The sequence below is a fragment of the Embleya sp. NPDC127516 genome (assembly GCF_044765325.1).
Classification (GTDB): domain Bacteria; phylum Actinomycetota; class Actinomycetes; order Streptomycetales; family Streptomycetaceae; genus Embleya.
This window is the reverse complement of record NZ_JBIWJT010000006.1, coordinates 356,961-451,623: the sequence shown is the minus strand read 5'-3', so window position 1 is coordinate 451,623 and position 94,663 is coordinate 356,961. Positions and strand designations below refer to the sequence as shown.

The following is a 94,663-nucleotide window of genomic DNA, read 5'->3' as shown; positions in this document are numbered from 1 at the left end:
ACCGAGGCGGTGACGCTGTCCGGCCTGGGCGGCGTGGCGGGCGTACTGCTCGGGTTGATCGTCACGAGCGGGTACGCCCACGCACAGGGATGGCCGCTGGTACTGCCGTGGCCGGCCATCCTGGGCGGCGTCGCCGCATCGGTGGCGATCGGCGCACTCGCCGGCCTGTACCCGGCCGGCCGCGCGGCACGACTGCCACCCACCGAGGCACTGAGCTCGGGCTGAGGACGGGCTGAGGGCGGGACGCGAGCGTGGGGGCGCGGGGCGCGGGCTCCGAGCGTCACGTGCCGAAGGTGCGTTGCGGATGGGCCGGTTCGGGCCCGAGCCGGGTTGCACCGGATCGGGTCGGGACCGGCCCGATCCGATCCGGGCCGGTCCGGACCGCCCGGCGTCGGCTCGACTCTCGCCATTACGGAACCTGGGCAAAACCTGGGCACCAGCTGGGCAAGACTTGACCGCGTTCGCCGCTCGACGACCCGGAGTACGCGTCCAGCGCCCGACCACTCCACGCGATGTTCGAAGCCGCCCGACCCACGGATCTCACCATCCGCAATCAGGCGGATTCGTTACGTTACGGGCGTGGATCTCCTACGCCGCACGCCCGTTCCGCCGACCGACCGTCGAACCAACCGTGGAGCGAGCGGTTGTCGGCGCACCGGATCGCATCCGGCGCGCCACGCATCGGTGCAGGTCGGCAGGGGGTGGGGAGAGATTTCATACGACCAGATGATGACCTCGGCATGGTGAAGTCATCGATTCGGTTGACGATGGCCGGCGCCGGCAGTCGGTAATCTTTGGTGTGGAAAGCGGTTCACCACCTACCGCATCGCCCGGCCGACCGGAATCTGTCGCAACCGCGGAGCGTCCGCCCAGCGTCAACCCTCCGACCGGTGTGTGTCGTGTCCTCGTCCTGCGATGGCGCTGCTGAGGGCAGGGCGTGGTGAATGCCACAACGCCACCGGCCCGGGTCTGTGGCTGTCGGACTCGACGAGTCGTTGGGGGTTGGTCAGCAGTGTTGCGCGTTCTCGACGATCGCCGGGACGACGGCGACGACTGCGCCGGCGGGTCCACCTCGGCGGGGACGCTCACCCGAGCGCGGGTGCCCGACAGCGCCGAGTCGATGGTCCAGGACACCGTACGGAAGCCGGTCGGCGAAGGTTCGTCCGCCGCCCCGCGCGGGCGGCGCGACCGGTTGTGGTCCGCGCCCTTGCAACTGCTTCTCTTCCTGTGGCGGACCCTGTGCGGTGAGTGGCGGGGGATCGTCGCCGATCCGGTCCGGCAACTGTGGCGCACCCGCGGCAAGGGGCTCACGCTCGCGGTGGTGGCCAGCTCCGCGGTGATCTTCTTCCACGCGATCGGGCAGACCCCCACCGGCAAGACCGCGGTGCGCCTCCTCGGTGGTGTGAGTGCCGACCTGCCGCTGTGGCTGGCCCTGTTGCGGACGCCGGTCTCGCTGTTCGTGCCCGCGTTGAACCTGCCGGTCTGGGCGGGCATCACGCAGTTGTTCCTCGCCTTCGCGATCGCCCAGCTCTCGCTCGGGGCGGGCCGCACGCTGATGGTCGCCTACGTGACCACGCTCGCGGGCACGATGGGTGCCCGGATCATGATCGCGATCGGCCCGGACCACGCGATCGGGCTGCCCTCGTCGGCCGCGCACGTGCTGGACACCGGTCCGTCGGCGGCCGTGGTGGGCCTGTTCACGTACCTCTCGATCATCCACCGCGCGCCCATACTCTTCACCATCACCGGCGGGTCGATGGTCCTGGAGTCGATCATCCTGCCCAACCTGGCCGGCCGGGAACATCTGATCGCGGTGGGCGCGGCGATCGTCCTGGGTCTGCTCGCGGGGCGTACGCGCCCGCGTTGGTTGGCCTGGACGGACGGCCCTCGGGCGCGGATGGCCGCACTGAGCTCGGGCCCTCGGGCGCGGGCGCGGGTGTTGTGGGCGATGCCGGGCACGTGGGTTCGCGGGATGTTGCCTTCGGGGCGGTCGGGGCGGTCGGGGCGAAGGGCCGAGTCCGGCGCGGAAGTCGTTCCCGAGCGGACACGCGAGAACGCCTGATTCGGCCGGCTGGTCACCCCGCCCGTTCGACCCGTCGTGGTCGGTGCGGAGATCGGGGTTTCAAGGCATGGGCATGGCCTGCTCCGGCCCTCGGCGTTTTGTGGTTCGGGAGGAGAGTGGTCCAGACCAATATTGCGTCTCGTTCGGCGTGGTGGATACCTTCGGTCCACCGCGCCGTGCCCTGTTTCGGCGTGGGTCGAGGCACGTCGGGATCACCTCGTGCTCCGCTTCGTCGCAGCCGGAGGTACCGCCGTCATGACCGTTTCCCTCGTGCCCGGGTCGGTGATGGCCGGTGAGATCGCGGCCCAGCCCGAAGGGTTGGCTCGGATCCTGACCGAGGGGCTCGGGGCGATCCGCGCCGTCGCCGAGGAGATCCGGGCGCGCGATCCGAGGTTCGTGCTGTTCACCGGGCGAGGGACCTCCGACAACGCGGGGCTGTACGCGCGTTACCTCACCGAGGTGCTGCTCGGCCTGCCGGCGGGCCTGACCTCGATGTCCACCACGACCGCCTACCGTGCACGGCAACGTCTGGCCGGCTGCCTGGTGGTGACGGTGAGTCAGTCCGGCGGCTCCCCGGACCTGATCGCCTCCGCCCGGCAGGCCCGCGCGGACGGCGCGCTCACGCTCGCGGTGACCAACAACGCCGATTCGGTGCTCGCCCGCGAGTCCGACCTGCATCTGGACGTGCTCGCCGGCCCGGAACTCGCGCTGCCCGCGACCAAGACCTACACCGCCGAGCTGCTCACCCTGTTTCTGCTGGTGGACCACCTTCGCGGTGGCACCGGCGAGGCGGCGCGGACGCTGCCCGAGGCGGCCCGCGTGATCCTGGAGCGGCAGGGCGAGATCGAGGGACCTGCCGAGCGGTACCGGTTCGCGGACCGGCTCGTGGTCACCGCGCGCGGCTACGGGTACCCGACCGCGCGTGAGGCGGCGCTCAAGATCATGGAGACCAGCTACATCGGTGCGCAGGCGTTCTCCGGCGCGGACCTGATGCACGGCCCGCTCGCGATCGTCGACCGGGCCTGGCCGGTGCTCGCGGTGGCACCGGACGGCGCGGGCGGGACCGCGCTGCGGCCGGTGCTGGACCGGCTGCGCGAACGCGGCGCGGATCTGTACGTGATCGGGTCCGCCGAAGCGGTGGCCGAGTACGGTCGGGGCTTCGTGTTGCCGACCGGGGTCGCCGAGGAGGTGTCGCCGATCCTGGAGATCCTGCCGCTGCAACTGCTCGCGCGCGAGGTCGCGTTGGGACGCGGCTGCGACCCGGACGCGCCTCGGGCACTGGCGAAGGTCACCGAGACGCGGTAGTCGACCGGGGGCGGGAGTTGACCGAGGCGCGGTAGTCGACCGAGGCACCTGCGGCGGCAACCGCCGAGCCCGCCGGTGGCGCCGTCAGGCCGTGCGGTCCAGGTCGGTGGCGGCCTCGCGGGCGTCCAGGAGTTCGTCCCAGTTCGCCGCCGCCCACTCGCACGCGGCGGCCATCGGGACCAGCATGCTGCGGCCCAGCGGAGTGAGGGCGTAGGTGACCCGGCGGACCGGGGCGTCGTGGGCGGTGCGGCTGATCAGCCCGTCGCGTTCGAGCGTGCGCAACGATTGGGTGAGCACCTTCGCGGTGACGCCGCGCATGGGCACGCGCAGTTCGGAGAAGCGTCGCGGACCGCCCTCCAGACAGCGGATGATCATCGCCGCCCATTTGTCGCCGAACCGGATCGGGGACAGGTTCGACGGGCAGACGGGGTCGAACATGTCCGCGGACAGGGGTTCCGTGGTCGCCTCGCTCATGGGCCCAGCGTAGTTGGTATCCGGGAGGTAACCAGGGTCCTGGGTAGCGTTCGCGGCGGTGGTCGAGACAAGGCATCGACCCGGACGAGCGGGGTGGCATCCATGAGCGACATCATCGTTTTCGGCGCGGGCGGTCGGACCGGACGGACGGCCGTCGCGGAGGCGTTGCGCCGGGGGCACCGGGTCACCGCCGTGGTGCGCGATCCGGCGAAGTACCCGGATTTGGCCGACTCGGACGTACGTGTGGTCGCGGGCGACGTGACCGACGCGGACGCGGTGGCCGAACTCGCGGCGGGCCACGACGCGGCGGTCGCGGCGGTGTACGACCCGGCGGCGCCGGTGGGTGACTTCTTCGGGCGGGCGGTGCGGGCGCTGCTGGACGGGCTGACCCGGGCGGGTGTGGGGCGATTGGTGTGGGTGGGCCTGGCCTCGGTGTTGCCGACCGAGTCCGGCGAGTTGCTGATGGATACGCCGGGATATCCGCAGGAGTACCGGGCGTTCTTCCTCGCGCACGCCGAGGGCAACGCGGCGCTGAGCGCGTCGCAGGCCGGGCCGGAGTGGGTCGTGCTGAGCCCGGCGGGCGACTTCGACCACCAGGGCGTGCGTACCGGTCACCATCGTGTCGCGCCCGCCGACGCGGAAAGCCGGGTGTCCTACCCGGACTTCGCGATCGCGCTGCTGGACGAGATCGACACGCCGAAGCTGCGCGGGGTGCACGTCGGGATCGAGGACGGGCGATGACCGGGTCGGTCGTGGACAGCCCCGATCCGTGGGTGGCGGAGCACATCCGGCGCTTCGTGGAGAGCGACGGGCAGGCCCGGGAAGGGATCGACGACCTCCTGTTGACCACGCGCGGGCGCCGGTCGGGGCTGCTGCGGCGGACCGCGTTGGTGTACGCGCGCGACGGTGATCGATGGATCGTGGCGGGTTCGAACCGGGGCGGCGAGCGGCATCCGGCGTGGTACCTGAACCTGGTCGCCGATCCGGCCGTGACGATCAGGATCGGGGCGACGGACGTGCCGGCCCACGCGCGCACCGCGACGGCAGCGGAGAAGCCGAGGTTGTGGGGGCTGATGGTGGCGGCGATGCCGTCGTACCAGGCGTATCAGAAGGGCACGACCAGGGACATCCCGGTGGTGATCATCGAGCGGGCGGCGACGATCGCAGGCATCGGATGAGAGTGAGGGTGAGGGTGCGGGTCTGCCGGGTTCCCTCGGGCCGGCCCTACGCTCTCGCGGAGCCGGTGTGTTCGACCGCGAACAGGCGGTGCTCCACTCGGTCGAGGGCCACCCGTACGGCGCCGAGCGCGACGCCGTCGGCGCCCAGGGCGGACAGTTCGACGCGTGGCATGCGCAGGCACAGCCGGCGCAGTTCGCTGGTCAGCGGCGGAACGGCGTCGGCGAGGCCCGCCGCCCAGCCGCCGATCACGACGATCTCCGGATCGAGCGCCAGCACGAGCGCGGTGACGTCGTGGATCAGGCGCTGGACGAACCGGTCCACCGCCTCGGTCGCGGTCGGGTCGCCTGCGGCCGCGTGCCGGAACACCTCGCCGACGGCCGCCTCGTCCAGCGGCGGCAGCGGTGTGCCGGTAGTGGACAGCAGGTTCTCCGGGGTGACCTGCCGGCCGAGCAGGTGCAGCGCGCCGATCTCGCCGGCGGCGCCGCCGAAGCCGCGGTGCAGGCGGCCGTTGATGAACGAGCCGGCGCCCGGGCTGAGGCCGGCCATCACGTAGACGATGTCGTCGGAGCCGACCGCGACGCCCTTCCAACGCTCGCCGATCGCGGCCAGGTTGGCGTCGTTCTCGACCTGGACCGGACAACTGAACGAGCGGCCGAGTCGGCCGGCGAGGTCCAGGCCGGTCCAGCCCGGCATCGCCGAGGACAGCGTGACCACACCCTCGGTGTCCACGATCCCGGGCGTGCCGATGCCCACGCCCCACAACGAACCGCGCGAGATCTGGGCCCGACGCAGGGTCTCGGTGATCAGGCCGCGGACTCGCTCCAGGCGATCCTCGGCCTCGCAGTCCTCCTCGACGGTGCGCGCGGCACGGCCGACGATCGTGCCCCCGAGGTCGGCGAGCACGACCCGGATGTGGTGCACGCCGACGTCGACGCCGAGCAGGTGGCCGGCCTCGGCGTGGAAGCGGAAGCGTCGGGCCGGCCGGCCGCGGGGGCGGCTGCCGTCCTCGCTCTCGGCGGTGGTGGTCTCCACGACCAGGCCCTCGGCGAGCAGTCCGTCCACGACACCCTCGACGGTGGGGCGGGACAGCCCGGTGGCCTCCATCAGCGCGGTCACCGTCAGCACCTCGCCACCGCGCAGCGCGCGCAGGGTCGCGGCGGAGTTGATCCGTCGGACCACGGAGGAGTCCCCGCCGGTCACCTGTGCCACAGCTCTTGTCCTCTCATCGCGCCGTCGCGCGGTGCGTTCGTCCGGGCGTCCGCGCCCGTCGTGCACGTCGTCGCTCAGGCGCGGATGGTACCCAGATTTCCCGTCGGATCAGGACGCGGGCCGCAACGCGGTCGGCCCGGCCTCGGCGAACGCGAGCCGGCAGGTGTCCGCACGATACGTGGCCACGGTGACCGCGGCGGTCCGGCCGAGCGCGGTGTACGTCGTCGTCACGACCAGCACGGCCGTACCCGGCGGACGCTCCAGGTAACGGGCTTCCTCGGCCTCGGCCACGCCCAGTTCGACCGCGCGGTGCCGGCCCTCCAGGCGGTGGCCGCGCAGTTGACGAAGCATCAGCGAGGCGCGCTCGAAGCCCGGGACGCGGGTGGACAGCGACGGGACGACGGCGCGCGAGACGTACAGGCACTCCAGGCCGACCACTTGGCGCATGGAGAACTGGCGACGGCGCAGTCGGTGCACCAGGGCCGAGGGACGGCCTTTGAGGGTGTCCGCGAACTCGTCGGTCACCGGCACGGTGGCGCAGTCGATCACCTCGCGGTCGCGCAGGTCCACGCCCGGCCAGCCCTCGCCGTCGGCGCTGAGCGAGACGTCCACGCGCGGGCCGGCGACGGTGGTGCCGGCGCCGCGCTTGCGGACCAGGCGGCCTTCGAGTTCGAGCTGCTCCAGCGCGTGCCGAAGGGTGGCGCGGGCGACGCCGAAACGGGCCGCGAGTTCGCGCTCGTTGGGCAGGATGTCGCCGGAGTTGAAGTCCTCGTCGATCGCCTTGAGCAAGGACGTGCGCAGTTGCCAATACTTGGGTTCACCGAAGACCGCTTCGTCCGGCAATGTCGCCATGCTGCTCACGGACGCCCCCTCGGCTGGCCGACGCCTGCGCGGCGCGGACTTATTGCATGCTCGGTTTAGTAAAGACGGTTGAATATAACCGCGTCGGACCACGAAAGGTCCAGACCAAGTCGGTCGAACTTCCCGGTGACCTGGCTCACACCGATCCGCTCGGTGCGGTGTCTCCTACGCTGACCTGCGCGAACGGTTCACCACCCGATCCGGGGCACACGTCGCGAGAAGAATCCGGTGCGACTCCGGAACTGTGCGGGGGAGTTCCGATGACGCGCTCGTTCCACGCCACCCGCGCATCCCGGGCCGCGTGGGACGTGCGGGCCGCGTGGTGGGCGGTCGGCGACCCGGTTCGGCAAGGCCGGGGAGGGAGCGGACTTTCGACGAGGGGCTCACGCTCGGAGCCTGCCCGACCGCGAAGACGACCCGACGAAAAGACGTCCCCATCCGCGAAACGCCCGGACGAACATCGAACGTCGGATCGGAGGGACAACCGATGTCGGCGCGGGCCGGGGAGCGTCGTCCGTCACGGCGTGTCGGTGCGGGGTGGGCCCGGTGGGGTCGCGAGGGGGTGGGGACAGGAGGGCGGGGTGGGGGTGGAGGCGATGCGCATGCGGCGCATCAGGTCGGCGATGAGGCGGGCGGGGTCGGTGTTGTGCCAGGTGGTGCCCGGGTGGGTGGCCTGGAGATGGGACAGGGCCCGGGTGCCCAGGCCGGTGTCACGGAAGGGCTCGCGCACGCGCACCTCGGTGATCACGCCCAGCGCGCACAGCGGGCAGACCCGGTAGGTGACGCAGCCGACGATCCGCCGCAGGTGCACCAGGAGCAGGCACGCGCCGCCGTCGTGCGCGGGATCGGCGGAGTGCACCAGATCCACCTCGCGGTAGGCGAGCAGTCGTCGGCGCAGGCGGCCCTTGCGGCGCCGGGTTCGGCGGTGGCGCCCGGTCGGTCGGGTGGTCGCGGACGCCTTCGCCGGCGTGGGCGGGCGGGGGCTCGGAGCGGGGATGTCGATTCCCGACATGGCGTCGATTGTTGACATGCCGGGACGCCTGCCCGCATTGCCCGGAGTGATACCCAACCGTCCGGGTGACGCGTCTGGTCCCGAGTGATGCCGCCGGGCGCCCGGAGTGATGCCGCCGGGTGCCGTCGGCGCGTCGCGGTCGACCGCGAGTGCACCTCGGAGTTCGGCGAAATTGGTCCAGTCCAATGTATTGACGGCCCGGAATTGACGGCCCGGAACCGGAGGGCACCCTCGGCGATCTACGTCGCGAACAACACCGTGTCGCACAAGGGACTTTCGTGGAAGACGAAGTGGTGGACGCAGGGCGAGGAGCCGGGTACGACCGGCCAGTGGGGTGTGTGGCACGACCTGGGCACGAGTTGACCGGAGCACCGGTGTCCGGAGTACCCGATCGTCGGCGCGGGTCGACCCGGCCGCCGAGATGCCGGCGCCGCCGGGCGTGACGACGCCGTGGTGGGCGCGAGACGGACCGGAGTCGCCGATGCGGCGAACTCCGGTCCGTCGGCGTATGCCGAGGTCGGTCCCCGCGGGGTGGCAGCGACGTGGCCATCGCGACGGTGGGTCGTGCCGACGCGGTCTCAGCCGGTCGGCAGGTCGAGCAGGTCGAGTCGGTACTCGGTGGACCGGTGGGTGGGGCGGTAGCCGAGGGCATCGTTGATCCCGAGCATCGCGCGGTTCTCGGCGGCGGTGTCGGTGCACAGACCGGCCAGATCCGGGTGCCGGTCCCGGGCTCGGAGGATCGCCTCGGCCTTCATCCGGCGACCGAGACCCTGCCCGCGGTGCTCGGGCAACACGCCTGTGCTGTAGTGCTGCCCGTCGCCCTTGCCGTCGCCGGGGACGACCAACTCGGTGAAGCCGACGATCGACCCGTCGGCGGTGTCGATCGCGGCGATCGTGTGCAGCAGTTCGCCGCGGTCCGCGATGGCCCGCGCCGCCGCCCGAACCCGGTCCACGTCCCAGATCACCGTCCCGTAGTCGGTGTCGCCCATCGGCATGTCGTCCATCGCTCGGCGGGAGACGGCGAAGGTGTCGGCCCACGCGTCCGGGACGATGCCGTCCCAGGCGAGGAAGCGATAGCCGGGATGTGCTCGCTCGGCGACCTCGGTCACCGCCGCGAGGTCGACCTCGGCGAGCGGGAGCCGGGCGTAGATCAGCGTCAGTACCGCGCGGAAGCCGCGGGCCGCCAGGAAGCGATCGCCGGGGGAGTCGACCTCGGCCTGGGTCAGGAGCGATCGGCGCCCGTCCGCGCGAGCCGCCTCGACGGCCGCGGCCAGGAGCCGCCCGCCGGTGCCGCGGCGGCGCTCGGCCGGGTGGACGCGCAGGTCGAGTTCGGCCAGATGGTCCTGCCCGGGCCTGGTGAACAGCCGCAGGAAGGCCGAGCCGAGCGGGATCCCGTCGGCGTCGGAGGCCAGCCAGGCAAGTCGGCGACCGGCCGGGTTCTGCGCGGGGTCGGTCAGCGGGGTGAGGTGCGTGGACAACAAGACTCCAGCGAAGGGTGCGGGTCGGGGAGAGGACGCTCGAAACCGGTGGGGCCGATTCGGGGCATCCGGGCACTCGCGCGCATCCGCCGCACACCTCCTCGCTCGGCCGGGGCCCGACCGAATGGCGGGTGGTGAGGTGGCGAACGTAGCCGGCGCGGCGACCCGACGGCAAGGGCGACCCCGCGGACCTGCCGAGTCGGGGCGCCGATGGGCGGCGGGGCAGGGGCCGGCGGGCCGGCGGCGGGGTGGTGCGTCGTGCGCCCGGTACGGGCGGGCGTCCGTCGAACGCCGTCACCCCGGGCGAATACTCGTTCGTGCCGGATCGGCGGCCTGCCTAGGATCGACCGATGACGACTTCCGACCGGGCCGGCGTGAAGGACGCGGTGGGGGACGCCGCGAAGGACGCGGTGCCGGATGTCGTGACGGACGCCGTGCGTCGGGGCGACGTCGGCCGGCTCTCCGCCTACTTCGATGGGACGCCGTGCCCGGTCGCGGTGTTGCGGCGGTTGATCGGACACGCGGATCCGGTGCTGCGCCACCTCGGGGTGGTATTGCTCCGCGACCGCGCCGGGTGGCCCGATCCGGACTCCGTCGCGGAGGCGGCGCCCCTGCTGTCCGCGGCGTCGGCGGCCCTGTCGTCCGCGATGTCGGCCGGCTCGGCGTCGTTGGCGGGCTCGGCCGAGACGGCGGTGGTGCTGGCCGAGGCGTGCGCGCGACTGCGCGTCCCGGTGCCGCAACGGCGGTCGTCGGCGTGGCCGGCCAAGGTTCGGATCGCCTGGTTGCGCGCGGAGATCATCGCCCGACCCGAGGCGACCGTGCGGGCCGAACCGCCTGGTGAGGAGCTGTACCAGGCGGTGCGCGCGATCGACGCCGACGCGCCGGCCGACCTGGACGGCTACCTGCGCGGGTTGGTCGCGCGGCCCGATCCGGTGCTGCGCGCGGCCGCGCTGGGCGTGGTTCGGGAGGCGGTGTACGGCGCGCTGCTCGGGCCGGAGCAGGCACGCGGATGGCTGGTCGAACTGCTGGATCCGGCCGGCGGGGCGCGGGTGGTCGCGGGAGCGCTGGCCGAACTGGCCGAACCGTGGGCCGCCGGTAACGCACCCGCGAGCGTCGAGCCGGCATTGCGGCGGCTGGTGTCGGCCCACCCCGAGGCCGTCGAGACGGCGGCCCGGTTCGGCCTGTCCGGGTTGTTGCGCGAGATCGCGGCCGATCCGAGGTTGCCGGGGCACCGGCGGCGGCGCGCCCTGGAGTCGGTCGGGGAGTTTGCCGAACGCGGCGAGACGGCAGGGCTGTCGGCGCTCGCGGGCACGGACCCGTTGTTGTTCGCCGAGCCGTTCCTCGCGTGTCTGCGGGCGATGCATCGACGCGGGCACTTCGTTCGGGCCGACGACGTGCCGGCCGTGATCGAGATCGCGCTCGCCGACTACCGCGTGTCCACCGCGGACGTCGCGATCGTGCTGTTCACCGTGCGGCACGAGGCGTTGCGGGCTCTGACCGCGGTCGCGGACGACGACCCGCACGAGGCTCGGCGCGTCGAACTGCTGCACGCGTTGGCCGCCCAGGGCGCTCCCGACCTGCCGGTCGGCGAGGTGCTCACCGGGCGCCTCGCGGGCTCGGTCCGACCCGAGCCGATCCTGTCCGTCCTGCGCGAACTGCGTTACCAGGAGGCGGAGGACGCCGTCCTCGCCACCCTGCCGCGCGCGCCTCGGGCGGCGCTGCGCGCGTTGGAGGCGATCGGCGGCGCGCGTACGGTCGAGGCGCTGCGCGAGGCGCTGGGTGTCACCGATCCCGACGGTGTGGTCGCGCCGTACCTGCGCCCGGTGGCGGGCCTCGCACTGGAGGTGCTGTGGCACCTCACCGACGACCCGGCCGCGCGCCGGACGTTGCGCGCTCGGCTCAACCGTCGGGGGCTGCCCGAACGCGTCGCAGCGGATCTCGGCATTCCCGACCCGGACGAACTCGCGGTGCGGACCTCGGACCTGGACGTGCTCCGGCCCGGCGTGGCGTTGTGCCGACTCGCCGAGCACGGCGACGCGCGCACCATTCCCGTGCTCGCGGACCTGCTGCTGCGGGTGGTGAGCGACCTGGTCGCGAACCGCGGCGAGGAGGCCGCCGAACCGGTCGTGCCGGGCAAGGTGTACCAGGCGATCGGCGACCTGGGCGAACGCCTGTACCGGCGCCGCGTGTTGCGTCCGGTGTGCCTGCTCGACGCGTCCGCACCGGAGGCGGCGCGAAAGGCACTGGTCGTCGATCTCACGCTCGGCCTGCTGGAGCGCAGCGGCGTCACCGACGCCGAACTGGCCGTCCTGCTCGAACTCCTCGGCCGGGTACCGTCCGCACACGTCAAGGACCGTGTCCACCACCTGATCCGACACCGTGATCCGCACGTGCGCAAGCACGTCATCGCACTGCTCGCGCACGACGCCGACCTGGACGCCGCGCGGTCCCTGTCCGCGAGCCTGATCCCGCTCACCTCGGCCGCCGACCCGCAGACGGTGCGTCAGGCCCTGCTCGCCCTCGGCCACGCGCGGGCCCGATGGGCGGGTGAGGCGATCGCGGCATGCCTGGACCACCCCGTGATGAACATCAAGAAGACGGCGGCGCAGGCGCTGATCGACGCCGGTACGCCGGCCCAGGTCCCGGCGCTGCTGCGGTGGCTCGGCCGGCACGACAACCCGGGCCTGCGCGAGTCGCTGACGCGTGCGCTCCGGGTCATCCTGGGGCGGAAGGCGTACGCGGTGTGCGTGTTGTCGGCGGCGGAGCGGGCGACGGACGCGCGCGAACGCGGGCTGCTGCTCGACGCGTTGGCGTGGGAGCTGTCCGTGCCGGCCGTGGCGGCCCTGGTCCGGCGCGGATCCCCGGTCGCGGAGCCGCTGCTCACCCGCTTGGCGCGGGGCACGACATGGTTGAAGTGCGGCCGTCTGCGGTACCTGGCCGCGGAGTTCGCGGCGTACGACATCGCGCTGCCGGAGCCGACGGCCGGCGAGGACGCCGAGATGCGGGCCGACCTGATCACGCTCGCCCGCAAGGGTGGGCGGCCCGATCACGAGGACGCGCGCGCGGTGTTGCGGTTGGCGGCGCGCTCTGGGGACATCGGTGTCGGGCAACGGGCCGACCTGCGGGAGGCGTTGCCGCAGATGTTGGCGGTCGCGCGGGATCGGCCGGCGGATCGGGCCACCGTGTTGCGCCTCGCGCTGGATGTGTGCCCCGCGCCGTGGTCGGCCGCCGAACTCGGTGCGTTCGCGGACGCGTACGACGTGCTCGCCGCCGAACTCGGCGCTGTGGGCGGGGTGGAGGAGGTGCTCGAAGGCATCGCCGACACGTTGTCCGAGGTCGCGGCGTTCGCCCTGGCGGCCCGCGTTCGTGCGTTGCCTGCGCGATCCTTCGCGGGGCGGGCGCCGTTGGCGGTGTTGCGCTGTTGTGGGGCGGTACTCACCCGGCACGACGTGGATCGGGCATTGACTGGAGCGCGGCTGGGGCCGAATCCGTGGGAGGCGGAAGTCGAGGTGCTCAGGCTTGCGTTCATGCCGACGGCGGGGGCGGACGCGGCGGGGGCCGACGCGGCGAGGGCCGAGCCCGATCGGCGCGCCGGCGAGTCCGACTCGGCCGCGGGCTGTGCCGCTCCGCGCGATCGCCACGTGGCGGTCGTCGATACCGACGCGTCGGCCCACGTCGCGGCGTGGCGGACCGCCCTGGACGACGCGGTGCGCTCGCTCCCGGCCTTCACCGACTTCCGGGCGCGAGCCGGAGCCGGAGCCGATGCCGAGGGCGGCGGCGCCGCCGGCTGCGCGGACATCGACTCCCGAGCGCGCGTCGACGCGCTGATCGACGCCTTTCCGACCGCCGATCCCGCCTGCCGGGGGCCCCTGCTCGACTGGTTGACCGAGCTTCAGCCGATCGGCGCACCCGCGTGGGTCCTGGCCGAACGGGCCGCGCGGCCGGCCCGGGCCGCCGCGCCGCGGGTGCCGGATCCGACCGACCTGGACCAACCACGTTCGACCGCGCAGCGCGAACGCCTGCTGGCCCTGCTCACCGCCGCCGAACCCGCGCGCCGCACCGCCGCCGCGCGTACCCTGAGCGGCTGGGACGAGCCGGAGGTACGGCGGGCCACGCTCGACGCGTACCTGCGGGGAACGCCGGACCTGCCGCCGCAGCGCGGGCTCGCCCGGGCGCTGCTGGGCGTCACGGACTTCACCGACTACGACGAGGGTGGTCGGGAACGGGCCGCGAGGCTGTGTGCCCTGATGTCGGTGGAAGAGTCGGAGCGGATGACGCCGCACCTGGTCTCCTGGTGGGAGAACGGCGCACCGGCCACCAGGGCCCAGGTGTTCACCGCCACCCGGCGCATCCCCGCCGACACGCTCGCCGAGGTGTTGCGGACCCGACTCGAAGCCGGCCGCTGGGGCTGCCTGGACCTGCTTGCGAGTCGTTCGACGCGGCGCACCCCGGAACTCACCGAGACCGTGCGCCGGTTGCGGGTACAGGGACGCGCGGACCTCGCCGACCGCCTGAACCTGACGGACGGGTTCCTGCTCGGTGTCGATGCCGCGGCCCGAAGCGGCAGAGCCCTGGCCGAGTTGCGGACCCGCTCGGTACCCGCCGGCGCCGAGCGGCCCACCCGCGACGAACTGATCGGCACGGCCCGCGGCGACGGGCCCGAACAGGCCCGCCGGGCGCTGTCCCGACTCGCCGACGAGCACGGCGGGGACGACGAAGTACGGTCCCTCGTCGTCGAGTTGCTGAGCCATCCGGTCCCGAGGGTGCGGCTGCACGCGCATCGCGTCTCGCGCCGCCTGCTCGACCGCGCGGCATACCTGCGGCACACCGAGGGGTTGCTCGCCGATCCGCGTCGGGACATCGTGCGCATGGCGATCCGTACGCTGTCCCACGCCGGGTGGGAGCCCGCCGTTCCGGGCCTGGTCACCCTGTTCGGGGACGCCGACCCGGTGGTTCGCGAAGCCGCCGCCGAGGCACTGGCCCGGATCGGCGTGCCCGCGCTGCCCGCACTGCGCAAGGCCGCCGCACACGCCCGCCCGGACCGCCGCGCCCGCTACACCGAACTGCGCGACCGGATCGAGGCCGCCCCGAGGTGACCGTATCCGGCCCGATCCTCGGTACTGCCGTCGGGGAGCGAGTCGGCGAGGTAGGCGTCCAGGTCGGGGCCGTCGGGCGACTCCGGGATGAGCATGTGCCGCACCCACGCGTCGCGTTCGTGCAGGATCGGCGGCAACTCCCAGACACAGCCGATCAACGACCGCTCCACACGCACGAAGTTGGTGGGATCACGGTCCGGACAGCCGAGCACCGGCTGGCCCGCCGCGACACCGGCGAAGTGCAGGGTGTTGTCCCACACCCAGCTGTACACATTGAGATACGCGCCGTCGTCCGCGCCCCGATGCAGCACGACGAACGAGGCGGGCGGCGTGCCGTCCGGCGCGGGCAACAACTCGGGCAGGATCGCGTAGGCGGCGGCCTCGACGGCGGGATCGATCCCGTGCGGATCGCGCGTGACGTGGTAGCGCTTGATCCGCCGACCCGCCACCTCGATCGGCGAGTGCACGCGCAGGAGTTTCGCGGTGAAGGACATGGCCGGAGGGTAGACCCGGTCCCCTGACAACCCATGTCAGTGGAGGCCGGCGGGAATCCCGGTGGTCACGGAACCGGGCGGTGCAGCCACAGGTCCAGGGTGAACGTACCGCCCCGGCGGCCGCGGACGATCGGCGGCGCGTCGCTGCGGACGAAGCCGGTGGCCCGGGCGACGCCGATACTGGCGACGTTGTCCGGCGCGATGCGCAGCCCCACGGCGGGCACGCCCACCACGTGGTAGGCGTAGTCGGTCATCAACCGGACCGCCTTCGCGGCCAACCCCCGCCCGCGATGGGCGGCCCCGATCGCGTAGGCCAACTCGGCCTGATCCGGGCGCTCGTCCAAGCCGAGGAACAACATGACGACGCCGCACGGTTCGTCGCCGTCGAGCGTCACCGCCAATTGCACGGCGCGGTGTTCGGCCCTGGCGACTCGGGCCTTGGTGAGGAACTCGCGGGCGGCGGCGGCGTCGAAGGGCGAGGCGAGCGGGGTCCAGCGGGCCGTCTCGACCTCGTCGAAGAGGTCGACCAGCAACGGGAGGTCGGCGTCGGTCCATTCGCGCAGCCGGATGCCGGGGCCGGTCAACGCGACGGCGGCGGGTAGTCGGTGGGCGGATCGAGGTCGCGGGTCGGTGGACATGGGTCGAGTGTGCCTCGTGGGCTCCGACGGGGGCCGGGAACCGGCCGGCGGCGGGGCGGGCTTCGATCCGGGCATCGACGACGAAACGGGGCCCCGCGCGCGGCGCGGGACCCCGGTCGTTCGTCGTGGGCTCGGGTCAGCGCCGGTGCGTCGATCCGGTGAGCGCCGCGTCGCGTGGGTCCTGGACCTTGGTGCGGTACAGCCACAACGCCACGCCGGTGACCAACACACCGCAGGCGATTCCCAGTTCCTTGAAGCCGCCGTAGCCGGTGATGGAGAAGCCGGTCGCGCCGACCACCAACACCACGGTCAGGAACGCGGCGAGCAGCCAGGCCAGCGGGACGAAGAAGCCCGGCAGTCGGATCGGCCGGGCCAGGTCCGGGCGGTCCTTGCGCAACATCGCGAAGCCGGAGATGGCCAGGATGTGGGTCAGGATGTAGCCCAGGTTGCCGGTCACGATGATCGCCAGCGGCGTCTTGAGCGCGATCAGGATGACCACGTTGACCGCGAGCGCGATCATCAGCGCCCGAGCCGGCACGCCGCGCTTGTCGAGCACGCCGACCTGCTTGATCGTGGTGCCCTCCTTGCCCATGTTGTAGAGCACGCGCGACCCGTCGGCCAGGCCGGTGATCATGATCAGCAGCAGCGACGCGATCAGGAAGACCACCATCAGGTCGGCCGCGCCGCCCACCAGGTCGTTGAACGCGCCGACGTAGAACGTGGTCGGGTCGAGTGCGATGGCGCCCTCGCCGACGTACCCGGCCAGCGCCAGCGGCAGCAGGATGAACACGCCGAGGGAGAACAGCACGCCCGCGCGCAGCGCCCGGGAGGTGTCCTTGACGGTGTCCTTGTACTCCGGCGCGAAGGTCGCGCAGACCTCGACGCCGAACGAGGTCCAGGCCATCACGTACAGCCACACCAGCGACTCGCGGATGCCCGCCGCGCCGTGCAGGTTCCAGTGCAGGTTGCTCGCGCTCCAGTCGCCACTGGCGAACGGCAGCACGATGAACACCGCGAGCGGCACCAGCAGCATGCCGCCGGTGACGTAGACGACCCACATCGCGACGTGCAGGCCGAACATGGCCGCGCCGAACAGCAGCACGATCACCGCGATACCGACCACGATCGGGAAGGTCAGCTCGGCGAAGCCCAGGTCCAGCGTCCAGTCCTGACCCTTGAACCACTGGGCCTGGACGAGGGAGCCGATGATGCCCGCGTACACGGACAGCGCGGTCGTCCAGGGGAACCAGTAGCCGATGCTGGCGAGCGGGCCGACGAACGGCGCGCGCTTCTTCCAACCCTCGGTGGCGTAGTGCGCGATGCCGCCGGACGACTCGGGGAACATCGCGGCGAGCTCGGTGTAGATCCAGTTGGCGATCGTGGCCAGGACCATCGACCCTGCCCACAGCGCGATCGCGCCCCACGCGCCGAGGCCGCCGATCGACGCGCCGAGCGAGGCGATCAGGGCGGCGGGCATGGTCAGAGACATCGCGAAGCCGTCGTACCAGCGCATCTTCTTGGCGAGCGCGGGCGGGTTCGCTGCGGAGTCGGCCGTACCGGGGCCGGTCGCGCCGGGGGCGGCCGGCTGAGTTGATGCGGACATCTGTATCCCCTTCGCGGGGTGGAGGCGGCCGGTGGGTGAGCCCGGGGGACGGCCGCTTGGGGGAGGGGGTCGCGGGCTCCGGTGGCGCCGCTGTCGGCGTCGTCGTCGGCCCTGCTGATGGCCCTGTTATAGATGCGAGTTTTCGACCACGTCAAGGGTTCGTCTTTGTTCATTCGACAAATGAGACCTGTGTAAGTTGCTCATTGGGATCTATTGACAGGTCAAAGTTGCTGATGAACTCTGAGTACACGTCGCCCGAGAGCAGAGAGGGATCCCCCCGCATGAGCAGCAACGGCTCCGCCCGCCATCAGTTCTTCATCAACGGCGCCTACGTGGACGGCTCCGGCGCCGAGGGCTACGACGTGATCAGCCCGGTCACCGGCGAGTACGTCGCCACCATCCCGGTCCCCACCGCCGCGGACCTGGACAAGGCCGTCGCCGCCGCCAACACCGCGCAGCGCGCGTGGGCCAAGGTCAACGTCTGGCAGCGCGCCGAGCTGTGTCACCGCATCGGCGACGAGATCACCAAGCGCGTCGACGAGCTGGCCCGCCTGCAGACCCTGGAGCAGGGCAAGCCGCTCGCCGAGTCGGTCGCCGACATCGAGGAGGCCGCGCAGCTCTTCCACCTGCACGCCGAGGACGCGGTCCGGCTGCACGGCGAGACGATGCCCTCCACCGACGGCACCAAGCGCATGTGGACCTTCTACGCGCCGGTCGGCACGTGGGGCATCATCACCCCCTGGAACTTCCCGCTGCTCATGCTCGCCGAGTTCGTCGCGCCGGGCCTGGCCACCGGCAACGCGCACGTGGTCAAGCCGCCGGCCAACACGCCACTGACCGTGCTCAAGGCGATGGAGGCGTTCGTCGCCGCCGGTGTCCCCGAGGGCCTGATCAACATCCTCCCGGGCGAGGGCGCCACCGGCGACGCGCTGGTGCGGCACGACGGCATCGACGCGATCGGCTTCATCGGCTCCTCCGCGACCGGCGCCAAGATCCAGGCCACCGCCGGCCTCAAGCGCTCGATCATGGAGTGCTCCGGCAACGGCCCGCTGGTCGTGCTGGCGGACGCCGACCTGGACGCCGCCGCCAAGGCCGCGGTGTACGGCGCGTACCTGTGCGCCGGGCAGGTCTGCTGCGCCACCGAGCGGGTGATCGTGGTGGACGAGGTGCACGACGCGTTCGTGGCCGCCGTACTGCGCGCCGCCGAGGACGTGGTGCTCGGTGACCCGTTCGACGCCGCGACCAACCTGGGCTCGCTCAACAACGAGGGCGTCGCCGCCAAGATGGACCGGCACATCGCCGACGCGCACGAGCGCGGCGCGAAGGTGCTGTTGGGCGGCAAGCGCCGTGAGGGCATGCCGACCGACCTGTACTACGAGTTCACCGTGGTGGACCAGGTGCCGGTGGACAGCCTGCTCTCGCGCGAGGAGTCGTTCGGCCCGGTCGTGCCGATCATCACCGCCGCCGACGAGGACGACGCGCTGCGGCTGGCCAACGACGACAAGCTCGGCCTCCAGGGCGCGGTGTTCACGAGCAGCATGCGCGCGGCGTACCGATTCGTCGAGGAGATGGCGGTCGGCCAGGTCGTGGTCAACGACAGCACGTGCTTCTGGGACGTGAACATGCCGTTCGGCGGAGCCGGCAACCGGGGTACGGGTTGGGGCCGGATCGGCGGCAAGCACACGCTGCTGGACATGTCCGACCTCCGCACGGGCGTCATCAACCTCTAGCCCTCGACCGCGCCGGTCGGGCTGGTTCGGCCTCGAACGCCGCCCGGGCTGTTGATGGCTCGGTTCGCGAAATCCAGCCCGGCCGGCGATTGAGGCCAAGTAGCCGGGCCGGCGTTCGAGGCCACATCAGCCCGGCCGGCGTTCGAGGCCAAGCAAGAACACGCATATCGGCCACAACCCGCAAGGGAAACCGCATGACCCCGACCCACCGCACCGCGCTGAGCCGCACCGCCCAGGAACCGTTCTGGCTGGATCGGCCCGAGCGGCCCGAGCCGCTGCCCCGCCAGGTCGGCGACACCCGGACCGACCTGGCCGTGGTCGGCGGCGGGTACACCGGTCTGTGGACCGCGCTGATCGCCAAGCAGCGCGACCCCGGCCGCGACGTACTCGTGCTCGAACAGGGCACGTGCGGCCACGCGGCCAGCGGGCGCAACGGTGGTTTCTGCTCGCCCAGCCTCACCCACGGCCTGGCCAACGGGCTCCAGCGCTGGCCGGACGAGATCGACACGCTGCAACGCCTGGGCGCGCAGAACCTGGACGCGTTCGAACGCGACCTGGACGCGCACGGCGTCGACTGCGGCTTCGCCCGCACCGGCAAGGTCGCGGTGGCCGCCACCCCATGGCAGGCGAAGGCGCTGCGCGAGTCCGTACCGATCGCCAACCGCCACGGCGAGAAGGCCGAATACCTCGAACACGACGCGCTGCGGGCGTACGTCGACTCACCGCTGTGGTCGGCGGGCGTCTGGCAACCCGACTACGCGCTCCTGGACCCCGCCCGCCTGGTGTGGGGACTGCGCCGGGCCTGCCTGGACGCCGGGGTGCGGATCGTCGAGCGCACCGAGGTCACCGCGATCGACACCAAGCCCACCGACCTGATCCGACTGACCACCCCGTACGGGATCGTCGGCGCACGCCGGGTCGCGCTGGCCACCAACATCTTCCCGCCGCTGCTGCGCCGGCTCGGCCTGAGCATGGTGCCGGTGTACGACTACGCGCTCACCACCGAGCCGCTGACGGACGAGCAGCTTGCCGCGATCGGCTGGACCGGCGAGCACGGCGTCACCGACGCGGGCAACCAGTTCCACTACGTGCGCAAGACCGAGGACAACCGCATCCTGTGGGGCGGCTACGACGCCATCTACCACTTCGGCAGCAAGGTGGACGAGGCGCTGACCCAGCGCCCGGAGACGTTCGACGTGCTCGCCGAGCAGTTCGCCGCGACCTTCCCACCGCTGGCCGACGTCGGCTTCTCGCACGCGTGGGGCGGCGTGATCGACTCGACCACCCGGTTCTGCATGTTCGCCGGCACCGCCGCCGCCGGCCGGGTCGGCTACGCGCTCGGCTTCACCGGACTGGGCGTGGGCGCCACCCGCTTCGGCGCGGAGGTGGTGCTCGACCTGCTCGCGGGCACCCGGTCCGAGCGTACGGAGCTGGCCATGATCAAGCGCAAGCCGATCCCGTTCCCGCCCGAGCCCGCGCGTTGGATCGGCATCCAGGCCACCCGCTGGTCGATGGCCCGCGAGGACGCGCACGGCGGACGCAATATGTGGCTGCGCACGCTCGACCGGCTCGGCCTGGGCTTCGACTCGTGACCGACGCGAGCGGCGCCGGCGGGCCCGGTGTACCCGGGGGGAGGGAGGAACAGGGCAAGATGGCTGCCGAAGATCGAGAGGACATGCCGAACTCGGCGCCGCAGCACACTCGGAGCAGCCGCATGAACCCCACCGGCCCGTTGGACGACATCGACCGGCGCATCATCGCCATCCTCCAGGCCGATGGGCGGCGTGCCTACAAGCAGATCGCCGAGGACCTGGGCATCCCGGCGTCCTCGGTGCGCTATCGGGTGCAGCGTCTGGAGGAGAGCGGCACGCTCCAGATCGTCGGCATCGCCAACCCGCTCACGATCGGCTTCGATCGACTCGCGATGATCGGCATGCGGGTGCGCCCCGGCAGCGCCCGGGAGGTGTGCCGCGAACTGCGCGAACTGCCGGAGACCTCCTACGTGGTGATGGTCGCTGGGCAATACGACGTGATGGTCGAGGTGATCTGCCGCGACACCGACCACTTCACCGATTTGCTCAACCGCCGACTGCTGCTGATCGACGGGGTGCTCTCCACCGACTCCTTCTTCGTCCTCGAGGTACACAAGTTGGCGTACGGCTGGGGCGTCGGCGGCGTGGAGTCCTCACTGCTCGACTCGCCGGAGATATCCCCGGGTTCGGGCTTGGACCAGCGCGACAACCGCTGAGACCCGTCGCCGGCCACCACCCAGCGAGCGTCGCCCGGGACGGCCCGCTCGCCGAGGTGTTCGCGGCCGACGATCGAAGGCTCTTCCACCGGTCGGCGGGCCGGCCGTGAGCGTTCGCCTCGTCGTGGGCCGAGTCAGGGCGCCGCGGGGAGCGCCGCCAGCCAGCGGGTTGCGGCGCCGTGGGTGGTGAAGGTGTGTACCGACGTTCCGGAGCCGGTGTGTTCGGTGATCAGGCGGCGCAGTCGGGGGCGGACCGCGTGGCGGTAGGCCAGGACCGAGCGCAATACGCTCGGATTCGCGCCGTCGAGGTCGCCGGGTTCGGGGTGTCGGCGGCGGGCGAGCAGGTCGGTGATCGCGGCCGGCGCGCTGATGTCCAGGAACACGACGGTGTCCGCGGCGGTCAGGCGAAGGGCCAGCGTCGGGGCGTGGTTTCCGACCAGGATCCAATCGGGGTCCGCGATCAGCGTGCGCTGTGCGTCGGCGAACTCCTCGGCGGGCGTGGTCGATCGCTCCTCGCGGTGATACAGGGTGTCCAAGTGCGTGACGGGGAGCCCGAGTCGGGTGCCGAGCGCGTCGGCCCACCCGGTCCGGCCGGCTCCGCCGATTCCGACGACGACGATCTTGCGCATGATCTCGCAGCCTACGGAGGCGGCCGACGCCGCGTGGTGGGAATCCGGGGAGCCGACCCTATCGGGTCGCCCGATGCCATCCGAACGTGTCGTCGGTCGAGCGCCGGCCGGGCCGTGCACGGCCCGGCCGGCGTGGGTGTCATGGCCGATGAGGGTTGCCGGCCACGACACCAGGGGGCCGACCCGGTCAACCGGCGGCGGCCGGGACCCGCGAGTCGGGTCGCGGATCGGCAACGGGGCAGAGTACGCGTTCCGCCAACAGCCCGAAGACCAGACCGAACGTGGTCCGGGCGACGGTGTGGATGCCGAGCGAGGCCACCCGGACCTCGGTGCTCGCCCGGGGCGGGCGGTTGGCTCGAGGAGCAGGAACGAACAGGCCGACACGGGCGGGTGGTCGCGGTCACCCACCGATCCTCGCGTGCGCCGTCGCGCTGCGCGCGCCCGTGAGCGTGTTCCGGCACCTGGACGCCGGCACGCCGGCCCGGATCGACCTCACCTACAGCGGCACCCGCCGGGCACTGCGCGGATTCGGCCTGCTCGGCCCGTGACACCGGCCGGCCGGCTCCGGGCGGGCGAAGCGTGTTCAGCGCGCGGCGCTGCCGGTCAGCCGGGTCGGGGTGATCCGGATGACGACGCGGACCGACTCCGGCGGCAGCGCCAGGTATTCGTCGCCGGCGCCGGGCCCCTCGTACTTCTCGGCCAACGCGACCGCGACCCGACGCCCGACGTCCTCGGTGATCGTCGCGGTGCCGCGAATCTCCAGGTAGACGTCCGGGTCGGCGGGATCGTAGACGGTCACACTGGCCCGCGGTTCACGGCGCAGATTCCGCTCCTTGAGCCGCCCCGCCTCGGACGAGATCAACACGTCGTCCCCATCGCGCCCGACCCACACCACCGAGGTCTGCGGCCCGCCGTCGACATTCACCGTCGCCAGCACGGCCGGATACGCCGCGTCGAGAAGCGCACGCGCGGCATCGCCCAGAGTAATCGTCATGATCGCGATCCTAACCCGCCGACAAACCGACCGGATCGGCGAAGCGTGCTGCCGGGCGGGGAGCTCACGGGTGGATCAGGGTCTTGCCGAGGGGACGGCCGGTGAGCTGGGCGTGGAGGGTGGTGGGGAGTCGGGGGAGGGTGATCTCGTTGGTGATCAGGTGTTCCAGGGGGAGCTTCGGGAGGGTGCCGAGGGCGGCGGTGAAGTCGCAGGAGGTGGTGCCGTAGCTGCCGGCGATCGTGACCGGGCGGCCGGACCAAGTGGTGTGGACGGCGTGTTCGGAGCGGCGGACGTGGTCCAGGTCGACGGGCAGGCCCGGGAGTTCGTCGCCGGGGGCGGTGCCGCCGTAGAGCAGGGCCAGGCCGGTGGGGACGAGTACGCGCAGGGCCTCGGTCAGGATGTCCGGGCGGACGAAGCTGGTCGCGATCACCGCGGCGTCGAACGCCGCGGCCGGCAGCGCGGCCAACGGCCGGACGTCGAAGCCGCGGCTCCGCAGGAACTCGGCGCGGTCCGCGCTGCGGTTGACCAACGTGACCTCGGCCCCGCCGAGTTCGGCGAGCCGGGCGATGAGCAGACCGGCCGCCCCGGCGCCGAAAACGACGACGGCCCGGCCGGCCGGCGATCCGCCCAGGTGCCGGGTCAGTGCGCTCACGCAGTGCTCGGCGCACGCGAGTGGCTCGGCGAACACGGCCTGACGGGATGTGATTTCGCCGGGAACGCGGGGCAGGGCGGCGCACAGCCGATCGGCCGGGCCGGCGGCGTACATCTCGGTCGCGAAGCCGGTGGTGCGGGCGAGGCGCACGTTGGGGTCCAGGGTCACCCGCAGGCCGGTGGGAAGGTCGTCGGGCAGGGTGGATTCGGCGACGAAACCGACGAGTTCGTGGCCGAATTGGCTGGGTCCGTAGCGCTCGCGGGCCACCTCCTTGAGGTCCGAGCGGCACAGGCCCGCCAGCTCCACCCGAATTCGCACCGCGTGCTCCCCGTGCGGTGGGTCCGGACGGCCGAGTCGCAACGATGGGCCGTCCGGACCCAACTCGACCCTCATCGCGGCGAATCCGAACCGCCGATGGAGGTGGCCGGCGCGACCTCGGCCACCCGGTGCGGCAAACCGGGCGCGGCCGGGACCGGCGAGCCGGCCCGCGCCGTGCGGGCGCGCAACATCTCCAGCGCCTCGCCGAACCGGTCCGCGATCAGATGGGCGTCGGCCGGGGTCAGGATCAGCGGCGGGCGCAACTCGATCACGTTGCCCAGGCCGTGCTCGGACACGCGGGTGAGGATGCCCCGCGCGTGCAGGTGGCGCTGGAACGCCTGGGCCAACTCCGGCGCCTTCGCGCCGTCCGGGCGGACCAGTTCGACACCGAGCATCAGCCCCGGCCCACGCACGTCGCCGAGCACCGGATGCTCGCGCTGGAGACCGCGTAGCCGTCGGCTCAAGATCGCGCCCACCCGGCGGACGTTGGCCAGGAACCCGGGTCGGCGGACGATCTCCAAGGTCTTGACCGCGGCCGCGGCGGCCAGCGTGTGGCCGCCGTAGGTGAATCCGTGCAGCGAGCGATCCCAGTCGGCCATCCGCTCCTCGGTCAGGATCGCCGCGAGCGGCAGGCCACTGCCGGTCAGGCCCTTGGAGACGGTCATCATGTGCGGGGCGACACCGAAGTGGTCCGCCGCGAACATCTCCCCGGTACGGCCGAACGCGGTCTGGATCTCGTCGAAGACCAGGATGATCCCGTGCTCGTCGCACAGCGCCCGCAGCGCCTGGAAATACCCGGGCGGCGGCACGATGTTGCCGCCCATCCCGCTGATCGGCTCGATCAGTACACACGCGACGCTGCCGGAACTCGCGTAGGTGATGAAGTCCTCGATCCGCGCCACGCACAACATGCCGCAGGTGTCCGGGGTCTGCCGGTAGAAGCACCGGAAGCAATACGCGTCCGGCACGTGCACGGCTCCCGCGGCGTGCACCGGAAACGGCGCGCGCATCCGGCTGCTGCCGTTGTACGCGGTGGCCGCGATGGTCTGCCCGACGTGACCCCGGAACGGCACGATCACATCGCGTCGGCCGGTGTGGTGTTGGGCGATCTTGATCGCACCCTCGTTCGCGGTCGATCCACCGCTGCTGCGCAGGTTCACCCGGGTCAGGTTGGCCGGCGCCAGCTCGACCAGGTCGCGCATCACCCGGTCGGTCGGCTCGGTGCGGAACGACGAGGCGGCGAAGACCAGTTCCTCGGTCTGTTCGCGTACGGCCGCCATCACCTCGGGATGGTTGTGCCCGAGCACCAGGTTGAACGTCCCGGATACGCAGTCCAGGTACTCGCGGCCGGTGGAGTCCCACGAACGTATGCCCTCGCCGCGCACCAACACCGCGTCGCCCAACTGGTACTGCGCGACCTGGGCGGCTCCGGCCGCCCGCACGTCGACCGACTCAGTCATCGCGGTGGTCCGCGTCGAGCCACTCCAACTGGGTGCGCACCCACGCCTCCAGCGTCCACGGCTCGGCCACCCGGCGTCGCCGCTCGGCCGCCGCCTTGCGTTCGGCGGCGGGCGCGGTCAACGCGGCGATCAACGCCTCGGCCTGCTCGACCAGGTCGAACGGATTGACCGTGCGGCAGACCGGGGCCAGGATCTCGGCCGCGCCGCACATCTCGGACAGGATCACGTCCGCGTCCCGCTCGTTGACCAGCGGCGCCTCGAAGGTGCTCAGGTTCTGGCCGTCCACCGTCGAGTTGAAGACCAGCACGTCGGCCCGGCGAAAACACCCGATGGTGTGCTCGACCTCGTTGTCGCAGTGCAACCGCACGGTGTCCGGACCCAGTTCGGCGTTCGCCTCGGCGATCGCGTACTCCACGCGGCGCACATATTCGGCGTTCGCCTCGACGTAGAGCCGATTGGGATTCATCCGGACCAGCAACCTGGACGAGCGCACCGAGGGCTCGGTGCGATGGGCAGCCACGAACGCCCGCACCGCGCGTTCGGCGTTCTTCATCGGGTCGGTCCGGCCGCTGTGCACGACCAGCGGCGCGTCGCCCGCCCACTGTGCGATGCCCGGAGGGAGGCGTGGGTGGTCCGCCTCCAGGGCCAGCGGGCTGTAGCCGAGCGGCATCGTGCGTACCCCCGTGCGTCGGCCGCGCCAGTGCACCACGCCCGCGTTCCGGTCCACCTCGGCGTCCGGGATCAGGTCCGCCACGCAGTCCAGGAAGTTGCGGCACCAGCGCTCGGCGAAGAAGCCGATGGTGGTCGCGGGCAGCATGCCCTCCAGAATGCCGACCCGCATCGCCTTGGGCAGGATCCGCCAGTAGTCGGGCGAGGGCCAGGGGATGTGCACGAACAGCAGGATCGGCGCGCTCGCCCGCACCGCGCGCAACCGGGCCGGTACGCCGACGAGTTGATAGTCGTGCACCAGGTACACCGGGTCCGCGACGTCGGCCGAGTCGGCGAGCAGCGCACCGGCGAAGTCCTCGGTGAACTCGGCGAACCGGTCCAGCGCGGTGTAGGTCTCGGGGCCGAACGTGGGCGTCGTCCACTTGTCCCAGCCGTAGTTGTTCGCGGCCCACATCAACTGCGCGGTGAGGAAGTTCTGCACCACCTCGAACGTCTCGCGATCGTGCCGGAGCAGCCGGACCCGGATGTCGCGCCCCGAACGAAGCCGAAGCTCCAGGCCGTTCGGGCTCTCCCGGGCCGCCTGATGATCGTCGTCGGTGTCCGCGCTGGCGATCCAGGTCACGTCGAGCACACCCGCCTGCTCGGCGACCACGTTTCCGGTACCACCCGGCGCGAGCCACGGCCGCAGCCGGCCGTGCTCGGGATCCGGGGCGAAGCTGACGGCGGCGCGCTTGCTGGCCAGGAACAGATGACGATCCATCAGGACTGGTCCCTTCCGAAGACGGCTGAAGCGTCGAAGGCGGCTGAAGCGTCGAAGGCGGCTGGGGTGTCGGGGGCGGGCGAGGCGGCGCGTGGGATCGACGGGTGGTGCGCCGTCGGCGCCGCGATCAGCGCGGCGTCGGCCGTGTACACGTCGACCGGTTCCAGGCCGCGCAGTTCGGGCAGGTGCGCGGCGCGCTCGCTGTGCAGACAGGCGTTGCGCGGACGGCACGCGTACGCGGTGTCCCCCTGCGGTACGGCGGTCACCAACTCGGGGTCGACGCCGTAGCCGAGCGCGATGTGCCTGGCCCACTGCACGCGGGAGAGCCGGCGTGGCCCGCCCAGGTGCACGACCCCGGTGTGCGGCGAGTCCAGCAGCGCGGTGGTCCACGCCGCGACGTCGTCGATCAGTACGGGTGTGTTCCAGTGCTCGTCCGGGACCGCGACCGGCGCGCCCACACCGAGGCGTTCGGCGCACGTGGTGAAGAAGTTGGGCCGCAGACCGGCCCGATCCCACCCGTACACCAGGCTGACCCGCAATACGAGCGCGTCGCCGCCGGCCAGGTAGGCGTCCTCGGCGGCCGACTTCGCCCGGCCGTAGGCGTTGGCGGGTGCGGTGGCGTCGGATTCGGTGCAGCTGTCCGCGTGCCCGGGAAACACGTTGTCGGTGGAGATCAGCACGGTCCGCGCGGTCCGGCCGGCCAGCGCGGCCACCACGTGCCGGGCTCCGGCCGCGTGCACGGCGGTCGCCCCCGCCGGGTCCGCCTCGCACCACGTGATGTCCGAGGGCCCGTGCGCGGCCACCACGGCGTCGGGGCGGACCGCGTCGACGACGGTGCGCACCTGGTGCGGATCGGCCACGTCCACCGGGAGCCAGCGCAGCCCCCGGGTCTCCGGGGTGTGCGGCCGGCGGCGTGAGCCGAGCACGACACCGTGGCCGAGTCGGGTCAACCGGGTGCCGACGTGGCCGGCTATGTACCCCGATCCGAACACCAGGACCCGGGTCATCGGGAAACCCCCTTCTCGTTCGGGTGGTTCGGGTGGTTCGGGTGATTCCGATGGTTCGTATGATTCGGCCGAGTCGGCTCACCCGGTCCGCCCGACGGGCGCGGGTCGCCCCGCTCGCCCCGGTCTCCCCGCTTGTCGCTCGGTGTGCCGGCTTCATGATTCGGCCGGTCCGGCTGGTTCGGCCGATCCGCGCCGGCCTCGTCCGTGTGATCCACCGGCAACAGTCGGAGCGACCCACTCCCCGCCACCACCATTACCCCGCACAGCGCGACGATGCCAAGGACGGTGCCCAGACCCAGCCGGCCGGCCAGCGTGCCGACCAGCGGTGGTGCGCTTAGGAACCCGGCATAGGACACCGTGGTGACCAGCGAGATCGCCTGCGGGCGCCGCTCCGGGCCGACCGCGCGCCCGGTCGCGGCGAGCAGCGTGGGGACGACCGGGGCGAGGCCGACACCCGCGAGCGCGAATCCGGCCAGCGTGGACGCGGTGGACCAAGCCGCCGCCGCGAGGGCGAGGCCGAGGCCGCCGAGTGCGCCGCCGACGAGCACCAGGGTGCGCTCGTCGACCCGCTCGCCGCGCCACTGGGCGAGCATCCGGCCGGCGGACAGGCCCGCCATGTACACGGCCGGGCCGCACGCGGCGACGAAGGAACCGGCGCCGAGGTCGTCCGCGAGGTGGATCGCGCCCCACTGTTCGACGGTGTTCTCCATCAGCAGCACGATGGCGCCGACCGTGCCGACCACGAGCAGGGCGGTCAACAGGCGGCCGTGCGCGCGCCCGGCACGGGTGGTGCCGGCCGGGTCGGGCTCCTGTTCCTGCCACCGGCGGCCGTCGATGGCCAGGACCGCGCTGAGCGCGACCAGGACGGCGATGGCCACCAGGATCGCGCGCGCGGACGCGCCCAGATGCAGCGCGAGGCCGACCGCCGGCGCGGCGAGCACCATGGCCAGCGGAGTGGCCGCCTGGACCTTGTTGAACAGCCGTTCGCCGGTGAGCGCCTCACGCGCGGCCGTGGTGGCGTTCAGTGCCACCTCGATCGCGCCGCTGGCCGCGCCGATCACCAGCAGTGCGGCCGAGAACGTCCACCGGGACCCGGCGCCGGCCACGGCGAGCGTGCCGAGCGCGAACGCGGCGGTCACCAGCGGCAGCGTGCGCGGCCCGAGTCGGCGCGCGACCGGCCCGGTGAGCAGCATCGCGGGCACCGCCGCGACCGGGACCGCGAACAGCGCCAGACCCAGCTGCCGGTCGTCCAGTGCCAGTTCGTCCTTGAGCGTCGGGATCAACGCGGCCCAACCGCCCCAGAACAGCCCCCAACTCGTCGCGGGAGCCACCAGGCCGAGCACACCGCCGCCGCCGTGCCGCATCGACGCTCCGTTCGTCGGGAGTGACCGAGAGTGTCGCCCACCGTACTGCTCAACCACTACCCTCGGCCGGCATCCCCTACCGGTAGCGTGACCTGCGGCGTTGGATTTCGACCGACTGCGGAGGCTTTCGACTGTGGCGGCTGTGGAGTACTGGGCGATCGACGCCGGTGGCACGCACACCACCGCCGTGGTGCTCGGCACGCGGTACACCCGGGAGTCGGTCAATCCCGCCTCGGCCGGCGCGGCGGCCGAGGCGACGCTCGTGCGACTGCTCTCCGAGATGGCGTCGGACCTGGGCTTGGGACCCTCGGTCGGGTGGTTCGCGAGTTCGACGATCACCATGGACACCCCGCCGCGGGAGATCGACCGGTTGGCCGTGATCGCGCGCGAACAGGGTTTCGTGGGACGGCTGGTGGTGTCGGGGGACGTGCCGCCGCTGTTGCTCGCGCCGCCGCTGTCCGGGCGGGGCGTCGTGGTGGTGGCGGGAACCGGCTCGGCCTGCGTGGCCGCCGCCGGGCCGGACGTGGGCCCGCCGGTCGTGATCGGCGGATGCGAGTACCTGGGCAGCGACGAGGGCAGTGCGTACGCGCTCGGTGTGGCCGGTCTGCGGGCCGCCGTACGGGGAGCGGACGGTCGAGGGCGGCCGACCACGCTGTTCGCGGCGCACGGCCCGCGCGAACTGGCCCGTCGGCTGGCCGCCGAGCCGTTTCCCAAGGCCGGGGTGGCCGCGCTCGCGCCCGAGGTGTGCGCGGCCTGGCAGGCGGGCGACGCGGTGGCCGGCGAGGTGGTCGGGGCCGCGCTTGACGAACTGCTGGACGGCGTACGCGCGGCCCGGGACGCGGCCGGACTGAGCGGGACGTGGCGGGCCGTGCTCAACGGCGGCGTCTTCCGGGGATGCCCGCCGTACGCCGCCGAGTTGGGTCGACGGATGGTCACCGAACTGGGCGCGGCCGAACCGCCGACCGTGATCGCCGATCCGGTCGACGCGGTGTACGCCGCGCTGGTCGCGAACGAGGGTTCGCCGCCGAAGAGTTGGGCACACACCCGCAATCTCTGATCTGCCGAAGCGCAGCCGAGCGAGGGGGACCGCCGATGACCGGGACGCCGAACGAGCGGACACCACGAACCGTCACGGGAACCGCCCGGGGAATCGACCCCGGAACCGCCCCTGGCGTCGCCCCACAGCGCCGGGGGCAGCCCGCGACGGAGCTCTCCGCCGGGCCGGCGACCGTGCGCGGGAGTGTCGCGGCGGCGGAGAGCGGGTCGGTCGCCGGACGGCGGGCGCCGGTCGCGGCGGCCGGTTCGGCCGGCGGGGCGCCGATCCGGCTCGGGTTGTGTCTGGCCGCGTTGGCGCCGGTGGGTTTGGCCGGGGCGCTGCGGGTGGCGCGGGACGCGGGGGTGGGCGTGGTGGATCTGCCCGCCGACAGCGGCTTCGCGCTGGTGGATCCCGGGCGGCGGGCCGATCCCGCGCTGCATCGTGAGGTGCGCGCGCGGTGTGCGGAGGTCGGGGTCGAGGTGGGTTGTGTGAGCAACAGCCGGGACACCCAGTTGTTGCTGGGGCCGCACGGGCCGCACACCGACCCGGTGTTCGTCGGGACGGCCGAGGCCAAGCGGGACTACGGCCTGCGCGCCGCGCTCGACACGGTGCGGCTCGCGGCCGGTGTGGGAGCGTCGCAGGTGCGGCTGATGCTGGGGGTGCCCGACCTGGCCCGCTGGTTGTCCTGGTCGGGCAGCGACGTGAGTTGGCAGGACAACGTCGACGCGTGGGCGCTCGCCGCGCGGCCGATCCTGGGCTTGGCGGGCGATCTGGGTGTGCGGGTCGTGGTGGAGCCGCACCCCAAGCAGGTCGCGTACGACCCGGCGAGTGCGAGAGCACTGCTCTCGGCGGTGAGCGGTGTGCACCTGTGCCTCGATCCGGCCAACGTGGCCGCGACCGGACACGATCCGGTGGCCGCCGTACGCGGCTGGGGCGACCGGCTCGCGGCCGTGCACGCGAAGGACCTGCAACGCTGGTCCGGCGCCGAAGAACCGCGCGGCGCCGGTTGGTCGCGCTACGGCCCGGGACCGGCGATCCGCTTCCGCACGCTCGGCGCCGGCGACCTGCCCTGGCCGGCCATCGTGGCCGCGCTGCTCGACGACGACTACCGGGGAGTGATCTACGTGGAACACGAGGACGCCCTACTGCCCACGGAACAGGGCATCACGACCTCGCTCGCGCGACTGCGCACCCTGGTACCCACGGGTGTCGCCACGGGGCGGACCTGGTGACGCTCGAGGGAGTACGCGGCGCGCTGCTCGCGGGCGGCCTGGGCGAGCGGATGGGACCGCTCACCGCCGACGTGTGCAAACCACTGGTGCCGTACGCCGCGTCCGGCCGGCTGGTCGACTTCAGCGTGGCCAACGCGGTCCGGTCCGGCCTGCCCGAACTGGTCCTGCTCTCCCAGCACCGGGAATCCGACCTGGTCCGGCATCTGGTCGCACACTGGGACGAACACCCGGGCACCCGGCTGCACTTCGGCCCACACGACGCGTTGGCGCGCAGCGGACCGGGCGCCGTACTGCCCGAGCGTCCGGCCGAACGCGGCACCGCCGACGCGCTGCTCGCCAACGCGGAGTACCTCTTCGCCCCGGGCGCGACCGATCTCCTGATCCAACACGCGGACCACGTCTACGTGTTCGACTACACGCCGATGGTCGCCGCACACCGGGCCTCGGGCGCCGACTGCACGATCGGCGTACAGCGGATCGAACGCCGCTACGTGCACCTGTTCGGCATGGTCGAGGCGGATGCCGAACTCCGGGTGCGAGCGCTGATCGAGAAGCCCGAACGGCCCACCTCGGACCTGGTGTTCACCGCGTTCTGCGTGTTTCGCATCGACGCGCTGCGCGCGGTGCTGGCGGACCTGGCCGCGCTCGGCGAGGACGGCTGGCAGCACGACATCAGCCGCGACGTACTGCCCGCGATGATCGCCGGCGGCCGGCGGGTGACGGCGTACCCGGTGCCGGACTACTGGGCCGACATCGGCACGGTCGACCGGTACCGCACCGAGCAGTTGCGACTGCTCGACCACCCGCATCCGATCGCCTCCCACGCGCTCCCGCGCACGTTGGCCGGTCTGCCGGACGGGTTTCCCAGGTACGTCGACGGGAGTCTGCTGGGAGCCGAGATGCCGGCGGGAGCGCGCGTCGAGCGCAGCGTCGTGCACGCCGGCTGCCGGATCGAGCCGGGCGCGACCGTACTGCGCTCGGTGCTGTTGCCGGGCGCCGTGGTCACCGCCGGGAGTACGGTCCGGGAAACGATCGTCACATCGACCGGGATCGTGACGCCGAACGGTGCCGCCCGTGCGACCGACGCCGGCCCGTTCCGGGTGGGCCCACTCCACACCGACTCGCCTCCCGACCCCGTCAGGAGAGCGCACGATCCAACGCCTCCGCCGTGATGAACGACGTGTGGGTCCCGGCCGTCCGCACCGCGTGCGCACCGGCGTGGGTGCCGGCGGCGGCGCAGCCGGCCCAGTCGCGGCCGGCGAGGTAGGCGTACAGGAACCCGGAGACGTAACTGTCCCCGGCCCCGTTGGTGTCCACCACCTCGTCGGCCCGCATCGCGAGCGCCGGTACGTGCCGCAGCGGCAGGTCGGGCAGGGCCAGGTAGCTGCCGCGACCACCCGCCATCGCGACCACGACCTTGGCCCGCCCCCGGGAGAGCACGTCGCGCGCGGCCTCCTCGACCCGGTCGCCGAGCCGGTGTGTGGAGGTGAACACCAGGTCGGCGCCATACGCGAAGTCGGCCCGGGAGGGGTCCTTCCCGTCCCAGCCGTGCAGGTCGGTCGAGGTGGATACGCCCGCCTCGATCGCCTCGGCCAGCGCGGGGCGGGACCAGCCGCCGATCGACACGTGCGCGTGCCGGGTGCGGGCGATCGCCGGGCGATACAGGTCGGGGTCGACGACCAGGTCCGCCGGCAGTCGGCCGTCGTGCAGGGACAGCCGTTCGCCGTCCGGGCCGACCAGGTTGACGCTGCGCGGGGTGCCGTGGGCGTCGGTGACGTGCGCGAAGGAAAGGCCCTGCTTCGCGTAGTGGTCCAGGACGAAGTCCGCCTCCGGGTCGGCGCCGAGTACGGCGGCGAAGTGTGTGCGCAGGCCCAGCGCCCGACAGCCGAGCGCCACTCCGTTGCCCGTGTGCGCGACGTACTGCCGGATCGGCGGAACCTTGAAGTCGTGTATCGGCAAAGGAAGTTCAGGCACCCGGACGATGATGTCCACGCCCACGCCGCCGACCACGAACACATCCAGTTCAGCCATCGCCGCCTCCGCGGGTGTGCGCGTAGCTGACCTCGGCGGCGGGGGAGACCAGGAGCGCGGCGTGGATCTCCTCGTCGCTCACGTCGTCGGTGATCACCGTCTCACCGAGCGCGGTGGGCAACACGAAGCGCAGCCGGCCGTCCCGGATCTTGCGGATCTGACCGAGCGCCTCGACGGTGCCGGCGGGATCCAACCGGGCGGGCAACGCGGCCAGTGTGGTGGGCAGTCGGACCCGATCGAGCAGGCCGGTCACCCGCGCGTACAGGGCCGGGTCGAGCAGCCCGCGCCGTTCGGCGATCCGGGCCGCGCAGGCCATGCCGAACGCGACCGCCTCGCCGTGCAGCACCGGCCCGTAGCCGGTCACGGTCTCCACCGCGTGTCCGATGGTGTGCCCGAAGTTCAGTGGCCGGCGCAGGTCCCGCTCGTACGGATCGCGGGCGATCAACCGGCACTTGAGCACGCTGGAGGCGTGCACGAGGGCGGCGGTGGGCACCGGCTCGGTGGCCAGGATGGCCTCGTGGCGGCGCTCGATCAGCTCGAACAGCTCGGGGGAGGCGATGATCCCGGTCTTGATCGCCTCGGCGAGTCCGGCGCGCAGCCCGCGACCGTCCTGGGTGCTCAGGTAGCCGACGTTCGAGATCACCGCCCTGGGCTGGTAGAAGGCCCCGATCAGGTTCTTCGCGGAGGGATGGTCGATGGCGACCTTGCCGCCGAGCGCGGCGTCCACGTGCGCGAGCAGCGTCGTGGGCACGTTGATGTACGGCAGGCCGCGCATGTACGCGCTGGCCACCCATCCGACCGTGTCCATCACCACACCGCCGCCGACCGCGAGCAGGATGTCGCGGCGCGCGAGCGAGGTGCCGGCCAACCAGTCCAGCAGCGTGCTCGCGGTGCGCAGGTTCTTGCTGCCCTCGCCGGCCGGGAACGACGTGCCGACCACGTCCAGTCCGGCGGCGCCCAGGAGTTCGGCCAGTCGGCGCGCGTGCAGCGCGAACACGGTGTCGTCGGTGATCAGCGCGACCCGCCGGCCGTCGATCTCGGCGCACAGCCGGGCGAGCGCGGTGTCCTCGTCGAGGCAGACATGCACCGGATACGTGTCGAGCCGCCGGGCGGAGGCCATGATCGGGTCGACCGGGCCGCGTGGCAGCGCGAGCTGTTCGGACACTCGGACGTATTCGGTCATATATTCACACCCCGGTGGCTCAACGAAGACGTCGCAGACAATCCGGATATTCGCTGCCGAAATAATTACGGCGAGTGCTACGAAAAGTCAACAACGCCTCACCCAGAGTGCGTCCGCGCGGTATAGCAGACCACACCGCGCTATTCCCGGGCATTCGCCAATACGGGAAACTTCGCCCGGAAACGGCCTACGCGGCGGGCCGGGCCGGGTCCGGCGTTCCGGTCCTCTCGGGCGCGGTCGCCGCGATCTGCTCGACGTTGACCTCCCCCCACACCCCCAGCGGCAACAGCGCCTCGTTGAGCGACCGGCCCAGCGGGGTCAGGGAATACACCACCTTCGGCGGGACCTCGCGAAACACCTCGCGGTGCACGATTCCGCGGGCCTCCATCTCGCGCAGCTGCTGGATCAGCATCTTCTCGCTGATCCCGGGGACGGCCCGGCGCAGCTCACCGAACCGCCGCTCTTCGACATGCAGCTCCCACAGGATCAACGCCTTCCACTTGCCGCCGATGACATCCATCGCGGCATCGAGCCCGCACTGATAGCGCCGAGCCATGCGCGTCTCCTCCCGACCGGGCCTCATCGATCCTTACCGACAGGTAGGTACCCCTCCATATTGTCGGTACGCATTCGGCCGAAAGCAAAGCAATCCTCGATCGGGCCGTGTCGAGAACACGGAACCGGGCGGCGCTTGGGCGAGCATGGCGGGATGAGCGAGGTGACCGTGTCGCGGGTTTTCGAGGTCAGTACCGGGCGGCGGGAGCGGGTGTACGACCTGAGCGCGATGTGCGCGGGATTTTTGCGGGAGGTGGCCGGTGGGCGGGACGGGTTGTTGAACGTGTTCGTGCCGCACGCGACGGCCGGGGTGGCGGTGTTGGAGACCGGGGCGGGCAGTGACGACGACCTGCTCGCGTTGTTGGCGGACCTGTTGCCGGCCGACGATCGGTGGCGGCATCGGCACGGCAGCCCCGGGCACGGGCGCGATCACGTGTTGCCCGCGCTGATTCCGCCGCACGCGACGCTGCCGGTGATCGGCGGTGAACTCGCGTTGGGGACGTGGCAGTCGGTCACGATGGTCGACACCAACCGGGACAACCCGGACCGGACGGTGCGGCTGACCTTCATGGGCTGAGCCGGTGTGGGCAGCTTGCCGAAGAAGCAACTGGCGGAAACCACGCGGCCCGTGCCGCGCGCGTGCGCCACGCGCTGTTCGGCCACGCTCTGTTGGGGCGCAAAGTCGTCGGTTCGGTGCGCCGGTTCGGGCCGCCGCGCTTGTCCGGCGACGACGTGTCGGCCGCGTGTGCTGCGATGGACGCGGCGTTCGTGCTGCTCACAGCGGTGGGAAGGGGCGACGGCGGTCGCGCGGGCCGACGTTCCTTCGGCTGTTCGGGGGCTGTCGGGGTGTCGTACGCGCGGGTCGCCCACAGGTCGGCCGAGCCCATGACTAGCCTTACGTAACCGTCCTGAGCATCGGGACGGCGTCCCTCACACAGGTAAGGATTCGCCGATGGGTTTGAGGAGTCTGCTGCGCAACGTCTTTCGTTCGCGGGCGTCCCGCGAGGCGGCGGAGACACCCGAGACGACGGACGTGACCGCGGCGCCGACCGACCTCCAGGACACGCCGACCGAGTCCCCGGTCGACGTGCCGGATCCGGTCGCCGAATCGGCGCCGAAGGCGCGCCCCGAGCCGGCCGTGAGACCGGAGCCGGTGATCGTCCCCGAGCCGATGGCCGTCCGCGACTCCGCGGTTTCGCCGGAGCCGGAGGCCGTCTCGGAGCCGGCGGTCGTTCCGGAGCCGGTGGTGGTCTCGGAGCCGGTGGTCGTTCCGGAGCCGGAGGCCATCCCGGAGCCGGTGGTCGTGTCGGAACCGGTGGTTATTCCGGAGTCCCGGGCGGAGTTCGACACATCCGGGTCCGCGCAGGCGTCGATCGCCGTGCCGGCGCAGTCGATCGCGACGCCCGTCGAGACCGAACCGACCAAGTCGGAAGCCGAGATCGAGAAGGAGATCGAGCGGGAGGCCGTCGTCACGCAGGCCGCCGAGGCCGAGGTCGAGTTCGAGGCGCCCGTGCCGGCACCGGCCGAGGACCCGGCCGATGTCGAGGTCGCGGCCGAGCCGTTCGTGGTCGCCGAGGCCGCGGCGGTGCCGACCACCATCGCCGTGGTGCCGCCCGCCCGCGCCGAGGAGGCCGCTCCCGTCCTCGGCGCTCGTGCGGAGGCCGCCGCGGCGGCCGTGGGCAAGTGCGGTCTCACCGGCCGCAACGTCGCGGTGTACCTCGTCCTGGACCGCTCGGGCTCGATGCGTTCCTACTACAAGGACGGCACGGTGCAGCACCTCGCCGACCAGACGCTCGCGCTGTCCGCGCAACTCGGCGAGGCCGTTGTGCCGCTGGTGTTCTTCTCCACCGACATCGACGGCGTCGCCGACCTCGATCCCACCAACCACGTGGGACGGATCGAGGAACTGCACGGCTCCTACGGGCACATGGGCCGGACCAACTACCACCGGGCGATCGCCGAGGTGGTCGAGCACTACCGCGCGTCCGGCAGCACCGACCCGGCGCTGGTGATCTTCCAGACCGACGGTGCGCCGACCAGCCGTCCCGCCGCGGCGAAGGCGCTGTGCGAGGCGGCCGGACTGCCGATCTTCTGGCAGTTCATCGGCTTCGGCGACCCCGAGGCCAAGGGCTTCGATTTCCTCCGCAAGCTGGACGAACTCTCGGTGCCGGAGCAGCGCGTGGTGGACAACGCGGGCTTCTTCCACGCCGGACAGGACCCGAGGCTGCTCGCGGACGCCGAGCTCTACGACCAACTCCTGCTGGAGTTCCCGGAATGGCTGAACGAGGCGGTCGCGGCGGGCGTCCTGGCGGCCGGCCCGGTGGACGCGTTGGTGTAGGCGCCGGTGCAGGCGCATTCGCGGGATCACGCCCGACGGTCGGCCATGGGGTCGACCGTCGGGCGTTTCCGCGGCCGGGTCAGGTTCCGGAGGGGAGTGGGAGCAGCAGGCTGATCACCGTGCGCGTGGCCTGTGCCAGGGCCGCGTCCAGGACGTGTACGGGGTCGAACAGTTGCCCTTCGGGATCGCTCGACGTGTAGGTCTCGTGCAGGATGTCGTACGACAGGCCGAGCAGCGCGTGTTCGGTGAGTTCGGGCAGGCTCGGGGCGCCCGACACGAACCTCGCCAGGTGCAGGGCCGGTGCGGTCGACGTCCGGGACAGCACCGAATGGGCCGGGCTCCCCTCCTCCGCAAGGTGGTTGCCCATCCGTAGATAGCCTGCCCCGGCCCCGGGCACGATGCCGTGTTCGAACGCGGAGTGCACGATCGCGACGCTCTTGCGCAGCAGTTCGATCTGTTGCGACGCGGCCTCCTCGTTCGCCGCGCCGACCCGGATCTGTGCCGTGCTTCCCTCCGAGACCACCTGCCAGGACCGGCCCGGACCGGTCGTCACGGTCACCGTGCCCTCGCGGCCGACCCGATCGATGGCCTCGGCGACGGCGCTCGCGGTCCGGCGCCCGGTGGCGGCGGCCACCAGGCCCCGGATCTGCCGGTCCTCGATCGGCACCGCCGAGGAACGCAACCACGCGCGCGCCACGTCCGTCTGCCGCACCAGGTCCCGGATCAGGGTGAGCGGGTCGACCGTGTCCTGTGCGATCAGCTCGCGACAGCGCGTCGCCATGGCGTCGGCCAGGAGTATCGCGGTGACGGTCCCGTCGTGGGCGTCCTCGGCGACGCGCTCCAGCAGCCGGACGGCCATCCGGGCACCCGGGTGCAGTCGAGTGTCCAGCCGGGCCAGGATCGACTCGGCGGCTCGCCCCGCCGACCCGCGCAGCCAGTCGTCGTTCGCCGCGTCCTTGCCCAAGGGGCCGTAGCGACGTGCGAGGGCCCTGGCGATGTGGGAGAACCCGATCGCGAGGTCGTCGACCTCCGCCGGCTGCGATCCGGTGGTCGTCGGGCCGGTGACCTGAGCCGACGGCCTCGGCCATGCCGCGTTGCGCAACACGCAGATCCGTGCCGCGGTGTTGCGGTTGCTCTGCTGTGGGAGTTCGCGACCTCGGGCGGCCAATCGGTGGTGCAGCGCGAGATACAGCGACTCCATGTCGATCAACTCGGCCGCATCCTCGACGCCCTCGTTGACGATGTTGATCAACTCGCCGGTGAACGCGGTGAATTCCTCGTCCGGTGGGGCCGCCGCCCGGCGGGTCTCGGCGGTCGCGGTGAGCACGCTGGTGCCGGCCACGGCCACCTGCCCGGCCCGATCCCGCCCGCTCATCGCGCCGACCATCGCCCGGCCGCTCCAACAGCAGTCCATGATCAGCACCTTGCGCGGCGCGCGGGTGCTCGGATCACGCAACACCCGGCGCACGTCGTCGAAGCGCAGCGCGGTGTACATGCGATCCGGGCGGGTGTTCGGCAGCGCCAGGTGGAACGAGTCGTCGAGATGGTCCACCAGGCCGTGCCCGGCGAAGTAGACGAGCAGCGTGTCCCGGGCCTCGGCCGCCGCGTGGGAGAGCGCGTCCAAGACCTCGCTCGCCGAGGCCGGTTGGCCGACCACCGTGCAATGGCCTGCGGGCAGGCCCCAGTGTCGCGGGTCGCACAACAGTCGGCTCAGCTCCTGGAGATTGCGAAGCACCGCGGGCAAGTGCTCCAGATGCGCGTACGCGTGCGTACCGATCAACACCGCGCGCGAGGCCGCCGGATCGGCCAGTTCCGCCGCCGGCACCGTCACGCAGGGTCCCCGGGCTCCTCCAACGCGCGTACGGCCCGGCCGATGTCCGCCTCCGTGGCGCCGGTCAGCACCACTTCGACCTCGCCGCGCCGGATCACGATGTCGGGGCCGCCCGGGCCCGACATCGGCGCGCGCGAGCGGCGCCAGCCGGCGATGGCCGTCATCAGGCCGCCGAGCGCGATGCCGTTGCTCAGCACGATGTTGACGACGTCGAGGGTGGTGCCCATGGCGCCCGTCGTGTCGTCCTCGGCGTAACTGGTCACGGTGCCGCCGCGGACGTCCGGATCCATCGCCAACCACCGTTGCAGTGCGGCGACTTCCGCACCTCCGTCGCCGACTACGCGTACCTGGACGAGCACGTGCCGCCACCCTTCGGGGACCGTCGGGGGCCCGCGTGCGGCGGGCCGACCTGATGCGGGGCCATGATGCCATGTGGCCTTGCGGGCGACGGGGGTGGAGCACGGTTGGCCTCATGCGCCGGCCGGGCTGGTTCGCCTCATGCGCCGGCGGGGCTCGGTTGGCCTCATGCGCCGGCCGGGCTGGGGTGGCCTCAAACGCCGGCCGGGCTGATGGGAGTTGGGCTGGCCTTGGGGGTTGGTTCGGCTGGGGTGGCCTCAAGCGCCGGCCGGGCTGGTTCGCCTCATGCGCCGGCGGGGCTGGGTTGGCCTCAAGCGCCGGCCGGGCTGGGGGAGTTCGGCTGACCTGGGGCGTTGGTTCGGCTCGGTTGGCCTCAAGCGCCGGCCAGGCTGAGTGGCCTCAAGCGCCGGCCAGGCTGAGTGGCCTCAAGCGCCGGCCAGGCTGGGTGGCCTCAAGTGCCGGCCGGGCTGAGAGCCGCAAGCGCCGGGTGGGATGGGTGGGATCAAGCTCGGCCGGGTCGGGTGGGATCAGACGTTGGTTGGGGTTGGGGGTGGGCTCGGGTGTTGGTCGGGTTGAGTGCGGCCCAGGGCTGCGATGTCTGCGGTTGGGTCGGTGGTGAGGGTTGCTGTGGTGGTGACGTGTGCTGCCGCGCGGGCCACCGGGAGGGATGTGGTGGTTGCCTCGGTGGCCAGGAGGAGGTCCTTGGCCAGTGCGGCGATGGTGAAGTCGGCGTCCGTGTAGGCCGCTTGGTCAAGGCGGTCGCGTTTGCGGGCGACCAGGCCGCCGATCGCGCTGCGCGTGAGCACGTCCAGCACGTCCGTGCGGGACAGGCCCAGGTCGGCGCCGAGTCGGATCGCGTCGTGCAGTCCGGCCGCCGCGATGCCCAGGCCCAGGTTGGCGACCAGTTTGAGGGCGGTCGCGGCGCCGACCGGTCCGGCGTACCGCCGTTCGCCCGCGTGCGACCACGCGCGCAACACCGGCTCGGCCGCCGCGACGTCCTCGGGCCCGCCCCCGGTCAGCACGGTCAACGTGCCCGCGCGGACCGCCGGCACCGAGCCCAGGACGGGCGCCTCCACGTACCGCAACCCGGCCCCGCGAGCGGCCACCGCGAGCCGGCGCGACTCGTTCGGAGCCAGCGTGGTCGCGTTGATCACCAGCGTGCCGGGCGCGGCACCGGTGACGATGCCGGCCGGACCGAGCAACACCGCCTCGGCGGCCGGCCCGTCGAAGACGAACAGCACGACGGCGTCCGCGCCCCGCACCGCGTCGGCCGCGCTCGCGGCGGTCGCCGCGCCCGATATCGTGCGCGGCGTGCGGTTCCACACCGTCACCTCGTGTCCGGCCGCCACCAGCGCCTGTGCGCCCGCCGCGCCCATCCGTCCCAGACCACACGCGGCGATTCTCATTCGGCGGCCTCGTCCGTCTCCGGGACCAGCGCGAACGCCTCGACCTCCAGGAGCAGCTCCGGCAGGAACAGCGCGCCGACCTGGACCGCCGAACTGGCCGGCGGACGGGTCATGTCGACGAACTCGTCGCGGGCCGCGCGGACCGCCGGCAGCTGCCCGATGTCGGTGACGAAGTAGGTCAGCTTGATCACGTCGTCGAAGGTCGCGCCCGCCGCCGCCAGGCAGCGGCGCAGGTTCTCGAACACCTGCCGGGCCTGCGCGCCCGGGTCGTCCCTGCCGACCAGATTGCCGTCCTCGTCGAAGGCGACCTGCCCGGAGACCGCGATCAGCCGGCCGGTGCCGGTGACCACGTTGGTGTAGCCGTTGCCCGGCCGCACGCCCTCGGGCGCCGCGATGTGAGTGAGTCGATCCGCAGTCGTCATGCGCTCATCCTCACCCGTGCGCCATCCATCCCGCCAGCGCATCTTTCGCAGGACTGCCATGCGTGCCACGCATGGCTCTGCGTCGCCGCGCCAGTAGAGTCACCGCGCATGGACCTGCTCGCCCTGCGTTCGTTTCTGGAAGTGTGCCGCCACGGCTCGATCAGCGCCGCCGCGCACACGCTCGGATACACCCAGTCCGCGCTGTCCCGCCAGGTGGCGGGCCTGGAGGCGCGCCTGGGCACCGTGCTGCTGGAGCGGCACGCCCGCGGAGTGCGCAGTACGCCCGCGGGCGACGTGCTGCGCGAACACGCGGCGGCGATCCTGGCCCGGGTCGAGCGGGCCGAGGAGGAGGTGCGGGCCGCCCGGGACCGGGTCGGTACCCGGGTCCGGGTGGGCGCGGTGCCCACCGCCGCGGTATCCCTGCTGCCCGACACGCTCACCGCGTTCACGGCCGAACTGCCGGGCGTACGGGTCACCTTCGCCGAGGACTTCTCACCCGGACTGATCCCGCGGCTACTGGACGGCGAGTTCGACGTGGCCGTGGTCACCGACTACCCGCCGGGCCTGCCCGCGCACGCGGGGATTCGGCTCACCCACGTGCTCGACGACGAACTGCGCGCCGTACTGCCCGCAGGCCACCGCCTGGCCGGGCGTGAGGTGATCGACCTGGCCGAACTCGCGGACGAGACCTGGGTGGAGGACTACGAGGGTGCCGCGGCGGTGCTCACCGGGGCATGCGCCCGGGCCGGGTTCACGCCGCGGATCGACATCGAGTGCGGTGGGTGGTTGGGCAAACAGGCGTTCGTGGTGGCCGGGTTCGGGGTGATGCTCGCGCCCGGGCTGCTGACCCGGGCGATCCACCCCGAGTTGACCCTGCACCGGCTCGCCGATCCACCCCGACGCAGCGTGTACGCGGCCCGCCCGCAGCGTCCCGACCCGGCGAGCGCGGACGCGGTGGACCGCTTCGTCGCCGCGCTCGTCCACGTGGCCGCCCACCAAGATCGTTAAGCCTGTCCGGGCAGGTTTCACCAGATCGAGCGAGAACCGATTCGTCGCCCGCTCCCGGGCGTTCGCGCGACCTAGCGTGTGCCGTGGCGAAAGGGGCGCACCGTATGCCACAACCCTTCGAACTCCCGCAGTTCTACGTGCCGTACCCGGCGCGGCTCAACCCGCATCTGGCGGGCGCGCGCGAGCATTCCAAGGCCTGGGCCCGACGGATGCGGATGATCGAGGGCTCGGACATCTGGGATGAGCACGACTTCGACTCGCACGACTACGCACTGCTGTGCGCGTACACCCATCCCGACTGCACGGGCCCGCAACTCGACCTGGTCACCGACTGGTACGTGTGGGTCTTCTTCTTCGACGACCACTTCCTGGACATCTTCAAACGCACCCACGACACGGCCGGCGCCAAGGCGTACCTCGAACGCCTGCGCGCGTTCATGCCGGTCGATCCCACCACCCCGGTCCCGGCCCCGACCAATCAGGTCGAGGAGGGACTGGCCGACCTGTGGGCGCGCACCGTACCGAGCATGTCGCAGGACTGGCGGGAGCGGTTCGCCGAGAGCACCCAGGCGCTCCTGGAGGAGTCGCTGTGGGAACTGGCGAACATCAACGAGGGCCGGGTCGCCAACCCCGTCGAGTACATCGAGATGCGGCGCAAGGTCGGCGGCGCGCCCTGGTCGGCCAACCTGGTGGAGTACGCGGCGGGCGCCGAGGTGCCCGCGGTGATCGCGGCCTCGCGCCCGATGCGGGTGCTCAAGGACACCTTCGCCGACGGCGTGCACCTGCGCAACGACCTGTTCTCGTACCAGCGCGAGGTGGAGAACGAGGGCGAGAACGCCAACGCCGTCCTGGTCTTCGAGAAGTTCCTCGGCTGCACCACGCAGGAGGCCGCCGAGGCCGTCAACGAGTTGCTCACCTCGCGGCTGCACCAGTTCGAGCACACCACCTTCACCGAACTCCCGCCGCTGTTCGTGGAACACGGCCTGGACCCGCAGTCCTGCATGGATGTGATGGCCTACGTCAAGGGCCTCCAGGACTGGCAGTCGGGCGGGCACGAGTGGCACATGCGCTCCAGCCGGTACATGAACGGCGCCGGAGCGAGCGGGGATTCGACCGGTGGCCTCGGGACACCCACGGTGGCCGGGGTGTTGGCCGGGCCTCAAGGGATGGGCACCTCGGCCGCGCGGATCCTGCCGGGACTGGTCGCCGGACTGAACAGCGGGCTGCGCGGATTCACACATGTGCCCTTCCAGTCGGTCGAGCCCTACGACATCCCGGACTTCTACCTGCCGTTCGCGCCGCGACTGAACCGACACCTGGACACCTCCCGGGAGAACGTGGTCGAGTGGGCCGCGCGGATGGGCATCACGGGGGAGGGCATCTGGGACGAGCGGGCCCTGCGCGGATTCGACCTGCCGCTGTGCGCGGCGGGCATCGCGCCGGACGTGTCGCTCGAGCAACTCGACGTGGCCTCGGCGTGGTTGACGTGGGGCACCTACGGCGACGACTACTACCCGATCGTGTTCGGCCGCTCGCTCGACCAGGTCGGCGCGAAGGCCTACACCGAGCGGCTCAAGACGCTGATGCCGGTGGACGGCGAGGCGGCGCCGGTGCCGACGGACGCGCTCGAGCGCGCGCTGGCCGACCTGTGGTCGCGCACCGCCGGGCCGATGCCGCCCGCCTCGCGGCTCAGGTTCCGGCGCACCATCGAGGAAATGATGGACAGTTGGCTGTGGGAGCTGGCCAACATGGCGCTGAACCGGATCCCGGATCCGGTCGACTACATCGAGATGCGCCGCCGCACGTTCGGCTCCGATCTGACCAAGAGCCTGTCCCGGCTCTCGCACGGCGAGGTGGTGCCGGACCAGGCGTACCGCTCGCGCGCGGTACAGGCGATGGAGAACTCGGCGGCCGATTTCGGCTGGATGATCAACGACGTGTTCTCCTACCGCAAGGAGATCGAGGTCGAGGGGGAGTTGCACAACCTGCTCCTGGTGGTGCGCAACTTCTTCGGCTGCGACTTCGACCAGGCGCTGGTGATCGTGAACGACCTGATGACCTCCCGGATGCGTGAGTTCGAGCGGGTCGTGGCCGTGGAACTCCCGGCGATGTACGAGGACCTGGAGCTGACCCCGGCGGCCCGGGAGGCACTGGACGCGTACGCGGTGGCGCTCGGCGACTGGAACGCGGCGATCCTGAAATGGCATCAGGACTGCCGGCGCTACGCGGATCCCGAGCCGCTGGTGCCGTTTCCGTGGCAGGTGGCCCGGAGCTCGGCGGGCCCCGCAGGCCCGGCAGGCTCGGCCGCGGCCCGCGTGCCGGTCGAGCCGTCGGCGGTTCCCCGGGTGCGGTACGGGCCGCGTGGGCTGGGCACCTCGGCCGCCCGCGTGGCCGGCATGCGAGCGGGCGTCGCGGTGCGGTGACGTGTACGCGAGTGCGGGCGGTCCGCAGGCCGCCCGCACTCATGCCGGACGGGCCGAAAAGCGGCCCGTCCGGCAGGCGAAGGCTTCCGGTCGCGGCCGGGCCGTGCGCGCGACCCGACGCGACGCGACCGAGAGACGTGTCGTGACAGGCGGGACGCGAGGTGCGCGAGCGAGCGCCCTGCCGCGCGTCGCGGCGGGTCCGCGAGCGGCCGGGTGTACGGCTAGGCGTGTGGCGCGACCAGCGCGAGCGACGAGCCCAGCAGATGGTCGACCAGTGCCAACAACACGTCCCGGCCCGAGGACCGCACCCGCACGTCGCACGGCAGGATCGGGACGTCCGGACCGAGGTCGAGCGCGTCGCGGACCTCCGCGACCGTGTACTCCACGGCCGCGTCGAAGCGGTTGATCGCGACCACGAACGGGATGCCGCGACGCTCGAAGAAGTCGATGCTGCCGAAGCCGGCGTCCAGGCGCCGGGTGTCGACCAGCACGATCGCGCCCAGCGCGCCGATCGCCAGGTCGTCCCAGAGCGACCAGAACCGCTCCTGGCCGGGCGCGCCGAACAGGTACAGGACCAGATCCTCGGACAGCGTGATGCGACCGAAGTCGAGCGCGACCGTGGTGCGCGACTTGGCCTCGACGCCCGCGAGATCGTCCACGCCCACGCCGACCTCGGTCATCACCTCCTCGGTGTGCAGCGGCGGCACCTCGCTGACCGTGCCGACCAGGGTGGTCTTGCCGACCCCGAACCCGCCCGCGATCAGGATCTTGACCGCCGCCGCGTCCTCGGGCAGCCGGTCAGAGCCGAAGGAGACCATCACGTACCTTCTTCAACAAAGCGGGATCGGGAGTGCGGGCCAGGGCCAGCGGGGCGCGTACGGTCACCAGGCCGTCGCGCAGCAGGTCGTCGACGAGCACCTTGGTGATGCTCACCGGGAGGTCGATCAGTGCGGCCACCTCGGCGACCGCCTGCGGCTCCCGACACAGTTCCAGGATGTGCTGATGCTCGGGCTGCCGGCCGCGACTGTCGCGAACCTTGCGACGCCCACCCGAGGACTGCTCCTCGGCGGCCGCGGCCCGGCCTGCCGGCTCGTCCGGCGCGACCGTGGTGACCAGCGTGATCAGAGTCAGGTCCGCGTCGCGCACGGCCTTGGTCCGGCCGCGCGTGAGCGTGTACGGGCGCACCAGCGGACCGGCGTCCTCGTCCCAGGGCTGCTCCCAGCGGGACGTCACGCCCGGCCACCCGCCGGATCGTCGGCCTCGGCGCGTGGTCGGGTGCCGAGGTACTCGCCGACCTTCTTCACCAACATGTTCATCTCGAACGCCACCACCCCTACATCCGCGCTCTGTTCGGACAGTACGGCCAGATGCGCGCCCTTCCCCGCGGCCGTCAGGAAGAGGAACGCGTCGTCCATCTCGACCAGCGTCTGGCGCACCGAACCGCCCGCGAAGCCCCGGCCGATGCTGCGGGCCAGGCTCTGCAGCCCGGCCGCCGCGGCGGCCAACTGCTCGGCGTCGTCGCGCGGGATGCTCTCGGACCGACTCATCAGCAGTCCGTCCTCGGACAACACGATCGCGTGCCGGGTCTGATGCACGCGCTTGACCAGATCGGTCAACAACCAGTCCAGGCGACTGTCGGTTGCGGTGGTGGCCGTGCCGCCGGCGAGATCGTGCGTGTTCGTCATGACGGTTCCCCAGGGTGCGTGGTGCTTCCGGCGACGGGGTTCGGGCCCGGTACGGGCTCGGTCCCGGTTCCGGGTTCGGTCTCGATCGCGGACTCGTCGCCGGCCGCGTTCGGTTCGGACGCCTCGCGCGCGCGTTGGCTCGCGAATCGGAACGAGGACAAGGTAGCCGCAGCTTCGCGAGGTGAGGAGGGCTTCGACCCGGTTCGCGGGTCCGGCTCGCTCGCGATGCCCGATTCGCCGTGCAACGGCATCGGCAGATTGCGCTGCCGAACCCGGCGCGGCAGCGCGCGGCGGCCGTCGGCGGTGGTCTCCTCGGCGGCCGAGCCGGCCGCCGAGGATGCGGGAGTCGGCTCGGCCCCGGCCTCGGACGCGGGAACCGTCGGTACGCGCTCCAGCGAGCGGACCACCGGATCGGGGTGCTGCCGAGCGGGCGGGCGCGTCCGGGAGACGTCCTCGTCCTCGGACTCGTGCACCGATTCGGACGCCTCGCCCGCCTCGGCCGCCGGTTCGCCCGTGGGCTCGGCGTCCGCCGTCACCGCGAGCGCGTGCTCGAACGGCCCAACACTCGGCTGATCGCCGGGCGTACCCGACTCCCGGGAGATCAACTCCTCGGGCAGGAACACGATCGCCAGCGTGCCGCCGTACGGCGAGGGCCGCAGCGTCACGTCGACCCCGAGCCGGTCGGCGAGTTGCGCGACCACGAACAGGCCCATCCGCACGTCCTCGGCGAGGGCGATCACGTCGAAGCTGACCGGCACCGCCAACTGCCGGTTGGCCGCCGCGTACTCGTCCGCCGACATGCCCAGCCCGCGGTCCTCGATCTCGATCGCCAGACCCTTGGCGACCGACACCGCCCGCACGTGCACGGGCGTGTCCGGCGGCGAGAACATCGCCGCGTTCTCGACGAGTTCGGCCAGCAGGTGGATCACCCCGCCCACCGCCGGACCGGACAGTTGCAGATCACGGTCGGAGTAGACCTCGACCCGGTGATAGTCCTCCACCTCGCCCACCGCGCCGCGCACCACGTCGACGATCCGCACCGGGCGACTCCAGCGCCGGCCCGGCCGGTTGCCGGTGAGCACCACGAGGTTCTCCTCGTACCGGCGCAGGCGGGTGGCCAGATGGTCGATCGTGAACAGCTCGCGCAGCAGTTCCGGATCCTGGTGGCGGCGCTCCATCGCGTCCAGCTCACCGATCTGACGGTTCACCAGGGACTGGGTGCGCAGCGCGGTGTTGACGAACACCTTGGCGAAGCCCTCGCGCTGTCGAGCCAGTTGTACCGCGCCGTCCAGCGCGGCCCGCTGCGCGGCGTTGAACGCCGAGGCCACCTGGCCGATCTCGTCCCCGCTCGCCGGCACGTCCGGCGCCTCGACCGCGAGGTCGACCCGCTCACCGCGCTGCAACCGCTCGATGACCACCGGCAGCCGATGAGAGCCAAGTTCGACCGTCGCGTCGCGCAGCCGGGACAACCGCCGGCGCACCGCGCGGGTCACCCGCCAACACAACAGGGCGCCGATCAGCACGAAGCCGAGGCCGATCGCGCTGAGCAGGTACACCTGGTTCCAAGTGTCCTCGGTGGCCTCGTCGCCCGCCTCGAACACCAGGTCCACCCGGGCGAAGTCGAAGGCCGTGTTCGGCAGCGCGAGTTGATCGAACGTCTCGCGCCACTTCGCCAGCTCGGCGGGCAGCGCGATGCCGGACGCGGCGCCGCGCTGGTCCCTGGGGGTGTCCACCGCGGCGATGATCGCGTCCTCCATCGCGGCCAACTCGCGCCAGGCCGGGCTCTGGGTGAGCGCCATGTACAGCGGACGCAGCCGGTCGGGCAGGAACGGCTCGATCTCGTCCTCGAGCGTATGCCGCCGCACCCCCACGTTCTGCACGAAACCGGCGAAGTCCGGCTGGCTCAACCGCCCGCCGGGCTGCGCGAACGAGACCGTCATGTCCTCCTGCGCCATCGCCTCGCCGGCGCGGAACTGGATCACCAGGAACTGGCCCTCGAAGGTGACATCGACATCCGACGTCTCGGCCAACGCCTGCACGATGGAGATCTGGTTGGCGACCTGCTTCGTGTAGTAGCCCAACCAGCGATCCCGGCCGGTCGCGCCGGTCGCGTCCACCTGACGTCGGACGTCGGGGAGTTCGGCCAACTCCGGGGCCACTCGACCGGCCCGGTACATCACATTGCCCGGCGTTTCCGCGGCGTCGCTGTTCGCGAACGCGACGAACGACCGTACCGCCTCGTCGGTCTTGGCCCGCTGCGCGCGCAGCGCCTCGGTCGCGGCCGGCGACGGCTTGGCCATCCACGCCGCGGTCAGCCGCCGTTCGAGTTGCAGGCCGACCATCGTGTTGTAGGCGGGCGTACCGGCCCGTTCGGCCACCGAGACCTGGTGGTCCAGGCCACTCGCGTGGTCGGCCAGTCGGTAGGTGGCGATGCCCCACAGGGCGACCATCGCGACCGAGGGCACCACGGTCAGCATGACCAGCAGGGTCCGGATCGACGGCGTACGACGCGACCGCGAGCGGCCCGCTCGGGTCCGGCCGGTCCCGGGGACGCGCATCAGTTTTCTCATCGACTCTCCCGCAAGGGCAACCCGGCCCGAAATGCGGTTGCCGCGACCCGGCCGAAGGTACCGGCGGGGCACCCGACAGAATCCACGCAGTCCGCGTGGGGAACTTCCCGCCCGTGCGGCACATACCGTGCACAAAGACGATCACGCGCCGCGCCGAGGCGACACGTGATCGGGCGCACACTCGGCGATACCCCAAGGAGCGGCCCGGCATGCACACCGCGACCGGCATCGGCCGGCGGATCGCGTACTGGCGGGTACGTCGAGGCTTGACCCAGGCCGAATTCGCGCGCCTGATGGGCCGATCCGTGCGCTGGGTCGAGGACGTGGAGGCGGGCCACCGGCAGGCGGATCCGCGCCTGTCGTTGCTCACCAGGGCCGCGCGGGTGCTGCACATCGGGATCGACCGACTGCTGCCCGAGGAACCGAACCGGGAACAGCACGAGCACGATCCGCTGGGCGCGGTGCGGGCCGCGCTGCGCCGGGTGGACATCGCGCCGGCCGCCGGCCCGGGATCCGTCCGGCGGATCGATCTCGCGATGCCGCGCCGAGAGTTGAGCTACGGGTGGACCGCGTACACGGCCGCGGACTACGGGTGTCTGGATCGGGTGGTGCCGCCGGTCCTGGCGGCGACGGTGCCGATCGCGGGGGCGGTCGGGTCCGACGCGTGCGCGCGGGCCGCCGTCCGGTCCGCCGCGCTGGGCCTGGCCTCCGCCGCCGCCCAGGTGTTCGGCGACGCCGACCTGGCCTGGCGCGCGGCCGATCGGGCGATCACCGCGGCCGGGCACAGCGGCGACGCGGTGGTCCTGGCGCGTGCGGCCCATCGGCTGACCGGTGCCATGGCCTGGCACGAAGGCGCGGGGGCCGCCGTCGAGTTCGCCCTCGGGGCGGAGGCGGACCTGGCTTCGGCGCTGGACCTGCGCGGCCGGGCGGGCCGAGCGGCGCTGCGTACCCTGCGGTTGGGCGCGGCACTGGCCACGGCCCGACTCGGCGATCGCCCCGCCACCCGCGATCTGCTGGAGGGGGCCGAGCGGGCCGACCCCGGCGCGATCCAGGTGCCGCTGTACCGGGTGACCGCACACGTACTGCTGGGCGAGTACGCGCGGGCCGTCGCCGGTCGGTTCTCCCCGGACGCGCTGGCCGTCCTGCCGCGCGGTCGTCAGGCCCGGCACCTGATCGACCTCGCCCGCGCGCTCGCCGCGCTCGGCCGGCGCGGTGAGGCGGTCGGCGCGCTCCTGGAGGCGGAGGCCGCCGCGGCCCAGGAGATCCGCTGTCGGCCGCCGAATCGCCGCTTCGTCCAGGAGATCCTGCGTCTGGACTCGCCGGCGGACGGCGACGAGTCCCGGCTGCGTGCGCTGGCCGCCCGATGCGCGGGAAATGGGTCGTGGGGCCCGGAACGGGCATGGATCATGTAGAACCCGGCGCCGCCGTCGGGTCGGGTAGGACCCGACAGCACCGTCAGGCCACGTACACCGCGCATTCCCAAGGAGCCGCCGTGATCACGATCCTCTTCTTCGCCGTCGGCTTGCTCGTGGTCGTGGCCCTGATCGCGGTCGCGGTCGGCAGGCGCGGGCCCACCATGAGTCACGACGGTCTGGACATCGAGCGGGACCTGACCGGTCGGGCCGAATCCGCCGGTGGCGTCCTCGGGGTGCACACCAACCACGGGACCTTCCCCGGGGTGTAGGGGCACGGCCGGGTAGTTCGGGTGACCCCTCGGCCGCTCGACGCGCGGTCTCCGCGCGGTGTGCCGGGGGTGCGTCCGATGGTGCGTCGTACAGCCGGGCGGTGGCACGTTCGCCCGACGTGGGAGGCTGTGCACATGGGTCTGTTCACGGTCGACGAGGCACACGCGGAGTTGGCCCGGCTGATGCCGGTGCTCGACGAGCTGATCACCGTACGAGCGGACGCGGCGGAGTTGACCGCGGCGCTGGAGCGCGGCGGGGCCCGGTCCGAACTCGGCGGACTGCCCGAACTCAAGGGCATGCAGGCCCGGCTCGACGAACTGATGACGCAGATCCAGCAGACCGGCGCGGAGCTCAAGGGCTTCGCGCCGCTCCTCGTGGACTTCCCGGCCGACCTGGACGGCGTACCGGTGTTGCTGTGCTGGCTGGAGGGCGATCGTCGGCTGGGCTGGTATCACCGTGCCGACCTGGGCTTCGCGGGGCGACGTCCGTTGCCGTAGGGCCGACATTCATTCGGATTACGACAGATCCCACCAGACCTCACCGGACCTCGCCGGATCCCATCGGATCGCGTCGAATCGGGCGAATGTCACTTCGGCCGCGTAGCGTTCCCCGTGGAACGGAACGCTGCCTGGAGGTCACCCATGACGAAGTCCGTCCTGCTCGCCATCGGCACCCGCAAGGGCCTGTGGATCGGTCGCTCGCGCGACGACGGGTCCTGGGCGTACACCGGGCCGCACCACCCGATGACCGGCGTCTACTCGGTCGCGATCGACACCCGGGGGGACACGCCCCGGGTGATGGCGGGCGTCGTCCACGAGCACTTCGGCCCGGTCGTGGTCACCAGCGACGACCTCGGCGCGACCTGGCGCGAACCGGACCTGGGCCGGGTCGGCTTCCCGGCGGACGCGGGCGCCTCGGTCGAGCGGATCTGGCAACTGGTGCCGGGCTCCCGTGCCGAACCCGACGTGCTCTACGCCGGCGTCGAGCCGTCCGCGCTGTTCCGCTCCCAGGACGGCGGCCGTTCCTTCGAACTCGTCCGCGCGCTGTGGGACCACCCGCACCGGCCGCACTGGGAGGCCGGCTTCGGCGGCCAGGCGATCCACACGGTGTTGCCGCACCCCACCGACCCGCGCCGGATCACCGTCGCGATGTCCACCGGCGGGGTGTACGTCACCGAGGACGGCGGCGCGAGTTGGAACCCGTCCAACACCGGCATCCATGTGACGTTCCTGCCCGACGAGTACCCCGAGTACGGGCAGTGTGTACACAAGGTGGCCCGGCACCCGGACCGCCCCGACCGGCTGTTCCTGCAAAACCACCACGGCGTCTACCGCAGCGACGACGCGGGAGCCAGGTGGGAGTCGATCGCCGACGGCCTGCCCGCCGACTTCGGCTTCACCATCGTGGTCCACCCGCACCGCCCGGACACCGTCTATGTGGTCCCGCTCATCGCCGACGCGATGCGCTTCCCGGTGGACGGCCTGTGCCGCGTCTACCGCAGCGACGACGCGGGCAAGTCCTGGACGGCCCTGGGCGACGGCCTCCCGGACGACTTCTGGACGGCCGTGATGCGCGACGCGATGTGCACCGACGACGCCGAGGACGCGAGCCTGTATTTCGGTTCCCGCAGCGGCGAGATCTACCGGGGCCGACACGGCGGCGACCGCTGGGAACGCATCGCCCAACACCTCCCCGACGTCCTGTCCCTGCGGGCGGCGGTGATCTGAGGCGGGAGGGCGCGCGGACCACGGAGCTCGCCCGCCGGCCACGGGCTCGGACGGGCCGCATGCGACGGGGGGACGGTCCCGTGGCGGCGGGGTTCACACACGTTCACGCGACCGCAACCCGGTGGTGGCACTGTGCTCACGTCGGGCTGAGAGGGTCGTGACGTCCTCGCCTCACGCCATCGAAACGAGTCAGCGTGTCCGTCGATCTGCCTGCCGCCGTGTTGTTCGACATGGACGGGACCCTTGTCGACACCGAGCAGTTGTGGTGGGAAGCGGTCGCGGACGTGGCCGGGCGGGTCGGCTACGTGCTCGGGGAGACGGACGCGGCGGACGTGGTCGGGCACGCGATCGGGCACACCGCGGTGTACCTGCACACGGTGGTGGCCGAGGCACCGTGTGTGCACGAGCTGACGGACGCGCTGGACGCGGCGTTCACGACCAGGGTCGCGGATCGCATCGAGCCGCTGCCGGGAGTCGTCGCGCTGCTCGACGCCTTGGCCGCCGCCGAGGTGCCGCTGGCGATCGTGTCGGCGTCGCCGCGCCGGGTCGTGGACCTGGTACGGGACGTGTTGGGGTCGGCCCGGTTCGCGGTGACCGTCGCGGCCGAGGACGTGGCGCGGACCAAGCCCGACCCCGCCCCTTATCTGGCCGCGGCGACCGCGCTCGGGGTCGAGCCGAGCGCGTGCGTCGCGGTCGAGGACACCATGGTCGGCGTCACCTCGGCGGAAGCCGCCGGGTGCGCCGTCCTCGCGGTGTCCTCGACCACTGCGATCACGCCCGCACCGGGCCGCCGAGTGGTCGCGTCCCTGGCCTCGATCGAGGCCGGGGACCTGCACGCGTCCTCGGCGGCGCGGGCGTAGGGCCGCTTCCCGGTCGCGGCCTTCGGAGTGCGGCCTTCCGAGCGCGGCCTTCGGATCGCGCCGGCGCCGGCTCGGTTCAGAGTTCGGCGCAGAGCCGGTCGATCTCGTCGATCTCGGCCGCGGTCAGGTCCGGTTGCCCGACGGCGGACAGGTTCTGCTCCAACTGCCGTACGCTGCTTGCCCCGACGATCACCGACACGACCCGCTCGTCGCGCAGGATCCAGGTCAGCGCGAGCTGGGCGAGGGTCTGGCCCCGACCCTGGGCAAGCTTGTTCAGCGCGCGCAGCAGGGTCAGCCGCTCCTCGGTGAGCGCGTCCTGCTTGAGGAAGTGGCCCACCGCCATCCGCGAATCCTCGGGCACACCGTCGAGGTAGCGATCGGTCAACAGGCCCTGGGCCAGCGGTGAATAGGCGATCAGCGCGGTACCGGTCTCGCCGACCGCGTCCAGCACGCCACGCTCCGGCTCGCGGTCCAGGATCGAGTACGCCGACTGGTTGAGCAGCACGGGAGTGCCGAGGTCGCGCAGGATCGCCACCGCTTGGCGGTGCTCCTGCGGGCCGTAGTTGGAGATGCCGGCGTACAGCGCGCGCCCGGACCGAACGGCCGTGTCCAGCGCGCCCATCGTCTCCTCGAGCGGCGTCTTCGGGTCGTAGCGGTGCGAGTAGAAGACGTCGACGTAGTCGAGGCTCATCCGGGCGAGCGACTGATCCAGACTCGCCAGCAGGTACTTGCGCGACCCACCGTCGCCGTACGGCCCCGGCCACATGTCCCAGCCGGCCTTGGAGGCGATGAACATCTCGTCGCGATAGGGCCGGAAGTCGGCCCGGTAGTGCACCCCGAAGTTCGCCTCCGCCGACCCGTACGGCGGCCCGTAGTTGTTCGCCAGGTCGAAGTGCGTCACGCCGAGGTCGAAGGCCCGGCGCAGTACCGCGCGTTGCACCTCCATGGGCTGGGTGTCCCCGAAGTTGTGCCACAACCCGAGCGACACCGCGGGCAACTCGACCCCACTACGCCCGGCCCGGCGATAACGCATCGATTCGTAACGGTCATCAGCAGCAGAGTGGATCATGCCGACCATCTTCGCCTGTGCGAGCCCCGTTCGGTGCGCGATTTTCACGCCGACATCCGTGGGCACGGTGCGCGTCGGGCGGGTGCCGGTCAGAGGCCACGCACGTGAAGCATGGTGACGACCAGGACGCCGGAGCTGACCTCGTACTCGGTGATCACCCCGGCCAGTACCGCAGTGCGCCGGTCCGGGTTGCCGCGAATCGCGTCACCGTACGTACGCGGCGAGTACGACATGGAGTCGACCGCGCGGTCGAATTCCCGACGCTTCGAGGAGGACAGGGCGTTATACCCGGCGAGCGCGTTGTCCGTGTACTGGACTCGGTATTTGCTCACATTTCGACGGGTGTGCCGTCGGGGTTGTAGAGGCCGCTGTGGTCGCCGGTCGCCACCTGGGTCGTGATGGCGTCGTCGTGGGCGCGCATCTCGGGGGTCTTGGCCCAAGCGGAGGCGACGGCCGGAAGGTTGTCGATGGCGGCGTGGTCGATGTCGTGGTCGAACGCGGCCCGATCGCTCTCGGGGAGGGCGGCGCGGATGTCCGCGAGGGTGCCGGGCAGCTCGACCACGCGGCCGTTGTGGTGGGTGCGGATGACGGGTCGGTCACTCATGCGTACCAGCGTGGCACGAGGCCGCCCGTGACCGACAGTCGGCGCACACCGGCGGCGTACCCGCCTGGCAATGCGCCCCGGCGCACATCGGGCGGCGCATGCGATCGGGTATGTGCCGTACGGCATCAGCAGTGCTCGACGGATCAGGGATCGCGTTCGTTCGCTTATGGACCCTTGACACCCCCAAATCTCGCTCATAAGGTCCAGATCATTCTTTGGCAGGAACAGACGAAGACCACCTGTCGGTGGCTTCGCTGTGCCCTCCTACGCGTTAGCGCTCGCGTGTCGCCGACTGGTCCTTTTTTCCGAGGACGGGTTCATGGCACAGCAGCAGAGCGTCAGAGGCGTCAAGGACGTCGTCGCGCTCATCGACCGACTGGGAAGAATCTCCGGTCGGGCCAAGGTCATCTGGTTCCTCGTGTTCGGGGGCCTCTTCCTCGACGCGTACTCCAACGCCGCGCTCGGCGCCGGGCTCGCCCCGATGACGAAGCAGATGGAGCTGAGCAGTACTCAGGTTTCCATCCTCACCGCCACCGCGCCGGCTCTCGCCATCTTGTTCAATCCGATCGGCGGGTGGTTGGCCACCCGGATCGGGCGGGTGCCCCCACTGCTGATGGCCAAGCTGTTCGCGCTGGCCGGAGCGGTGATCGCGGCCACCGCCGACGACTTCACCGTGGTGTGGATCGGCCGGGTCCTGGTCGGTGTCGCCTACGGGGTCGACTTCGCGGTGGCGATGGCGCTGCTCGCGGAGTACACGCCCAAGTCGCTGCGCGGCCGGCTCAACCTGTGGCAGGGCATCTGGTACATCGCCACCACCGGCAACCTGCTGCTCACCCTGATCTGCTTCAAGTTCGACGTCGGTGCGGACATCTGGCGCTGGTCGGTCGGCTCGGCCGGGGTGATCGCGCTGTCCCTGTTCCTCCTCCAGTGGGCCTTCCTCGTGGAGAGCCCCACCTGGCTGGCCACCAAGGGTCGCCTGGAGGACGCGGTGCGCAACCTGCGCCGGATCTACGGGATCGAGGCCGTCGCCGCGAAGCCTGCCGCCGCGGGAGCCGTGCACGACGACGCGGACGCGGACGAGGTGCCGCCGAACGTGGGCATGAAGCAGGCCGGGATCCTGTTCCGCGGCAAGTACCTGCCGCGCACGCTGCTCTCCTCGGCCATCTCGCTCGGCCAGTCCATGCAGTACTTCGCGGTCGGCTGGTACCTGCCGGTGATCAGCCTGGCGATCTTCGGCAACAGCTTCGAGAAGGCCACGATCGGCTCGATGGTGTTCAACGCCTTCGGCATCGTCGGCGGCATCCTGTCCGCGTGGTTCGCCCGCAAGCTCGGCCTGCGGGTCAGCTCGGCGATCGGCTTCGGCGGCGTGTTCGTGATGCTGGTCGGGATGGGCCTGACCTTCGACCGGGTGCCGACCTGGATCGCGTTCATCCTCCCGGCGATGTTCATCTTCTGTCACTCGGCCGGTCCCGGCGCCAACGGCAAGTCGATCGCCGCGCTGTCCTACCGCAGTGAGGTGCGCACGCTGGGCACCGGCGTCACCGGGATGATCGGCAGCTTCGGCAGCGTGGCGGGGCTGTACCTGTTCCCGCAGATCAAGGACGGCATCGGGCTGGACAAGACGTTCCTGGTCCTGGCGATCGTGCCGCTGCTGGGCCTGCTCACGTGCCTGGCGATCAAGTGGGACCCGACCCGGGCGATCTCGCCCGACGAGGACCCGGACGTGCCGACCCTGACCGGGCAGCCCGGGCATCCGGCGGACCCCGCGAATCCCGCGAATCCCGCGTTGGTCACCCGCTGACGGAGACCTCCCGCGAAAGACTCGCACGCGGAGATCGCAATCGGATATTTCGGACCGAAAGGGCTGTGATGACGAAGACGTTGCACGCTCCTGGACGGCGCCTCGGCATCCTGTCCGTGGACGAGGGCACCACGGGGACCCGGGCCGGAGTCGTGCTGGACTCCGGGACGGTGGGCCACGTGGCGTACCGGCAGATCGCGGTGCGGCATCCCGACGAACACTCGGTCGAACAGGACCCGGTGGAGATCTGGACCGCCACCCTGACCGCCTGCCGCGAGGCGCTGGCCTGGGGGCGGGCGAACGATGTCGAGATCGTCGCACTCGCGCTGTCCACCCAGCGGGCCACCGCGATGTTGTGGGATTCGCGCACCGGCCGGCCGCTGGTGCCGGCCTGTGTGTGGCAGGACCGGCGCTACGCCCGGGACCTGCTCGCCTACGAGGCCGCATGGGACGAGCCGCTGACCGCGCGGCTCGGCCGGCCGGTGGGCAGCAGGGCGCCGTTCCTGTGGGCCGCCCGGCAGATCGCCGAAGTGCCCGACGTGGCCGCCTCGTACGCGGCCGGGACGCTGTTGTTCGGCACCGTGGACACCTGGCTGGCCTGGAAGTTCACCGCCGGCGCGGCGCACGCCGTCTCGGCGAGCAACGCCGGTTCGGCCGGCGCCTACCTGCTTCGCGAACACGCCTGGGACCGCGAGTGGATCGAGCAACTGGGCTACCCGCTCGACCTGTTGCCCGACCTGTTCGCCGACGACGACCAGGGCTACGGTCGCACCGACCCCGAACTCCTGGGCGTTGAACTGCCGTTGGCCGCCGTCATGGGTGACCAGCACGCCGCGCTGATCGCGCTCGGCGGACTGGCGGCCGGGCAGGGCATGTGCGTGTACGGCACCGGCACGTTCGTGGACGCGGCCACCGGGGACACTCCCGCGTTGCCGATCCCCGGCGTGACCGGCGTGCTGGCTCAACCCGGCTGGCGGCAGGGCGAGAAGACGCACTTCAGCCTGGAGGCGTACTGCTCGACCACCGGGTCCGCGCTGCGCTGGTTGTGCGACGACCTCGGCTTCTTCGCCTCGCCCGCGGAGATCGGCGAACTCGCCGCCCAGGCACGGGAACAGGGTGGATCGAGTCGGCGCGAGTGGTTTGTGCCCGCGCTCGCCGGCATCCGCACCCCCGCGTGGCGGCCCGAGGCGCGGGCCGCGCTCAGCGGCCTGACCCTGGCCACCACGCGGGCCGACGTGGCCCGCGCCGTGCTGGACGGGATCGCGCACTCGGTGTGCGATCTGATCGACGGCGTCGCCGAGACCATGCGCGCGCCGTTCGGGCGACTGCGCGTGGGCGGCGGCGTGGCCGGCAGCGACACGCTGATGCGGCTCCAGGCGGACCTCGTCGGCCTGCCGCTGGAGCGCGCCGCGGACTCGGCGACCGCGAGCCTGCGCGGCACCGCCTATCTGGCCGGCGTCCGCGAGGGCCTGTGGTCCTCGCTCGAAGAGGTGGTCGAGGCGCAGCCGCGCGGCCGAATCTTCGAACCCACCACCACCCCCGAACAACGCGCGGAGCAACGGGCCGCGTGGCGGACCGTGCTCGCGCCGCACCTCGACTGAGGCGCGGGCCCGCGCCACCCACCGGGCCGGCCGTGCGACCACCCGCAGCGCGGTTCGGCCCGAGACCACCCGCCCGAGACCACCCGCCCGAGGCCACCCGAGACCCGGGCGGCCCGGCCCAGGCCGGCCACCCCCGGCCATCCACCCCAAGCCATCCACCCCCGGCCGGCCGCGAGGCCACCCGCACCACGTACCACCCGACGGTCCGGTCATCGAACCGTCGGACAGATTCCAGGAGTTGATGTTGTGATCACCTTGCCCGCCCGCAAGCCTCGGCGTGCGCCGGCGGCGGCCACGAGAGGGAAGCCGCTGCTTCTCGACCGCAGCCGGGCCAAGCGCCGACTGGCGGACCACGTGTTCGACGTGCTCGTGATCGGCGGCGGCGTCACCGGCGCCTACGCCGCCCTCGACGCGGCCTCGCGCGGTCTGGACGTGGCCCTGGTGGAGAAGGACGACTTCGCCTCGGGTACCTCCTCCAAGTCGTCCAAGATGGTGCACGGCGGCCTGCGCTACATCGAGCAGGGCAACGTCAACCTGGTCCGGCACTCGCTCCTGGAGCGGCACCGCTTTCGCAAGAACGCGCCGCACCTGGTGCACCGGCTGCCGTTCCTGTTCCCGATCCTGGAGAAGGAGGGCGTCTTCGACGCCCGACTGGCCAAGGGCTTCGAGGGTCTGCTGTGGACCTACGACCTGGTCGGCGGCTGGCGGATCGGCAAGCTGCACCAGCGGCTGACCGTCGACGAGGTGCTCGCACACGCCCCCACGCTGCGCGCGGACCACCTCCGGGGTGGCCTGATGTACTTCGACGGGCGCGCCGACGACGCGCGACTGGTCCTCACCATCGTGCGTACCGCCGCCGCGCTCGGCGCCACCGTGCTCAACGGCGCCAAGGTGGACCGGGTGCTGGACGAGCGCGGTCGCGCGGCGGGTGCCCGGATCGAGGTGGACGGCGAGCGGTTCGACGTGCGCGCCGCCGCGGTGGTCAACGCGACCGGCGTGTGGAGCGACGCGGTCGACGCGATGGCCGACCCCGGACACGACCCGCGGGTACGGCCCGCCAAGGGCGTACACATCGTGGTGCCGTGGAGCAAGGTCCGGATCGACTGCACGGTCACCGTGCCGATCCCGGGCCGGGCCCGGCGCGCCACCTGCACCCGGTGGGGCGACTCGGTCGTGCTGGGCACCACCGACGAGGACTACCAGGGTTCCGTCGACGACGTGCATTGCACCCGCCCGGAGATGGAGTTCCTGCTGGAGGGCGCGAACACCGCGTTCGAGGGCAAGCTCACCCCGGACGACGTGGTCGGCAGCATCGGCGGCCTGCGTCCGCTGGTGGGCAAGAAGGAGGGCGCCACCCTCGACATGAGCCGCGACCACCACATCGACGTCGGACGCGGCGGCATGGTCACCGTCACCGGCGGCAAGCTCACCACCAGCCGGCACATGGGCGAACTGGTGATCGACAAGGTGATGGAGGTACTCGGCCGCAAGGGCCGCAGCCGCACCGCCAACCTGCCGCTGATCGGCGGCGCCGGCTACGACGCCGAGGCGGTCGCCGCATCCGGCGGCCTGGCCGCGCACCTGGGCGAGCGCTACGGCACCGAGGCGCGCTTCGTCTCCGACCTGCTCGCCGAGGACGCCACGCTGGCCGAGCCGGTGGTCGCGGGCATGCCGTACATCCGGGCCGAGGTGGTCTACGCGGCCCGCTCGGAGATGGCCCGTTCGGTGGACGACGTGCTCTCCCGCCGTACCCGCTCGCGCCTGTTCGCGCGCGACGCCTCGGCCGCCGCCGCGCCCGAGGTCGGCCGCCTGCTCGGCGCCGAACTGGGCCTGTCCGCGGCGCAGATCGAGCGGCAGGTCGCGGACTACCTCGCGGCCGTCCGGCACGAGAAGGCGGTCCTGCTCGGCGAGTCCGAGGGACCGACGGCACCCGCAGCACCCGCAGCACCCGCAACGCTCGACGCACCCCAAGGAGCAGTGAAGTGATCAGCAGGCAGACCATCACCAACCCGTTCAACCGCGGCGACTACATCGTCGGCGCGCCCACACCGCCCAAATGGGCCCGCAACACCCCGGTCGGCGACGGCGACGCCTCGCTCCAGGGCGCCGTCGTCGAGGTCCCCGAGTCGGTGATCGAGGACCTGCGCGGCGTCGCCAAGGCCGTGTACACCGACCGCGCCGACGTGGTCGCCCGCACCCGCGACTGGTGGGCGGGCACCATGATCGGCGAGACCGACGGCCGCCCGGCCACCCCGGACGCGGTCGTGGTCGAGGTGGTCGACGCCGACCAGGTCGCCGCCGTCCTGCGGATCTGCAACGCGGCCGGCATCCCGGTCACCGCCTCCGCCGGCCGCAGCAACGTCACCGGCGCGGCCCTGCCCGTGCACGGCGGCGTCGTGCTCGACCTGTGCGCACTGAACCGGATCGTGTCGTTCGACGCCGAGTCGCTCGTCGTCGACGTGGAAGCCGGCATGTTCGGCGACCTGTTCGAAAAGGAACTCCAGGAGACCTACGGCGCCACCACCGGCCACTGGCCGTCCGCGTTCGCCGTCTCCACCGTCGGGGGCTGGATCGCCTGCCGCGGCGCCGGTCAACTCTCCACGCGCTACGGCAAGATCGAGGACATGGTCGTCGGCATCGACGTCGTGCACGCCGACGGCACCCGGGCCACCTACGGCGACTACCCGCGCGCCGCCACCGGCCCCGACCTGCGGCAGATCTTCATCGGCTCGGAGGGCACGCTCGGCGTGATCACCTCCGCCCGGATCCGGGTGCACCCGCTGCCCACCTACGCCAAGGCGCTCGCGTTCGGCTTCGAGACCTTCGCCGAGGGCCTGGACGCGTGCCGCAAGATCATGCAGCGCGGCGCCACCCCTGCCGTGCTGCGCCTGTACGACAAGCTGGAGAGCGGGGTGCACTTCGACCACCCCGAGACCAACCTGCTGCTGATCGCGGACGAGGGCGACCCGATCCTGGTCGACGCGATGCTGAAGGTCAGCGAGGAGGTCTGCCTCGCCTACGGTCCGGAACTGGACAGCGACGCGGTGTTCGAGCGCTGGCTCAAGGACCGGATGCTGGTCGGCAAGTCCTCCGACGGCTTCACCCCCGGCCCCGGCTTCGTCGCCGACACGCTGGAGATCGCCGGGTCGTGGACCGCGCTGGCCGAGGTGTACGACGAGGTGGTCGCGGCGATCCAGTCGGTGCCGGGCACGCTGGCCGCGTCCGCGCATCAGTCGCACGCGTACACCGACGGCGCGTGTGTGTACTTCTCGCTGCGCGGCGACGTGGACCGGCCCAGGCGGCGCGAGTGGTACCGCGCCGTGTGGGACGCGGCCAACGAGGTGCTGATCCGCCAAGGCGCGGCGCTGAGCCACCACCACGGCTGCGGCCTGCTGCGCGGTCCGTACCTGCCGGCCGCGCTCGGCGCCGGCTTCGACACGTTCGCCAAGGTCAAGGACACCCTGGACCCGGTCGGAATACTCAATCCTGGCAAACTGGGCCTTCCCGACCGCTTCGACGCGTGAGGCGGACCAGACCCGACGCAGGTAGGTCATGAACGCCAGTCAACGCCCCGCGAGCGGGCCCCGAATGTCCTCCGTGCTGTCCTCCGCCTTCGCCGAGGTCCCGGTCATCGCGTCGATCATCGGACCCCAGCGATTGCAAAACTTTCTCGGCGCGCCGGCGAAGGTGTGCATCCTCGCGTCCATCCCGGTCGGGCAGTTGCCGAACATCGTGCAGCTGCTCGGCAAGGCGGGCAAGACGGTGTTCGTCAACGTGGACAGTTGCCCGGGCCTGGCCCAGGACAAGGGCGCCCTGGAGTTCCTCAAGGCGATGGGCGCGCACGGCATGGTCAGCACCCGGCTCTCGCTGATGGAGAAGGGCCGCCCGCTCGGGCTGCTGACCATGCAGAAAGTGTTCGTGACCGACCGCTCCAACATGCGCCGCAGCACCGACGCGATCGCCCGCGGCGGACCCGATCTGGTCGAGATCATGCCGTCGGTGATCGTGGCCCGGATGACCCCCGAGGCCAAGCGCGCGATGTCGCCGTTCGTCGCCGCCGGCTTCGTGGAGACCGCCGAGGACGCGGCCGCCGCGCTCGCGCTCGGCGCGGTCGCGGTGGCCACGTCCGACCCCCGGTTGTGGGACCTGCGCCGCGACACGCTCGCGGCGCTCGGGTCCGCGACCCGCCCAAGCGCATCCCAGGCAAGTGCAATCCAGGCAAGTAGGAGAAACACATCGTGAGTTACGTCGTCGTCGCCCGCTACCGCACGAACCCCGACACGTACGAGCGGGTCCTGACGCTGCTCGACGAGATGACCCGGTGCTCGCTGACCGAGCCCGGTTGCCGCGGCTACCGCGTGCACCAAGGCGTCGTGGACCCGCGGACGATCGTGTTGTATGAGGAGTACGACGCCGAGGCCGACTTCACCGCGCACTGCGCCTCCGAGCACTTCCGCGACATCGTGCTCGGGCAGGTGGTGCCGCTGTTGGAGAGCCGGGACGTCGTCCGGCTCAACCCCCGGGCCGCCGCGGTGAGCGTCGACGAGGCCGCCCGGTGAGGACCAGGGCAGCCGTCCTGCGCGGGATATCGCGGGAACGTCCGTATCAGGCGAGCCGACCCGTCGTGATCGAGGAACTCGAACTCGGCGACCCGCGCGAGGGCGAGGTGCTGGTCCGGATCGCCGCGGCGAGCCTGTGCCACTCCGACCTGTCCGTGGTCAACGGCGACCGGGTCCGGCCGCTGCCGATGGCACTCGGGCACGAGGCGGTCGGCGTGGTCGAGGCGATCGGGCCCGGCGTGGACCGGGTCGCGACGGGCGAGCACGTCGCACTCGTGTTCGTGCCCAGCTGCGGCCACTGCAGGCGCTGCGACGAGGGCCGGCCGGCGCTGTGCTCGGCCGCCGCGACGGCGAACGGCTCGGGCGGGCTGCTGCACGGACCCGCGCTGCTGCGGGATGCCGCGGGCGAGGTGGTGCACCACCAGCTCGGGGTGTCCGCGTTCGCCGAATTCGCGGTGGTGGCCCAGGAGTCGGTGGTACCGATCCCGCGCGACGTGCCTTTCGAGGTGGCCTCGATGTTCGGCTGCGCGGTGCTCACCGGCGCGGGCGCGGTGATCAACACGGCGCAGGTACGTCCCGGCCAGTCGGTCGCGGTGTTCGGCCTCGGCGGGGTCGGGCTGTCCGCGGTGCTCGGCGCGCGGGCGGCCGGCGCGTACCCGATCGTCGCGGTCGACCCGGTGCCGGCCAAGCGCGAACTCGCGCTGCGCCTGGGCGCCTCGCACGCGTACGACCCGGCCGACGCGGTCACCGCGATCCGCGACCTCACCGACGGCGGCCCGGACGTCGCGATCGAGGCGGTCGGCAGCGCGGCCGTGGTCGCGGACTGCCTGGCCGCGGTGGACCGCGGCGGCCGGGTGGTCTCGGTCGGCCTGCCCGGGCCCGGCCGCAGACTGGACGCGGTGCCGGCCCTGGCCTTCGCGGGCGAGGGCAAATCGCTGATCGGCTCCTACATGGGCGACGCGGTGCCGCGCCGCGACATCCCGCGGTACCTGGCCCTGTGGCGGGCCGGCCTGATGCCGGTCGAGCAGTTGCACACCGGGACGGTGGCGCTGACCGACCTCAACGAGGCGATGGAGGCGCTGGCGAGCGGCGAGGCGATCCGGCAGGTGATCCGGACGGGGGCGTAAGGGGTGGGGTGAGCGCCGGTGTCCCCGCCGGGCCCGGTGTCCGGTTTCGGGTGTGTCCTCGCTTGGTCCCACCACCCGGTCCGGTGTCATCTTCGGTGCGGTGTGCTCAGTCCGGTGTCGCGTCGTCGAGGCGGCGGCGGATCAGCAGGTCGGCGGCTCGATCGCGCCAGGCGTCCACCTGGGCGCGGTCGTAGCCGCGCCGGGCGATCTCGAAGCGGTCGGCGAGGACCTCCTCGGCGGCCAGGCGAACGCGGTTCCGGAGCGTCTCGCCGACGCGGTTCACCAGCGCGTCGACCTCGTCCCGGCCGTAACCGCGCCGGACCAGGTCGAAGCGTTCCCCGGCCGGGCGCAGCGTCACCGCCTTCACGTCGGCCTCGGCCCGCGCCTCGGCGAAGCGGTCGACCGGACCCGGCGTGCCGACCGCGTCCGCCGTCCCGGCCGGCCGGTCCGGGTTCGCCGTGCCGTTCGAACGCCACAGCCCGTCCGGTCCGCGCCCGCCGTCGAAGCCCCAGGCCCCCGCCCGCGCCGCCAACCTGGCCTCGATCTCGTCGAGCGCCGCGTCCACCTCGTCCTCGTCGTAGCCCTCGCGCAGCCGCACCGTGGTGAACTGTTGCTCGCGCACCTGAGTCGGCGTCAGCGGGACCGCGGCGGTGCCGTCCAGGCTGCTGCGCACCAGTGCCAGGAACGCGTCCACGTCGGCGATCGCGTACCCCTCACGCAGCCGCGTCCGAGTGAAGCTCCACTCCATCCGTGCCCCCAAGCACTCGCCGCCGCACCCGCTCGACCTCGTTCGCGAAGGCTACAACCGTGTCGCCGCCGCCACGCGGACGACGAAGGACAAGATCGAATCGGGCGCATCGCCGACCCGGGTCAGGTTTGCCGGCCGGGCGATCCGTCGATGTGCTGTGGGTGGCGGCGAGTGACGGCGAGGCCGGATCCGGCGCGCTCGGCGCGGGTCCGCGGCTGCCGATCCCGGCGGTGTTCGTCGAGCGTGCCGGGCCCGCCGGGCAGTCGTCGCGCCGCGGTTGTCGTCAGCGCCGACACCATCTGTACCAGCTGCATCACCCGCACCACTGTTACCGGCGTCACCATCGGGCGAGGAGCCACGCACCATGACCCAGCCTCGGGAGACCGCGCCGTCGACCCTGCCCCAGCCGCAACCGATCCTGGGCCTGCCGGCCAGGTCGGCGATGTTCATGGTCCTGACCGTCGACGCGGGCGCCGAGGCGGAGGACACCGTCCGCGACTTCCTGGCCGACCTGGCCGGACTGCGCCGATCGGTCGGTTTCCGGATTCCGGACGGCGACCTCCAGTGTGTGGTCGGGATCGGCTCGCACGCGTGGGACCGGCTGTTCGAGGGGCCGCGCCCGGCGGAGTTGCACCCGTTCCGGGAGTTGGTGGGTGCCAAGCACCGGGCCGTGTCCACGCCGGGCGACCTGCTCCTGCACCTGCGAGCGCGGACGATGGACCTGTGCTTCGAACTGGCCACCGTGATCATGGACCGGTTGGCCGGCGCGGCGACGGTCGTCGACGAGGTGCACGGGTTCAAGTACTTCGACCAGCGGGACCTGATGGGCTTCGTGGACGGTACGGAAAACCCGGAGGGGCAGGACGCGTTCGCGGCGATCACGGTCACCGCCGAGGACGACCCGGACTTCGCCGGCGCCAGCTATGTGATCGTGCAGAAGTACCTGCACGACATGCGGGCGTGGAACGCGCTGCCCGTGGAGGCGCAGGAGAAGGTGATCGGCCGGACCAAGCTGTCCGACATCGAGCTGCCCGACGCGGTCAAGCCGATCGACTCGCACGTCGCGCTGAACACGATCACCGATCCGGACGGCACCGAGCGCGACATCCTGCGCGACAACATGCCGTTCGGGACGGTGGGCAGCGGCGAGTTCGGCACCTACTTCATCGGCTACTCCAGCACGCCGAGCGTCACCGAGCAGATGTTGCGGAACATGTTCATCGGCAAGCCGGTGGGCACGTACGACCGGATCCTGGACTTCTCGACGGCGATCACGGGCGGGCTGTTCTTCGTGCCCACCGCGGATTTCCTGGCGGATCCGCCCGGGCCGCCGGCGCCGGCCGAACCGCGCGCGGCGTCCGCCGGGGCAGAGCAGGTCGATCCGGTGGTGCTGCCCGCGCCGACGCCGGATCCGTCCGGGGCCGTTCCCGCGTCGGTCGGTGCCGCGCCGGTCGGCGCCGCCGACGGTTCACTCGGGATCGGTGGCCTGGGCGTGGACGCGGAGGCCGGGGCCGGGATGGGTCCCGGCTAGCCGTTCCGTGCGTTCGTTCCATCCATTCGGTTCATGTCGTTTATTTCGTCCGTTTCGCCGCACCGAAGTCGCCGCACCGATCCGGAAGCAGGAGCCACACCTCATGAACAATCTCCACCGGGAGCTCGCCCCCATCTCCGACGCCGCGTGGGCGGACCTCGAGGACGAGGCCAGGCGTACGTTCAAGCGGCACGTCGCGGGTCGCCGGGTCGTGGACGTACAGGGGCCGGACGGCGGCGAGACGGCCGGTGTGGGTACCGGGCACCTGAGCGACCTCGCACCGCCGGCCGACGGAGTCCGGGCGCGCAGTCGGGACTTCCGCCCGCTGATCGAACTGCGGGTGCCGTTCACGGTGACGCGCGGTGCGGTGGACGCGGTCGAGCGCGGTGCCAAGGACGCGGACTGGCAGCCGGTCAAGGACGCCGCGCGCAAGATGGCGTTCACCGAGGACCGGCTGATCTTCGAGGGCTACCCGGCCGCGTCGATCGAGGGCATCCGGGCGGCGGCCACCAACGAACCGGTGACGTTGCCGATGGATGTGCGCGAATACCCCGACGCGGTCAGCCGCGCGCTCACCGAACTGCGGCTGGCGGGTGTCAACGGCCGGTATCAGCTCGTGTTGGGTCCTGAGGCGTACACGGCGGTCAACGAGGCGGCCGACCACGGCTACCCGATCCGCCAGCACCTGACCCGGATCCTGGGCGGCGAGCCGATCTGGGCGCCCGCGATCGACGGGGCGTTCGTCCTGTCCACCCGAGGCGGCGACTACGAGCTGCGGTTGGGCCAGGATCTGTCGATCGGCTACCTCTCGCACGACGATGACGACATCCGGCTGTACTTCCAGGAGACGCTGACCTTCCTGATGTACGCGGGTGAGGCGGCGATCGCGTTCGCTCGGCCGTAGGCGGGGGCTTCCGGCCGCCGTCGGCAGGCGATTCGGCTTCGCCGGCGGGGGAGCGGTGCGCGAGGGCGGGCATCCACTCGGCCGGCCGGACCGGTGTCGCGGACCGTTCCCCTCTCGGGTCAGGCCGGGACGAGGTCCAGTTGGATCTGGGATTCCGTGTCGGAGAAGCCGAGCGCGCGGTAGAGGTCGATGGCCAGGTAGGCGGGGTCGGCGACGATGACCAGGTGGTCGGCGGACCAGTGGGTTCGGGCGTGCCGGGCCGCGGTGTGGATCAAGGTGGTGGCCAGGCCCTGGTTGCGGTGGTCCGGGTGGGTGGTGACGGTTTGGTAGCGGGCCAGGCCCCCGCCGTCGGTGAACAGGCCCAGGCCGGCGCGGAGCCGGCCGTCCTCGAAGGCGCCGAACCAGGCCCCGTGGCCGCGGGCCTGGAGGTCGCGGAAGCCGGCCAGGCGGCGGGCGGCGAACTCGCGGTATTCGCCGGCGGCGTAACCGGGATTGCCGGCCTCGCTGAGCGCCAGGGCCTGGGCCCAGTCGTCGTCGGAGTCGGCCATGCGGAACGTCGCGGTGGTGTTGGGGCGCGCGGGAGGGCGCAGCGAGGTCGCGGTCAGGACCGTGCTGCATTCGACGGACAGGTGCGCGGCGGCCAGCTCGGTCGGGTCGCCGGCGGCACCCGCCGTGCCGTCGACGCCGAGTGCGACGTGGGCGGCGTCCGGGAATTCGCGGCGGAAGGTGTCGATCCACCCGGCCGCCGTGCCCGGGGCCGGTGGCGCGGCCAGGAGGAGGTAATTGCCCCAGTGGAAGGTGGGATTGGCCGGGGTTCGGACGACCAGGTGGTCGTCCCGTTCCTCGACGTGGCTGCCCTGGAGGGTGAGCAGCATCAGGTCGGTGCGGTAGGCGAGCGAGGTCACGTTCATCGGGCCACCCCACCACACCGGGCCGTCCGCGGGACGGGTAATTTCCTCCCGCACACGTTCACCGAGACGCGGTGGGTGACCGTACATGGGGAGATCGCACCGCATCCGTTCCGAGCGGGCGGGCGGGCGCCACGAGCCGACGCCGACCGTCCGTGTGCCTTGCGCCAAGGATGGGGTTCGGTGCCGGATGTGGCAGGCTCGTGGGTCTACGCTCCGCGAATCGAAAGCAGGACCATGTCCGGCACCAACCACATCGCCCAGGCCGATCAAGCAGTGCGCGAGGGGCGGATGGACGCCGCCGTCAAGCTGTACCTGGAAGCAGCCGACGCCGGTGTACCCGAAGCCCGTCGCAAGGCTGGCGAGCTGATGTTCGCGGGCGGCGACGAAACCGCCGAGGCGATTCTGCGCGAGGCGCTGGCGGAGGGCGACGCCGAGGCGGTGGACGCGCTCAGCGAGTTGTTGGAGGTCACCGGCCGACCGGACGCCGCCGTCGACCTGCTGACCGAGCGGCACCGGCTGGGCGAGTCGCGGTGGGCACTGCCGATCGCCAACCTGCTGGCCGACGCGCTGGACGAGCCGGAGGCGGCCGAGCGCTGGTACGTCAGCGCGCTCGAAGCCGGCGACCCCGACGCGCCCAACGACTTCGCCGCCTTCCTCCAGGACTTCGACCGCGCCGCCGAGGCGGAGGCGTTGCTGCGCCCGGCGGCGGAGGGCGGCGACGAGTTCGCGATGGCCAACCTCGGCCGGCTGCTGCTCAACGGCGACGCGGTCGACGACGGCATCGCGTGGCTGACCCGCGCGGTCGAGGCCGGCCAGGAGGACGCGCTGGTCGACCTCGGCGACGCCGAGCTGGACGCGGGCCGGATCGAGGCCGCACGAGAGCACATCCGGCGCGCGCTCGACGCGGGCATCGAGGGTTCGCGCCTGCTGTACGCCCACCTGCTCGACCGCGAGGGCGCGGACACCGGCGAGGTCGAGGCGGCCTACCGCGCCGCGGTGGAGGCGGGCGACGTGGAGGTCGAGGAATGAGGCGCGCGGCGCTCGCGGTGACGGTGGCCGCGTTGATCGGGGTCGGCGCGTGCGGCCCCGGCGACGACAAGGATGCCAAGGCCGAGCCGTCCGCGACGCCGTCGACCACACACTCGGCCCGACCCGGCGAGATCCGCGACCAGAAGGCACACGTCTCCTACGTGTTGCCACAGGGCTGGTACGCCAAGCCGCCGGACACGGTGGTCGGCCTGTACTCCTCCGTCGCCTCCACGGTCGACCCCAAGACCGTGAACCCCACGGCCAAGCCGACGGCCGACCCGAACAACCCGCTGGGGACGTTCATGGTCGGTGTCGTGGACACCGAGGTGTTCGTGGCCAAGTCGCGCTCGATGCCGGAGATGGCCGAGACCGTGGGCCGGGCCCAGCTCGAACTGATCTACCCGGCCAAGGCCCAGGACACGGTCCGCTCCAGCGAGGCGGCACGACTCGACGGCCGCAACGCGTGGCTGATGGACATCGAGTGCACTCCCGAGGACAAGAACGTGCCACCGTTCCGGCTGCGGGTCACCGTGATCGACACCGGCACGGTACCGATCTACATGCTGTCCTCGGCACCGAGCAGCGCCGGCGAACGCTTCCGCGAGATCGAGTCGATCGAGCGCTCGGTGCGGTTCTGACGGAGGGCGGGGGCAGGGGTGGGCGACAGGTGACAGGCGACGGGCGACGGGACGCGAAAACGCGCGCCCCTGCGCGCCGTTCGGCTCGCGCATCGCGCGCCGTTCCGCGCCCGTTCACTCCCCTCGGCGCGCCCGACACGCCCCGGGAATTCGCCGCCGTACGCTCGTCGCCCGCTCCCGTCGCTCCGCCGATAGGGTGGGTGTGACCTGCGGATTCGGTGAACTTGCGGGCTCGGATGGCTGGTTGGGGTCATACGCGCGGGTTGTCCGGCGCGACTCGCGGGTTTCTTTGCCAAGCGATCCGCCCGGAAGGCGCTCGGATTCGGTAACTTCCAAGTGGTCCACCGATCTTGCCGCGGTTTCTACCAGATCGCGGGCGATCGGCGACCGATAATCGCAGTTCGGGCCCGTTTCCAGGGTGTATTCGATCACGGTGCTCTCAGGAGCCCGACCGACTGGAGGGGGAGACGTGGCCACCACCGTGTCCAGAACGCGCTCGACTGTACGGCTCGTGTCGAAACCGCAAACCGTCTCCGCCGCCCGCGCGCATGTGCGGCGCTTCTGCGAGCGGGTCGGGTTCGAGTCCGACGACCCGGTCCGCGTCACCTCCGAGCTGGCCTCGAACGCTGTCGAGCACGCCGGGGACTACGGCGACTACGAGGTGTCCGCGTCGTTGCACGGCCGAGTCCTGTGGGTGGAGGTACTCGACTGTCTGCCGTGTTCGCTGCCGTCCCCCGTCGAGGTACTGGAGGACGCCGAGGCCGGCCGCGGCCTGCTCGTGGTCGCGGCGCTCAGCCACCGCTTCAAGGTGGAGCTGCGCACCAGTGGACGCAAGGCGGTGTGTGCCGGGTTCGAGGGCGACTGAGCCCGCCCGATACGGTCGGTCCCGTCATCGGCGCGCGCAGGCGTACGGGCGGTCGGGCGGTCGGGGGACAGCGTGCGCACGACGCCCCTTCGCACACACGCCCGTGGACCGACGTGTCGTGACGGAGGAGGAGCGGGCTCGGATGGTGTTCGGCAGGCGCAGGGCGCGCACCGAGACGGAACCGGAGACGGGACCGACGGAAACTGCGCCGGAGGCTTCGCCGGCGACGGAATCGGTGGAAATACCGGAACCGGAGCCGGGGCAGGGGTTGGAGTCGGGGCCGGAGTCGAGGCCGGACTCCGCCGATTCCGGGTCGAACGCGTCCGGCACGCCGGTGCACGAGGCGGACGCCGCCCCGACCTCCGAGGATCCGACCGACTGGCAGCGCGTCACCGCGTTCAGGTACGGCTCGCTCGCCTCCGCGAAGTCCCGCTCCGCCACGCCCACACCCGGTTCGACCGTCGGCATCCGGATCCTCCGGGGCGGCGGTTCGGACGCCTTCTACACCCCCTGCGCGTTCGCCGGTGACGACCGCCGCTCGCTGTACCTGCCGGACGGCAGTCTGCTCTGCACGCTGGACGCCGCCGAGACGATCGACGACGTACGCCACGACCGGGTCCGGGCCCCCGACGGGGAACTCGTCGGCACCATCCGCCGGATCCCGCCCGCTCGTCGCCTGCTCAAGCACACGTGGCGGATCGACCAACCCGGCCGCCCCGAGATCGTCGGCCGCAACCTCTTCGCCACGACCGATCCGCGCAGGCTGGCGGCGCACACGGCGGACACCGCGCTCAGCCTCACCTTCGACACCCTGCTCTCCGGCCCCGACGGCTCCATCGGCCCGGTCCGCCCACGCGTCCTCGCCTGGAAGGCCGCGGGCGACCTCGTCATGACAACGAACGGCCGCTACCAGCCGGTCCGCGTCCTGGCCCCCTGGATCGACCGCCGACTGGCCTTCACCTTCGCCATGCTCGGCGACGAGTGAGCAACGGGACGGGCGTGCGGGTGAGCGGGGCGGGCGGGTCACCGGGACGAGGGGGCGATTGCGCGACGCGGCGCTCCTCGTACGGTCGGTCGGATGACGCGAGACGCCCGGGCCTGTCGTGCGCAGTGGTTCGCGCGACGGGCCCGGGCGGCCGGGTTGGAGCAGGTGGGTCGGACCAGGTGGGTCGGACCAGGTGGGTTGGACCAGGTGGGTTGGAACGGGTGGTCGGAGCGGGTGGGAGGCAGATGAGGCCGCTCCGGGCAGGAGTGGCGCGTGCTACTCCGAGGATCCTGCCGTCGGCTCCAATCCGCCGAAGGCGACCAGGCCCAGGACGACCAGGCCCAGCAGCACGCGGTAGGCGACGAAGACCGTGAAGCTGTGCGTGCTGATGTACTTCAGGAACCACGCGATCGCCGCGTAGCCGACCACGAACGCGACCACCGTGGCCAGGATCGTCGGCCCCCACGCCGGTGCCGGCCCCTCGCCGATCTTGAACAACTCCAGCCCACCGGAGGCCAGCACCGCCGGGATGGCCAGCAGGAACGAGTACCGCGCCGCGACCTCGCGCCGGTATCCCATCAGCAGACCCGCCGTGACCGTACCGCCCGAGCGCGAGACGCCGGGGATCAGCGCGAGCGACTGCGCGAAGCCGTAGATCAACGACTCCTTGCCGTTGAGCTTGTCCATCCCTCGGTTGTTCAACGCCATCCGGTCCGCGAACAGCAGGATCAGACCGAACACGATCAGCGTCGTGCCGATCAGCCGCAGGTCGCGGAACGTGGTCTCGATGGTGTCCTGGAACACCAGGCCCAGAACCCCGATCGGCAACGTGCCGACGATGATGTACCAGCCCATGCGCGCGTCGAGTTCGCCGCGCAGGGACGGGGTGTACAGCGATTTCACCCAGGTCCCGACGATGTTGCCGATGTCCTTGCGGAAGTAGATCAGGACGGCGGTCTCCGTCCCGATCTGGGTCACGGCGGTGAACGCCGAACCCGGGTCCTCCCAGCCGGCGAACGCCGACACGATGCGCAGGTGTGCGCTGGAGGAGATCGGCAGGAACTCGGTGAGCCCCTGGACCAAGCCGAGTACAACGGCCTCGAACCAACCGATCACCGGACGACTCCGAGGGACGTGAGAGGGATGCGGATCATGCCGGCAACGGTAGCGGCGGCCCACGGTGCGTCAGGTGGACGTCACATGGCCGAAATTGGACGGAACGGTAACGGCCGCGCCGCCGATACGCATCGGCGGGCGAATCGTCCGAGGTGGCCTGGGGTGCGGGTGGTGGGCGGTCGGAGAGTCGGGGCAGTCGGGGTCGGCTGAGGGCGGGCGCGGGCGGTCGGGGGCGTCGTCCCGGATGGCTTCGGTCGGTGTGTGGGGGTGTTTGAGAGGGTGGGTCGATGCGATATCTCGACTTCGGCGGCCGGGGCCCCACGCTCGTCGCCCTGCACGGCTCGTTCGGTCGTGGCGCGATCTTCACCCGCATGGCCGTCGAACTCGCGGGCGCGGCCCGAGTCGTCGCACCGGACCAGCGTGGCCACGGCCGACACCCACACCCCGGCCCGTTCCGACACGAGGACTTCATCGCGGACGCGGCCGACTTCATCCGTGACCTCGACGCCGGCCCGGTCGTCCTGTTCGGCCACTCGCTCGGCGGCATCACCGCGTACCGGCTCGCCGCCCAGGACCCGAACCTGGTCCGCGCGCTGATCGTCGAGGACGTCGGTCCCGTGATGCGCCGGCCCGAGATCGAGCAGCCGATCCTGGACGTCCGCGGTTGGCCGCGCGCGGCGCCGACGCGCGCCGAGCTGTCCGAGGCGATCCGGGCACGGGGCGTACCCGACGCGGGCTACTTCATGCAGAGCGCGGAGCGGGACGGCGACGGCTACCGGCTGCTGTTCGACTGGGAGCAGATGATGGCCGTACAGGAGGGCGCCATCGGCGACTGGTGGTCCGACTGGCTGGGCTCGTCCGTCCCGGCCCTGGTGCTGCGCGGCGGCCACAGCACGCTGCTCCCGGCCGGCCTCGCGCGCGACATGGTCGCCCGGCGGCCGGGCGCGCGACTGGTCGAGTTCCCCGACGCGGGGCACTGGATCCACGACGACGAGCCGGTGGCGATGGCCCGGGCGGTGGCGGCGTTTTTGGCGGAGCAGAGGTAGGGGGCGTCGGGCCCCGCGAGGCGGGGGAGTGAGGACACGCCGCCGGGCGGGGGTGAAGACACGCCCCTGGGCCCGCCCGGTGTGGGCGCGTTGTTTCGGCGGTGCGGGTGGATATGTGGTTGCCCGGGGCGAGTGGGGTCGAAATCCTGATGGGCATGAGCGATGAGAGCGTGGGCGAGTCGGTCGGTACGACGGCGGCGGCCGAGGGGACGGGGGGAGTGGGTCGGGTGGGTCGGGCCGGCGGCGGGAGTGGGGCCGGCAGCGGGAGTAGGGCAGGCCGGGAGACCGGGGTGTCGGAACCGGATCGGGTGGGCGCGGCGACCCCGAGCGTTCCTCTCCCTCCCGTAGCCGCCGGCGTCCGCATGTCGTGGGAGGCCGCGCCGGCCGCGCTGCGTGCCGCCGTCGAGGCCCGGCTCGGCGCACCGGTCACCCGCGCCGTCACCCAGCTCGGCGGATTCTCGCCGGGCGTCGCCGCCCGCATCGAACTCGCGGACGGGCGGCGGGCGTTCGTCAAGGCCGTCGGCACCGAGGCCAACCCGGACACGCCCGATCTGCACCGCACCGAGGCCCGCATCACCGCCGCGCTCCCGGCCGCCGCCCCCGTACCGAACCTGCTTGCCGTGATCGACCTCGACGACTGGGTGGCGCTGGTGTTCGAGGACATCGACGGCCACACGCCGGTCCAACCGTGGCGCCTCGGGGACCTCGCACGGGTCCTGACCGCCTACTCCGAGTTCACCGCCGGCATGGACCCGTCCCCGATCGAGGTGCCCACGATCGCGGAGGCGTTCGCCAAGACGTTCGGCGCCTGGCGGCGGGGCTTCGATCCCGAACCGTTCGGGCCGTGGACCCGCGCCAACGTCGACCGGCTCGCCGCCCGAGCGGCCGACTGGAAGAGCGCCGCCGAGGGCACCGCGCTCGTACACTGCGACCTGCGCGCGGACAACATCCTGCTCACCCCGGACCGGGTCGTGTTCGTCGACTGGCCGTGGGCGGTGATCGGCGCCGCGTGGTTCGACGTGGTCGTGATGGCACCGAGTGTGATCATGCACAACGGCGATCCGGCCATCGATCTGATCGAGGCGCACCTGGCGGCGCGGCGGGTGGATCCGGACCGAATCACCACCGTGCTGGCCGCCGCCGCGGGATTCTTCGCCGAGAGCAGTCTGCGCCCGGCTCCGCCCGGACTGCCGACACTGCGGCCGTTCCAGCGGGCACAGGCGCACGGCGCACTGACGTGGCTGCGGCGACGCATGGGGTGAGCGGTGTCGGACGGCTGATGTCGGGTAGTCGCCGAGGACGGTCGGACGGGAGGGGCGTGCATGAGCGTCGACTACGCGGATGGGGTGCTCCGAGTGGAGCGAACCTCACCACCGCTCGGCGTGCGCCTGTTCGGAGAGGTCGACCTCGACAACTGCGCGCACGTACGCTCGGCCCTGGTCACGCAGAGCGCGGGCGGTACCGGTGACCTCTACGTGGACGTGTCGTCGCTACGCTTCATCGACGTCGCCGGCATCCGTACGTTGGTCGAGACCGCCCTGCGAATTCAGCCGGGGAGGCGCCTGGTCCTGCATCGCGCCTCCGAGGAACTGTGCGTGCTCGTCCGGCTCGCCGGATGGGACCGGGTCCCCGGTCTGGTATTGGAGAAGGTGACGACCCGATGACGACGGCCACGATGTTCCGGCACGACGCCTTGCTCTACGCGGGCATCGACGAGTTCGTCGAGCGTACCGCCGGCTTCGTCCGGGCCGGGCTGGCCGACGACGAGGCGGTCGGCGTCGCGGTGATCGAACCGCGGGCCGGCGCGCTGCGCGACGAACTCGGCGCCGACGCCGACCGGGTGGCCTGGATCGACATGGAGCGGGTGGGTCGCAACCCGGCCCGGATCATCCCGGTCTGGCAGGACTGGGCCGAACACCACGGCGCACGCGTGTTCCGCGGCATCGGCGAGCCGATCTGGGCCGGACGCAGCGCCCAGGAGATCGTCGAGTGCCGACACCACGAGGCCCTGCTCAACCTCGCGTTCGACGGCGTGGCATGGCAACTGTTGTGTCCGTACGACATGTCCGCGCTGGATGCGGAAGTGATCGACGGGGTGGGGCACTCGCACCCGCGCGTGTTGACCGCCACGGCCGAGTGCGACGGGATGAACCCCGCCACCGAGGACTACGCCGCGACCCTGCTCGGTCCCGCCCTGCCGGACGCACCCGCGCACGCCGACCGATTGACGTTCCGCTCCGGCGAACTGGCCGGCGTCCGAGCGCTGGTCCGCCGCACCCTGGCCGACGCGCCGCGCGCCCACGTGAACCACGCGATCCTGGCCGTGAGCGAGATCGCGGGCAACAGCATCGTGCACGGCGGCGGCCACGGCACGCTCGCCGTCTGGATCGAGGACGCCTCCTTCGTCTGCGAAATCCACGACACCGGCCACATCACCGACCCCCTCGCCGGCCGCCACCGCCCCACCCCCGACCAAGACGGCGGCCGGGGCCTTTGGATGGCCAACCAGATCTGCGACTTGGTACAGATCCGCTCGACGGAGAGCGCGGGGACGACGGTACGGGTGCGCCTGGCACGGTAGGGGCGGGGTGGCCCTGGCCGGCCGAGGCGGGGCGGCTGTGAGGCCGGGGCGGGCTCCACGTCGACTTCTCGCCGGCTGACATCGCCGGGCACCCGACCGGTTCTGCGACTTGGTGCAATCCGCTCGACGGAGAGGGTGGGCGACGACGGTGCGGTTGCGACCGGCACGGTAGGAGCGGGCCGGTCCGGCCGGGGTGGTGGGGCGAGGGGCCGGCTCTGGCGATCCCGAGCTTCCTGCGCCGGGCGGCGTTCGTTGCTCGGGATCACGTCGACGTGGCGTCAATGCCGCAAGCCGGCCGCCCGGCTTGTTCGGACCGCTCCTCTTGGCGGGCGTACTCCTGCGATGTGCGAGCAGCAGTTCCTCCGTGACGAGTACCGCCGGAACGTCGCCGGCGGCTTGGACAACAGGACCGCCTTCCCGAGCCGCCCCGCAGACCGCCCGGTCGTACCTCGATGCCACGCCGGGGCCGATCACCTGGGTCAAACGTGATCCCTGGCCCGGCCGACGCGGTGGGGCCACCATCCTGGCTTCGTCGCACGAGAACGGAACCCGGTGGCCGGCATCGACCGCAGGGCCTGCCGCACGCCCGGTGGATCGTCACCGGGTCGGCGCCGATCGCCGCCGGGCCGCCGGCCTTCGGCGGGGTGGTCGGCCTTCGGTGGTGTGGTGGTCGCGCCAAGGCGAAGCTGCGGGCAACCGGCAACGTCTCCCTCGCCGAACGGCCCAAGAGCCCTCGTGGGGCGGGCCTGCTGGTGCGTGGCGTGATGGTGTCGGGTCCCCGGGCGGGGGCCCCGGGCGGGGTGAGGACGGTGAGGACGTGGGTCGAGAGTCAGGCGGACATTCCCGCACCGCGCTGCGTATGGGCCTTGCTGCGTTGGGCGGCAAGGCCGGTGAGGCGGGCGACGGCGACGCCGATCGCGCCCGGGAGAAGCCCGGCGGCGATGAACGCCACGATTCCGGTCCCCCACCACGCGATCTCGAACAGGATGCGCGGAAGGCCCGTCAACGCGTCCGCATTGTTGGCGGCCGCGAACCGCCCCCACAGAAACATCATCACCGAGGGCGCCGCCAACCCGACCAGAACCCGGACCGGCCAGCCGGCACCGAGGGTGAATCCCCAGTAGGCAGTGGCCCCCACGACAGCCAGTTCGGCCAAGAACAGCGCCACCATGGCGGTCCAGTAGAGCACGATCACGCGAGCCTCCCCGTCTAAAACGAGAGCACCGCTCTCGTCTGAGAGCATCATTCTGCGTCCACTGCTCCAAGTCAAGAGCACTGCTCTCGTTTGAGTTCACTGCTCTCGCCCAGTGCCCGCATGAACGAATCGCCCATCACAACGCGCCGAGCCTCCGCGGCGCCGAGGTCTGTCGGCGCCGGGCACCCACCCGTCCGGTCCACCCCACCGGCCGCACCGGCCTTGGTTCTGCCTCGCTCGTCCTGGCGTCTCTGGCGCTTGGGCTCGCCCACTTCGAGGCGCGGTTCGGACAACGAGGCCCAGGCGGTGCGGCTCGCCTCGGCCTGCTTCGTTGCTCCGTTCGGCTTGCCGGGGCGGCCTTTGTCGATGTCGGCCCGACGGCCAACCCTGCTGCCCGGGGTGAAGGTGCGGATGGGTTGAGAGCGGTCGGTTCGCGGGGTGGGCGGTTGGCTTGTCGGTACAGCTTGGGTCCGGAGAGGTGCTCCGAAGCGAGATCAGTGCTCTCGTATGCGGCCGGCGCTCTCATTGAAGATCGGTTTTCGCTCGCGGCCGGACTGAGTTGGGCTGGACTTGCTGCTGAGCGTGCGTGCGGATTTCGCTCGGGTGGATTTGGGGTGCGACTGGTGGCGTCGATTCGGTCGCGTGCTCCGAAAGGAGATCAGTGCTCTGAGTTGTGAGCGGTGATCGCGATGGCGAGCGGTGTTCGGGAGGCCTGGGGAGGGTGGTGATCGGTACGCGTGGCGGGGTGGGTGGGTGGGTGGGTGGGTGCGGGCTTGAGGTGAGAGAGCGGTGTTCTCGTTTGTGGGCGGTGGTCTTGATGTGGAGCGGTGGTCTTGGACAGCTGGGGGGCGTGGGTGCTCGCGGGGTGTTTGGTTGGAGGGTGTGGTGGCTTGGGGCCTTGGAAGGCTTGTGCCGATGGCGGAATCCGCCGGTGGCGGAATCCGATCCTGAGAGACCCATCAGTGTGCTGATCTTGAGGGAAGCCGCATGAGCGGCGGGTTGGGGCCGACGGGGAGGTTCTCAGGTGAGGGTGGTCTACGTACACGGCGCGTGCGTGGTGGATGGTGCGTGGTGGTGGCATCGCATGGTGGAGCCGCTTGCGGCGCATTGGCTGGATACGCAGGCGGTCGAACTGACCAGTGCCGGCAGGAATGTGGCCGGGCTGGGAGACCTGCACGACGACATCGCGGCGACGCGGGCTGTGCTCGAGGGGAGCGATGAGCCGACCATCGTGGTTGCCCACTCGTACGGCGGCATGGTCGTGTCGGAGGCTGCGGCCGGTCTGGGCTCGGTGCGGCACCTTGTGTACGTGACCTCGGTGATGCCCGAACCGGGCGAGACCCTGGCGCACTTCGCCGGGCCGGAGCCCGCGCCTTGGATGGAGGTCGGGAGCGACGGCACGATCTCCGCCCGGCCCGAGACCGCCGCCGAGGTCTTCCTTCAGGGATGCGACGACGAGGTGATCGTCGCCGAGGCGGTGCGTCGGCTCGTGCCGCAGTCGTTGGCCGCATTCGGCCAGAGTCCGAGCGTCGCCGCGTGGAAGGACGTGCCCTCCACGTACGTGGTCTGTACGGAGGATCGTGGTTCGTCGGCTGCCTGGCAGCGGGAGCGGGCTGCCCGGGCCGATCAGGTGATCGAGATCCCGACGGACCATCACCCGTTCTTGAGCCGCCCCGCGTTGTTCGCGGACTTGCTGGCCAGACTGGTTCCCGCCGCCCGCCGCCCGCCGCGCACGGGGCTAGGCCATGATCGCCTGCAATAACAGGCCTTGGCGACACTCGTCACGCACGTGGTACTTGGCACATGGGCCGCCGGCTCCAGGCTGCCGCGAGCGATAGGGGTCAAGGACGGGCTTGGGGTGAACTGGCCGCGTTGGTGGTGGGATTGCGGTGCCGGCCGGCCGGCGCCTGTCCTTTGCCATCCCACTTGGTCGTAGACACGTCACCTGACCTGGGCGGACCTGGACCTGTGCGGAGTTGGACCATCCGCCGAGCCGAAGGCTGCGTGCGACACGCAATCAGACCGGTCGCACCTGGTTGTCGGGGGTCCAGGTGTGGTCTACGAGCGGGCCGAAGGCGGCGCGTGCGTGCGTGTCCTGCCTTTGCCAGGTCAGCCAGCGCTCGTAGGCCCCTGCGCCTTGGAGCCGGATGCCCCAGTGGTACGTGGGATCCAGGAAGAGCACGCCGCCGTAATCGAATTCGCTTCTTGGTATTGGCCCCGTGGCTGGTGTGGTGGGTCAGTCCAGTTCGGCCATGCCTTCGGCTACTCGTCGGATGGCTGCGGCGTCGTCGGGGCGGCCGTTCTCCTCGTAGCGGTCCGCGAGTGCCTTCGCGGCTTCGATGAGGGTGTCGGGGTCGGCGAAATCCAGGTCCGAGCCGGTTGTCAGGGCCCGGACGGTGACCTCGAGGAGGTCCACGAGTTCGGACGCGGCCACGCCGCCGGCCACGCCCGATGTGTAGGCCGCGTAGCCGAGCATGCCGAATCGGGCCTGCGCGAGACCGTTTTCGGGCTCGTCGTCGCGTACTCGGCCCACCTCCGCCATGGCGCCGACCACGCAGCGGAAGGCCATGCCGTGGTTGCCGAAGGTGGTGAACGCCGAGGCGCAGTCGACGAAGGCGTCTGCGGTGGCGAAGGGATCGGGCGTCGGGAAGTCTTCGGTAAGCAGGTCGTACGCGGTGTGGGCGCTGACCATCGCGGGACGCTCTCTGCCCGCGTCGGCTCGTTCCCGGGCCTGCCGGGCGATCGCCCGGCCACCGCTCCTGGGGCCGAGTTCGTTCGATCGTCGACGGAAGAGGGGCACGGAGGTTCTCCGGTCTTGTGCGGCGTTGTGTCGGGACGGACGGACGGGTCAGATCGGATCGGATCGAGACGGGACGGGACGGGACGGGACGGGATGGGACGGGATGGGTCGGTCGGGTCGGCTCCCAGCGGAGCCCACGATCTTGGGACGCATCGACACCGCATCGCGTTCCGGAATTCGGTTGCTCGCAAGGCGTGCCCATGGAGTTGACCCCGGTCCCGTTCTCTGGCCCGGGACCGGCCCCGACTCTGGCCCCAACTCCGGGTCCGACCCCAGCTCCGGCTCTGGCTCCGAGCCCCGACTCCGGCTCTGGCGCCCGGCCAAGACTCCAACGTCGGCACCGGCCACGACCCCGGCATCTACCCGACCCCGGCTCGGGCTCCGACATCGGCCTCCGCTTCGGGCCCGACCCTGGCGCCGGCGACGACTCCGGCTCAGGCCGTCGCCCCGACCCCGACCTCGACTGCAACCCCAGTCCCGGCCCGGGCCTCGACCCTGCTTCGCCCCGGTTCGGCTCCCGCCCCAACTCGGCTCCCGCCCCGGTTCGGCTCCCGCCCCAACTCGGCTCCCGCCCCGGCTCGGGTGGGGGCTCCGGCGTCGAGCTCGGTTGGGCGCGTGCCTTGGATGGCTTTGCGGGGGTTGTGTGGTTGGTCCGTGCCGGGGTGGGTGGGGTGTGGCTCGCGGGGGCGGGGGCGGGGGCGGGGGCGGGGTGCGGGTGGGTTAGGGGGTGGGGGTGTCGGGGCCTTGGGCGCGGACGCGTTCGACGTTTTCGAGGGAGTCGCGGAGGTTGGTGAGCCAGGTGTCGGTGTTGCCTTGGACGAGGCGTACGCACCAGGCCAGGGCGTCGCTGCGGCTGCGGGCGACGCCGGCGGCGACGAGGGTGTCGAGGACCTGGCGTTCGGGTTGGCGGAGGCGGGTCATGACCGGTACGGAGACCGTGGTGAAGAGGGCACGGGTGCCGCCGCATTCGACGCCCCAGGAGACCTTGCGGCCGAAGCGGCGCTCGGCTTCGCGGGCTACGGCGATGCGGTCGTCGCGGGTGCGTTCGCGGAATTCGGCGATTCGGCCGTCGAGGGCGGCGTCGCGTTCGTCCGTGGAGACGTCGTCGGCGAGTTCCGGTTCGGGGATGCGGCCGATGACGGTGATTTCCTCGCGGTCGACGGTCACATCGACGAGGGCGGTGAACAGTCCTTCGGGGAGGCGGCCGGTGAACCAACCTCGTACGGCTTCTTGCTTGGTTGTAATCATGTAATTCAACTTACGCCAATGTTGGCTGATGGCAAGGAGGTCCGCCCACAGCGGAAATTTGGCAGCGGGACGAGGATGTGGACGGCGGTGTGGGGATGGGGAGTTCGGAGCGGGGAGGGACGGTCGGCAGCGTGCCGGGGGTGCCGAGGGATGTTGTCGTGGCACGATCGATGGCCATGGCTACGGCCGCGGCTGGCTGCGGTGACGCCGTGGTGACGCCGTGGTGAGGGGTGATGGTGATGGGTTCGGAGGGTCGGATGGCTCGGCGGGTGCTGCTCGGGACTTGGCCGACGCCGCTCGAACCCGCGCCGAGGTTGGCGAAGGCGCTTGGGCTCGGTGCGGATGATTTGTGGGTCAAGCGGGACGACCTCACCGGTCTGGGTGGTGGCGGTAACAAGGTGCGGAAGCTCGAGTGGACGTGTGGTGCGGCGGTTGCCGCCGGGGCCACGACGTTGGTGACCACGGGGGCACCGCAGAGCAATCACGCGCGGTTGACGGCGGCGGCAGGTGCTCGGCTGGGGCTTGATGTCGTGCTCGTGTTGGCGGGTACGGGCGGGGCCTCGGCGTCCGGGAACATCGCGCTCGACGGGTTGTTCGGCGCCACGGTCGTATGGGCGGGCGACGTCGGGCGGGCGGAGCTCGATGCGGTCGCCGGGGAGGTGGCCGCGCGGTTGCGCGAGCGTGGGGGCGTTCCGATGGTGCTTCCGTTTGGTGGGTCGAGTGTGCTCGGTGCGCGAGGGTACGTGGAGTGCGGGCGGGAACTCATCGGTCAGGCGCCCGAGTTGGATGTCGTCGTGGTGGCGCTGGGTTCCGGCGGCACGATGGCGGGGCTGGTCGACGAGTTGGGTCCCGAACGTGTGCTCGGTGTGCACTGTGGTGCCGTCGACGATCCGGCCGGGACCGTACACGGGCTGCTCTCGACTCGGGACGAAGCACGTTGCGCGCGGGCTTCGTTGCGGGTGCGGCTGGATCAAGTCGGTGATGGGTACGCGACGTTGACTGAGGCGTCCATGGCGGCGCTGACTCTGGCGGCGCGTACGGAGGGCATCGTGCTCGACCCGATCTACACCGGGCGGGCGATGGCCGGGCTGATCGCGGCGGTCAAGGATGGCGAGGTCCGCCCCGGTTGGCGCACGATCTTCATGCATACGGGTGGCTTGCCCGGGTTCTTCGGTCACCCGACGACGCTCGGGAGGGCGATGTCCGGCCTGAAGGCGGGCGATGGGCGGGCGGGGTCGGCCGGATCGGCGGGCTGAGTGGGGCCGAGGCCGGGGTCGGGCCGAGTCGGGCCGGGCCGGTCGGACTCGGCGAGGACTGGGCCGGGGACTTCGGGGATCCGCGGGCTGATGCCTGGTCGGTGCGGCCGGCATTCGGTCGATGGGGAATCGGCGACGCAGGGTGGGATATGTCGACCCTGAAGGGCGTCCCGAGAGGGTGGGCCTCTTGTGTGGGGTCCGGTCGGGTTGATGCGGGCGCGGGATTGGACCGCGCTGCGTTCGGGTGGGTCGGAGTGTCGCGGTGGGCGTTGTCCTGACCGGCCGGCCGATGGGCGGTTGGCCGGGTGGACTGCCGACACGCCTGCTCTGCGGGGGCCGACGCAAAGTGGGCTGGGTCCAGTTCAGGGGACATGCCGATTGCGCGTGTCCTGCCGGGTCGATGCGGGTGCGGTTCGATCCGTTCGGGTGGGCCGAAGCGCTGAGGTGGGCGTTGTCCCGATACGTCGGCCGGCCGCCCCAACCGGCAGCCGACTGGGTGGACTGTCGACGTCGGCCCCGGGTGGGCCATACCGGCTCCGAAGGCTGTTCGAGGGGGCGCCGAGGTGGTGCTCCGCGCAGGTCGGCGGGTGGGTTCGGGTGGATGTGGTGAGGCCGGCTTCGCGTGGGGCTTCGCCGATATTCGTGGGCGTGGGGTGGTTCTCGGCGCGCGGCTCGGCGCCGGCTCGGCCCGATGCGGGCGTTCGTGTCCGCGCGCAGAGTTGGTGCATGGCGGACCGGTCGTGTCGCAGGGGTGGTGTCGGGTTCGTTGGCGACCCGGGGCGGGGGGCGTGAGGGTGGGGGCAGGTAGCTTGGGGCGCATGACCATCGAGGGCATTGCCGTGCGGATGTCGGTCGGGACTTTGACCGCGATCGCGGGGTTGCATGTTGCGTGGGGGCTGGGGTCGTCGTGGCCGCTGCCCGATCGGGTGTCGCTGGCGGATGCGGTGGTCGGGCAGCCGGGTGTGCCCGGACCGGCGGCTTGCTTCGCTGCCGCGGGGGCGCTGGGTACGGCGGCGCTGTTGGTGGCCGGGCGGCCGAGGAGGAAGCCGGCGGTGGTTCGGCTCGGGGCGTTCGGGGTGGCCGGCGTACTGGGGTTGCGCGGTGTGGTCGGCCTGGTCGGACGGACCGATCTGCTGTCGCCGGGATCGTCGTCGGATCGCTTTCGCCGTCTCGATCGCATGGCGTACTCGCCGCTGTGCCTCGCTCTTGCGGTCGGCTCGGCGGTCTCGGCCGGCGGGAGTGGCCGATGAATCGGCTCGGGCTGGTCGCGGTGGTGGTGCGGGATTACGACGAGGCCATCGCGTTCTATACGCGTGCGCTCGGGTTCGACCTGCGCGAGGACAGTCCGATGGAGGACGGCAAGCGATGGGTCGTGGTCGCGCCACCCGGTACGGGGCCGAACGAGGCCGCGGTGCTGTTGGCGCGTGCGGTGGACGACGAGCAGCGGTCCAGGGTGGGGGATCAGACCGGCGGGCGGGTCGGGCTGTTCCTGTACACCGACGACTTCACCCGGGAACACGCTCGGATGCTTGCCGCCGGCGTGGTCTTCGAGGAGCCGCCGCGACGGGAGAAGTACGGCGTCGTCGCGGTCTTCCGGGACCTGTACGGCAACCGCTGGGACCTGATCGAGCGCACCGGTCCGACACGATGAACGACGCCCCGTGCGGTGCTGTGCGCTGACCGGACGGGTGGGTGGGTGGATGGATGGGCGGTCGCGGCGAGCCTGGCTCCGCGTACGTGGTTCGGTGGCCCGTACCGCCGCGTCGCCGGCACCGCCCGCAGCCAGGCGGAGACCGACCGCACGCGAGGACGGGCTCGGGGTGTAGCGGTCGCCGCCTTGTCAGAGGTGCGACGTACGTGGCGGCCTCGGAGCTGATGGGTCGCGGGCCGTGGAACGTTACCGCCGAGCTGCCGAGGTGACGACGGCAACGACGATGCCAACGACCACGACCACGACCACGACCACGGCAACGGCAACAGCTGCAACAACACCAGCGACGACTGCACCGGGCCTGGTGGGCCCGGTTCGCCCCGAGCCGACACCGGCCGAGCGGGGCAAGGGCCGACCAACGCACTCAGGTGATCAGTGCTGCGCCAGCGCGATGACCAGCCACAGGAAGGCCACCCCCGCGATCGTGCAGAGCAGGGTCGAGCCCGATGGGTGGGGGCTGTGGGCCTCGGGGAGGATGTCGGCCGTGGCGAGGTAGAGCAGGAAGCCGGCGAAGAAGCCCAGGTAGAGGCCGAGGAGGTGTTCGGGGATCGTGAAGGCGAGGGTGATCGCCGCGCCGGCGACCGGGGCGACGGCGTCCGCGCCGAGCAGGGTCAGGGCTCGGCGGCGGTCGTTGCCGTACATGCGGGTGACGGTGTACGTGTTGAAGCCGTCCGCGAAGTCGTGGGCCACGACCGCGATGGCCACCGTGGTGCCGACGGTCGTACCGGCCTGGAAGGCCGCGCCGATCGCAAAGCCGTCCATCACGCTGTGCCCCACCAACGCGGCGGCGGCGGTCAGGCCGATGCCCTTGGCGGGCCCGTCCGGATTCGCGGTCGAGCCGTGGTGGTGGGCGTGCGGGGCGTACTCGCCCTCGTGGGCCCGGTGGATGGCCACCGAGCGCTCGATCACGTGTAGGACGAGGAAGCCGAGTACGAACATCAGCAACGCCTGGGGTACGCCGCCGATCCGATCGCCCGCCGCCGAAAGCGCCTCCGGCAGCAGGTCGAACGCGACCACGCCGAGCATCAGCCCGGCGGCCAGGCCCAGTACGAGGTGCCGGCGGTCGCCGATGCGTTGCGCCACCCAGCCGCCGAGCAGGGTCATCAGGAAGGCGCCGGCGGCGATCAGTACGGCGGTCATGGCCGCGCCTGCCCAGGCGCCCAACCAGGATTCGGAGGCTTCACCCGCGTCGGCGTCATCGGTCAATCGTCGTTGAGTGGAGGCCCGTACGCGTCCGTGATTGCGCCGTCCGAGTGGCACGCATAGGTCGTCCACGCCGCGCACACGCCTGCCGGAGTCAGGTAAGTCGGGTTGCGTCGAGCCGAGTTGACGGGGCCGGCTCGTTGCCCCGCCCCCGTCCCATCCGGCCGCCTACCCGGCTGCCTGTCCACCCGGCCGATCGCCCGCCCGTCCGTTCCCCACTCCGTCCGCCCCACCCGTACCCCGTCCGCCTCACCCTTCCGCCCGCCCGGCGGCGGCAGATTCACCTCTGGTGCGAAGCACCGCCGTCCGAGTACGCACCGTGTACCCGTAGTCCACACGCGGCGACAAACGGGCACCGGCAGTGAAAGAGAGGGGACCGCGGCCCCGAAATACACGCGCCAACGTGCGGACGGCCCCCGTATTCTGGTCACGGCCGCCCGAACGACCCCGCCCGGCAAGCAAGCCGATGGCCCGGTCCCAGGCGAGCCGTACTCCGTGCCACCCCGCCGCCGCGCGACTTCGGCGACCCCAATGAGCCGCGAGGCGTGTGGGCGACCCATGCCATGTACGCAACGGGGAGAACGGAACGATGAATGTGAATGTAGGCGACAAGGTCCAGGCCAAGTTGGAAATCGGCGGCTTCACCAGGCAGACCGTCCCGGCAGGCGCACCGGGAGTGGTCGTACGTACCACGATGGGCCGTGCGGACGTGTGCTTCACACTGCGCGGTCTGGCCGGCGGCTTCCGTACGGTCGAGGTATCGGTCGAGCCGGGCAAGCTCGTCAAGGTCTGACCGACCGGCACTTGATAAAACAGCCGATCCGAACCGAATCCACGCGTTCCCCGTCACGACCTTCGCGGCGGGGAACGCGCACGCTCGGGCACACCCCACCCGCCACAGCGCATCCCCACCCGCCACGGCTCATCGGCACCCCCACCCCCACCGCCATCCCCACGAGCCACCCCCGATTCCCGTTCCCCTCGTGCCGTCCACACTGCAAGATGTCGGTGGATATTCCTGCACAGCCCTCGCCGTAGGAGTTGGAGGAATAGTGAGCCGAACCGCGCACCGTCCTCGACGTCGGCTGCCGGCTGCGGCCGTCGTCGCCGTGGCCGCCCTGCTGATGTCGTTCCTGGTGTCACCCGTTGCGCAAGCACACCCGAACCCTCCCGCCGGTGAACCCGGTTGCGATCCGATCGATCCGGCCGCGTGTTTGCTGCCGTTCCCGAACAACTGGTTCACCCAGGCTGATCGGCGTGCCGACACCGGGCGTCGGGTCGCGTTCAAGGCGGAGATGATGCCGAAGGGCGCGACGCCCGACGCCTGGAACCGCAACGACGGCTTCTCGCCCGGCTCGACGCTGATCACCCGGATTCCCGGTGTCGACCTCGGCAAGAGCGGCGCGGCCCCGGTCACCGACGTCGGCGCGTCGCTCGCGCGCAACGCCCCGATCGTCATCCTCGACACCCAGACCGGTGAACGGTGGCCCTACTGGGCGGAACTGGACGCCAACGCCACCGATCCGGCTCGCCAGGCCCTGCTGGTACACCCGGCCAAGAACTTCGTCCCCGGCCATCGCTACGTCGTCGGCCTGCGCAATCTGCGCGGCGCCGACAACCGGATGATCCCCGCGCCCGACGCATTCGCCAGGATCGCCGGCCGTACTCTGCCGCGCCGCGATCCACTGGCGGCGCGCCAGGCGCAGTTGCGTCCCGTGCTGGATCGCCTCGACCGAGCGGGTGTGGATCGTCGCGGACTGTACCTGGCCTGGGACTTCACCGTCGCCGGCGAACGCAACCTGACCGCCGGCATGCTGCGGATGCGGGACGACGCGTTCGGACGACTCGGTGATCGGGCACCGGAGTTCGCGGTGACCGGGGTGAAGAACCTGACCCGGGAACAGGATTCGCGGATCGCTCGCGAGGTGACCGGGACGGTCACGGTACCCAGCTATCTGAACCGCCCCGGCGGCCCCACCGGTTCCACGCTCAACCTCGGCCAGGACGGCCTGCCTCGCCAGTTGCCGGGCAACACCCAGCAGGCGCAGTTTCGTTGTGAGATCCCGCGCGGTGCGTTCGAGGCGCCGTCGCAGGCATCCCTGTACGGGCACGGTCTGCTCGGCAGCAACAACGAGGTGGGCGGCGGGAACGTCAAGGCGATGGCCGCCGAGCACGGCATCACGTTCTGCGCGACCAAGTGGATCGGCATGGCGGACGAGGATCTGCCCACGGTGGCCCGCGCCCTCGCCGACCTCGGCAGCTTCGGGGCGGTGCCCGACCGTACCCAACAGGGCTTTTTGAACGCGCTGTTCCTGGGCCGCGACATGATCCACGAGCGTGGCTTCACGGCGAACCCGGCCTTTCGTACCGACGACGGCCGGCCGCTGATCGACATCGCGAAGGGCCTGGTCTACGACGGCAACAGCCAGGGCGGCATCCTCGGCGGATCGCTGATCGCGGTGTCCCAGGACGCCAAGCGCGGGGTGCTGGGGGTGACCGGGATGAACTACAGCGTCCTGCTCAACCGCAGTTCGGACTTCGGGCCGTACGGGCAGATCCTGGACGCCACGCATCCGGACAAGCTGGACCAGCAGGTGGTGTTGTCGCTGTTCCAGATGTTGTGGGACCGAGGCGAGACGAACGGCTACGCGAGCGGCCTGGACCACAGTCCGCTGCCGCGTACGCCGCGTCATCAGGTGCTCATGCAGATCGCCTTCGGCGATCATCAGGTGTCCACGGTGACCGCCGAGATCGAGGCGCGGACGATCGGTGCGCGCATCCACGAGCCGGCCATCGCGCCGGGTCGCAACCCGGACCGGGATCCCTATTGGGGGATCCGGCCGCTGCCGCGCGAGCCGTACCGGGGGTCCGCGCTGGTGGTGTGGGACAGCGGGTCGCCCGCGCCGCCGGTGACCAACACGCCGCCGATCGGGCCGGAGTACGGGCGCGACCCGCACTCGGACCCGCGCAACTCGCCGGTGGCCCGGCGGCAGAAGGCGGAGTTCCTGGCCACGGGGCGGGTCGTGGACGTGTGCGGCGGCGCGCCGTGCACGGCGCCTGCGGGATAGCACTCACTCGTGTGAGGGTGTGGGTTCCGGCCGTGTCCGGCGCCGGAACCCACGCAAGCCGAGGGAGCGCACATGTCCGTCGCGTCCGAATGGGACCCCGAATCGAGCCCCGAATCCGACGACGTATCCGAATCGGTAGCCGACTCGGCTTCGAGGGCCGAAGCCGAAGCCGAAGCCGAAGCCAGGGCCAAAGCCGACGCCGACGCCGACGCCGACGCCGACGCCGACGCCGGGGCCGGGGCCGGAACGGAAGCCGCCAGGATCGCCAAAGGCACCGAGCCCGCAAAGGGCACCGAGCCCGACGCCACCCCCCACCGAACCCCCTCCGTCCGTCCGCGACTCGATCCGCCGGATCTGGCCCGGGTCATGGATCTCACGCCGCATCCCGAGGGTGGTTGGTTCCGGGAAACGTGGCGCAGCGGTGTGAGTCTGACCCCGCCCGGCTACTCGGGGCCGCGCGAAACGGCGAGCGGTATCTACTTTCTGCTCTGCCCGGGGGAGGAATCGGCGTGGCATGTGGTCAGGTCGGCCGAGTTGTGGTTCTGGCATCGCGGCGGGCCGCTCGAACTGCGCCTGGGTGGGGACGGTGAGACGCCGGACGTCGAGCCGACCCGGATTCTGCTGGGCCCGGACGTGGCGGCGGGCGAGCAGCCGCAGGTGCTGATCCCGCCCGGGGTGTGGCAGGCGGCCCGGCCGGTGTCGGAGCGCGAGGTGCTGGTGTCGTGCGTGGTCTCGCCCGCGTTCTCGTTCGAGGACTTCCGGATGTTGTGAGCGGGGACTTCCGGATGCCGCGACCGAGAGCGGGTCGCCGATACTACGGTGGCCGCCGGGACCCGGTTCCGTCCTCCGGGCGGGGCCCGGCACGCTGCCAGGGAGTACGACGTGAGTGATGCACAGTCCGACTACGCCGATTCCGTGGTGGCGGCGTGGTCGGCGGTACTGCCGGACGTCGAGGCGTCCTCGGTCGGGTTCGTGGTGCGCCTGCATCAGGCGATGATCGCGATGGAGGAGTTCGACCGGCGCAGCATCGGTGCGCTGGATCTGACCGCGCCGGAGTACATGGTGCTGGCGGTGTTGGCGACCCGGCGGGATCGGCCGGGGTTGACCCTGCGTGAGCTGCAACCGTTGGTGATGTACTCGTCGGGCGGGATGACGCATTGCGTGGACCGGCTCGCGCGCAAGGAACTGGTCGAACGCCGGCCCAATCCCGACGACGGCCGCTCGGTCCTGGTCTGTCTCACCGAGCGCGGGCGCGTGTGCGCTCGGGCGGCGATGCGGGCGCGGATCGAAGCGCTCGACGGGCTGCTGAAGCCGATCGCGGGTGCGGATCGGGACGTGGTCGACAAGGCGCTGCGGATCCTCGCCTCGACGCTGGGCGCGCAGGGCTAGACAGGTACGGACGGGTGCCCGGGCGGGCCCGAGCGCTCGGCCGCTTGAAGCCCGAGGCCCGGGGCCCAAGGCCAAGGCTCGGCCGTGGTGGGCTGGTCGTCGCGGACCCGGGCGCGGAAGGTGGCGGCCTTGGCGCGGTTGCCGCCGCCGTGCGTGTCGCGCGCCGGCGGTGGCTGCCGTGCCGGGACGCGTCCACGTAGAGCCGGGTACAGGTCGGCGCCTCGCACTCCCTGACCCGGGCGGCATCCGAGCCGCCGAGCAGGGTGACCGCGGAGCGCGCGATCGTGGCCAGGACGGCGGCAAGTTAGCGATACGGCCTACCCGGCCCGGCGTCGGCGGACAGCGCGACCGCCACCGGCGCCGGCCGCGAAGCGGTTCGGTGTCGCGCGAGCCGGGGTACCGCCGGCGAATTGCCGATGGTGCGGCGGTGGCGGGCACGGTACGGCCGCGCGCCGAACGCGGCACCCACCGCCCCGGTCCCGCCCCGACCCACGCCCAAGCACCCACACCGCCTGCCGCGATCGGCTCAACCGGGCCTGTCAGACGGCGAGTTCCCCGACCGCCCGGGTGACCTCGGGCCAGATCGCCGAAAGCGGGTCGACCGGTTCGAAGTGGCCGATGCCGGGCAACTCCCGCAGGGGTAGGTCAGATGCCGCGGCGAAGGTGTGGCCCAGCGCGATCGGTACCTGTTCGTCGGCGTCGCCGTGCAGCAGGATCAGCCGACGGTCGCCCAGGCCGCCCGCGGCCAACCGCACCGGGTCCACCTGCGCGAGCGTCGCCTCGGAGCGGTCCGCGCCGAGGAACTCCGCCGCCGCGCCGTCGTCCAGGTCCAGGGCCAGGGCCGCGTCCAAGTCGAGGACGCCCGCCAACGAGACCGCGCCCGCGATCGGGGGAGCCGCGGGCAGCCATCCGACACCGCCCGCCGGTACCCGGTCGCGTAGCGCCGCCCAGACCGCCAGGTGCCCGCCCGCCGAGTGCCCCAGCAGGACCACGGGCTGCTCGGACTTCGTACACAGCAGGTCGAGTGCGGCCGCGACGTCCTCGAACGTCCCGGGCCGTCCGCCGCCCGGCTGCCCGGCGCGCCGGTATTCCACGCTCGCGACCGCGTAGCCCTCGGCCGCCAGCGCGACGCACATCGGGTACGTGTACTTGCGGTCGTACTCGGCCCGCCAATACCCACCGTGCACCACCACCACGAGCGCGCGCGGCTGGGCCGCGGGTTGCCATAGGTCGATGACGTGGTCCTCCGCCGGGCCGTACCGCAGCGTGCGGTCGGGCCCGGCGGCCGGGCGCGTGAGGATGTCACGAGAAGCGCTCATCCGCACATTCTCCCGGGCAGCACGCACGCCTCACGACCCGGCCGGGAGTGTGAGCCGGCAGGGCCCTACTCCGCCCGACCCGAACCCGGGCCCACCCCGCACCTGACCTCACCCCGATCCCGCGCGCCCCGGGCTCACGTCTCGGCTCACCTGGCAGCTCACACCGCAGCGCGCACGTCAGCCCACATCCCGACCCGCGAAGCGGTCCGTGGCCTCGATCAAGTGGTGCGTGATGCCCGGTTCGAAGGAGGCGTGGCCCGCGTCCGGGACGATCACCAGTTCGGCCTCGGGCCAGGCGCGATGCAGGTCGTACGCGGTGGCCGGAGGCGTGCACATGTCGTAGCGGCCCTGCACGATCACGCCCGGGATGTGCCGCAGTCGGTCGGCGTCGCGGATCAGTCGGCCCTCCTCCAGGAAGCCGGCGTTGGCGATGTAGTGGCTCTCGATTCGGGCGAAGGCAAGAGCGAACTCCCTTTGCCGGTGCGCATCGACCAGATCCGGCCGGGGCAGCAGCGCGAGCAACGAGCCCTCCCACGCGCTCCACGCGAGGGCCGCCTCCTCGCGGACCTTGGGGTCCGGGTCGTTCAGTCGTCGGTGGAACGCGCCTACCAGGTCGCCGCGTTCGTCTTCCGGGATGGGCGCGAGGAACTCCTGCCAAGCCTCGGGGAACAACATCCCCGCACCACCCTGGTAGAACCATGCCAACTCCGCACGCCGCATCGTGAAGATGCCGCGCAGGACGAGCTCGGTGCACCGTTCCGGGTGGGTCTGCGCGTAGGCCGGCGCCAGCGTGCTGCCCCACGAGCCGCCGAAGACCAACCATCGCTCCACGCCGATGAGTTCGCGTAGCTTCTCGATGTCGGCGACCAGGTGCCAGGTGGTGTTCGTGCTCAGGTCCGTGTCGAACCTGCTCACATGTGGTGTGCTTCGGCCGCAACCGCGCTGATCGAAGAGCAGGACGTCGTAGCGCGTCGGATCGAACGACCGGACGTGGTCGGGCAGACAGCCGCCGCCGGGCCCGCCGTGCAGGAAGACGGCCGGCTTGGCGCCGGGTGTCCCGTGCCGGCGCCAAGAGATCGACTGGCCGTCTCCGACGTCCAACATGCCCTGGTCGTAGGGTTCGACGGCCGGATACATCGTGCGCATGGGGATCCCCCCGGCTCGGTGGTGTGGTCTTCGGGTGGACCACACGAACGGATATCGACGTGACCCAGCACATCACGAGGGCCGCCCGGCCGTTGCGGATCGGCGATCCTCGCCCCCGGACCGCGAGCGCCCACACCCCGTGGCGCGCTCAGCCCGTCCCGTCCGCCGCCGCCACCAACTCCTCGAAACCCGTCCGGATTCCGTCCGCGAGCACCTGGACGTCGGGGACCGCGTCGAAGTCCGCGTTGATGCCGAAGGTCACCCGGTCCAGGTAGGAGAAGATTCCGACGCTGATCCGCATCGTGCTGGCGATCGGCACGTAGGGGTACATCTCCGCGAGCGGTCGGCCCAGCATGTACAGCGGCACCCGCGGCCCCGGCACGTTCGTGGTGAGTGTCTGGAGGAAGCGCTGCGGGAAGCGCAGCGCGGTGCGCGAGCCCAGAGCGAGCAGGGTCGGTGCGGCGAAGTTGCCCAGACCGGTCAGCACGTCCGCGCCGGCCGCCTGTCGACTGCGCTTGAGGTCGTCCATCTGTGCCCGCACGGATGCCAGTCGGGCCACCGGATCGTCCTCGCCGACCGGCAGGTTCACCAGGATCGCGCTGAGTCGGTTGTTCAACGTGTTGCGCTCGCGCGGTGAGCGCACCGACACCGGGACCAGCGAACGGACCACCTGATCCGTCGTCAACTCCCCTCGTGCCGCCAGTAGATCGCGGAATCCTCGGGTGATCGCGGTGAGGATCACGTCGTTGACGGTGCCGCCGAACTCCTTGCGTACGCGCTTGATCTCGGCGATGTCGGAGGCGGCCCAGACCCACCGCCGATGTGGGCCGATCGAGCCGTTGAGCGAGCCCGCCGATGTCTCCAGGAGCCGATGGGCGGTACCGGGCAGGCTGCCGGCCAGGGCTCGCACGATGTCCGCCAATTCCGATCCGCTGCGCATCTCCCGGGCCAGTGCCGGCACCGCGGCGAGGTGTTTGACCGGGGCCGCGACGGCGTCCCGCAGACCGTCCGTGATCAGGTCGAACGTGCTCGGCGCGGGCTCGGGAAGCCATGGATCCGGGTCGACCGGCTCGGCCGGTTCGGGGTGTTCGCGCCAATCGAGCAGGATCTGGAGCAGGTCGGTGCCGGCCACGCCGTCGATCAGGCAGTGGTGCACCTTGGAGATGATCGCCCAGCGGCCCTCGGCCAGGCCCTCCACGAGCCAGACCTCCCACAGCGGCTTGCTCAGGTCCAGCCGCTGCGCGAACAGCCGACCGGCGAGGTTGCGCACCTGATCCGCGCCGCCCGGCGCGGGAACCGCGGTGTGTCGCACGTGGTAGAGGATCTGGAAGTGGTCGTCGTCCACCCACACCGGCCGCCCGAGGTGCAGGGGCAACGTGCGTACCCGCTGGCGGTAGCGCGGTACGTCCGGCAGCTTCGAGACGAACAGGCGGATCACGTCGCCGTAGGCCGGAGTCGGCCCCTCGAAGACCAGGACGCATCCGACGTGCATGGGCACGTTCTCGTCCTCGACGAAGTAGAACCCGGCATCCATCGCGCTCAATCGGTCCATCCAGGCACGTTAGGTCGCGCCCCGAGGCGGGGTCCAGATTTCTGCCGAAACGTCACGGGCCGTGCGCGAT

At 71.7% G+C, this 94,663-nt stretch carries 87 protein-coding genes and 3 pseudogenes; 47 read left to right on the top strand and 43 right to left on the bottom strand.

Features of this window, described 5'->3' with window-relative positions:
- The 3 genes from ACIRL2_RS15180 to ACIRL2_RS15170 all read left to right on the top strand — a co-directional run.
- Positions 1 to 225, top strand: a 225-nt coding sequence (locus ACIRL2_RS15180; protein WP_402232369.1) for an ABC transporter permease, incomplete at its 5' end; no start/stop codon positions are given.
- A 787-nt stretch (positions 226 to 1,012) separates the two neighbouring features.
- Positions 1,013 to 2,062: a hypothetical protein gene (locus tag ACIRL2_RS15175; protein ID WP_402232367.1), complete on the top strand. Its 1,050-nt coding sequence runs from the start codon at positions 1,013 to 1,015 to the stop codon at positions 2,060 to 2,062.
- Positions 2,063 to 2,317: 255 nt separating this feature from the next.
- A complete protein-coding gene (locus ACIRL2_RS15170) occupies positions 2,318 to 3,367 on the top strand; it encodes an SIS domain-containing protein (RefSeq protein WP_402232365.1) in 1,050 nt (349 codons plus the stop codon).
- Between the two features lie 84 nt (positions 3,368 to 3,451).
- Here ACIRL2_RS15170 and ACIRL2_RS15165 read toward each other — a convergent pair whose 3' ends face one another.
- Positions 3,452 to 3,841, bottom strand: a complete 390-nt coding sequence (locus tag ACIRL2_RS15165) for a winged helix-turn-helix transcriptional regulator (protein WP_395865893.1) — start codon at positions 3,839 to 3,841, stop codon at positions 3,452 to 3,454.
- Positions 3,842 to 3,943: 102 nt separating this feature from the next.
- Here ACIRL2_RS15165 and ACIRL2_RS15160 point away from each other — a divergent pair, with 102 nt between their 5' ends.
- Together ACIRL2_RS15160 and ACIRL2_RS15155 are read left to right on the top strand one after the other, a co-directional pair.
- Entirely contained in the window at positions 3,944 to 4,582 is a 639-nt protein-coding gene (locus ACIRL2_RS15160; RefSeq protein ID WP_395865891.1) for an NAD(P)-dependent oxidoreductase, read from the top strand.
- Positions 4,579 to 5,019 (top strand): nitroreductase family deazaflavin-dependent oxidoreductase, encoded by a 441-nt coding sequence (locus ACIRL2_RS15155; RefSeq protein WP_395865889.1) that lies wholly within the window; start codon positions 4,579 to 4,581, stop codon positions 5,017 to 5,019. Before ACIRL2_RS15160 ends, ACIRL2_RS15155 begins: the two co-directional genes overlap by 4 nt.
- 46 nt (positions 5,020 to 5,065) lie before the next feature.
- Here ACIRL2_RS15155 and ACIRL2_RS15150 read toward each other — a convergent pair whose 3' ends face one another.
- From ACIRL2_RS15150 to ACIRL2_RS15140, 3 genes are all read right to left on the bottom strand, one after another.
- Positions 5,066 to 6,229 carry an ROK family protein gene (locus ACIRL2_RS15150; protein ID WP_395865887.1) on the bottom strand — a complete coding sequence of 388 codons (1,164 nt, stop codon included), beginning with the start codon at positions 6,227 to 6,229 and terminating at the stop codon, positions 5,066 to 5,068.
- Between the two features lie 108 nt (positions 6,230 to 6,337).
- A complete protein-coding gene (locus ACIRL2_RS15145; protein ID WP_395865933.1) occupies positions 6,338 to 7,081 on the bottom strand; it encodes a GntR family transcriptional regulator in 744 nt (247 codons plus the stop codon).
- A 526-nt stretch (positions 7,082 to 7,607) separates the two neighbouring features.
- The gene (locus ACIRL2_RS15140) at positions 7,608 to 8,102 is read right to left on the bottom strand and encodes a hypothetical protein (protein WP_402232362.1); all 495 of its coding nucleotides are present in this window, start codon (positions 8,100 to 8,102) and stop codon (positions 7,608 to 7,610) included.
- A 240-nt stretch (positions 8,103 to 8,342) separates the two neighbouring features.
- Between ACIRL2_RS15140 and ACIRL2_RS15135 the strand changes: the two are divergent.
- Positions 8,343 to 8,465 (top strand): annotated as a pseudogene (locus ACIRL2_RS15135) (carbohydrate-binding protein); the annotation flags it as partial.
- A 215-nt stretch (positions 8,466 to 8,680) separates the two neighbouring features.
- Here ACIRL2_RS15135 and ACIRL2_RS15130 read toward each other — a convergent pair.
- Positions 8,681 to 9,580: a GNAT family N-acetyltransferase gene (locus tag ACIRL2_RS15130; protein ID WP_402232360.1), complete on the bottom strand. Its 900-nt coding sequence runs from the start codon at positions 9,578 to 9,580 to the stop codon at positions 8,681 to 8,683.
- 350 nt (positions 9,581 to 9,930) lie between these two features.
- Between ACIRL2_RS15130 and ACIRL2_RS15125 the strand changes: the two genes are divergently transcribed.
- Positions 9,931 to 14,676 carry a HEAT repeat domain-containing protein gene (locus ACIRL2_RS15125; protein WP_402232358.1) on the top strand — a complete coding sequence of 1,582 codons (4,746 nt, stop codon included), beginning with the start codon at positions 9,931 to 9,933 and terminating at the stop codon, positions 14,674 to 14,676.
- Here ACIRL2_RS15125 and ACIRL2_RS15120 read toward each other — a convergent pair.
- The 3 genes from ACIRL2_RS15120 to ACIRL2_RS15110 form a co-directional block, all read right to left on the bottom strand.
- The gene (locus ACIRL2_RS15120; RefSeq protein WP_402232356.1) at positions 14,634 to 15,170 is read right to left on the bottom strand and encodes a hypothetical protein; all 537 of its coding nucleotides are present in this window, start codon (positions 15,168 to 15,170) and stop codon (positions 14,634 to 14,636) included. The two genes, ACIRL2_RS15125 and ACIRL2_RS15120, sit on opposite strands and share 43 nt — an antisense overlap.
- Before the next feature lie 65 nt (positions 15,171 to 15,235).
- Positions 15,236 to 15,808: a GNAT family N-acetyltransferase gene (locus ACIRL2_RS15115; protein WP_402232354.1), complete on the bottom strand. Its 573-nt coding sequence runs from the start codon at positions 15,806 to 15,808 to the stop codon at positions 15,236 to 15,238.
- 136 nt (positions 15,809 to 15,944) lie between these two features.
- The gene (locus tag ACIRL2_RS15110; RefSeq protein ID WP_402232352.1) at positions 15,945 to 17,411 is read right to left on the bottom strand and encodes an APC family permease; all 1,467 of its coding nucleotides are present in this window, start codon (positions 17,409 to 17,411) and stop codon (positions 15,945 to 15,947) included.
- 281 nt (positions 17,412 to 17,692) lie between these two features.
- On the opposite strand from ACIRL2_RS15110, the gene ACIRL2_RS15105 reads away from it, so the two are divergent.
- The 3 genes from ACIRL2_RS15105 (at position 17,693) to ACIRL2_RS15095 (ending at position 21,389) form a co-directional block, all read left to right on the top strand.
- The gene (locus ACIRL2_RS15105; protein WP_395865872.1) at positions 17,693 to 19,141 is read left to right on the top strand and encodes an aldehyde dehydrogenase family protein; all 1,449 of its coding nucleotides are present in this window, start codon (positions 17,693 to 17,695) and stop codon (positions 19,139 to 19,141) included.
- A 194-nt stretch (positions 19,142 to 19,335) separates the two neighbouring features.
- Positions 19,336 to 20,733 (top strand): NAD(P)/FAD-dependent oxidoreductase, encoded by a 1,398-nt coding sequence (locus ACIRL2_RS15100; protein WP_395865870.1) that lies wholly within the window; start codon positions 19,336 to 19,338, stop codon positions 20,731 to 20,733.
- A gap of 122 nt (positions 20,734 to 20,855) precedes the next feature.
- Positions 20,856 to 21,389, top strand: coding sequence for an Lrp/AsnC family transcriptional regulator (locus ACIRL2_RS15095; RefSeq protein WP_395865868.1), 534 nt, complete (start codon positions 20,856 to 20,858; stop codon positions 21,387 to 21,389).
- A gap of 134 nt (positions 21,390 to 21,523) precedes the next feature.
- On the opposite strand, the gene ACIRL2_RS15090 is transcribed toward ACIRL2_RS15095, so the two are convergent.
- From ACIRL2_RS15090 to ACIRL2_RS15055, 8 genes are all read right to left on the bottom strand, one after another.
- Positions 21,524 to 22,018 carry a hypothetical protein gene (locus ACIRL2_RS15090; RefSeq protein ID WP_402232349.1) on the bottom strand — a complete coding sequence of 165 codons (495 nt, stop codon included), beginning with the start codon at positions 22,016 to 22,018 and terminating at the stop codon, positions 21,524 to 21,526.
- Between the two features lie 187 nt (positions 22,019 to 22,205).
- Entirely contained in the window at positions 22,206 to 22,337 is a 132-nt protein-coding gene (locus ACIRL2_RS15085; RefSeq protein WP_402232347.1) for a hypothetical protein, read from the bottom strand.
- Between the two features lie 264 nt (positions 22,338 to 22,601).
- Positions 22,602 to 23,012, bottom strand: coding sequence for a PPOX class F420-dependent oxidoreductase (locus tag ACIRL2_RS15080; RefSeq protein WP_395865862.1), 411 nt, complete (start codon positions 23,010 to 23,012; stop codon positions 22,602 to 22,604).
- A gap of 64 nt (positions 23,013 to 23,076) precedes the next feature.
- The gene (locus ACIRL2_RS15075) at positions 23,077 to 23,982 is read right to left on the bottom strand and encodes an alcohol dehydrogenase catalytic domain-containing protein (RefSeq protein ID WP_395865860.1); all 906 of its coding nucleotides are present in this window, start codon (positions 23,980 to 23,982) and stop codon (positions 23,077 to 23,079) included.
- 71 nt (positions 23,983 to 24,053) lie between these two features.
- A complete protein-coding gene (locus tag ACIRL2_RS15070; protein WP_402232345.1) occupies positions 24,054 to 25,442 on the bottom strand; it encodes an aspartate aminotransferase family protein in 1,389 nt (462 codons plus the stop codon).
- The gene (locus tag ACIRL2_RS15065; protein WP_402232343.1) at positions 25,435 to 26,871 is read right to left on the bottom strand and encodes a trehalose-6-phosphate synthase; all 1,437 of its coding nucleotides are present in this window, start codon (positions 26,869 to 26,871) and stop codon (positions 25,435 to 25,437) included. Before ACIRL2_RS15065 ends, ACIRL2_RS15070 begins: the two co-directional genes overlap by 8 nt.
- Entirely contained in the window at positions 26,871 to 27,878 is a 1,008-nt protein-coding gene (locus tag ACIRL2_RS15060; RefSeq protein ID WP_402232341.1) for an SDR family oxidoreductase, read from the bottom strand. The genes ACIRL2_RS15065 and ACIRL2_RS15060 overlap by 1 nt, the downstream gene beginning before the upstream one ends.
- The gene (locus ACIRL2_RS15055) at positions 27,875 to 29,242 is read right to left on the bottom strand and encodes an MFS transporter (RefSeq protein ID WP_402232339.1); all 1,368 of its coding nucleotides are present in this window, start codon (positions 29,240 to 29,242) and stop codon (positions 27,875 to 27,877) included. Before ACIRL2_RS15055 ends, ACIRL2_RS15060 begins: the two co-directional genes overlap by 4 nt.
- A 133-nt stretch (positions 29,243 to 29,375) precedes the next feature.
- Between ACIRL2_RS15055 and ACIRL2_RS15050 the strand changes: the two genes are divergently transcribed.
- From ACIRL2_RS15050 to ACIRL2_RS15040, 3 genes are read left to right on the top strand one after another with little or no spacing between them, the layout of a single operon-like run.
- On the top strand, positions 29,376 to 30,299 hold the full coding sequence (locus tag ACIRL2_RS15050; RefSeq protein ID WP_395865851.1) for a BadF/BadG/BcrA/BcrD ATPase family protein: 924 nt from the start codon (positions 29,376 to 29,378) through the stop codon (positions 30,297 to 30,299).
- Positions 30,300 to 30,334: 35 nt separating this feature from the next.
- The gene (locus ACIRL2_RS15045; protein WP_395865849.1) at positions 30,335 to 31,510 is read left to right on the top strand and encodes a sugar phosphate isomerase/epimerase family protein; all 1,176 of its coding nucleotides are present in this window, start codon (positions 30,335 to 30,337) and stop codon (positions 31,508 to 31,510) included.
- Positions 31,507 to 32,682 carry a sugar phosphate nucleotidyltransferase gene (locus ACIRL2_RS15040; RefSeq protein ID WP_402232336.1) on the top strand — a complete coding sequence of 392 codons (1,176 nt, stop codon included), beginning with the start codon at positions 31,507 to 31,509 and terminating at the stop codon, positions 32,680 to 32,682. Before ACIRL2_RS15045 ends, ACIRL2_RS15040 begins: the two co-directional genes overlap by 4 nt.
- On the opposite strand, the gene ACIRL2_RS15035 is transcribed toward ACIRL2_RS15040, so the two are convergent.
- The 3 genes from ACIRL2_RS15035 to ACIRL2_RS15025 form a co-directional block, all read right to left on the bottom strand.
- Positions 32,648 to 33,541 carry a carbohydrate kinase family protein gene (locus tag ACIRL2_RS15035; protein ID WP_395865845.1) on the bottom strand — a complete coding sequence of 298 codons (894 nt, stop codon included), beginning with the start codon at positions 33,539 to 33,541 and terminating at the stop codon, positions 32,648 to 32,650. The two genes, ACIRL2_RS15040 and ACIRL2_RS15035, sit on opposite strands and share 35 nt — an antisense overlap.
- Positions 33,534 to 34,724, bottom strand: a complete 1,191-nt coding sequence (gene aroB, locus ACIRL2_RS15030) for a 3-dehydroquinate synthase (protein ID WP_402232334.1) — start codon at positions 34,722 to 34,724, stop codon at positions 33,534 to 33,536. The genes ACIRL2_RS15035 and aroB overlap by 8 nt, the downstream gene beginning before the upstream one ends.
- Before the next feature lie 187 nt (positions 34,725 to 34,911).
- Positions 34,912 to 35,280 (bottom strand): winged helix-turn-helix transcriptional regulator, encoded by a 369-nt coding sequence (locus tag ACIRL2_RS15025; RefSeq protein ID WP_395865841.1) that lies wholly within the window; start codon positions 35,278 to 35,280, stop codon positions 34,912 to 34,914.
- 153 nt (positions 35,281 to 35,433) lie between these two features.
- Between ACIRL2_RS15025 and ACIRL2_RS15020 the strand changes: the two genes are divergently transcribed.
- Together ACIRL2_RS15020 and ACIRL2_RS15015 are read left to right on the top strand one after the other, a co-directional pair.
- Positions 35,434 to 35,856: a YjbQ family protein gene (locus ACIRL2_RS15020; protein ID WP_395865839.1), complete on the top strand. Its 423-nt coding sequence runs from the start codon at positions 35,434 to 35,436 to the stop codon at positions 35,854 to 35,856.
- 375 nt (positions 35,857 to 36,231) lie between these two features.
- A complete protein-coding gene (locus ACIRL2_RS15015) occupies positions 36,232 to 37,617 on the top strand; it encodes a VWA domain-containing protein (protein WP_402232331.1) in 1,386 nt (461 codons plus the stop codon).
- Between the two features lie 79 nt (positions 37,618 to 37,696).
- On the opposite strand, the gene ACIRL2_RS15010 is transcribed toward ACIRL2_RS15015, so the two are convergent.
- From ACIRL2_RS15010 to ACIRL2_RS14995, 4 genes are all read right to left on the bottom strand, one after another.
- A complete protein-coding gene (locus tag ACIRL2_RS15010) occupies positions 37,697 to 39,448 on the bottom strand; it encodes a caspase family protein (RefSeq protein WP_402232329.1) in 1,752 nt (583 codons plus the stop codon).
- Entirely contained in the window at positions 39,445 to 39,807 is a 363-nt protein-coding gene (locus ACIRL2_RS15005) for a hypothetical protein (protein ID WP_402232327.1), read from the bottom strand. Before ACIRL2_RS15005 ends, ACIRL2_RS15010 begins: the two co-directional genes overlap by 4 nt.
- Positions 39,808 to 40,332: 525 nt before the next feature.
- On the bottom strand, positions 40,333 to 41,211 hold the full coding sequence (locus ACIRL2_RS15000) for an NAD(P)-dependent oxidoreductase (RefSeq protein ID WP_402232326.1): 879 nt from the start codon (positions 41,209 to 41,211) through the stop codon (positions 40,333 to 40,335).
- Positions 41,208 to 41,633: a RidA family protein gene (locus ACIRL2_RS14995; protein WP_402232324.1), complete on the bottom strand. Its 426-nt coding sequence runs from the start codon at positions 41,631 to 41,633 to the stop codon at positions 41,208 to 41,210. The genes ACIRL2_RS15000 and ACIRL2_RS14995 overlap by 4 nt, the downstream gene beginning before the upstream one ends.
- A 108-nt stretch (positions 41,634 to 41,741) precedes the next feature.
- On the opposite strand from ACIRL2_RS14995, the gene ACIRL2_RS14990 reads away from it, so the two are divergent.
- The gene (locus ACIRL2_RS14990; protein ID WP_402232322.1) at positions 41,742 to 42,641 is read left to right on the top strand and encodes a LysR family transcriptional regulator; all 900 of its coding nucleotides are present in this window, start codon (positions 41,742 to 41,744) and stop codon (positions 42,639 to 42,641) included.
- 104 nt (positions 42,642 to 42,745) lie between these two features.
- Complete coding sequence (locus ACIRL2_RS14985; RefSeq protein WP_402232320.1) at positions 42,746 to 45,064, top strand: germacradienol/geosmin synthase; 2,319 nt, start codon at positions 42,746 to 42,748, stop codon at positions 45,062 to 45,064.
- 221 nt (positions 45,065 to 45,285) lie between these two features.
- On the opposite strand, the gene ACIRL2_RS14980 is transcribed toward ACIRL2_RS14985, so the two are convergent.
- The 4 genes from ACIRL2_RS14980 to ACIRL2_RS14965 are packed head-to-tail and all read right to left on the bottom strand — an operon-like array spanning position 45,286 to position 49,319.
- Positions 45,286 to 45,882, bottom strand: coding sequence for a GTP-binding protein (locus tag ACIRL2_RS14980; RefSeq protein ID WP_395865821.1), 597 nt, complete (start codon positions 45,880 to 45,882; stop codon positions 45,286 to 45,288).
- Entirely contained in the window at positions 45,863 to 46,297 is a 435-nt protein-coding gene (locus tag ACIRL2_RS14975) for a DUF742 domain-containing protein (RefSeq protein ID WP_395865819.1), read from the bottom strand. Before ACIRL2_RS14975 ends, ACIRL2_RS14980 begins: the two co-directional genes overlap by 20 nt.
- Positions 46,294 to 46,749 carry a roadblock/LC7 domain-containing protein gene (locus ACIRL2_RS14970; protein ID WP_395865817.1) on the bottom strand — a complete coding sequence of 152 codons (456 nt, stop codon included), beginning with the start codon at positions 46,747 to 46,749 and terminating at the stop codon, positions 46,294 to 46,296. Before ACIRL2_RS14970 ends, ACIRL2_RS14975 begins: the two co-directional genes overlap by 4 nt.
- Positions 46,746 to 49,319, bottom strand: a complete 2,574-nt coding sequence (locus ACIRL2_RS14965) for a nitrate- and nitrite sensing domain-containing protein (RefSeq protein WP_402232317.1) — start codon at positions 49,317 to 49,319, stop codon at positions 46,746 to 46,748. The genes ACIRL2_RS14970 and ACIRL2_RS14965 overlap by 4 nt, the downstream gene beginning before the upstream one ends.
- 209 nt (positions 49,320 to 49,528) lie before the next feature.
- Here ACIRL2_RS14965 and ACIRL2_RS14960 point away from each other — a divergent pair, with 209 nt between their 5' ends.
- The 5 genes from ACIRL2_RS14960 to ACIRL2_RS14940 all read left to right on the top strand — a co-directional run bounded on the left by ACIRL2_RS14960 (position 49,529) and on the right by ACIRL2_RS14940 (position 53,591).
- Positions 49,529 to 50,731, top strand: coding sequence for a helix-turn-helix transcriptional regulator (locus tag ACIRL2_RS14960; protein WP_395865813.1), 1,203 nt, complete (start codon positions 49,529 to 49,531; stop codon positions 50,729 to 50,731).
- An 80-nt stretch (positions 50,732 to 50,811) separates the two neighbouring features.
- On the top strand, positions 50,812 to 51,003 hold the full coding sequence (locus ACIRL2_RS14955; RefSeq protein ID WP_395865811.1) for a hypothetical protein: 192 nt from the start codon (positions 50,812 to 50,814) through the stop codon (positions 51,001 to 51,003).
- A 135-nt stretch (positions 51,004 to 51,138) separates the two neighbouring features.
- A complete protein-coding gene (locus tag ACIRL2_RS14950) occupies positions 51,139 to 51,501 on the top strand; it encodes a DUF2203 domain-containing protein (protein WP_395865809.1) in 363 nt (120 codons plus the stop codon).
- Positions 51,502 to 51,645: 144 nt separating this feature from the next.
- Complete coding sequence (locus ACIRL2_RS14945; RefSeq protein ID WP_395865808.1) at positions 51,646 to 52,731, top strand: WD40/YVTN/BNR-like repeat-containing protein; 1,086 nt, start codon at positions 51,646 to 51,648, stop codon at positions 52,729 to 52,731.
- A 194-nt stretch (positions 52,732 to 52,925) separates the two neighbouring features.
- Positions 52,926 to 53,591 (top strand): HAD family hydrolase, encoded by a 666-nt coding sequence (locus tag ACIRL2_RS14940; protein ID WP_395865805.1) that lies wholly within the window; start codon positions 52,926 to 52,928, stop codon positions 53,589 to 53,591.
- A gap of 76 nt (positions 53,592 to 53,667) precedes the next feature.
- Here the strand turns inward: ACIRL2_RS14940 and ACIRL2_RS14935 are convergent, their stop codons facing one another.
- The 3 genes from ACIRL2_RS14935 to ACIRL2_RS14925 form a co-directional block, all read right to left on the bottom strand.
- Entirely contained in the window at positions 53,668 to 54,660 is a 993-nt protein-coding gene (locus tag ACIRL2_RS14935; RefSeq protein ID WP_402232314.1) for an aldo/keto reductase, read from the bottom strand.
- 89 nt (positions 54,661 to 54,749) lie between these two features.
- On the bottom strand, positions 54,750 to 54,992 hold the full coding sequence (locus ACIRL2_RS14930; protein WP_395865804.1) for a hypothetical protein: 243 nt from the start codon (positions 54,990 to 54,992) through the stop codon (positions 54,750 to 54,752).
- Positions 54,989 to 55,264: a hypothetical protein gene (locus ACIRL2_RS14925; protein ID WP_395865802.1), complete on the bottom strand. Its 276-nt coding sequence runs from the start codon at positions 55,262 to 55,264 to the stop codon at positions 54,989 to 54,991. Before ACIRL2_RS14925 ends, ACIRL2_RS14930 begins: the two co-directional genes overlap by 4 nt.
- 319 nt (positions 55,265 to 55,583) lie before the next feature.
- Here ACIRL2_RS14925 and ACIRL2_RS14920 point away from each other — a divergent pair, with 319 nt between their 5' ends.
- From ACIRL2_RS14920 to ACIRL2_RS14890, 7 genes are all read left to right on the top strand, one after another.
- Complete coding sequence (locus ACIRL2_RS14920; protein WP_402232311.1) at positions 55,584 to 57,065, top strand: MFS transporter; 1,482 nt, start codon at positions 55,584 to 55,586, stop codon at positions 57,063 to 57,065.
- Positions 57,066 to 57,133: 68 nt separating this feature from the next.
- Positions 57,134 to 58,666, top strand: a complete 1,533-nt coding sequence (locus ACIRL2_RS14915; protein WP_395865797.1) for an FGGY family carbohydrate kinase — start codon at positions 57,134 to 57,136, stop codon at positions 58,664 to 58,666.
- A gap of 246 nt (positions 58,667 to 58,912) precedes the next feature.
- Positions 58,913 to 60,652: an FAD-dependent oxidoreductase gene (locus ACIRL2_RS14910; protein ID WP_402232309.1), complete on the top strand. Its 1,740-nt coding sequence runs from the start codon at positions 58,913 to 58,915 to the stop codon at positions 60,650 to 60,652.
- Positions 60,649 to 62,190 carry an FAD-binding oxidoreductase gene (locus ACIRL2_RS14905; protein WP_395865793.1) on the top strand — a complete coding sequence of 514 codons (1,542 nt, stop codon included), beginning with the start codon at positions 60,649 to 60,651 and terminating at the stop codon, positions 62,188 to 62,190. Before ACIRL2_RS14910 ends, ACIRL2_RS14905 begins: the two co-directional genes overlap by 4 nt.
- A 28-nt stretch (positions 62,191 to 62,218) precedes the next feature.
- Positions 62,219 to 62,908, top strand: coding sequence for a glycerol-3-phosphate responsive antiterminator (locus tag ACIRL2_RS14900; RefSeq protein WP_395865791.1), 690 nt, complete (start codon positions 62,219 to 62,221; stop codon positions 62,906 to 62,908).
- Entirely contained in the window at positions 62,905 to 63,225 is a 321-nt protein-coding gene (locus tag ACIRL2_RS14895; RefSeq protein ID WP_402232307.1) for a putative quinol monooxygenase, read from the top strand. Before ACIRL2_RS14900 ends, ACIRL2_RS14895 begins: the two co-directional genes overlap by 4 nt.
- A complete protein-coding gene (locus ACIRL2_RS14890) occupies positions 63,222 to 64,352 on the top strand; it encodes a zinc-binding dehydrogenase (protein WP_402232305.1) in 1,131 nt (376 codons plus the stop codon). The genes ACIRL2_RS14895 and ACIRL2_RS14890 overlap by 4 nt, the downstream gene beginning before the upstream one ends.
- 529 nt (positions 64,353 to 64,881) lie before the next feature.
- Here ACIRL2_RS14890 and ACIRL2_RS14885 read toward each other — a convergent pair.
- Positions 64,882 to 65,013 (bottom strand): annotated as a pseudogene (locus tag ACIRL2_RS14885) (DivIVA domain-containing protein); the annotation flags it as partial.
- 209 nt (positions 65,014 to 65,222) lie between these two features.
- Positions 65,223 to 65,414 carry a hypothetical protein gene (locus ACIRL2_RS14880; protein WP_402232303.1) on the bottom strand — a complete coding sequence of 64 codons (192 nt, stop codon included), beginning with the start codon at positions 65,412 to 65,414 and terminating at the stop codon, positions 65,223 to 65,225.
- A gap of 50 nt (positions 65,415 to 65,464) precedes the next feature.
- On the opposite strand from ACIRL2_RS14880, the gene ACIRL2_RS14875 reads away from it, so the two are divergent.
- A complete protein-coding gene (locus ACIRL2_RS14875) occupies positions 65,465 to 66,631 on the top strand; it encodes a Dyp-type peroxidase (RefSeq protein ID WP_402232301.1) in 1,167 nt (388 codons plus the stop codon).
- A 103-nt stretch (positions 66,632 to 66,734) separates the two neighbouring features.
- Complete coding sequence (locus tag ACIRL2_RS14870) at positions 66,735 to 67,535, top strand: family 1 encapsulin nanocompartment shell protein (RefSeq protein WP_395865782.1); 801 nt, start codon at positions 66,735 to 66,737, stop codon at positions 67,533 to 67,535.
- Positions 67,536 to 67,654: 119 nt separating this feature from the next.
- Here the strand turns inward: ACIRL2_RS14870 and ACIRL2_RS14865 are convergent, their stop codons facing one another.
- On the bottom strand, positions 67,655 to 68,446 hold the full coding sequence (locus ACIRL2_RS14865) for a GNAT family N-acetyltransferase (protein WP_395865780.1): 792 nt from the start codon (positions 68,444 to 68,446) through the stop codon (positions 67,655 to 67,657).
- 234 nt (positions 68,447 to 68,680) lie between these two features.
- Here ACIRL2_RS14865 and ACIRL2_RS14860 point away from each other — a divergent pair, with 234 nt between their 5' ends.
- The 4 genes from ACIRL2_RS14860 (at position 68,681) to ACIRL2_RS14845 (ending at position 71,963) form a co-directional block, all read left to right on the top strand.
- Positions 68,681 to 69,475 carry a hypothetical protein gene (locus ACIRL2_RS14860; RefSeq protein WP_395865778.1) on the top strand — a complete coding sequence of 265 codons (795 nt, stop codon included), beginning with the start codon at positions 68,681 to 68,683 and terminating at the stop codon, positions 69,473 to 69,475.
- On the top strand, positions 69,472 to 70,113 hold the full coding sequence (locus ACIRL2_RS14855; protein WP_402232298.1) for a hypothetical protein: 642 nt from the start codon (positions 69,472 to 69,474) through the stop codon (positions 70,111 to 70,113). The genes ACIRL2_RS14860 and ACIRL2_RS14855 overlap by 4 nt, the downstream gene beginning before the upstream one ends.
- A 511-nt stretch (positions 70,114 to 70,624) precedes the next feature.
- Complete coding sequence (locus ACIRL2_RS14850) at positions 70,625 to 70,978, top strand: ATP-binding protein (RefSeq protein WP_395865774.1); 354 nt, start codon at positions 70,625 to 70,627, stop codon at positions 70,976 to 70,978.
- 235 nt (positions 70,979 to 71,213) lie between these two features.
- Positions 71,214 to 71,963, top strand: a complete 750-nt coding sequence (locus ACIRL2_RS14845; RefSeq protein ID WP_402232297.1) for a hypothetical protein — start codon at positions 71,214 to 71,216, stop codon at positions 71,961 to 71,963.
- Between the two features lie 276 nt (positions 71,964 to 72,239).
- On the opposite strand, the gene ACIRL2_RS14840 is transcribed toward ACIRL2_RS14845, so the two are convergent.
- On the bottom strand, positions 72,240 to 73,076 hold the full coding sequence (locus ACIRL2_RS14840) for an undecaprenyl-diphosphate phosphatase (RefSeq protein ID WP_402232389.1): 837 nt from the start codon (positions 73,074 to 73,076) through the stop codon (positions 72,240 to 72,242).
- A gap of 290 nt (positions 73,077 to 73,366) precedes the next feature.
- Here ACIRL2_RS14840 and ACIRL2_RS14835 point away from each other — a divergent pair, with 290 nt between their 5' ends.
- The 4 genes from ACIRL2_RS14835 to ACIRL2_RS14820 all read left to right on the top strand — a co-directional run bounded on the left by ACIRL2_RS14835 (position 73,367) and on the right by ACIRL2_RS14820 (position 76,706).
- Complete coding sequence (locus tag ACIRL2_RS14835) at positions 73,367 to 74,125, top strand: alpha/beta fold hydrolase (protein WP_402232295.1); 759 nt, start codon at positions 73,367 to 73,369, stop codon at positions 74,123 to 74,125.
- A 155-nt stretch (positions 74,126 to 74,280) separates the two neighbouring features.
- Positions 74,281 to 75,387 carry a phosphotransferase gene (locus ACIRL2_RS14830; RefSeq protein WP_402232294.1) on the top strand — a complete coding sequence of 369 codons (1,107 nt, stop codon included), beginning with the start codon at positions 74,281 to 74,283 and terminating at the stop codon, positions 75,385 to 75,387.
- Positions 75,388 to 75,447: 60 nt separating this feature from the next.
- Positions 75,448 to 75,789 carry an STAS domain-containing protein gene (locus ACIRL2_RS14825; RefSeq protein WP_395865766.1) on the top strand — a complete coding sequence of 114 codons (342 nt, stop codon included), beginning with the start codon at positions 75,448 to 75,450 and terminating at the stop codon, positions 75,787 to 75,789.
- Positions 75,786 to 76,706, top strand: coding sequence for an anti-sigma factor RsbA family regulatory protein (locus ACIRL2_RS14820; RefSeq protein WP_395865765.1), 921 nt, complete (start codon positions 75,786 to 75,788; stop codon positions 76,704 to 76,706). The genes ACIRL2_RS14825 and ACIRL2_RS14820 overlap by 4 nt, the downstream gene beginning before the upstream one ends.
- An 829-nt stretch (positions 76,707 to 77,535) precedes the next feature.
- On the opposite strand, the gene ACIRL2_RS14815 is transcribed toward ACIRL2_RS14820, so the two are convergent.
- Positions 77,536 to 77,901 carry a YrdB family protein gene (locus tag ACIRL2_RS14815; RefSeq protein WP_395865763.1) on the bottom strand — a complete coding sequence of 122 codons (366 nt, stop codon included), beginning with the start codon at positions 77,899 to 77,901 and terminating at the stop codon, positions 77,536 to 77,538.
- A gap of 1,024 nt (positions 77,902 to 78,925) precedes the next feature.
- Here ACIRL2_RS14815 and ACIRL2_RS14810 point away from each other — a divergent pair.
- The gene (locus ACIRL2_RS14810) at positions 78,926 to 79,663 is read left to right on the top strand and encodes an alpha/beta hydrolase (RefSeq protein WP_402232293.1); all 738 of its coding nucleotides are present in this window, start codon (positions 78,926 to 78,928) and stop codon (positions 79,661 to 79,663) included.
- 255 nt (positions 79,664 to 79,918) lie between these two features.
- On the opposite strand, the gene ACIRL2_RS14805 is transcribed toward ACIRL2_RS14810, so the two are convergent.
- From ACIRL2_RS14805 to ACIRL2_RS14795, 3 genes are all read right to left on the bottom strand, one after another.
- Entirely contained in the window at positions 79,919 to 80,083 is a 165-nt protein-coding gene (locus ACIRL2_RS14805; RefSeq protein ID WP_395865759.1) for a hypothetical protein, read from the bottom strand.
- Between the two features lie 54 nt (positions 80,084 to 80,137).
- The gene (locus ACIRL2_RS14800) at positions 80,138 to 80,593 is read right to left on the bottom strand and encodes a hypothetical protein (RefSeq protein ID WP_402232292.1); all 456 of its coding nucleotides are present in this window, start codon (positions 80,591 to 80,593) and stop codon (positions 80,138 to 80,140) included.
- 828 nt (positions 80,594 to 81,421) lie between these two features.
- Complete coding sequence (locus ACIRL2_RS14795) at positions 81,422 to 81,949, bottom strand: hypothetical protein (RefSeq protein ID WP_402232290.1); 528 nt, start codon at positions 81,947 to 81,949, stop codon at positions 81,422 to 81,424.
- Between the two features lie 239 nt (positions 81,950 to 82,188).
- On the opposite strand from ACIRL2_RS14795, the gene ACIRL2_RS14790 reads away from it, so the two are divergent.
- The 3 genes from ACIRL2_RS14790 (at position 82,189) to ACIRL2_RS14780 (ending at position 84,856) form a co-directional block, all read left to right on the top strand.
- Positions 82,189 to 83,205 (top strand): pyridoxal-phosphate dependent enzyme, encoded by a 1,017-nt coding sequence (locus ACIRL2_RS14790; RefSeq protein WP_402232288.1) that lies wholly within the window; start codon positions 82,189 to 82,191, stop codon positions 83,203 to 83,205.
- An 818-nt stretch (positions 83,206 to 84,023) separates the two neighbouring features.
- Positions 84,024 to 84,455, top strand: coding sequence for a DUF3995 domain-containing protein (locus ACIRL2_RS14785; protein ID WP_402232286.1), 432 nt, complete (start codon positions 84,024 to 84,026; stop codon positions 84,453 to 84,455).
- A complete protein-coding gene (locus ACIRL2_RS14780; protein WP_395865750.1) occupies positions 84,452 to 84,856 on the top strand; it encodes a VOC family protein in 405 nt (134 codons plus the stop codon). The genes ACIRL2_RS14785 and ACIRL2_RS14780 overlap by 4 nt, the downstream gene beginning before the upstream one ends.
- Before the next feature lie 432 nt (positions 84,857 to 85,288).
- Here ACIRL2_RS14780 and ACIRL2_RS14775 read toward each other — a convergent pair whose 3' ends face one another.
- Positions 85,289 to 86,056, bottom strand: coding sequence for a ZIP family metal transporter (locus ACIRL2_RS14775; RefSeq protein ID WP_395865927.1), 768 nt, complete (start codon positions 86,054 to 86,056; stop codon positions 85,289 to 85,291).
- A gap of 652 nt (positions 86,057 to 86,708) precedes the next feature.
- On the opposite strand from ACIRL2_RS14775, the gene ACIRL2_RS14770 reads away from it, so the two are divergent.
- The 4 genes from ACIRL2_RS14770 to ACIRL2_RS14755 all read left to right on the top strand — a co-directional run bounded on the left by ACIRL2_RS14770 (position 86,709) and on the right by ACIRL2_RS14755 (position 90,576).
- Positions 86,709 to 86,912 carry a hypothetical protein gene (locus ACIRL2_RS14770; protein WP_395865746.1) on the top strand — a complete coding sequence of 68 codons (204 nt, stop codon included), beginning with the start codon at positions 86,709 to 86,711 and terminating at the stop codon, positions 86,910 to 86,912.
- A 331-nt stretch (positions 86,913 to 87,243) separates the two neighbouring features.
- Entirely contained in the window at positions 87,244 to 89,187 is a 1,944-nt protein-coding gene (locus tag ACIRL2_RS14765) for a hypothetical protein (RefSeq protein ID WP_402232387.1), read from the top strand.
- 72 nt (positions 89,188 to 89,259) lie between these two features.
- Positions 89,260 to 89,958 (top strand): cupin domain-containing protein, encoded by a 699-nt coding sequence (locus ACIRL2_RS14760; protein ID WP_402232283.1) that lies wholly within the window; start codon positions 89,260 to 89,262, stop codon positions 89,956 to 89,958.
- A 111-nt stretch (positions 89,959 to 90,069) separates the two neighbouring features.
- Positions 90,070 to 90,576 carry a MarR family winged helix-turn-helix transcriptional regulator gene (locus tag ACIRL2_RS14755; protein WP_395865742.1) on the top strand — a complete coding sequence of 169 codons (507 nt, stop codon included), beginning with the start codon at positions 90,070 to 90,072 and terminating at the stop codon, positions 90,574 to 90,576.
- Positions 90,577 to 90,775: 199 nt separating this feature from the next.
- On the opposite strand, the pseudogene ACIRL2_RS14750 reads toward ACIRL2_RS14755, so the two are convergent.
- From ACIRL2_RS14750 to ACIRL2_RS14735, 4 genes and pseudogenes are all read right to left on the bottom strand, one after another.
- A pseudogene (locus ACIRL2_RS14750) lies at positions 90,776 to 90,838 on the bottom strand (hypothetical protein); the annotation flags it as partial.
- 277 nt (positions 90,839 to 91,115) lie between these two features.
- Positions 91,116 to 91,895, bottom strand: coding sequence for an alpha/beta fold hydrolase (locus ACIRL2_RS14745; RefSeq protein ID WP_402232281.1), 780 nt, complete (start codon positions 91,893 to 91,895; stop codon positions 91,116 to 91,118).
- 177 nt (positions 91,896 to 92,072) lie between these two features.
- Entirely contained in the window at positions 92,073 to 93,041 is a 969-nt protein-coding gene (gene pip / locus ACIRL2_RS14740; RefSeq protein WP_402232279.1) for a prolyl aminopeptidase, read from the bottom strand.
- A gap of 148 nt (positions 93,042 to 93,189) precedes the next feature.
- On the bottom strand, positions 93,190 to 94,593 hold the full coding sequence (locus ACIRL2_RS14735; RefSeq protein WP_402232277.1) for a wax ester/triacylglycerol synthase family O-acyltransferase: 1,404 nt from the start codon (positions 94,591 to 94,593) through the stop codon (positions 93,190 to 93,192).
- Between the last annotated feature and the right edge of the window lie 70 nt (positions 94,594 to 94,663).

Bases quoted from the DNA above. Each gene is read 5' to 3' on its own strand.
- ACIRL2_RS15170 (WP_402232365.1), top strand. From the start codon at position 2,318: ATGACCGTTTCCCTCGTGCCCGGGTCGGTGATGGCCGGTGAGATCGCG.
- ACIRL2_RS15165 (WP_395865893.1), bottom strand. From the start codon at position 3,841: ATGAGCGAGGCGACCACGGAACCCCTGTCCGCGGACATGTTCGACCCC.
- ACIRL2_RS15160 (WP_395865891.1), top strand. From the start codon at position 3,944: ATGAGCGACATCATCGTTTTCGGCGCGGGCGGTCGGACCGGACGGACG.
- ACIRL2_RS15155 (WP_395865889.1), top strand. From the start codon at position 4,579: ATGACCGGGTCGGTCGTGGACAGCCCCGATCCGTGGGTGGCGGAGCAC.
- ACIRL2_RS15145 (WP_395865933.1), bottom strand. From the start codon at position 7,081: ATGGCGACATTGCCGGACGAAGCGGTCTTCGGTGAACCCAAGTATTGG.
- ACIRL2_RS15140 (WP_402232362.1), bottom strand. From the start codon at position 8,102: ATGTCGGGAATCGACATCCCCGCTCCGAGCCCCCGCCCGCCCACGCCG.
- ACIRL2_RS15125 (WP_402232358.1), top strand. From the start codon at position 9,931: ATGACGACTTCCGACCGGGCCGGCGTGAAGGACGCGGTGGGGGACGCC.
- ACIRL2_RS15120 (WP_402232356.1), bottom strand. From the start codon at position 15,170: ATGTCCTTCACCGCGAAACTCCTGCGCGTGCACTCGCCGATCGAGGTG.
- ACIRL2_RS15115 (WP_402232354.1), bottom strand. From the start codon at position 15,808: ATGTCCACCGACCCGCGACCTCGATCCGCCCACCGACTACCCGCCGCC.
- ACIRL2_RS15110 (WP_402232352.1), bottom strand. From the start codon at position 17,411: ATGTCCGCATCAACTCAGCCGGCCGCCCCCGGCGCGACCGGCCCCGGT.
- ACIRL2_RS15105 (WP_395865872.1), top strand. From the start codon at position 17,693: ATGAGCAGCAACGGCTCCGCCCGCCATCAGTTCTTCATCAACGGCGCC.
- ACIRL2_RS15100 (WP_395865870.1), top strand. From the start codon at position 19,336: ATGACCCCGACCCACCGCACCGCGCTGAGCCGCACCGCCCAGGAACCG.
- ACIRL2_RS15095 (WP_395865868.1), top strand. From the start codon at position 20,856: ATGAACCCCACCGGCCCGTTGGACGACATCGACCGGCGCATCATCGCC.
- ACIRL2_RS15090 (WP_402232349.1), bottom strand. From the start codon at position 22,018: ATGCGCAAGATCGTCGTCGTCGGAATCGGCGGAGCCGGCCGGACCGGG.
- ACIRL2_RS15080 (WP_395865862.1), bottom strand. From the start codon at position 23,012: ATGACGATTACTCTGGGCGATGCCGCGCGTGCGCTTCTCGACGCGGCG.
- ACIRL2_RS15070 (WP_402232345.1), bottom strand. From the start codon at position 25,442: ATGACTGAGTCGGTCGACGTGCGGGCGGCCGGAGCCGCCCAGGTCGCG.
- ACIRL2_RS15065 (WP_402232343.1), bottom strand. From the start codon at position 26,871: ATGGATCGTCATCTGTTCCTGGCCAGCAAGCGCGCCGCCGTCAGCTTC.
- ACIRL2_RS15060 (WP_402232341.1), bottom strand. From the start codon at position 27,878: ATGACCCGGGTCCTGGTGTTCGGATCGGGGTACATAGCCGGCCACGTC.
- ACIRL2_RS15055 (WP_402232339.1), bottom strand. From the start codon at position 29,242: ATGCGGCACGGCGGCGGCGGTGTGCTCGGCCTGGTGGCTCCCGCGACG.
- ACIRL2_RS15045 (WP_395865849.1), top strand. From the start codon at position 30,335: ATGACCGGGACGCCGAACGAGCGGACACCACGAACCGTCACGGGAACC.
- ACIRL2_RS15035 (WP_395865845.1), bottom strand. From the start codon at position 33,541: ATGGCTGAACTGGATGTGTTCGTGGTCGGCGGCGTGGGCGTGGACATC.
- aroB (WP_402232334.1), bottom strand. From the start codon at position 34,724: ATGACCGAATACGTCCGAGTGTCCGAACAGCTCGCGCTGCCACGCGGC.
- ACIRL2_RS15025 (WP_395865841.1), bottom strand. From the start codon at position 35,280: ATGGCTCGGCGCTATCAGTGCGGGCTCGATGCCGCGATGGATGTCATC.
- ACIRL2_RS15020 (WP_395865839.1), top strand. From the start codon at position 35,434: ATGAGCGAGGTGACCGTGTCGCGGGTTTTCGAGGTCAGTACCGGGCGG.
- ACIRL2_RS15015 (WP_402232331.1), top strand. From the start codon at position 36,232: ATGGGTTTGAGGAGTCTGCTGCGCAACGTCTTTCGTTCGCGGGCGTCC.
- ACIRL2_RS15000 (WP_402232326.1), bottom strand. From the start codon at position 41,211: ATGAGAATCGCCGCGTGTGGTCTGGGACGGATGGGCGCGGCGGGCGCA.
- ACIRL2_RS14995 (WP_402232324.1), bottom strand. From the start codon at position 41,633: ATGACGACTGCGGATCGACTCACTCACATCGCGGCGCCCGAGGGCGTG.
- ACIRL2_RS14990 (WP_402232322.1), top strand. From the start codon at position 41,742: ATGGACCTGCTCGCCCTGCGTTCGTTTCTGGAAGTGTGCCGCCACGGC.
- ACIRL2_RS14985 (WP_402232320.1), top strand. From the start codon at position 42,746: ATGCCACAACCCTTCGAACTCCCGCAGTTCTACGTGCCGTACCCGGCG.
- ACIRL2_RS14980 (WP_395865821.1), bottom strand. From the start codon at position 45,882: ATGGTCTCCTTCGGCTCTGACCGGCTGCCCGAGGACGCGGCGGCGGTC.
- ACIRL2_RS14970 (WP_395865817.1), bottom strand. From the start codon at position 46,749: ATGACGAACACGCACGATCTCGCCGGCGGCACGGCCACCACCGCAACC.
- ACIRL2_RS14965 (WP_402232317.1), bottom strand. From the start codon at position 49,319: ATGAGAAAACTGATGCGCGTCCCCGGGACCGGCCGGACCCGAGCGGGC.
- ACIRL2_RS14960 (WP_395865813.1), top strand. From the start codon at position 49,529: ATGCACACCGCGACCGGCATCGGCCGGCGGATCGCGTACTGGCGGGTA.
- ACIRL2_RS14950 (WP_395865809.1), top strand. From the start codon at position 51,139: ATGGGTCTGTTCACGGTCGACGAGGCACACGCGGAGTTGGCCCGGCTG.
- ACIRL2_RS14945 (WP_395865808.1), top strand. From the start codon at position 51,646: ATGACGAAGTCCGTCCTGCTCGCCATCGGCACCCGCAAGGGCCTGTGG.
- ACIRL2_RS14935 (WP_402232314.1), bottom strand. From the start codon at position 54,660: ATGATCCACTCTGCTGCTGATGACCGTTACGAATCGATGCGTTATCGC.
- ACIRL2_RS14925 (WP_395865802.1), bottom strand. From the start codon at position 55,264: ATGAGTGACCGACCCGTCATCCGCACCCACCACAACGGCCGCGTGGTC.
- ACIRL2_RS14920 (WP_402232311.1), top strand. From the start codon at position 55,584: ATGGCACAGCAGCAGAGCGTCAGAGGCGTCAAGGACGTCGTCGCGCTC.
- ACIRL2_RS14915 (WP_395865797.1), top strand. From the start codon at position 57,134: ATGACGAAGACGTTGCACGCTCCTGGACGGCGCCTCGGCATCCTGTCC.
- ACIRL2_RS14900 (WP_395865791.1), top strand. From the start codon at position 62,219: ATGAACGCCAGTCAACGCCCCGCGAGCGGGCCCCGAATGTCCTCCGTG.
- ACIRL2_RS14880 (WP_402232303.1), bottom strand. From the start codon at position 65,414: ATGCAGCTGGTACAGATGGTGTCGGCGCTGACGACAACCGCGGCGCGA.
- ACIRL2_RS14875 (WP_402232301.1), top strand. From the start codon at position 65,465: ATGACCCAGCCTCGGGAGACCGCGCCGTCGACCCTGCCCCAGCCGCAA.
- ACIRL2_RS14870 (WP_395865782.1), top strand. From the start codon at position 66,735: ATGAACAATCTCCACCGGGAGCTCGCCCCCATCTCCGACGCCGCGTGG.
- ACIRL2_RS14865 (WP_395865780.1), bottom strand. From the start codon at position 68,446: ATGAACGTGACCTCGCTCGCCTACCGCACCGACCTGATGCTGCTCACC.
- ACIRL2_RS14860 (WP_395865778.1), top strand. From the start codon at position 68,681: ATGTCCGGCACCAACCACATCGCCCAGGCCGATCAAGCAGTGCGCGAG.
- ACIRL2_RS14855 (WP_402232298.1), top strand. From the start codon at position 69,472: ATGAGGCGCGCGGCGCTCGCGGTGACGGTGGCCGCGTTGATCGGGGTC.
- ACIRL2_RS14835 (WP_402232295.1), top strand. From the start codon at position 73,367: ATGCGATATCTCGACTTCGGCGGCCGGGGCCCCACGCTCGTCGCCCTG.
- ACIRL2_RS14830 (WP_402232294.1), top strand. From the start codon at position 74,281: ATGAGCGATGAGAGCGTGGGCGAGTCGGTCGGTACGACGGCGGCGGCC.
- ACIRL2_RS14825 (WP_395865766.1), top strand. From the start codon at position 75,448: ATGAGCGTCGACTACGCGGATGGGGTGCTCCGAGTGGAGCGAACCTCA.
- ACIRL2_RS14820 (WP_395865765.1), top strand. From the start codon at position 75,786: ATGACGACGGCCACGATGTTCCGGCACGACGCCTTGCTCTACGCGGGC.
- ACIRL2_RS14800 (WP_402232292.1), bottom strand. From the start codon at position 80,593: ATGGTCAGCGCCCACACCGCGTACGACCTGCTTACCGAAGACTTCCCG.
- ACIRL2_RS14795 (WP_402232290.1), bottom strand. From the start codon at position 81,949: ATGATTACAACCAAGCAAGAAGCCGTACGAGGTTGGTTCACCGGCCGC.
- ACIRL2_RS14790 (WP_402232288.1), top strand. From the start codon at position 82,189: ATGGGTTCGGAGGGTCGGATGGCTCGGCGGGTGCTGCTCGGGACTTGG.
- ACIRL2_RS14785 (WP_402232286.1), top strand. From the start codon at position 84,024: ATGACCATCGAGGGCATTGCCGTGCGGATGTCGGTCGGGACTTTGACC.
- ACIRL2_RS14780 (WP_395865750.1), top strand. From the start codon at position 84,452: ATGAATCGGCTCGGGCTGGTCGCGGTGGTGGTGCGGGATTACGACGAG.
- ACIRL2_RS14775 (WP_395865927.1), bottom strand. From the start codon at position 86,056: ATGACCGCCGTACTGATCGCCGCCGGCGCCTTCCTGATGACCCTGCTC.
- ACIRL2_RS14770 (WP_395865746.1), top strand. From the start codon at position 86,709: ATGAATGTGAATGTAGGCGACAAGGTCCAGGCCAAGTTGGAAATCGGC.
- ACIRL2_RS14765 (WP_402232387.1), top strand. From the start codon at position 87,244: ATGTCGTTCCTGGTGTCACCCGTTGCGCAAGCACACCCGAACCCTCCC.
- ACIRL2_RS14760 (WP_402232283.1), top strand. From the start codon at position 89,260: ATGTCCGTCGCGTCCGAATGGGACCCCGAATCGAGCCCCGAATCCGAC.
- ACIRL2_RS14745 (WP_402232281.1), bottom strand. From the start codon at position 91,895: ATGAGCGCTTCTCGTGACATCCTCACGCGCCCGGCCGCCGGGCCCGAC.
- pip (WP_402232279.1), bottom strand. From the start codon at position 93,041: ATGCGCACGATGTATCCGGCCGTCGAACCCTACGACCAGGGCATGTTG.
- ACIRL2_RS14735 (WP_402232277.1), bottom strand. From the start codon at position 94,593: ATGGACCGATTGAGCGCGATGGATGCCGGGTTCTACTTCGTCGAGGAC.